Below are 113901 nucleotides of genomic sequence, written 5' to 3' on the forward strand. Positions count from 1 at the left end.
CGCCCCGGGCCGCCGGGCCGCCCGCCCGGGGGGCCGCCGCCCCCCCCCCCCCCCCCCCCGCGGGGGCGCCCCCCCCCCCCCGGGGGGGGCCCCCCCCCCCGGGGGGGGGGGGCGGGGGGGGGGGCGGCCCCCCCCCGGCCCGTCGCGCGTTCAGCCTGCGTACGCCGCGTGGTGCCCCGGCGGTGCTCTCACAGGCGTGCCGCGGCAGCGCCCTCCAGCGTCGCCCGGCTGTTGCGGCCGAGCGCGTCGCGCAGATAGGCACGGGCATCGGCCAGCGTCGCTTCCGGGCCCAGCACCTCGGCCACGGCGTCCGTGGCGATCACGACGGTGTGCCGGGCGGTGGCCACGGCGCCCGAGAGCCCTTCGGCGAACGACCAGTCACCGCTGTGCCCGGCCAGCAGACGCGGGGTCACCTGCTGCTTGTAGGCGATCCACTCCCCGCTGCGGCACACGCGCACCGACCGGGTCGTGTGCCGGGAGCCGTCCGAGGTGACGGTGTCCATCTCCATCTGCTGGACGTCCGGGCGCGGCTCGGCCAGCACCACCCGGGACACGTGCGGCAGCAGGTCCGGCCAGCGCTCGGCGCGGGCGACGAAGTCGTAGGCCTCGGCTGAGGGGACGGACAGCTCGATCGTGTCGGAGAAGGTGAAGACCACCTCGTCCACCGGGTGCCCGGTGCAGGCCAGTCGCCCCAGGGCGGCCAACTCCCGCCCGCTGTTGCGGTCGAGCGCCGCCGACACGGCGACCACGGCCGCGGGGTCGTCGTCGGCCACCGTGAACCGGTGCCGCAGCACGATCTCCGTGCCGCCGGAAGGCAGTTCACGGAAGAACCAGCCGCCCGACATCGCGGTGACCGGCGGGTTGCTGTGGTCCTGCCGGAAGGAGATGTAGCGGCGCCCGGGGTCGAGGACGCGGCGCGACGTCCAGTGCACGACGTCGCCGTTCACCTCGGCCCAGATCTCGAACCGCTCCGACCTGGCCGTACGCTCCAGATGACGTACGTGCACGGTCGGTTCGAAGACGGCCGGCCAGCGGCCGACGTCCGCGACGAGGGCGTAGAGGGCGTCGGCGGGCGCGGCGACCGTCAACGTGTGGTCAGTGCGATGCACGGTGGCAGGGGACATGGGCTCTCCTGGTCGTCTCCGGCGGGCGGGAGCAAGGGGACGGGACCGCACCCCGGTCTGTCGGTACGGCCCCGTCCTGGGTGGGGCGGACGCGGTCAGGCGGCGGCCGCGGTGAGGCTGTTCACCAGTTCCAGCAGGGCGCGCGGCGTCCGGGCGTCCGCGACGGCCTCCTCCGGCAACGCGATGCCGTAGTCGCGCTCGATCTTCGCCGCGCTCTCCATGAGGGCCAGCGAGTCGTAGCCGAGGTCCTCGAACGTCACGTCGAGGATGTCTCCGCTCAGATCGATGGAGTCCTCTTCGCCGGCGCAGGCGATGAGCGTGCTGCGCAGGTCGTCCAGGGTCATGTGGGTCATTGCGTGGGATCTCCCTCGTGTTGCGGTCGGTCAGGCGGTGGTGAGGACGACGGCCGCGTTGAAGCCGTGGCGTCCCCGGGCGAGGACCAGCACGGCACGCGCCCGGATGGACCGGGGTTCGCCGACGACCAGGTCCAGGCCGTATGCCTCCGGGACGGACGTCGCGTGGGCGGTGGCCGGGACGACCTGGTCGCGCAGGGCGAGCAGCGCCGCGGCGACGTCCGCCGGGCCGCCGCCCGCGTACATCCGGCCGGTCAGCGCCTTGGGCGCGGTCACCGGCACTCCGTGCGGCCCGAAGATCTCGCGCAGCGCCCGTGCCTCGGCCTCGTCCAGCGAGGGGACACCGGCCGCGTCCGCGAACACAGCACCGATGTCGGACGGCTCGAGACCCGCGTCGGCGATGGCGAGTTCCGCGGCACGGCGCAGACCGGGCGGCCGGCCGGAACCCGGAGCCGGGTCGAAGGTGGCCGCGTAGCCGGCGATCTCGCCGTAGGTACGGGCCGCACCCCGCTCCCGGGCCGACACCGCGTCCTCCACGATCAGGATGGCGCCGCCCTCGCCCGGAACGTGGCCGCGGGCCGCGGCGTCGAACGGCAGGTACGCCCGCTCGGGGTCGTCCGCCGTGCTGACCCGCCCGCCGGCCAGCTGGGCGGACCAGCCCCAGGGGTCGAAGGCCGAGTCGACCCCGCCACTCACCACCAGCCGGGTGCCGCGCCGCACCGTGCGGCGGGCGTGCCCGATGGCATCCAGGCCGCCGGCCTGCTCGCCGACGAGCGCCGCGCTCGGCCCGCGCATGCCGTTGCGGATCGAGATCTGGCCGGTGTTGACGGCGTAGAACCAGGCGAAGGACTCGTAGACGCTGACGTACTCCGGCCCCTGGTGCCACAGTTTGCGGAACTCCCGGTGGGTGAAGTCGAACCCGCCCTGCGCGGTGGAGGTGACCACCCCCATGTCGTAGTCGGCGATACCCGACCCGGGGTCGATACCCGCGTCCGCCAGCGCCCAGTCGGCAGCGGCGATGGCGTAGCGGGTGGACACGTCGGTCTGCGGCAGCAGCCGGCTCGGCAGGTGCTCGGCGGCGTCGAAGTCGCGTACCTCCCCGGCGAGTTTCGCCGGATAGCCGGAGGTGTCGAAACGGCTCAGCTCGGCGATGCCGCTCTCTCCCGCGAGCAGGGCCTTCCAGTACGCCTCGGTGCCCAGCCCGTTGGGGGCGACGACGCCGATCCCGGTGACGACCGAACGGACGGCGCTCATACGGCACTCACCTCCGGCGCGTGCAGCACCATGGCGCTCTGGAAACCGCCGAAGCCACTGCCGACGGTCAGCACTGTGTCCACCCGCTGCTCCCGCGCGGTCCGCGGGACGTAGTCCAGGTCGCACTCCGGGTCGGGGGTGTGCAGGTTCGCCGTCGGCGGGACGACGTTGTGGCGGATCGCCAGGGCGGACGCGGCGATCTCGATGGACCCGATCGCGCCCAGCGAGTGGCCCACCATCGACTTGATCGAGCTCACGGGCACCGCGTACGCGTGCTCGCCCAGGCTCCGCTTGAAGGCGGCGGTCTCGTGCCGGTCGTTCTGCTTGGTGCCGGAGCCGTGGGCGTTGACGTAGTCCACGGCGGTGCGGTCGAGCCGTGCCTCGTCGAGGGCCGCCCGGATCGCCTCGGCCATCTCACGGCCGTCCTTCTTGAGCCCGGTCATGTGGTAGGCGTTGCTGCGCGTCGCGTAGCCGCCGACCTCGGCGTAGATGTGGGCACCGCGGGCCCGAGCCGCCTCGTACCCCTCGAGCACGAACATCGCCGCGCCCTCCGCGAGCACGAAGCCGTTGCGGGTGCCGTCGAAGGGACGGGAGGCCGTCGCCGGCTCGTCGTTGCGCGGTGTCGTCGCCTTGATGGCGTCGAAGCAGGCGACGACGATCGGTGACACGGGCGTGTCGGCCGCTCCCGCGAGCACGGTGTCGGCACTGCCCTCGCGGATCAGTTGGACGCCGTAACCGACGGCGTCCAGGCCCGACGTGCAGCCGTCGGAGACCATGGTGACCGGGCCTTCGGCGCCCACCTCCCACGCGATTTCCGCGGGCATCACCCCGGGACTGAGGTAGTCGAACATGTACGGCGACAGGTGCGCCGGGTCGACCAGCCACTCGCGCCCGGCGTCCGACATGACCAGGTACTCGTTCTCCAGGCTGGTCGCCGACGCGACGGCGCTGCCCAGCGACACGCCCACCCGGCGCGGGTCGAGCGACGTGAATTCCAGACCGCTGTCGGCGACGGCGTCCCTGGTGCACGCAACGGCGAACTGCGTCGCCCGGTCCATCCGGCGGATCTCGCGCCGGCTGAACCCCTCCGCCTCGGCGTCGAAGTCGGCCTCACCGGCGATCCGTGAGCGGAACGGCGAGGCGTCGAAGAAGGTGATCGGCCTGGTGGCGGTGCGCCCCGCGGTCAGCAGATCCCAGAACTCCTTCGTTCCGGTGCCGCCGGGCGTGCGCACACCGATTCCGGTGATCACCACCCGCCGGGTCACCGCCCGGCTCCTGTACTGCTCGGCATGGTCCGATCGCCCCTTTCGGTGTGGGCCCGGAGGTATTCGACGGGGCCACCCTCCGAGCGGCCGCTTGAGCCTGGCTCGGGAGCGGATCGTGGCTCGGTTGCGGCCGTGACCATGGCGACTCTTCACTTTTCGGCAACAGACAGGACACGAGGTTGCGTATGATCGGTTATTGCGACTGATTGCGTGCTGGCGCACCTACGGCGGGGGGAACTGTGGGTAGGTTGAACAAGTGGGTCCCGACGGCATGGATAGCCGTGTGCGTCGTCTCCGCACTCCAAATCGGAGTGGCGCTCAACGGGCTGATCGAAATGCTGTCGGTCGAGGCGTCTCGCACGGCCGTCATCGCATGGGCTCTCTTCCTGCCCGTGCTGGTCGCCCTGCAGGCGCTGCACAGCCCGCCGGCAGCCAGGAAATTCCGGCGGTTCTCCGTCTGGGTGCTGGTCCTCCAAACACTTCTGACCTATCTGCCGCCCCTGGTCTTCCACGTCATGTGGCCCGGCATGGGGGGCTTCGCGGCGGGCGCGGCGACAGCCGGCCTGCGGGGCCGTAAGGGAGCAGGCGCGTCCGGCGCGTTCGTCGCGGTCCTGGTCCTGGACGTGTCGGTGAGCAGGCACAACGGCCTGTCGTATGCGGAGACGACGGTGGCCGCGAGCGTGACCCTGGCGATCGGCCTGGCCGTCACCACGCTGCTCAGAATCGCCTGCCGGCTCACCTGGATGCGCCACGCGGAGGCCCAGGCCATACGCAGTGCACTGCAGGACGAACGCGTCCGGATAGGACGCGACATGCACGATCTACTCGCGAGCCGACTGGCGTTCGCGGCCATCCGCGGGGAACTGGCCAATCGTTATCTGGGGAGGCAGAACGAACGGGCGCGCTCCGAGCTGCGCAACGTGCTGGGGCTGACCCGGGACGTCCTCACCGACATGCGCTCGATGGCGCACAATTTCGGCGATCTCTCGCTTGGTTGCGAATTGGACAATACCCGCTCATTGCTTGAGGGCGTGGGCGTGGCCGTCACCGTTCAGGAGGAGACGCGTATTCCACCGGGAGAGGTTCAGAATCTGTTCGCCACCGCGATACGCGAATCGGTGACCAATGTTCTGCGGCACAGCGAGGCGACCATGTGCAGCATCTCCCTGCGACGCAGGGGCCATGTGGTCGAGCTGTCCGTGCTCAACGACGGAGCCCGGGGCACACGGGACCCCGCCGCGGGTGCCGGGCACGGCATCGCCAACCTGACCCTGCGCGCCGCCGAACTCGGCGGTCGGTGCAAGGCATGGTCTCCCGCTGCCGGGCGCTTCCTGCTCACGGTGACATGCCCGGCGAAGGCGTCGGTTGATCCGCTGGGGGCAGCCATCCCGCTTCCCGAGCAATGCGCACTGCGTCAAGACGACTACGTGCACCCAGTTTTGTGATGCAGTTGCCGAGGTAGTTGCGGACCGTGCCGACCGACAGCCGGACGGCCTCGGCTATGTCGGCGGCCGTCTGCCCGTCCGCGGCCAGGCGCAGCACCTCCGTCTCCCGCGGGGTGAGGGGGTTGACCCGGCTTTCCCAGGCCGCCAGCATCAGTTCAGGGGCGATCACCCGCTGTCCCGCGGCCACCTTCCTGATCGCCTCGGCGAGCGCGTGCGGAGCGGCGTCCTTCAACAGATAGCCGCTGACGCCCAGTTCCACGGCCTGTCGTATGGTGGCGGCGGTGCCGAGGCTGGTCAGGAGCAGCGTCCCGCACGACGGTAAGTGCTCGTGCAGCTGGCCGACGACCTGGAGGCCACTCGTGTCGCCGAGGTTGACGTCCACCACCGCCACATCCGGTTGGTGGGCAAGGGCGAGGGACAGCACCTGGCAGCCCGCGCCGGTGTCCGCGACGACGCTCAGATCCCTTTCGGTTCCGAGGAGTTCGATGAGCGCGCCCCGGATGAGATGCTCGTCATCGGCGAGGAGCACGCGTATCACTGAGCCTCCAGCGGTCCGACTGTTCGAATGACAGGGTTCGACCAGTCTATGCAGTCCGGCTTGAGGACCACCTGAGGGCTTTGCGACTCCCGGATCTCGAACTCCTGGGCGCCTGCACGTTGTTCAGGCAGGCCAGGAGGCCGGCGGGAGATCGCAGTCGTTCCGTCCGCTGTGCCTGTGGTCGTGGTGGCGGCCTGGATGCGCGCCGCCCGTACCGTCCCGTGGCCGGTCACCCGGCTCGCCAGTACGGACGGCCGTGCCCGCGGTCAGCGAGGCGATCAGAAGGCGTTGCCGGCCACGCCCTCCCCCGTCCGCGACTACTGCCCGAGATCCACTCTCCCCGGCAGGTCATCCTGCCCGTCGGCCAGCGAGCGTCGCGTGACTCGCTCCAGGTGGGACGTGAACACCTCACGGGCGTCGGGAGTCAGGGTGCGCAGGGCCACCAGAGCCGTGATCACCACGTCGCAGAGTTCGGCCTCCACGTCGTCCCAGCTGTGGGTCGTGCCCTTGCGCGGGTTCTGGCCCGTCGCGCCGATCACCGCCTGGGCGACCTCGCCGACCTCCTCCGACAGCTTCAGCACGCGCAGCAGCAGACCGTCCGCACCGTCGTGCGTCCGGTTCGCGTCCAGCCAGGCGTGCAGCCGGTCGATCGACTCCCACAGGTCCGCGGAGGCGTCGCGCTCACTCATACCCGCAGCCTGCCATGCGGCGGCTACTGCTCGAACAACGCCTCCTGGTTCCCCTCCCCGTCCGCCTCCTTCAGCAGCCGCCTGTTCCGGGCCCCCACCACCGCCGCCGCGGCCGCCGCCGTCACCGCGAGCGCCACCGGGACCATCCAGTCGCGGTTCACGGCGTCGCCGAACAGCTCGTCCAGGGAGAGCCGACCAGGACCCGCGACCGCCAGGCCCGCCGCCGTGAGGCCGAGGGACAGCGGGTGCTCGTAGCCGCCGTTCTGGGCGAAGAAGCCGTTCGGTACGTGCACGGCCATCGCCCCAGCCATTCCGCCGGCCGCCGCGGCAGCCGCCGCCGGTGTGGCCAGGCCCAGCGCCAGCAGGGTGCCGCCGCCGGTCTCCGCGAGCCCGGAGGCCACCGCGCTCGCCTTCCCCGGCCGGTAGCCCACGGACTCCATGAACTGCCCGGTCCCCTCGACCCCGCCTCCGCCGAACCAGCCGAACAGCTTCTGTGCGCCGTGCGCCGCCAGTACCCCGCCGGTGCCCAGCCTGAGCAGCAGGAGGCCCACGTCACGTCGGTCGATACAGGTCACGATCACTCCCGGGGCAGGCAACAGGAACGATTCCCACCGCGTTCCCACCGTCCCACCCCTCACACCCGCCCGGCCTGTCCTCGGCGCCGTTCGGGTGGCGCATGCCCGGGCGCGGAAGGCGGGACCCGGGATTCGGGTGGCGGGCGGCCGGGACCGGTGTGACGCTGTCAGCCATGACGATTCAGACAGCAAAGCTCAGCGACCCGGTCGTCCGGGCCTTCGTCACCGCCGTGAACTCCCATGACCGCGAGGGCTTCCTGGCACTTCTCGCACCGGGGGCCACCATGTCCGACGACGGCTCCGACCGGGACCTCGCCGACTGGATCGACCGGGAGATCTTCTCCTGCCATGGCCACATGGACGTCGACAACGAGTCGGGCGGCGGCCGCTCCCTGCTCGCCCGCTACCGCAACGACACCTGGGGCGAGATGCGCACCCGGTGGACCTTCACCGTGGACGACGCCGGCAGGATCTCCCGCTTCGAGACCGGGCAGGCCTGACCACCGTCGCACGGCTCTTGCCCTGAAGTGCGCTCCACCTTCTAACGTCGCCGGGTATGGAGACCAAGGAGCACACCAGGACACTGGGCCGCAGCGGGATCGAGGTCAGCGCCCTCGGCTTCGGCTGCTGGGCCATCGGCGGCGAGTGGAGCACTCCCGACGGACAGGCCCTCGGCTGGGGCAAGGTCGACGACGAGGAGTCCGTACGGGCCGTCCGGCGCGCCCTCGACCTCGGCGTCACCTTCTTCGACACGGCCGACGCCTACGGCACCGGTCACAGCGAGCGCGTCCTCGCGCGTGCCCTCGGCAAACGGCGGGCCGACGTGGTCCTCGCCACCAAGTGGGGCAACGTCATCGACGAGGAACGCAGGCTGCTCGTCGGCAGCGACGACTCCCCGGCGTACGCCCGCCGCGCACTGACCGCGTCCCTGCGCCGGCTCGACACCGATCACATCGACCTGTACCAGCTGCACCTGTCCGACGCCGGTCCCGAGCGGGCCGCCGAACTCCGCGACGCCTGCGAGGAGTTCGTCGGCGAGGGACTCATCCGGGCCTACGCCTGGAGCACCGACGATCCCGCGCGGGCCGCCGTGTTCGCCGAGGGCCCGCACTGCACGGCGGTCCAGCACCGCCTCAACATCCTCCAGGACGCGCCCGGACTTCTCGCCCTCTGCGAGGAGTCGAACCTCGCGAGCATCAACCGCAGTCCCCTCGCCATGGGTCTGCTGACCGGCAAGCACACCCCCGGACACGCCCTCGAGCCCGGAGACATCCGCAACACTCCGCCCGCGTGGCTGCCGGGCTTCAAGGAGGGGGAAGGCGCCGACACCGAGTGGCTGCGGCGGGTCGAGGCCCTCAGGGACGTCCTCACCAGCGACGGCCGTACGCCCGCCCAGGGCGCCCTCGCCTGGATCTGGGCCCGCAGCCCGCGGACCGTCCCGATTCCGGGCTTCCGTTCGGTCGCCCAGGCATAGGAGAACGCGGGCGCGATTGCGAAGGGGCCGCTCACGCCCGGGCAACTGGCCGAGGTCGACCGGATACTCGGGAGGTGAGCGGCCCCCGGGAGGCCGCAGGCGCGGGTCAGTGACCCGTGCCGTACGCCTGACCGCCGTACTGCTGCTGTCCGTACTGCTGGGCGTGCGGGGCGCCCTGCTGCGCGTACTGCGGGGTCCGGCGCGCCCCGCCCTGCTCGGTCAGGGTGAGCTGCCCGGCCTTGATGATGGCCAGGCGCGGGGCGCGGCGGGCGATCGAGGAGTCGTGGGTGACCATGACGAAGGTCAGCCCGTACTCGTGCCACAGGCCCTCGAGCAGGGCCATGATGTCGTCCCGGGTTCCCTCGTCGAGGTTGCCGGTCGGTTCGTCGGCGAGCAGCACCTTCGGGCGCTTGACCAGGGCGCGGGCGATGGCGACGCGCTGCTGCTGGCCGCCGGACAGCTCGGAGGGGGCGTGTCCGAGGCGTTCGCCGAGACCGACCGAGCGCAGAGCCTCCGCCGCCCGCTCGCGTCGGTCCCCCGGCTTCACACCGAGCGGGACGAGCGCGGTCTCGACGTTCTCCTGAGCGGTCAGCGTCGGGATGAGGTTGAACGACTGGAAGATGATGCCGATCTTCGCGGCACGCAGCCGGGTCAGCTTGGCCTCGCTGATCGTGGCGAGGTTCACTCCGTCCAGTTCGACGCCGCCCGTCGTGGGCCGGTCCAGGCCGCCGATCATCTGCAGCAGGGTCGACTTGCCACCGCCGGTGGGGCCCTGGATGACGAGCTGGTCGCCGTCCTCGATCGTGAGGTCGATGCCGCGCAGCGCCTCCACCGTCTCCTTGCCCCGCGTGTAGCGCTTGGTGACGCCGGTGAGCTTGTACATGGGTTCTCCGTGACAGATGGGGGTGGGGCGCCGTGACCCGGGGGGAACGGACACGGCGCCCCGGTGTGGGGAGGGTTACTGGACGCTGCGCAGGGCGTCCGCCGGGCGCATCCGGGAGGCGCGCCAACCGCCCATGGCGCCGGCGATCAGACCGCCGGTGACGGCAAGGACCACCGCGAGCGTGATGGTGGTCAGCGAGACCGGCGCGGACAGCGCGATCTCCATGGTGTTCTGGGTCGTCTGCCGGCCGGGGCCGCCGCCCGGACCGCCGCCGCCCGGGCCGCCCATGCCGCCGCCGGAGGAGCCGAGCTGGGCGGTCAGCTTCGGGCTGATCGCCGTCACCGTGTACGCGGCCGCGAGACCCAGGGCGATACCGAGAGCGCCGCCGAGCAGACCGTTCACGACGGACTCGCCGACGACCTGACGGGTGACCTTGCGGCTCGGCCAGCCGAGCGCCTTCAGGGTGCCGAACTCGCGCACCCGTCGGGAGACGGCGGAGGAGGTCAGCAGCGCGGCCACCAGGAACGCGGCGACCAGCACTGCGATCGACAGCCACTTGCCCACGCTGGTCGCCAGGTTGGAGGCGGTGGACAGCGAGCCGGAGACGGTGGAGGCGAGGTCGGAGGAGGTGGTGACCGTCGTGCCGGAGATGTTCTGCTGGATGGTCTTCTTGACGGTCGCGATCTGCTTGGAGTCGGTCGCCTTGACGTAGATCGTGGTGACCTTGTTCTTCGAGTCGGCGAGCGTCTGGGCCTGCTTCAGCGGCAGGTAGACGTCGGTGGTGGACTCGCTGCTGTCGGGCGTCGCGATGCCGATCACCGTGTACTTGGTGCCGGAGATCTTGAAGGTCGAGCCGACCTTGTACTTCTTCTCCTTGGCGTACGACTTGCTGACCACGGCGACCTTGGCGTCGGTCTGCGACGCCGTGAACGTCTTGCCCGAGGTGATCTTCATCGCGGCGAGCGGGCCGAGGTCCTGGTTGGTGACGTCGACGCCGGCCACGGAGTAGTTGTTGACGTCGAAGGAGGCGCCGCCGCCCTGGACCTGCGGCTGGCCGCCGCCGCTGCCGCCGGGGCCGCCCTGCTGCTGCGAGTTGCCGGACGTCGACGTCTTCGCCCTGCCCTGGGTGAAGGAGCCGTCGACCTTGACGACGTTCAGGCTCAGCGCGCCGACCGCGCTCGCCACGCCCTTCTGGGACGCGACCTTCTCGACGAGCGAGGACTGCAGGGCCTGACCGCCCTGCGTCATCACCCGGTCCGAGCTCTGCTTGGTGCTGCTGTCCGACTTGGCGTCGAAATTGAAGTTGGGTTTCTGCCCACTGTTCGCGGAGCTCGCCGACCGGGCCTTGGTGACCGTCATGTCGGTGCCGAGCCCGTACAGCGACTTCAGGACCTTGTCCTGCGCCTGCTGCATGCCGGCCGACACCGAGTTGACGGTGATGACCAGCGCGATACCGAGCGCCAGACCCATCGCGATGACCAGAGCGGCCTTCTTGCGGCGGCCCAGCTCGCGCCTGAGATAGATGCCAAACATCCCGTTCCTCGAAAGGTTCTTGGCGCCCGCTGTGGGCGCGGTCACAAACTAGGGAGAAACCTTTGAGCGGCCCTGAGTCAGGGATGTGTGAGGGCTGAGAAAGTGACGCCCGGGATCAGATTTCCGTAAGACAGCGGATTCCTAAGCTGCGCAGGGTGTATTGCCAGGAAACCCCTGTTGAGTGGCCCGTCGGTGAAGAGAGGCGGGCCTGCCCGGTGCGCTCCGCCCGGTGGGACGGTGGCGGGGCGCACAAGGGCGGGCCCGCGTAATGCGCGCGCCTTTCGCCGCTCTCACCGCCGTGGTGACCCCGCCATGACCCGGGCTTTGCCCCGCTTTTATGACCCCGCTGTCTGCCGCCCCCGACTCCCTTTGTACGGTCCCCGGATGCGTGATTCCTCTCCGCTCTCCCCGCGTGCCGCGCGGATGTCCCGCCGCGCCGTTCTCGGGCTCGCCGCCGCCGCGCCGCTGACGCTTGCCGCGCCCGCGTCCGCCTCCACCACCATCGGCGGCGAAAGGCTGGGCCGTTCCGGCGTCCAGGTGCAGCGGGCCGACGGCCTGCCGAAGAAGCTCACCGCCCGCTCCTGGCTCGTCGCCGACCACGACAGCGGTGAGGTGCTCGCCGCGTGCAACGCGCACCGCCGGCTCGCGCCCGCCTCCACGCTGAAGATGCTGTTCGCGGACACCGTGCTGAAGAAGTTCGAGCGGACCCGGACGTGCAAGGTGACCGACGCCGACCTCGCCGACGTCCCGGCGGGCTCCAGCCTGGTCGGCATCAAGCCCGGGATCACGTACACCGTCGAGCAGTTGTGGCTCGGCGTCTTCCTCCGCTCCGGCAACGACGCGGTCCACGTGCTCAGCCACATGAACGGCGGGATCGCGAGGACCGTGGCCGAGATGCAGGCCAGGGCACGGGACCTGCAGGCCCTCGACACGCATGTGGTCAGCCCCGACGGGTTCGACCACAAGGGCCAGCTCTCCTCCGCGTACGACCTCACGCTGTTCGCCCGTCACGGCCTGAAGAACGCCGAGTTCCGCGACTACTGCTCGACGAAGACCGCCGACTTCCCGGCGGGCGGCACGAAGACGTTCCAGATCCAGAACACCGACCGTCTGCTGACCGGCGCGTGGGGGCTCGGCACGTACAAGGGGCTGATCGGCGTCAAGAACGGTTACACCAGCGACGCGGGCAACACCTTCACCGGCGCCGCCACCCGCGGCGGCCGCACCCTCCTCGTGACCGTCATGCATCCGGAGCCCGGCGGCAACGGTGTCTACGAGGAGACCGCCGCCCTGCTCGACTGGGGCTTCGCACACGCCGGAACGGCCCGGGCCGTGGGCGCGCTGGTCGATCCGCTCAGCGAGGGCGGGGCCGACGTGACGCCCTCGCCGACGGGTACGGCGGCGAAGGGGGCATCCGGTGCCGATGCGGCCACCGCGCGCAGCGGCTCGTCGTGGGGGCTGGTCGGCGGGGCCGGGGGAGCGGTGGCGTTGCTGGCCGGCGGGGCGTACACGTTGCGGGGACGCCGGCGGCGGGAAGCGGCGGACGAGGGCCGGCACCGGCGCTGACCTGTGGGCAGCCGTTCCGGGATCCGGTGCGTACCCCGCGGTCCCACGCGAGGTCCACCCCCTGCCGGACCACGGAACGGCTGCCGCCTCCCCCCTTGGTACGGCCTGCGGAACCCCAGTGCTCCAACTGTGAAGCTCTGGTGGAGGAGTGTTGAGCATAAGCCCGTCACGTGCCGAAATGGAGCGGAGAGAGGAATTCCGGTTGTGTAGGTTGAGCACTTGACGGAGCTCTGGGCCGGTCAGCCGCGGCCCACGTACGGCATCGTCGTCGCCAGTACCGTCGCGAACTGCACGTTTGCCTCCAGCGGCAGCTCGGCCATGTGCCGCACGGTCCGTGCCACATCGGCCACGTCCATCAACGGTTCGGCCGCGAGTTCCCCGTTCGCCTGGAGGACTCCGCGCTGCATATGGGCGGTCATGTCGGTGGCCGCGTTGCCGATGTCGATCTGGCCGACCGCGATGCGGTACGGACGCCCGTCCAAGGACAGCGACTTGGTCAGTCCGGTCAGTGCGTGCTTGGTCGCGGTGTACGCCACCGAGTGCGGGCGGGGTGTGTGCGCCGAGATCGAGCCGTTGTTGATGATCCGGCCGCCCTGCGGATCCTGCTCCTTCATCTGCCGGTACGCCGCCTGCGCGCACAGGAACGCGCCGCCCAGGTTGGTGTCCACCACGTGCCGCCAGGCGTCGTACGGCAGGTCCTCGACCGGCACCCCGCCCGGGCCGAACGTGCCCGCGTTGTTGAAGAGCAGGTCGAGCCGCCCGAACCGGTCGCGCACGGCCGAGAACAGGGCCGTCACGTCGCCGGGTTGCGAGACGTCGGTGCGGACGGCGAGAGCGGCGCCCTCGGGCACGAGCGAGGACGTCTCCTCCAGCGTCCCGGCGCGCCGTCCCGCGAGCGCCACCGACCAGCCCGCGCGCAGCAGTTCCACGGCGACCGCGCGCCCGATCCCGGAGCCCGCGCCGGTCACCACCGCGGTCCTGGTTTGCCTGTCAGTCATGGACCCGCAGCGTAAGGGGATGATCCGGCCTGCGGAATCCACTGTCCGTCATACGGTTGTCTCAGACGGATACGAGGTCCGGCTGCGTGGTCTCGCCCGGGTAGCGGACGCCGATCCGGTCGCGTATCGCGTCGAGCGTGCGCATCACGGCGAGGGTGCCTTCCAGCGGGACGAGCGGGGACTCGGTCTCGCCGGCCCGCAGTGCGCGCATGACCTCGCTCGCCTCGTGCTTGAGGCTGGTGCGCGGGCCGTCGGCGGGGTCGGCGCGGAACTCCTCGGGGTCGCGGCCGTCGCGGTGCAGTACGAAGTGGTCCGGGAAGAAGAAGCCGTACGGGATGTCGATGCGGCCCCGGGAGCCGGTGACCGAGGCGCAGACGGGGGTGCCGCCGTGGATGGAGCAGTGCACCGAGGCGAGAGCGCCGCTCTCCCAGGAGAGCAGCGCACCGGTCTGGAGATCGACGCCCTCGTCGGAGAGCACCGCTCTCGCGACGACGTCCGAAGGCTCCCCGAGCAGCAGCTGCGCGAACGACACCGGATACACGCCCAGGTCCAGCAGCGCCCCGCCGCCCAGCGCCGGGTCCCGCAACCGGTGCGAGGGCGGAAAGGGGCCGACGAGCCCGAAGTCGGCCTGCACACTGCGTACCTCGCCGATCGCCCCGTCGTCGACGAGCGCCTTCAGCCGCCTCACCAGCGGATGGCAGTACATCCACATGGCCTCCATCAGGAAGGCGCCGCGCTCCTTCGCCAGCGCGACCAGCTCCTGCGCCTCGCGCGCGTTCAGCGTGAACGCCTTCTCGCACAGCACGTTCCGCCCGGCCCCAAGACACAGCCCGGCCGCGGCCCGGTGTGCCGAGTGCGGAGTGGCGACGTACACCACGTCGACGTCCTCGTCCTCGGCGAGGGCGCCCCAATCGCCGTAGGCCCGGGGTATCCCGAACCGTTCCGCGAACGCCTTCGCCGACTCCTCGCCGCGCGAGGCCACCGCCACGATCTCCGCGTCCGGCAGGTCGACGAGATCCGCGGCGAACGCCGCGGCGATCCCCCCGGTCGCCAGGATCCCCCACCGCACCCGCCCGTCCGTCGTCCCCACCATGTCCGCCCCTCGGTACACCGCCCGGTCACCCCGTACGAGCTGAGAGCATAAGTGGCGGACAGAACGAAGAGGGAGGGGCACATGCCCGAGCGTGGCCGCACCACGCACGACCGCGAGGAGCCGGAAGGCCACATATCCGAGGCGGAGAAGACGACACCGGTGCCCCCGGGCACTGCTCCGGCCCCGGCACCCGCCGCCGGATCCCTCGCCGGGGGCGCCGCCCTCCGCCGTACCGGTCTCCTCGTCACCTTCCTCCTCGGCGGCCTCACCGCCACGCCCCCGCTGGCCATGGACATGTACCTCCCGTCCCTCCCGGAGGTCACCACATCCCTGCACGCGCCCGCCGCGATCGTGCAGCTGACCCTCACCGGCTGTCTCGCCGGCATGGCGCTCGGCCAGCTGCTGGTCGGCCCGATGAGCGACAAGTGGGGACGTCGGCGCCCGCTGCTCGCGGGCCTCGTCGTCTACGTCGTCGCCACCGCGCTGTGCGCGCTCGCGCCCTCGGTGGAGTCACTCGTCGCGTTCCGGCTGCTGCAGGGACTCGCGGGCGCGGCCGGAATCGTGATCGCGCGCGCCGTCGTCCGCGATCTGTACGACGGCGTGGCCATGGCCCGGTTCTTCTCCACCCTCATGCTGATCTCCGGGGTCGCGCCCATCGTCGCGCCGCTGATCGGCGGCCAGATCCTGCGCGTCACGGACTGGCGGGGCGTCTTCGTCGTCCTCACGGCCGTCGGACTCGTGCTCACCGCTCTCGTGTGGGTGAAGCTCCCCGAGACGCTCCCGCCCGGTGAGCGGCACGGCGGGGGAGTCGGCGCGGCCCTGCGCTCCATGCGGACCCTGCTGGCCGACCGTGTCTTCACCGGCTACACCCTCGCGGGCGGTTTCGCCTTCTCGGCGCTCTTCGCCTACATCAGCGCGTCTCCGTTCGTGATCCAGGAGATCTACGGCGCCTCCCCGCAGACCTTCAGCCTGCTGTTCGGCCTCAACTCGGTGGGCCTGGTGGCCGTCGGTCAGATCAACGGCAAGGTCCTCGTCGGCCGGGTCGGCCTGGACGAGGTGCTGGCGGTCGGCCTCGGGGTCATCACGCTCGCCGCGACCGCGCTGCTGCTGATGTCGACGGGCGTCTTCGGCGAGGTCGGCCTCGCACCGGTCGCCGCGGCCCTCTTCGTCCTCATGTCGGCGATGGGCCTCGCCATGCCCAACACCCAGGCGCTGGCCCTGATGCGCACCCGGCACAACGCCGGTTCCGCGTCGGCGCTCCTTGGTACGTCCTCCTTCCTCATCGGTGCCGTCGCCTCGCCGCTCGTCGGGATCGCCGGTGAGCACACCGCCGTCCCGATGGCCTTCGTCCAACTGGCGGCGGCACTGGTGGCAGTCGCCTGCTTCGTGACACTGTGCCGTCCGTGGAAGGGACGCGCGGCCGACATTTCGGGGGAGGACAACTGAGCGCACCGAGACTGCGCACCGACACCCCGGAGAAGGCCGGGCTCGATCCGGAGGAACTGCGTCTCCTGGTACGTGAGATCCGCGACGCCGTCGACGGGGACCGCCCCTGGGCGGCGGGCGCCGTGGTGGTCGCCGGGCGCGGCCCGGTGATCGCCGTCGAGGAGGCGGCGGGCTGGGCGGTCCGGTACGCCGCGTACGACGCGGAGGCGGACCGTGGTGTCGAACTGTCGCCCGAGGCCAGAGTGCCGATGACGGTGAACACCCCCTTCGACCTGGCCTCGCTCACCAAGCTGTTCACCGCGGTCGCCGCGATCCAGCAGCTGGAGCGGGGCAGGCTCGGCATCGACGCGCGGGTGGCGGCGTACCTGCCGGACTTCCACGCGGCCGCGGAACACGGCATCACCGTGCGCCAACTGCTGACCCACACCTCCGGGCTGCAGCCGGAACTCCCGCTGTACGACTGTGCGTCGGATGCGGCACGGCTCGAGCTGCTGCGTGCCGAGGCACCGATGGGCGTGCCCGGCGCCTACTGCTATTCGGACCTGAACCTGCTGCTCCTGCAGTACGTCCTGGAACGCGTCACCGGGCGCACCCTCGACGTGATCATCCACGACTGCGTCACCCGGCCGCTGGGGATGACGTCGACGGGCTTCGGACCGCGCCCGGACGCGGCGGCGACGGAGGACCAGCGGCGGCCCTGGGCCAAGGCGGACCGGGGGATGCTGCGCGGTGTGGTCCACGACGAGAACGCCTGGGCGCTGGGCGGGGTGGCCGGTCACGCGGGCCTCTTCTCGACCGGGCGCGACCTGGCCGTGTTCTGCCGCACGCTGCTCACGGGCGGCTCGTACGGCCCTGCGCGCATCCTGGGCCCCGACTTCGTCGAGCTGATGCTCGCCCCTTCCGGGCTGGGCTTCGCAATCGACCAGCCGTGGTTCATGGGGGAGCTCTCGGGCGGGGGCGCGGCGGGCCACACGGGCTTCACGGGCACGTCACTGGTCCTGGACCCGGCGACGGACACCTTCCTCGTCCTCCTGGCGAACACGGTCCATCCCCGCCGCCGGGACCCGGACAACCGGGTGCGGGTGGCGGCGGCGGATCGGCTGGCACGGGCCGTCCGGGGGAGCTGAGAGAATCGGCGGGTGAACGCCCCCGTCTCCCCAGCCGACACCCTGCGCGCCGCTCTCGCCGGTCTGCTCGACGGGCTGCCGCCCCGGCAGGCCGCACAGGCCGTGGACCGGCTGATCGCCAGCTATCGGGGGCGGACCCCGACCCACGCACCCGTGCTGCGGGACCGGTCGGATGTCGTCGCGTACGCCGCGTACCGGATGCCCGCGACGTTCGAGGCGGTGTGCGCGGCGCTGGACGCGTTCGCGGACGCCGTGCCCGGGTGGGCGCCGGCGAGCCATGTCGACGTCGGCGGCGGGACCGGCGCGGCCACCTGGGCGGTGAGCGCCACCTGGGCGGGGGAGCGGCCGGTCACCGTGCTCGACTGGGCCGAGCCCGCGCTCGCGCTGGGCCGGGAGATCGCCGCCGCGAATCCGGCGCTCAGGGCCGCCGAGTGGCACCGCTCTCGTATCGGAGCGGCGCTCAGCATCGAGAGCACTGATCTCGTCACGGTCTCGTACGTCCTCGGCGAGCTGACCGACGCCGACCGCGCCGCCGTCGTCGACGCCGCTGCCGCCGCCGCCCAGGCCGTCGTGATCGTGGAGCCCGGTACCCCGGACGGCTACGCCCGCGTCATCGAGGCCCGCGACCGTCTGATCGGCGCCGGTTTCCGCGTCGCCGCTCCCTGCCCGCACAGCGCGGCCTGCCCCATCGTCCCCGGCGAGGACTGGTGCCACTTCTCGGCCCGGGTCAGCCGTTCCTCGCTGCACAGGCAGGTCAAGGGCGGCTCCCTGGCGTACGAGGACGAGAAGTTCAGCTATGTCGCCGCCGCCCGTTTCCCGGTGGTGCCGGCCGCCTCCCGGGTCGTGCGCAAACCGCAGATCCGCAAGGGCCAGGTGCTTCTCGAGCTGTGCGGCCCGGACGAGGCCCTGCACCGCGAGACGGTGACCAAACGGCACGGCCCGCTCTACCGGGCGGCCCGCGACACGGACTGGGGCGACGCCTGGCCGCCGCCCCACCCGGACGAGTGAAGCGGCCCGCACGTCGGCCACGCCCTCCGTGGCCCGGCATCCGGCCGGCGACTTTCCGGCGGACATGTCATGGGAAATCCTGCAACCACCCCTGATAGAGGTCCGCGGTTGGCATCGCCCCGGCTACCCCGGATGTGGGCTCCGGTCACCCGAAGCGCAGGATGGTGGGACGATAGGGCATGCTGTCCGCACCACAGCAGCGAGGCGAGGGGATAGATGAGCGCAGAGTTCGGCCGCCGCACGAGCGGGCAGGGCAGGATCTCCCAGTGGTTGCGCGGACGACGTCCCGCCCGTCTCAAGGACGACGCCGACGACGGCGGCCGTGAGGCGATGCTGCTGGCTGCCGCCGCCGCGGGGCTGCCGCTCGCGCCCGCCGCCCACCCCCTCGGCTACCGGTGTTCCTGCGACCGCGTCGGCTGCCCCACGCCCGCCCGCCACCCGGTCTCCTTCGCCTGGCAGACGCAGTCGACCACGGACCGGGCACAGGTCGAGCGCTGGGCCCGGCACCAGCCGCAGGCGAACTTCATCACCGCGACCGGGATGATGCACGACGTGCTGGACGTCCCGCGCGAGGCCGGCGAAGAGGCCCTGGAGCGGCTGCTCGCCTCCGGCGTCGCGGTGGGGCCGGTCACCGTGACCGGCGACGGGCGCATGCTCTTCTTCACGCTGACACGCGGTACGCCGGAGGACGAGGACGAGTGGTGGCCGTGCGAACTGGACTGCCACCCCGAGACGATGGACGAGCACCCGGGCCTGCGCTGGCACTGCCGGGGCTCGTACGTACTCGTACCGCCCGCGCAACTGCCGGGTGACCTGACGGTCGAGTGGCTGCGGGGGCCGGAGCACGCACTGCCGGATCCGCTGAGCCTGCTCGAGGTGCTGACCGACGCGTGCGCGCGGTACGCGGGCGACGAGTCCGAACTCGCGGGCTGGCCGCACCGGGACTGAACGCCGGTACCGCCCCTACTCGCCCTTCGCCCCCGTCAGCCCCTCCACCCGGCTCAGGAACCTCACCTGACCCCGCGTCGGGTCCAGCACCGCCTGGTTGGAGACGAACTCCAGCGTCAGGGACTGCTTGACCTCCCCGGTCAGCAGGGCCTTGATGTTCGGGTCGGTGACATTGATGTTCACGCCCTGTGCGGCCGTCTGCTTCTCGTAGTGGTGCGTGGCGAAGAACACCAGCGCGCCCCCGTCCGAGGTGCGCAGCCCGATCGGGGCATAGTCGCCGTCCGTCAGCGGCTGGTCGATGTACTGCCGGGCGAGCCCCGGCTTCCGCGCGCTCTTCAGCCGCGTGGCGCGCCACTGCGAGGTGTGCGCGCCGGGCGCGAACATGTCCCCGCCGCTTTGCAGGTAGGTCGCGTACGCCGTGCTGAGCTTCCGCGGCTGCACCGCGAGTGCCGGGTCGTCCGCGGTGACGGGCTCGGCCCAGCCGTCCTTGTCCTTCTTGAACGTCGGTACGTCACCGTCCGCGAGGATGGTCAGATACGACACCGCCCACACCTTGCCGACGTCGGAGCGAGTGAAGACGAGCAGCCAATGGGCGTCCGCGCTGCCCTTGTTGGCATGGGCGTCGGCGACGAACCAGCGCGGCCAGCCCGCCTTCTCGGGGATGGTGAACGTCGCGTCGGTGAGCTTCAGCGGGGCGTGGCCGGGATTGCCGCCCTGGTTGTTCTTGTGGCCGGCATCCAGTTTGCCGCCGTCGATGTCGGCGAGCGCGCCGGTGACCCGGTCCGCGTCCAGGGAGCGGTCGTAGGCCTTGTCCGCCTTGTTGTAGGCGGTGAGGAAGTCCTTGAGGGCACGGGCGGCTTCGGCCCGTGTCGCCGTCGGCACGACCTCGCGTTCGCCGTGGACCACGACGCAGCCGCTCGCCGTCATGGACACAGCGGCCACCGTCGCCGTTGCCAGGGCGAACCGGTTGAGACTACGAAACGTTCGAGGGCTGCGATCCCCGCGATCCCTGCTCATCAGTGACCTTCACCTTCCCCTTCCCGGAGGCGAACCCTACCGGGGTCAGGAAGATCGCGAGCGTAGGGACCAGGTACAGAGCCCACACCGTGATCTGAAGGACCGTCGGGTCGGGCTGGAAGTTGAAGACACCCTTCAGCAGCGTGCCGTACCAGCTGTCCGGCGGGATGGTGTCGCTGATGTCGAAGGCCAGGTTCGTCAGGCCCGGGATCCAGCCGGCCTCCTGCAGGTCGTGGAAGCCGTACGCGAGCACGCCCGCGGCGACGAGGACCAGCATGCCGCCCGTCCAGGTGAAGAACTTGGCGAGGTTGATCTTCAGGGCGCCGCGGTAGAACAGCCAGCCCAGGACGACCGCCGTGGCCAGGCCCAGGGCGACGCCGATCAGCGGGCGCGGGGTGCCGTCGCTCGCCGCGTGCACCGAGGCCCACACGAACAGCGCGGTCTCCAGACCCTCGCGGCCCACGGCCAGGAACGCGGTGGCGACCAGCGCGCCCGTGCCCATCCGCAGGGCCGCGTCCAGCTTGCCGTGCAGTTCGGACTTCAGGTGCCGTGCGGTGCGGCGCATCCAGAAGACCATCCAGGTCACCAGAACCACCGCGAGGATCGACAGGGAGCCGCCGAGCGCCTCCTGCGCCTTGAACGTCAACTCCTGGGAGCCGAATTCGAGGACGCAGCCGAAGCCCAGCGCGATGGCGACCGCGATGGCGATGCCGATCCAGATCGGCTTCAGGGCGTCCCGGCGCCCCGTCTTGACCAGATAGGCGATCAGGATGCAGACGACGAGACTGGCTTCCAGTCCTTCGCGCAGGCCGATCAGATAGTTGGAGAACACTGGTTAAGCCTCCTCGGTCAGCAGCGTCCGGCCCCACCAGTCGTCCTTGTCGCGGACGCCGGGCGGGATCGCGAAGACGGCCGAACCCACGTGCTGGATGTACTCGTTGAGCGCGTCGGTCGCCGCGAGCCTGCGCTGCAGGGGGATGAACCCCTTGCGCACGTCACGCTGGTAGGCCAGGAAGAACAGGCCCGCGTCCAGGCGGCCCAGACCGTCGGTGCCGTCGGTGAAGGAGTAGCCCCGGCGCAGGATCGTGATCCCGTCGTTGGAGTCGGGGTGGGCGAGCCGCACGTGCGCGTCCGGCTTCATCGCCTTCAGGAACGGCTCGTCGTGCTCCTTCGCCTTGCCGACCGGGGCGCCCTCGCCCTTGTCGCGGCCGAAGACGTCCTCCTGCTCCTGCAGGGAAGTGCGGTCCCAGGTCTCGATGTTCATGCGGATGCGCCGGGCGACCAGATAGGAACCGCCGGTGATCCAGTCGGGCCCGTCGCCGTCGCCGACCCACACGAACTTCTTCAGACGGTCCGTCTCCGTGCTCGCGATGTTGCGGGTGCCGTCCTTGAACCCCATGAGGTTGCGGGGGGTCTGGGCGTCCGGCGTGGTCGACGAGGTCTTGCCGAAGCCGAGCTGGGACCAGCGGATGGCCACCTTGCCGAAGCCGATTCGGGCCAGGTTGCGGATGGCGTGCACGGCGACCTGCGGATCGTCGGCGCAGGCCTGGATGCACAGATCGCCGCCGGTGCGGGACTTGTCGAGGTTGTCGCCGGGGAACTGGGGCAGGTCGACCAGCGCCTCGGGGCGCTTGTCCGTCAGCCCGAACTTCTCGAAGAACGACGGACCGAACCCGATCGTCAGCGTCAGCCGTGACGGCTTGAGCCCCAGCGCCTCGCCGGTGTCGTCCGGCGGCGCCTCGGCGAGCCCGCCGTACGCGCCCTCGCCGACCGCCTGACCCGCCGTCATCCTGCGCGCTGCCGCCGTCCAGTCCTTCATCATCTGCACGAACTCGGCGCGGTCATCGGTCTTCACGTCGAACGCGGCGAAGTGCAGCCGGTCCTGCACGGGTGTGGCGATGCCCGCCTGGTGCGCGCCGTGGAAGCCGACCGCGGCGCCCGTCGCGGCACCGGCCGGGTCCATGTCGTTGCCCGTGCGGGTCATGGCCACCGTACCGCCTGCCGCGGCGGCACCGAGCGCGAGCCCCGCGCCGCCCCAGCCGATCAGCGCACGCCGCGAGGGCGCCGCGGAGGGTGATTCCGAAGCCGTCGTCGTGTCCGTGGTCGTGTCCGTCATGATCCCGGCCCCTTACTTCACGACCGCGGCGGCGAGCTTGGACAGCGGCTCGGCGAGCGCGTTCACCGCGTCAGACAGCTCCTTGCGGTCGTCCTTGCCGACCTTGTCGTACGAGGTGAAGTCGTACGAGGTCTTGTTCGCACGGTACTTGTCGAGCAGCGTGTTCAGCGCGGCGAACTGCTTGTCGAGCTCGCTCGCCAGCGCCGCGTCGTTCTGCTCGGCGACCGGCTTCAGCAGCTCGTACGACTTCTGCGCGCCCTCGACGTTGGCCTTGAAGTCGACCAGGTCGGTGTGCGAGTAGCGCTCCTCCTCGCCGGTGACCTTGCCGGTGGCTACCTCGTCGAGCAGTTCCTTGGCGCCGTTGGCCATGGAGGTCGGGGTGATCTCGGCCTTGCCGACCCGCTCCTGCCAGTCGGTCAGGTCCTTCACCAGCTGGTCGGCGAGCTCCTTCTCGCGGTCGCCGATCTTCTTGTCCTGCCAGAGGGCCTTCTCCAGGCGGTGCCAACCGGTCCAGTCCGTGGCCGGGTCCTGGCCCTCCTCCAGACCGTCCTCGCGGACGTCCACCTTGGGGTCGATGTCGCCGAAGGACTCGGCGACCGGCTCGGTGCGCTCCCAGCCGATGCGCGAGAGGGCGTACGCCTTCTTCGCGGCCTCGAGGTCACCGGCCTTGACGGCGTCGGTGAACACCTTGACCTTGGGCAGCGTCTCGTCGGCCTGCTCCTGCGCGTACTCGCGGTAGTCGGCGACGGCCTGGTCCAGCTTCGGGTCCCGCTTGGCGACAGTGCCGCTGCCGGTGGCCGTGACGTTCTGGCGTATGCCCTTGCCCTTCATGCCCGGCTTGCACGCGATCCGGTAGTCGCCGGCCTTCACCTCGGCGGTGACGGTCTGCTTGGTGCCGGGGCCGATGTTCTCGCGCTCGGCGACGATCCGGTCGTCCGGGAAGAGCAGGTAGACCTCGGTCACCTTGGCACCCTTGTTCTCGACCGCCAACTCGACGTGCCCGGCCGGGAAGTTCTTCTTCGACACCTCGCACTTCGAGTCGGTCGCGGTGACCTGGACCAGGTGGTCGGAGTCCTCCGCTGCGCTCTTCTCCGTGCACCCGGTGACGACGGTGAGAGCCGCCGCCGCGGCGGCAGTGGCGACGGAGAGTCGGACGGCTCGCATGCTTGCTCCAAGAGGCGATGTGGTCAGGCTGGCCTAACTTACCTTAGCCTTACCTCAGTCATACCCCTCGGGTCCGTGATTCAGATCCCACAGAAAGATCACAGGAGCGGGATGTTTGAATGCCCGCGTGACTGACTACGACGTGCTGCGCGTCTTCTGTGGGCCGAGGGGTGGCCACGGCAACGAACTCGGCGTCGTCCGCGACGGTTCGACGGTCCCCGAGCGGAGCGACCGCCAGGCGCTCGCCGCGAAGCTCGGCTTCAGCGAGACCGTGTTCGTCGACGATCCCGAGCGCGGTGTCATCGACATCTACACGCCCGCACTGCGCCTGCCGTTCGCCGGGCACCCCTGCGTGGGCACCGCCTGGCTGCTCGACGTGCCCGAACTCGTCACGCCCGCCGGAGTGGTGGGGGCCCGCCTGGACGGCGAGTTCAGCTGGATCGAGGCCCGTCCGGAGTGGGCGCCGCCGCGCACGCTGCGGCAGTACGCGACGGCCGCCGAGGTCGACGGCCTTGCGGTGCCGCCGCCGGGGGAGTGGATCTATGCGTGGGCCTGGGAGGACGAGGCGGCGGGCCGGGTGCGGGCCCGGGCCTTCCCCGGCCGGGACGACGGCATCGACGAGGACGAGGCGACGGGCGCCGCGGCCCTGCTGCTCACGGCTCGCCTCGGCCGTGCGCTCAACATCCGCCAGGGCGCGGGCTCCCAGATCCTGACGGCACCGCAGCCGGAGGAGTGGGTCGAGGTCGGGGGCAGGGTGTTCCTGGAGCGCTGACCGCCGCCAGGGCCTGGCCCTAGGCGCTCAGCGGGAACTCCTCGCTCAGGGCCCGCAAGACGGCCGTGTTGAGCGCGTAGGCCCGTCTGCACTCGGCGATGATCCGCTGCTTGTCCAGTTCGTCCGCATGGATCTCGTCCAGGGTCGTCCGGTATGTCCTTCTGAACTCCGCGGGGTTGGAGATGCCGTCGAACACATAGAACCGGACCCCGTCGCCTTTGCGGGTGAGGCCCCATGTCTTCTCCGCCGAGTCGCGGATGACCTGGCCGCCGGCGAGGTCCCCCAGGTAGCGGGTGTAGTGATGGGCGACGTACCCGCCGGGCCACCGCTCGGCGCACTCCCGCACGCGGGCCGCGTACCTCCGCGTCGCGGGCAGGGGGTCGAGGTGGCCCCGCCAGTCGGGACCGCACAGATGTGCGAGGTCCCGGCGCAGCGCCGGCAGCCGGAACAGCTCCGGTCGTACGAAGGGGCCGGCCACCGGGTCGTCGGCCAGCCGTTCCGCACCGGCCTCCAGTGCCTCGTACACGAACCACAGTTGCTCGGTGTACCGCGTGTACGCGTCGACGCCGAGCCTGCCGCCGAGCAGGTCGGTGATGAACGTCGAGGTACTCGCCTCGCCGTGTTGCTCGAGCGACGCGGTGCGCAGGAGCGTCGAGAACGCCGTGGGGGACGGATCCGGGGTGTTCATGGGGACCTCCACGGTTTTCCGACACACTGTCGGTAAAAGCCTACCCGGTATTCCGGGCGAATCCACACGAAAGAGCCCGCTCTGTGGACAGAGCGGGCTCTCTGGTGGCGCGCGGGCGCCGTTACGCCAGGGTCAGGATGTCCGCGCCCGTTTCCGTGACGACCAGCGTGTGCTCGAACTGGGCCGTACGCCTGCGGTCCTTCGTCACCACGGTCCACCCGTCGTCCCACATGTCGTACTCGTAGGTGCCGAGCGTGAGCATGGGCTCGATGGTGAAGGTCATCCCGGGCTGCATCACGGTGGTCGCGTGCGGGCTGTCGTAGTGCGGGACGATCAGCCCGGAGTGGAACGACGAGTTGATCCCGTGCCCGGTGAAGTCCCGCACGACGCCGTACCCGAACCGCTTGGCGTACGACTCGATGACCCGCCCGATGACGTTGATCTGACGGCCGGGCCTGACGGCCTTGATCGCGCGGTCGAGGGACTCGCGGGTACGCTCGACCAGCAGCCGGGACTCCTCGTCGACGTCCCCGACGAGGTAGGTGGCGTTGTTGTCGCCGTGCACGCCGCCGATGTACGCCGTCACGTCCAGGTTGATGATGTCGCCGTCGCGCAGGACCGTGGAGTCCGGGATGCCGTGGCAGATGACCTCGTTGACCGAGGTGCACAGCGACTTGGGGAAGCCGCGGTAGCCCAGCGTGGACGGGTAGGCGCCGTGGTCGCACATGTAATCGTGCGCGACCCGGTCCAGCTCGTCCGTGGTGACGCCCGGCGCGATGATCTTCGCGGCCTCGGCCATCGCCTGCGCCGCGATGCGCCCGGCGACGCGCATCGCCTCGATGGTCTCGGGCGTCTGCACCTCGGGACCGTTGTACGGAGCCGGCGCCGGTTTGCCGACGTACTCGGGGCGTCGGATGTTTCCGGGCACGGAACGGGTGGGAGACAGCTCTCCTGGTACGAGCAGCGACTGGCCAGACATGCCAGCGAGTCTAACCAGCGGGTGTGCGGGAACATGGGCCCTGGTGAAAGGAGCTCCTGCGATGGCGCTGTTCAGGAAGCGGACGGTCGGGAAGCCGGGAGAGTGGTACTACTGCCTGGAGCACCAAAAGGTCGAGGAGGGCCCCGAGTGCCCCGCGAAGGACCGCCTCGGGCCGTACGCCTCCCGCGAAGAGGCGCAGCACGCGATGCAGATCGCGCGCGAGAGGAACGAGGAGTGGGAGACGGATCCCCGGTGGCATGACGCGCCCGCGGGAGACCCGGAGGACGACTGAGCGGCTGCGGGGGTGGCACGGGCGGGCGCGGGGGTGACCTTCGCGCCGTCCGCCTCCTTCCCGTCGTGCCCTCGGCCCGTCGTTCCCCGCCCCGCCCTCCCTCAGCCCGCCGTGCCCGCCCGCTCGGCCCTCAGCCGTACCGCGTGCTCGTTCGTGCGGGCGTCGTAGCGCATCAGGCCGGGGAGACACAGGGCCAGCAGGGCCACCGCGCCCGTGCACAGCAGTCCGCCCGACCAGACCGACGTACGGACGCCTCTCCACGCCGCCGTGCCGCCCGAGCGGACCTGCCCCAGCTGCGGGCCGACCGAGTACGACAGCAGCTCGATGCCTGTCAGACGGCCGCGTAGCTCGTCGGCCGGGCTCACCACCGCGGCGGGGGTGGTGACGTCAGATGGTCCGCCAGGCGCGACAACCGGTCCCGGAAGCGCCGCCGCCCTCGTGGGGCAGGCAGGGCGTTCTCCCCGGCCGCCGCGCTCACCAGGTGCTGCACCGTGTCCAGGTCGAGGTCCGTGTCCTGCGGGACCGACAGTGACTCGTGCGCCATGGCCCCGAGGTCGCCGTCCCCGGCGTCCAGCGCCAGCACGGTCGCTCCGGCCCGCCGCGCGTCGTGGACCCGCTCCAGGAGCCCGGGCCCCGGTGCGGAGGGCGAGACCACCAGCAGCGTCTCGCCGCGCCGCGCCGCCGACAGCCGTCCGAGACCCACCGCCAGATGCGCCGGATCCGAGGCCCGTGCTTCGTGCCGCACCAGCGTCGGGGACAGCTCGGGCGTCCCCGACCAGGCCGCCTCGTCGACCAGGTGCGCCGCCAGATGCCAGGGCTCGAACTCCTGCGTGCCCACGAGCAGCAGCCCGCCCCCGTACGACACCACGGATCCCCGCAACGTCCCCGCGAACCGCCGAGTGGCTCCCAGCCACTCGGTCCCGGCGAGCACTTCCCGCAGCAACGCGACCCGTACGGCGTCCATACGAGAAATCCTGCCGCAACCGGTCACTCGTGACCCGGAGTTCACCCCGAATTCGCCCAAGGCAGGCAGAGAGCCGAACCATGGGGGCACAGGAGCTGATCGACACACCGCAGCGGATCGTCCGAGGAGCCTCCATGACCGAAGCCGCCGTCCCCTTCCGCGCGGGCCGCGAGGGCTATGCCAGTTACCGCATCCCTGCCGTCGTCGCCACCGGAGCCGGCACCCTCCTCGCCTTCTGCGAGGGACGGGTGAACTCCGCAGCCGACCACGGGCACATCGACATCGTGCTGAAGCGGTCCACGGACGGCGGCCGCACCTGGGATCCGCTCCAGACCGTCGCCCGCAACGGCTCCGACCTCGCAGGCAACCCCGCGCCGGTCGTCCTGGACACCGGCCGCGTCCTGCTCGTCCACGTGCGCGCCGCGTCCGGCGCGACGGAGGACGCCATCCTGCGCGGAGAGGCGAAGCCCGCCGACGGGCGTCGCGTCTGGCTGCAGCACAGCGACGACGACGGGCTCACCTGGTCCGGCCCGCGCGAGATCACCGGGCAGGTGAAGAAGGAGGGCTGGCGCTGGTACGCCACCACGCCCGGCCACGCCCTCCAGCTGAGTACCGGCCGAATCGTCGTTCCCGGCAACCACAGCCTCGCGCCCACCGGCACCGACACCGGTGCCGAGCCGAAGTACTACAACGGCCACTGCCTGCTCAGCGACGACCGCGGCGAGAGCTGGTATCTCGGCTACCTCGACGAGAACACCGACGGCTACATCAACGCCAACGAGACGACGGCGGCCGAACTCCCCGACGGCCGGGTCTACTTCAACACCCGCACCGACTCCCGGTCTCCCGGCAACCGCGCCGACGCCCACTCCGAGGACGGCGGCCGCACCCTCGTCAAGCCCTTCCGCCCGCAGGCCGGGCTCGTCGCGCCCGTCTGCCAGGGCAGCGTCCTGCAGCTCCACGACCCCGACCTGCTGCTCTTCTCCGGCCCCGGGGCCCCCGCCTCCCGCGCCCTGATGACGGTGCGCGTCTCCACCGACGCCGGTACCACCTGGCGGTCCGCGTACACCGTCGACGGGCTGCCCGCCGCCTACTCCGACCTCGTCCGCGTCGACGCCGGCACCGTCGGCCTGCTCTACGAGACGGGAGACTTCGGCGCGTACGAGACGATCACATTCCGCCGCGTCCCCGTCACAGCTCTCGCCTGAGCGGCGGGCGGGGCCGGGGCGCACGTAGAGTCGGCCTCATGACCTCTACCGACAGTGCAGCCAAGGCCCCCGCCAAGGACCCCTGGGACCTCCCCGACGTCTCCGGGCTCGTCGTCGGCGTGCTCGGCGGTACCGGGCCGCAGGGCAAGGGCCTCGCCTACCGGCTCGCCAGGGCCGGCCAGAAGGTGATCATCGGCTCGCGTGCCGCGGAGCGCGCCCAGGCAGCCGCCGAGGGGATCGGCCACGGCGTCGAGGGCGCCGACAACGCCGAGGCCTCCCGGCGCAGCGACGTCGTGATCGTCGCCGTGCCGTGGGAGGGCCACGGGAAGACGCTCGAGTCCCTGCGCGAGGTGCTGGCCGGCAAGCTCGTCGTCGACTGCGTCAACCCGCTCGGCTTCGACAAGAAGGGCGCCTACGCGATCAAGCCGGAGGAGGGCAGCGCCGCCGAGCAGGCCGCCGCCCTGCTGCCGGACTCGCGGGTAACCGCCGCCTTCCACCACCTGTCCGCCGTACTCCTCGAGGACCCCGAGGTGGACCAGATCGACACCGACGTCATGGTCCTCGGGGAGGAGCGGGCCGATGTGGAGATCGTGCAGGCGCTGGCCGGGCGCATCCCCGGCATGCGCGGGATCTTCGCGGGACGGCTGCGCAACGCCCACCAGATCGAGGCCCTCGTGGCCAACCTGATCTCGGTCAACCGGCGGTACAAGGCGCACGCCGGACTGAGGGTGACCGACGTGTAGCGGGCCGCGGGCATGGGGGACACTGGAGGCCGTACGACCACGCCGTCCGTCCGTCAGGAGCCGACCTCCATGCCCTCCTTGCCCCCACCCGACCCGGCCCGGCGACTCGCCGTCTACGCCCTCATCGTGTGCATCCTCGCCGTCGCGGCGGCCGTCGTCTCCTTCGTCGAGGGCAGCTGGCTCGGGATCGTCTGGGTGCTGCTCGCGGGGCTGTCGTCGAACATGGCGTGGTACTACCTGCGGCGCGGCAAGGCCGACCGGAGCCGGTCGCTTACTGGCTGACCTGGCAGAACTCGTCGGTGCCCTGCCAGAAGCGGTAGAGCTCCTGGCCGCAGTAACGGTCGAAGTCGCCGATGCCCAGGCCGCGCAGGATCGTGTCGATCACGTCGAAGAACGCGCTGTTGACCGACGGGACCCACAGCAGCGCGAACACGAAGAGCAGGCCGAAGGGCGCGAAGGGCTCCACCTGGCGCTTGACGTTGTAGGACAGCCAGGGCTCGATCACGCCGTAGCCGTCCAGGCCGGGCACCGGCAGGAAGTTCAGGATGGCGGCCGTCACCTGCAGCAGCGCGAGGAAGGCGAGGGCGAACCGGAAGTCCCGGGGTAGCCCGTCCAGCGCGTGCAGCCAGAACGGGGCCGTGCACACGGCCGCGAACAGGACGTTCGTCAGCGGGCCCGCCGCGGAGATCAGGCTGTGCCGCCAGCGCCCCCGGATGCGGCCCCGCTCGATGAACACCGCGCCGCCCGGCAGACCGATGCCGCCCATGATCACGAAGATCACCGGCAGGACGATGCTGAGCAGCGCGTGCGTGTACTTCAGCGGGTTGAGCGTGAGATAACCTTTCGCGCCGACCGAGATGTCGCCGCTGTGCAGGGCGGTGCGCGCGTGCGCGTACTCGTGCAGGCACAGCGACACGATCCACGCGGCCGTCACGAACAGGAACACGGCCACGCCGGGCTGCTCGGCGAAGCCGCTCCAGGTGGCCCAGCCGGTGACCGCCGTGACGGCCATGAGCCCGACGAAGACAGGGCTGATCCGCCGGTCGCTGTGGCGGGTGGCGGCGGTGGTCATGGGGCTCCCTGGTATCGGCTCATGCTGGGTGGACTGCCCGACCGTACCGGGCGCAACGCGAAAACGTCTCGCGAACGGTACCGGGTTCCGGAGAGGGTGGACGGATGGGGAACCGGTGCCGCACCGCCCGGCAGGGCTGTCGCGGCGCACCGTCCGAACCCCGTGACCCGTACTGACGCCGACGGAGACAATGGACCCCGTGCGCTACCGCATTCTCGGCACCACCCAGGCACTCCGCCCCGACGGCACCTCCGTCCCGGTCGGCGGGGCGCGGCTGCGTTCCCTGCTGACCGTGCTCGCCCTGCGGGCCGGCCGGACCGTTCCCGCCGGCCTCCTCGTCGACGAGGTGTGGGACGGCGACCCGCCCGCCGACGCCACCGGCGCCCTGCAGGCCCTGGTCGGGCGGCTGCGCCGGACGCTCGGCGCGGACGCGGTGGAGTCGGCGGACGGCGGCTACCGGCTGGCCGCGGCACCGGACGACGTCGACCTGCACCGCTTCGAGCGGCTCGCCGGAGAGGGCCTGCGGGCACTGGGCGACGGCGGCTTCGCGAAGGCGGCGGTCGTCCTCGACGACGCCCTCGCCCTGTGGCACGGGCCCGCCCTCGCCGACCTCCCGGACCGCACCGCCGAGGCCGCCCGCTGGGAGACCCGCCGCCTCGACGTGCGCCGCGCCCGCCTGACCGCCGCCCTCGCCCTCGGCCACGGCGAGCAGCACCTGCCCGAGCTCACCGCCCTGTGCGACCTGCACCCCCTGGACGAGCCCCTCCAGGCGCTGCGCCTGCGCGCCCTGCGCGACGCGGGCCGCCCGGCCGAGGCGCTGGCCGCCTACGAAGACGTTCGAGAGCTGCTGGCGGACCGTCTGGGCTCCGACCCGGGCCCGGAACTGCGGGCACTGCACGGGGAGTTGCTGCAGAGTCCCGAAGTCGCGCCGCCCCGCCCGCACACTCCCGCCGACGGTGGCACCCCCGCCGCACCCGCGCATCCCGGCAACCTCCGGGCCCGCCTCACCTCCTTCGTCGGGCGGGACGCCGACATCGGCACGCTGCGCGCCGATCTCGCCGCCGCCCGGCTCGTGACCCTGCTCGGGCCCGGCGGCGCCGGGAAGACACGTCTGTCGCAGGAGGCCGCCGAGGCCGTGGCGGACTCGGCGCGGGACGGGGTGTGGATGGCCGAGCTGGCGCCGGTCGACGACCCCGAGGCCGTGCCCGAGGCCGTGCTCACGGCCGTCGGAGCGCGCGAGACCGTGCTGCGGGGCGCCGGCGCCGAGGAGATGCGTGCCGTCGCCGACCGGCACGACGACCCCCTCGTCCGGCTGGCCGAGCACTGCGCGCGGCGCCGCATGCTCCTCATCCTCGACAACTGCGAGCACGTCGTCGACGCCGCCGCCCGGCTCGTCGAGCACCTCCTCCAGCACTGCCCCGGGCTGACGGTCCTCGCCACCAGCCGCGAGCCCCTCGGCGTACCGGGGGAGCTGCTGCGTTCGGTCGAGCCGCTGCCGCTGCCGTACGCGCTGAAGCTGCTCGCCGACCGCGGGGCCGCCGCCCGGCCCGGTTTCCGCACCGAGGACGACCCCCAGGCCGCCGCCGAGATCTGCCGCCGCCTCGACGGGCTGCCGCTCGCCATCGAGCTGGCCGCCGCCCGGCTGCGGATGCTGTCGCCGCGCCAGATCGCGGACCGGCTCGACGACCGCTTCCGGCTGCTGACCTCCGGCAGCCGCACCGTGCTGCCCCGGCAGCAGACCCTGCGGGCCGTCGTCGACTGGTCCTGGGACCTCCTCGACGCGGACGAACGCGCGGTGCTGCGCCGGCTGTCCGTCTTCTCCGGCGGCTGCGACCTCACCGCGGCCGAGGCGGTGTGCGGGCCCGCCGCGCTGGAGGCGGTCGGCTCGCTCGTCGACAAGTCCCTGGTGGTGGCCGCCCCTTCGGGCGACGGCGAGATGCGCTACCGGCTCCTGGAGACCGTCGCCGAGTACGCGGGCGAACGGCTCGACGAGTCCGGCGAGCGGACCGACGCCGAGCGCGCCCATCTCACGTACTACCGCGAAGTCGCGCGCACCACCGACCCGTTGCTGCGCTCGTCGGATCAGCGCGCCGCCATCGAACGGCTCCAGGTGGAGTACGAGAACCTGCGCAGCGCCCTGCGTCGCGCCGTCGCCGCCCATGACGAGCAGGAGGCGCTCTGCCTGCTGCTCTCGCTGTGCTGGTACTGGCAGATGCGCGACCTGAAGACCGAGGCCCGCGCCTGGTCCTCCGCCGTCATGTCCCTCGGCCCCGATCCCTTCACGGCACCCGCCCGACCGGTGCCGGACCTCCCCGAGAAGTGCACGCAGAACCCGCCGCCGATGCGCCCGGAACTCCTCGACGAGGCCCGGCGCGGCGCCCATCTCATCCACCTCGCCTGTATGGACATGGACTTCCAGGCGTGGGAGACGCCGCAGGCCAAGGAGAAGCTGCGGGTCATCGCCGAGACCTACCGCCCCGGCCAGCCGCAGACCTGCCGCGTGCCCGGCTTCCTGTGGTTCTTCGCCGTCCTGTTCACCGCGGACCCGGAGCGCATGCGCGCCGCCCTGGACGAGACGGTCCGCACCTGCCGCGAGCTCGGTTACACCTGGGAGCTGGCCCAGACCCTGCAACTGCGCGCCAACATCCTGGCCAACCGCAGCGACTCGTCGGGGGAGGCGACCGGGGACGCGGAGGAGGCGCTGGAGACCTTCCGCCGGATCGGGGACACCTGGGGCGTCGCCGAGGCCCTGTCCGCCCGCGGCGAGGCCCGCGAGCGCCTCGGCGAGTACCTCCTCGCCGCCGCCGACTACGGGGCCGCGCGGGAGTACGCCGAACAGCTCGGCGCCCGCTCCCAGATGGCCGTGCTCGGCGCCCGTCTCGGCAGCGTCCTGCTCGACGCGGGCGAGGCCGAGCGGGGCGAACAGCTGCTGCGCCAGGTACTCGAAGAGGACCACGGCGCGATGAACGAAGCCATGCCGGCGGCTCGGATCTTCCTGACGATGTGGCTCAGCCGTACGAATCGCGTGGACGAGGCGCGCGAGCAGGTACGGCTGCTGCGCGCGGAGTTCGGGGCGGTCGGTTTCGCGGTCTTCGACGGTCTGGTGCTCGGCGTGGAGGCCTGGCTGGACGTGGTCGATCAGCGGTACGAGGAGGGGCTGGCCAAGATGCGCAAGGCGCTTGCGCGGGCCTCGGACCCGATGACCCGGCTGATCGCGCCGCAGATGTCCTCCGTGCACCTGACCACCGCCGCGATCGCGCTCTCCGGCGTGGACGGCGGACGCCGCGCCCGGGACGCGGCCGTGTGCCTCGGCGTCGCCGACCGTCTGCTGCCACCCGGTCACTTCAGCGGCCCCGCGGAGCGCGAGGGACGCATCATGGCGGAGGCGGGCGCCCGGGCCGAGCTGGGGGACGCGGTGTACGAGGCCGCGTACGCGGAGGGCGACGGGCTCTCCCTGGAGGAGGCCGTCGCCCTCGTCTGACGCGGACCGGGGTGCTGACGCGGAGTCAGTTCTTGGTGGTGAACTTGCGGATGGCGACGGGGGCCATGACCGCCGTGATCGCGGCCGACCAGATCAGTGTCGTGATCACGTCGTGGGCGATCGGCCGGCCGCCGTTCATCAGACCGCGGGCGGCGTCCGCGAGCGTCGACAGCGGGTTGTAGTCGGTGAAGGCCTGGAGCCAGCCCGGCATGGTGGACGGCGGAGAGAAGATCGACGATCCGAACTGCAGGGGCATCAGCACGAGGAACCCCATTCCCTGGATGGCCTGGGCGTTCTTCATCACCACGCCCATGGTCAGGAAGATCCACATGATGGAGGAGCCGAAGACCAGCGACAGGCCGATGGCCTCGAACAGCCCCGGCACACTGCCGATGGACAGTCCCAGTGCGAACCCGACGGCGAGCAGGATCGCCGTGGCGACCAGCATCCTGCCGATCTCGACCGTGATCTTGGCGATGAGGACCGAGGAGCGGGCGATCGGCAGGGACCGGAAGCGGTCCATCACACCCGTCTGGAAGTCCTGGTTGAAGCCGGTGCCGACGCCCATGGCGATGTTCATGCCCATCATCGCCATCAGGCCGGGCACCACATAGTTGACGTACACGTCCTGGTGGCCCTTGCCCGCGATCGCGCCGCCGAAGACGAACACGAACAGCAGGGTGAAGACGATCGGCATCAGGACCGCGTCGAACATCGACTCCGGGTCCTGGCGGATCCACAGCAGATTGCGGCGGACCAGGGCGCCGACGTGGCGGAGATTGCCACGCAGTCCGATGCGGCCTTCGGAGGCGGCAGAGGTGGGCGCGGTCACAGTGGCGGCGCTCATACGGCGACCTCCTCACGGGCGGGGGACGCGTCCTGCGGGGCACTGGCCTTGTGGCCGGTGAGGGACAGGAACACCTCGTCCAGGCTGGGCAGTTCGGTGGTGATGCCGGCGAGCGTGATGCCGCGGGCGGTGACCGCGCCGACCACCGCGGTCAGCTGTTGGTCGCTGAGGATCGGCACCAGGACGGTGCCGGTCTCGGTGTCCACGGTCGCGCTGCCGGGACCGGTGATGCCGAACTCGTCGAGCGCCGCGGCGGTCGGGCGCAGCTCCCGCGGGTCGGCCGGCCGGATGCGCAGTGTGCGGCCGCCGACCTTCGCCTTCAGCTCGTCGATGCGGCCGCCCGCGATGACCTTGCCGCGGTCGATGACGGTCAGCTCGGACGCCAGCTGCTCGGCCTCCTCCATGTACTGGGTGGTGAGCAGCACCGTCGCGCCCTCCGCGACCATCCGCTTGACCTCGGTCCACACCTCGTTGCGGGTGCGCGGGTCGAGGCCGGTGGTCGGCTCGTCGAGATAGAGGACGGCCGGGTGGCCGATCATCGAGGCGGCCAGGTCCAGGCGGCGTCGCATACCCCCGGAGTACGTGGACGCCGGGCGCTTGGCGGCCTCCGTGAGCGAGAACCGCTCCAGGAGCCCGTCGGCCCGGGCGCGGGCCTCCTTGCGGGGCAGGTCGAGGAGCCTGCCGATCATGTACAGGTTCTCGTACCCGGAGAGCTTCTCGTCGACCGATGCGTACTGGCCGGTGAGGCCGATCACGCGCCGCGTCTGCCGCGGCTGCCGGACCACGTCGTAGCCCGCGACCGTGGCGTGGCCGGCGTCCGGGGTGATGAGGGTGGACAGGCAGCGGACCAGGGTGGTCTTGCCGGCGCCGTTCGGCCCGAGGACACCGAGGACGGTGCCCTCGCGCACGTCGAGGTCGACGCCGTCCAGTGCCTTCGTCTCGCCGTAGTGCTTGACCAGCCCCCGTACGGTGACGGCCGCGTCCGGGGCGGCGTCGCTGGGGTTGTTGTCGATTCGCGTCATGCCGACCAAGATGCCAGCCGCCACCGACAAACCACCGACAGGCCGCCTACAGCCGCCGACGGACTGCCGACAAGCAGCCAGCAGCCCGCCGACGGGGGAAGATCGGCGGGCTGCTGCGCGCCCCGTGGGGGGCGCGGGGAAGTGGTCATCATGCGGCTTGGCCGCGTGGGCGTGACCAGCCGGACGCGGCCCGCAGTACGTCGACTACCGGGCCCGGCGGTGCACTCAGTGCACCGAGTGCTCCTCGAGCGGGAACGTTCCGCCCACCACGTCCTCGGCGAACGCCTTCGCCGCGTCGCCCATCACCTGACGCAGGTCCGCGTACTTCTTCACGAACTTCGGCACCCGGCCACCGGTCAGCCCCAGCATGTCGGTCCACACCAGGACCTGCGCGTCCGTGTCCGGGCCCGCGCCGATGCCGACCGTCGGGATGTGCAGGGTACGGGTGACCTCCGCGGCCAGCTCCGCCGGGACCAGCTCCAGGACGACCGCGAACGCGCCCGCGTCCTGGACGGCCTTGGCGTCCCGCAGCAGTTGGTGCGCCGCCTCGTCGCCGCGGCCCTGCACCCGGTAGCCCATCGTGTTCACGGACTGCGGGGTCAGCCCGATGTGCGCCATGACCGGGATGCCGGACTCCACCAGGAGCTCGATCTGGCCGTGCGAGCGCTCGCCGCCCTCGAGCTTCACCGCGCCGACCCCGGCCTCCTTCACCAGGCGGGTGGCCGAGCGCAGCGCCTGCACCGGGCCCTCCTGGTACGAGCCGAAGGGCAGGTCGCCGACGATCAGGGCGCGCTGGGTGCCCCGCACGACCGCGGCCGAGAGCATGGTCATCTCGTCGAGGGTGACGGGTACGGTCGTCTCGTACCCGAGGTGGCAGTTGCCCGCGGAGTCGCCGACGAGCATCACCGGGATGCCGGCCTCGTCGAACACGGACGCGGTCATCGCGTCGTAGGCGGTGAGCATGGGCCACTTCTCGCCGCGTTCCTTGGCGGCGGTGATGTCGCGCACGGTGATGCGGCGGGTGCTTTTGCCTCCGTACAGCGCCTTGCTGCTGTCGGAGGGCTTGAGCGCACCCTGAGCGGGCTGCCCCTGGGCAGCCGGAAGCTGCGTCATCGCAACGGCTCCTTCTGTCATCTCGAGGCGCCCTGACGGCGTCCCCGGACCACCCCCATGGTGGCACTTCGTGCCAAGCGCGGCTAGTGCGGGGGAAGAGGGGCCTGCGTCCCGGGACCTAGGCCGATCCGGGCGGTGACCTAGGTCTCTCCTTAAGGTCTCCGTAAAGGATTCCGATACGAGACGGTTCCGTATCGAAACTTGCCTAGGCTTCCTCCCATGACTACCCCTGCTGTCCCCGTCGAGCGACGGGTGCCCGAGGCCGTGCACCGGCGCCGGTGGGCCATCCTCGGCGTGCTGATGCTCAGCCTGCTGATCGTGGTGCTCGACAACTCCATCCTGAACGTCGCCATCAAGACGATCTCCACTCCTGCGCCGACCGGCCTGGGCGCCACTCAGAGCGAGCTGGAGTGGGCCATCAACGCCTACACCCTCGTCTTCGCGGGGCTGCTGTTCACCGCGGGCCTGCTGGGCGACCGTGTGGGCCGCAAGAAGACACTGCTGGCCGGTCTCGCGGTGTTCGGCGCCGGATCGGCACTCGCCGCCGAGTCCGGTTCCCCCGCCCAGCTCATCGCCTTCCGCGCGCTCATGGGCCTCGGGGCGGCCTTCGTGATGCCGGCCACCCTCGCCGTCCTCATGAACGTCTTCGAGCGCGACGAGCAGCCCAAGGCCATAGGCATATGGGCCGGCGGTGTCGGTCTCGCCATCGCCATAGGCCCGATCACCGGTGGTGTGCTCCTCGACCACTTCTGGTGGGGCTCCGTCTTCCTGATCAACGTGCCGATAGTGCTCCTCGCCCTGGCCCTGATGATCTGGCTGGTCCCCGACTCCCGCGACCCCAACCCCGGCCGTGTCGACCCCGTCGGCGTCGTCCTGTCGGTCGTCGGCCTGGTCCTGCTCGTCTACGGCATCATCAAGGGCGGCCAGCTCGCCGACTTCACCGACCTCACGGCGCTTGCGACCATCGCCGCGGGTCTCGCCGTCCTCGTGCTCTTCGTGGTGTTCGAGAAGCGCAGCGACCACCCGTCCATCGACGTCACCTACTTCAAGAACAAGGTCTTCTCCGCCGCCATCGCCGCGATCGCGCTGGTCTTCTTCGCACTGATGGGCGTGACCTTCTTCTCCGTCTTCTACACCCAGAGCGTGCGGGGCTACTCGCCGCTGCAGACCGGCCTGCTGATGCTGCCGCTGGCCGCCGCGCAGATGATCTTCGCGCCGCGGGCCAGGCTCCTGGTCGACCGGTTCGGCAACAAGGCGACCACCACCGCCGGCATGGTGATCATCGCCGCGATGCTCGCCGCGTTCGCCACCCTGCAGGCGGACACGCCGATCTGGATCCTCGAGGTCGTCTTCTTCCTGATGGGCACCGGAATGGCGCACATCATGACCCCGACCAGCGTCGTCATCATGCAGGCGCTGCCCCGTGAGAAGGCGGGGTCGGCGTCCGCGCTCAGCAACACCTTCCGCCAGGTCGGCGGTGCGCTCGGCATCGCGGTCCTCGGCTCGGTCCTGTCGACGTCGTACCGCGACGGCATCCAGGACAAGCTGTCCGTCCTCCCGGCGGGCGTGCGCCACACGGCGGGCGAGTCGATCGAGGCGACGCTCGGCGTGGCCTCGAGGCTCGGCCCGAACGGCAAGGCCCTGGTCTCCCCGGCCAACGACGCGTTCCTGCACGCGATGCACGTCACGGCGCTGTGGGGCGCGGGCGTGGCGGTGATCGGCGTGGTCGTCGTCGCACTGTTCCTGCCCGGGAAGGCGCCCGCGGAACAGAAGGGCGAGGAAGAGCAGGAGTTGGTGACGGCCGAGCACTGACGGCACGTCATGGCCGGGCACTCGGAGGGCCGGGTGCCCGTTCATGCGTAACCCGGGGGAGAATCATCCGAGCGCAGCAAGGACGGAGTCGAACGTGAACCTCGCGGAGAGCCGGTCCCAGCAGGACTCCCCCGTGCGGGGACGTCCCCGCAGCGAGGCCGTCGAACGGGCCATCGTCGAAGGGGTGATGAAGCTCATCGAGGACGGCGTGTCCCTCGCGGATCTGTCCATAGAGCGCATCGCCCGCACCGCCGGCGTCGGCAAGGCCACCATCTACCGCCGGTGGAGCAACAAGGAGGACCTCTTCGTCGACGTCATGCGCGCCACCGAGCCCGTGGACCCCGAACTTCCCGGCACCTCCATGCGGGACGACCTGGTCGTCCTCCTGGAGTCGCTGCGGCAGCGCGGACTGGCCAGCCGCTCCTCGGCGATCCTGCACAACGTGCACGCCCAGATGAAGAGCAGCCCCAAGATCTGGGCCGCCTACCACGCGACCGTCGTCGCCCCCCGGCGCCGGCTCGGGATCGAAGTCCTGCGCCGCGGGCAGGAGAACGGCGAGCTGCGCAGGGACGTGGACATCGAGCTGATGAACGACATCCTCGTCGGCCCCATGCTCGTGCGCTCCGTGCTGCGCCCCGACGCGCAGCTGAAGGAGGGCCTCGCCGAGCAGATCGTCGACACGGTCCTGGAGGGTCTACGGCCCCTCGGTTGCTAGCCGTTGTGTACGCGTTTCGTCACAGAAGGCCCTTCTCGTGCCGTCGTCCGGAACTCCGGACGCCGCCTTCGTCGTCCTCGTGCCCGTACGGCCGTCATGGGGCGGCAGGAACGGAGCCGATCATCCCCTAGGGTCGTAACCGCGGGGACGACGGTGTGCACGGCAAGTTGTGAGGCGACGGTATGGCGCAGGCGTACATGACGGAGGCGGGCGGCGGCGGCACAGGGCCGGACCGCAGAGGATCCCGGCTCCGGCGCGTGTACGACGTCCTGCGCGGCGACCGCGGTATCTGGCGCCGCGGGATCGTGCCGGCCGCTCTCGCGGTCGTCCTCGCGCTGGTGATGCTGGTGCACGCGCAGATCCCCAACAGCATCGGCAACCTCGGCAGTCTCACCGAGACGTTCCTGCCGTGGTTCGGGGTGGTGTTCATCCCGCTGCTGCTGATCCTCGCGCTGGTGCGGAAATCGGCGACCGCGCTGATCGCCGTGCTGGTGCCCCTGGTGGCCTGGCTGAACCTCTTCGGCGGGCTGCTCGGCGACAAGACCGGCGGTGGCGGCGATCTGACCGTCGTCACGCACAACGTCAACGCCGACAACCCCGACCCGTCCGCCACCGCCCGCGACGTGGCCGCGTCCGGCGCGGACGTGCTGGCACTGGAGGAACTGAAGGCGTCCGCGGTCCCGGTGTATGAGCAGGCGCTGGCGTCGACGTACAAGTACCACTCGGTGCAGGGCACGGTCGGGCTGTGGAGCAAGTACCCGCTGAGCGGGGTGAGGGCCGTGGACATCAAGCTGGGCTGGACGCGGGCGATGCGGGCCACCGTGAGCACCCCGGAGGGGCGGGTCGCCGTCTATGTCGCCCATATGCCCTCGGTGCGGGTGAAGCTGGCGGCCGGGTTCACCGCGCGGCAGCGGGACACCAGCGCGGACGCGCTCGGTGAGGCCATCGCGGACGAGAAGCTGACCCAGGTGATCCTGCTGGGCGACCTCAACGGCACGATGAACGACCGGGCGCTCAACGCCGTCACCTCGCAGATGCGCTCCACCCAGGGCGCGGCGGGCAGCGGGTTCGGGTTCAGCTGGCCGGCGTCGTTCCCGATGGCGCGGATCGACCAGATCCTGGTCAGGGGCGTCGAGCCGGTGAGCTCGTGGACCCTGCCGCGGACGGGGAGCGACCATCTGCCGGTCGCGGCGCGTGTCAAGGTCACCACGTCGTAACCTCCCGGAATACTGGGCCTGGCAGGCTTTGTTCCGTACGTGAACATATGATGTGACGGAACCCCGCTCCTGAAAGGCAAAGGCCCTTCATGCCTCTGGCCCTGCTCGCCCTCGCCGTGGGCGCCTTCGGCATCGGTACCACCGAGTTCGTGATGATGGGCCTGCTGCCCAACGTCGCGGACGACCTGCACATATCCATCCCCACCGCCGGGCACCTGGTCTCGGCGTACGCGCTCGGTGTGGTGATCGGCGCGCCGCTGCTCGCCGCGGTCACGGCCCGTATGCCGCGCCGCAAGGTGCTCATCGGCCTGATGGCGCTGTTCGTCGTGGGCAACGCGCTGTCCGGTCTCGCCCCCGACCAGCACTGGCTGCTGGCCGCTCGTTTCCTGAGCGGTCTGCCACACGGGGCGTTCTTCGGCGTCGGCGCGGTGGTCGCCACGAACCTGGTCTCGCCCGAGCGCAAGGCCCGCTCGGTGTCGCTGATGTTCCTGGGCCTGACGGTCGCCAACATCGCGGGCGTGCCGGTGGCCACGCTGATGGGCCAACACCTGGGGTGGCGGGCGACGTTCCTGGGCGTGAGCGCGATCGGTGTCGCGGCGACAGCGTCGCTGTCCTTCCTGATCCCCCGGGACCACATCCATGCCCCGACCGGTGGCCTGAGGGGCGAACTGGCGGCCCTGCGCTCCCTGCCGGTGTGGCTGGCGCTCGGCACGACGGTGGCAGGCTTCGGCGCGCTGTTCTCGGCGTACAGCTATGTGACGCCGATGCTGACGGACGTGGCGGGGTACGCCGACGCGAGTGTCACGCTCCTGCTGGCTCTGTTCGGCGTGGGAGCGACGATCGGCAACCTGGTGGGCGGCCGCCTCGCGGACCACTCGCTGCGGGGCACGCTGTTCGGCGGCCTGACGTCGCTGGTCGCGGTCCTGGCGCTGTTCCCGCTGCTCATGGGAACCGAGTGGAGCGCGGCGCTGGCGGTGACGCTGCTGGGCACGGCGGCGTTCATCACCGGTTCCCCGCTCCAGCTGATGGTCATGGAGAAGGCGTCCGCGGCCCCCTCCCTCGCGTCCTCGGCGAACCAGGCGGCCTTCAACCTGGCGAACGCGGGCGGCGCCTGGATCGGCGGCCTGGCCCTGGCCGCGGGCTTCGGCGTGACGTCTCCGGCGGTGGCCGGGGCGGGGCTGGCGGTGCTGGGTCTCGCGGTGGCCGCGACGGCGGCTGCGGTGGACCGGCGCCGGGGCGCACAGCGGGCCGGACGGCAGCGGGTGGTCGCCTCGCATCTGCCGCACGAGTCGGAGGCGCTGTACCGCTGAGCTCCGCGCGCCACGCCAAGGGGTGCCCGGTATCCACCGGGCACCCCTTGTCGTTGGTGCCGTAGCTGTCGCTCAGGCGGTCCCGCGCCGGCCGGTCACCGTCCCGCGTCCTCGATGTTCTCGAGGTCGAAGCGGGCGAGGTCGCGCAGCCAGGCCCGTGCCGTGCTGTCGGACGGTGCGCGCCAGTCGCCGCGCGGTGAGAGCGAACCGCCGGCCGAGACCTTCGGCCCGTTCGGCATGGCCGACCGCTTGAACTGCGCGAACGCGAAGAAGCGACGGCAGAAGACCTCGAGCCAGTGCCGGATCTCCGGCAGGTCGTACGCCACCCGCTTGGCCTCCGGGAAGTTCGGCGGCCAGGCGCCGGTCTGCGGGTCGTGCCAGGCGTGCCAGGCCAGGAAGGCGATCTTCGACGGCCGGAAGCCGTACCGCAGGATGTGGAAGAGCGTGAAGTCGTGCAGCGCGTACGGGCCGATCTTCGACTCGGTGGACTGCATCTCCTCACCCGGTACGAGCTCCGGGCTGATCTCGGTGTCGAGGATCGCGGCGAGCGTCTTGCCGGTCTCCTCGTCGAACTGTCCGCTGCTGATGACCCAGCGGATCAGATGCTGGATCAGCGTCTTCGGCACGCCCGAGTTGACGTTGTAGTGGCTCATCTGGTCGCCCACGCCGTACGTGGACCAGCCGAGCGCCAGCTCCGACAGGTCACCGGTGCCCAGCACGATGCCGCCGCGCTGGTTGGCCAGCCGGAACAGGTAGTCGGTGCGCAGCCCGGCCTGCACGTTCTCGAAGGTGACGTCGTACACCGGCTCGCCGGAGGCAAACGGGTGCCCCATCTCCTTCAGCATCAGCCGCGCGGTGGGCGTGATGTCCAGCTCGGCAGCGGTGACGCCGAGCGAGTTCATCAGCTTGTGGGCGTTGTCCTTGGTGTGGTCGCTGGTGGCGAAGCCGGGCAGCGTGAAGGCCAGGATGTCGCTGCGCGGGCGGCCCGCGCGGTCCATGGCGCGTGCGGCGACGATCAGCGCGTGCGTGGAGTCGAGGCCGCCGGAAACCCCGATGACCACCTTCGCGCCACCGATCGCCGCGAGCCGCTGTTGGAGGCCCACGACCTGGATGTTGTACGCCTCGTAGCAGTCCAGGGCGAGGCGGTCGGGGTCGGCCGGCACGAACGGGAAGCGCTCCAGGCGGCGGCGCAACCCCAGGTCGGTGAGCGGCGGATCGAGCTCGAACCCGACCGTCCGGAAGTCGCCGGTCCGCGCGCTGTGCGTACGGCGGTTGTCGTCGAACGTGCCCATCCGCAGCCGCTCCTGCCGCAGCAGGTCGAGGTCCACGTCGGCCACCGCGTAACTGTCGCCGAGCGGGAACCGCTCGGTCTCGGCCAGCAGCACGCCGTTCTCGTAGATCATGGTCTGGCCGTCCCAGGACAGGTCGGTGGTCGACTCGCCCAGTCCGGCCGCCGCGTAGACGTACGCCGCGAGGCAGCGGGAGGACGCCGAGCGGCACAGCAGCTTTCGGTCTTCGGCCCGCCCGACCGTGATCGGGCTGCCTGAGAGATTGACGAGGAGGGTCGCACCGGCGAGGGCCGCCTCCGCGCTGGGCGGCACCGGCACCCACATGTCCTCGCAGATCTCCGCGTGCAGCACCAGACCGGGGACGTCCTCGGCCGCGAACAGCAGATCCACGCCGAACGGCACGGCCTCGCCGCCGACGCGGATCGACCCGCCGCGCTCGTCGGCGCCGTCACCGATCTGCCGGCGCTCGTAGAACTCCCGGTAGTTCGGCGGGTACGACTTGGGCACGACACCGAGGACGCGGCCGCGGTGCACGACCACCGCGCAGTTGTAGACCCGGTTACGGTGGCGCAGCGGGGCACCGACGACCAGGACCGGCAGCAGCTGAGCCGATCCGGCCACCACCTCCTTCAGCGCCTCCTCGACCTGATCGAGCAGCGCGTCCTGAAGCAGCAGGTCCTCGATCGAGTAGCCGCACAGCACCATCTCCGGGAAGACGGCGACGGCGACCCCCTCCTCGGCGCACCGGCGCGCGTGACGTAGCACCGCTTCGGCGTTGGCGTGCGGGTCCGCGATGACGGTGTGACCCGTGCACGCGGCGACACGTGCGAAGCCATGCTGATAGATCGACCAGAAGTTCAACGGAGGCACGGGCCCAGTGTAATCGTCAGAGCGACGCGATGGGGTGGTGCGGGGTGTGTGCCACCCCACGCGCGGCGAAGGGGCGCGGGGTGGACTCACCCCGCGCCCCTTCAAGGTGCCGTTGCCGGCGGTGCCTCAGCGGCGCCACGACTCGACGTAGCCGGGAGCGGGCGAGCCCACACCGGTCACGTCGTCATAGCCCTTCACGGCGCTCAGCGAGCTGTCCTTGCCGAGGCTGCGGACAGAGGTGGCGAGGCCACCCGTGGCGTCGTAGCCGTTCACGAAGTCGACGCGCGCCACGGCGAGTCCGGAGCCCGTGGGGTTGTCCGTGACGTCGTGGTACGCCTGCGAGCCGTACTTCGCGTAGATGGCCGGGTTGGCGAAGCCGATCGGCTTGCCGCCGCGGGCCTCCTGGGCCAGTGCCTGGACGGCGGCGATCACCGGCGCGGCGAGCGAGGTGCCGCCGATGCGGTACTCGTCGTACGCCTGCGTCTTGCCGTCCGGCAGGGTCTGCGTCTGGCCGACCTTGAAGCCGGTGTTGGGGTCGGCGATCGCCGCGATGTCCGGGACGACCCGGTTGCCGGTGGCGTTGTTGGCCGTGGCCAGCGCCTCCGGGACGACGCCCTTCTGGTAGTAGGGCTCCGCCACGGTCCTGCTGGTGCCGCCGCCCGCGCCCGACGTGAAGGCGCCGGGGAAGTTCACCCAGCTCTTGCCGTCGCTCGACAGGGCGGCCTTCTCGGTGCCCCAGCCGGTCTCCCACTGGTACTTGTCGCCCTTGCCGACCGCCAGCGAGGTACCGCCGACCGCCGTCACCCAGGACGAGTTGGCCGGGGTGTCGACCTGCTTCGTACCGGTGTTGGCGACCTCGTCGCCGTTGTCGCCGGAGGAGAAGTAGAAGCCGATGCCCTCGACCGCGCCGAACTGGAAGACCTGGTCGTAGGCCGCCGCGACGTCCGGCGTCTCGTTGGCCTCGATGTCGCCCCACGAGTTGGAGACGATGTCGGCCAGATGCCCGTCGACGATCTTGTTCAGCGAGTCGAGCAGATCGTCGTCGTAGCAGGAGGCGGCACCCACATAGGTGATGCTCGCGGCCGGGGCGACCGCGTGCACGGCCTCGACGTCGAGCGTCTCCTCGCCGTACCAGCCGGCGGCCCCGCACTCCTGGGTCTTCGTGTAGTTCTTGGGCAGCACCTGGCGCAGCTGACCGCTGGTGTACGCGGCGTCGCCGTGCTTCTTCGCGTAGGTGGCCGCGTCGAAGCCGATGGTCGGGGAGGCGTACGCGTCGGTGATGGCGACCCGCACCCCCTTGCCCGTACGGGTGCCCGCGCCGTACGCGGCCCGCAGCTGCTTGCCCGTATAGCCCTGGACGGCGTACGGGATCTTCGTGCCATAGGCGTCCGGCAGCGTCGTCGCGGTGTTCGACCCGTAGTAGGAGGAGAACGGCCCGGCGTTGCGGAAGACGGTCTCCGGCGGCGGCAGCTGGTCGCTGTGGCTCGCCTTGTGCGGGGCGTTGTCCAGGCCGGTGACGGTCAGGACGGCACCGCCCAGGCTCTCCGGCGCGGAGGCCGACTTCGACGGCGCACGGTACGTCTTCGAGCCCTTGGTGTAGTTGTGCAGCTGCGTGCCGAACGCCTTCTCGGCGGCGGCCACGTCACCCGTCACGGCGACGTAGTGCTGCGTGACGGCGGTGACCTTCAGGCCCGCCGCCTTCAGCCACGACGTCACCGCGGCAACCTGGGCCTTCGTCGCGCCGAAGCGCGCTTGTGCCTGCTTGGCGCCCAGGTACTTGCCGTACAACGGCGAGCTCGGGTCGGAGACCGCCTTCGCGTAGGCGGCCAGGCCGGTGGCGTTGCGGCCGGCGAGGTAGACCCGGGCGGAGACCTGGGCGCTGTCCGAGGTCGCGCCCTTGTCCGCCTTGGCCGTCGCCCACGCGGGCTTGGTGCCCGCGAGTGCCTCCCGGCCGGGGTTGTCCGCAGCGTGCGCCGCGGGTATGCCGAGCGCCAGTGCGCCGACGAGCAGCGGCAGTGTCGCTGCCATGCTCACCCCGGCGCGCGCCTTGGCACGGTTGGATCTCATATAGCCCCCTGCGATGCGGTTCGTCGCATGTAGTGGTCCGGTGGGTGATCCGCGTAGAACCCCCGCGCGAGGAAGGCGCGGCGAATGGATCACACGATGGGGGCCACTCTTGCGATGAACGGTTCATGCCAGGGGAATGAAAAGGCCAAGAAGACCTCAAGTGCCCGCAATTGATGGGCATGTGGGCGGGTTTCGGCGAACCCCCGCCTGTTGCGGCTTGATTGCGATTGCCGAGGCGTCCTTGCGCGTCCGGAACGCGGCGGGGGTGCGGGGGTGTGCGATACGGCTAGTCGCGTGGCTTCGCGCCGCGTTCCCGGAGCATCGTCGCCATCAGTTCGATCTCCGACTGCTGCGCGTCGACCATGCCCTGCGCGAGCTTCTTCTCGACGCCCACCGTGCACTTGGCGACACAGCCCTCGGCCATGTGGATGCCGCCCTTGTGGTGGTCGGTCATCAGCTGCAGGTAGAGGATCTCCGCCTGTTTGCCTTGAAGCGTGTTGAGCTTCTTCAGCTCGGTGTTGGTCGCCATGCCCGGCATCAGCGCGCCGTCCTTGCCGGAGGCCATGTCGCCCATGCCCATCCACGTCATCGGCGGATCGGCGGACACCTTCGGCAGCCCCCACAGGTCGAGCCAACCCAGCAGCATGCCGCGCTGGTTGGCCTGCGTCTGCGCGATGTCGTAGGCGAGCCGGCGCACCTCCTCGTTCTTCGTGCGGTCGCGCACGATGTACGACATCTCGACGGCCTGCTGGTGGTGCACCGCCATGTCCCGGGCGAAGCCCGCGTCCGCGGAGCCGGCGGTGGGCACCTCGGTCGTGGATCCGGTGTCCTCGGCGACCGCGTAGGTGATCGCCCCGGCCGCGATGAGCGCCGCCGCGGCCGCCCCCGCGATCCAGCCGATGTGCCTCACTGGCCCAGTCCGCCGGTACAGGCGGCTCCCGGCTCCGGCGTCTGGGAGCCCTGGACGAACTGGGCGAAGAACTTGTCGACGTCCGGGTCGCTCGCGCTTTTGACCGTGCGCTGGTGGGCCCAGGCGCTGAGCATGATCGGGTCCTTCTGGTCCCCGACGGGGCTCATCAGCGTGTACGGCGTCTTCTTCACCTTCGCGGCGAGCGCGTCGACGTCGGTCTTGGACGCCTTGCTGTTGTACGTCACCCAGACGGCGCCGTGCTCCAGCGAGTGCACGGCGTTCATGTTGTTGACGGGCTTGGTGTAGACGTCGCCGTTGCAGTTCTGCCAGACCGGGTTGTGGTTGCCGCCGACCGGAGGCTCCATGGGGTACGTCACGGCCTTGGCGGTGTGGGTGCGGCCCAGCGTGCCCTTCCAGGTCTTCACGCCGTCGGCGCCCGTGACGAAGTGGCCCGAGCCCTTGGCGTCGCTCGCGGCGGCGGCCTTGTCGCCGGACTGCGACTGGACGAGGACGACACCGCCGACGACGAGACCGGCGACGACGACCACGCTCGCGGCGACGGTGAGGATCCGGCTGCGGCGCTCACGGGCGCGCTCGGCGCGGCGCATTTCCTCTATGCGTGCCTTGCGCTCGGCGGAGCCGGTCTTGTTGGCGGAACCCATGGGAGTCCTTTTCGGGAAGGGCGGGGAAGGGCGGGTTTCTGCAAAAGCGGGGACGGGCGGGTTTCGGGAAAAGCGGGGACGGGCGGGTTCGGGAAAAGCGGGGACGGGCGGGACCGCTGATCGTAGTGGGACGCGGACCCCCGTACGTATCAAGGTCACGGGAATGGCTGAACAAGTGGCTTTCGTGCCCATAATTTGAAACCAAGATGCGCATTATTTACGCTGGTGGCATGCGGCTGTTGCGCTCCACCGACCTGGCGCTGCGCGTCCTGATGCGGCTCGCCGTCACCGGCGAGTCCCACCCCACGACCCGCGAGGTCGCGGCGGCCATGGACGTGCCGTACACGCACGCCGCGAAGGTCGTCGCGCAACTTCAGCACATGGGGTTGCTGGAGACCCGTCGCGGCCGGGGCGGCGGGCTCTCGCTCACCGAGCCCGGGCGTACGGCGTCGGTCGGCGCGGTCGTCCGTGCCTTCGAAGGTGACGGCGACGTCGTCGACTGCGAGGGCGGCGCCACGCCCTGCCCCCTCCACACCGGGTGCCGGCTGCGCGGTGCGCTGCGGCGGGCCCAGGAGGCGTTCTTCGCCTCGCTGGACCCGGTGACGGTCGAGGACGTGGTGGCGGCGCCGACGGGACCGCTGCTGCTGGGGATCTCCCGGATGCCTTAGGCCCTGTCGTCGGACTCCCGCCCTGCCCGGTGGACGGACGACGGGAGTTCGGCGACAGGGCCTGGCCGGCGCGGGTCGCTGTCCGGGGCACTTCAGCGCGCCGGCCGGGGGTTCGGTCAGCTCTCCGCCAGCCACAGGTCGGGTCCGAACACCTCGTAGTGGATGTCGGCGGGCGCCACGCCCTTCTCGATGAGCTGGGCGCGTACGGTGCGCATGAAGGGCAGCGGACCGCACAAATACGCGCGCGTGCCCGGCGCGACCGCCAGCTGGGAGAGGTCTGCGCGGCCGGTGCGCGCGGACTCGGGCGCGCCCTGCTCGTACCAGAAGTGCACGGCGCAGTCCGGCAGCTTGGCCGCGAACCCCTCGTGGTCGGCGCGCAGGGCGTGCACGGCGGGGGAGCGATCCGCGTGCACGACCGTGACCGGGGCGCCGTGGCCGGTGCGGGCCAGCTGCTCCAGCATGGCGATCATCGGGGTCACGCCGATGCCGGCGGAGGCGAGCAGCAGGGGCGCGTCGCCGGCGTCCAGGACGAGATCGCCGTAGGGGGCCGACAGCTCGAGGACGTCGCCCTCGTGCACGCGGGCGTGGAGGTGGCCGGAGACCTCTCCGTCGAGGGCCGTACCGTACCGCCCGGCACGCGCTTGACGCTGATCTGCCGCAGCGGTGAGCCGGGTGCGGCGGAGAGGCTGTACTGGCGGATCTGCCGGGCGCCGTCCGGGAGCCCGACGCGGACGGAGACGTACTGGCCGGGGCGGAAGTCGGGGACGGGGCCGTCGTCGGCCGGGCGCAGCTGGAAGGTGGCGACGTCCAAGGTCTCCTCGACGCGTCCGGCGACGCGCCAGGTCCGCCAGCCGGTCTGCCCGCTCGCGTCGTACAGCCGCCTCTCGATCGCGATCAGCGCGTTCGCCATCAGCCAGTAGACCTCGTCCCATGCGGTCGCGACCTCGGGGGTGACCGCGTCTTGCAGGACCTCCGCGATGGCCGCGAAGAGGTGCTGGTGGACGACCTTGTACTGCTCGGGCGTCACACCCAGTGAGGCGTGCTTGTGGGCGATGCGGCTCAGCATCACGTCGGGCCGCTCCTCCGGGTGCTCCACCAGGTACGAAGCGAAGGCGGCGATCGAGCCCGCCAGCGCCTGCCGCTGGGTGCCGGCCGCCTGGTTGCCGCGGTTGAAGAGGTCGCGCAGCAGTTCCGGGTGAGCGGAGAACAGCCCGTCGTAGAAACGCTCGGTGATCTTCCCGAGGGAGGCGCCGACCGCGGGGAGGGTGGCACGGACCGTGGCGGCGGACTGTTCGGACAGCATCGGGACTCCTTTGCGAGGGGTGGGTCTCGGCCCCGTCGGGTGTCCGCCACCGTAGTAAAACTTGCATATGAGATGCAAATTATGAGGCGGGAGAGTGAGAAGAGGTCGGCCATTACACATGGGCCGACGAACAGGCAAGATGGGCGACAGAGCAGGACACCTGCCATACGCGAGGCGTTCAGTCCCGGGTCGGCCCGGCGATCAAGGTCCGCAACGCGCATGAAACGGTGTTGTGGTGGGATGCTCAGGTGCCCGACCGCCTCCTGTGGTACGGGAGACAGGCGGCCTGACCAGCAAGGATGGGGAAGCGGAAGATGGACAAGCAGCAGGAGTTCGTGCTCCGGACACTGGAGGAGCGCGACATCCGGTTCGTACGCCTGTGGTTCACGGACGTGCTGGGCTTCCTGAAGTCCGTGGCCGTGGCGCCCGCCGAACTGGAGCAGGCCTTCGACGAGGGCATCGGCTTCGACGGCTCCGCCATCGAGGGCTTCGCGCGGGTGTACGAGTCCGACATGATCGCCAAGCCGGACCCGTCGACCTTCCAGGTCCTGCCGTGGCGTGCCGAGGCGCCGGGCACGGCCCGTATGTTCTGCGACATCCTCATGCCGGACGGCTCCCCGTCCTTCGCGGACCCGCGGTACGTGCTCAAGCGCGCCCTCGCCCGCGCCTCCGACCTGGGCTTCACCTTCTACACCCACCCGGAGATCGAGTTCTTCCTGCTGAAGGACCGGCCTCTCGACGGCTCCCGGCCGACCCCGGCCGACAATTCCGGCTACTTCGACCACACCCCGCAGAACGTCGGCATGGACTTCCGCCGCCAGGCGATCACGATGCTGGAGTCGATGGGCATCTCGGTCGAGTTCTCCCACCACGAGGGCGCGCCGGGCCAGCAGGAGATCGACCTGCGCTACGCGGACGCGCTGTCCACGGCCGACAACATCATGACGTTCCGTCTGGTCATGAAGCAGGTGGCGCTGGAACAGGGCGTGCAGGCGACCTTCATGCCGAAGCCGTTCTCGGAGCACCCGGGCAGCGGCATGCACACACACCTCTCGCTCTTCGAGGGCGACCGGAACGCGTTCTACGAGTCGGGTGCCGAGTACCAGCTGTCCAAGGTCGGCCGCTCCTTCATCGCGGGTCTGCTGCGGCACGCGGCGGAGACCTCGGCGGTCACCAACCAGTGGGTGAACTCGTACAAGCGCATCTGGGGCGGCTCCGAGCGCACGGCAGGCGCCGGCGGCGAGGCCCCCTCCTACATCTGCTGGGGCCACAACAACCGCTCGGCCCTGGTCCGCGTCCCGATGTACAAGCCCGGGAAGACCGGCTCGGCCCGCGTCGAGGTCCGCTCGCTCGACTCGGGCGCGAACCCGTACCTGGCCTACGCGGTCCTGCTGGCCGCCGGCCTGAAGGGCATCGAGGAGGGCTACGAGCTCCCGCCGGGCGCCGAGGACGACGTGTGGGCCCTGACGGACGCCGAGCGCCGCGCCATGGGCATCGAGCCCCTGCCGCAGAACCTCGGCGAGGCGCTCACCTTGATGCAGCGCAGCGACCTGATCGCGGAGACCCTCGGCGAACACGTCTTCGACTTCTTCCTCCGCAACAAGAAGCAGGAGTGGGAGGAGTACCGCTCGGAGGTCACGGCGTTCGAGCTGCGCAAGAACCTGCCGGTGCTGTAGGCGCAGGTCACAGCGGGTATCCCGCTGATTTTCGACAAGTGGGGCCGATGGTCGTGGACCGTCGGCCCCACCGCGTGTCACTGCCCCTGGGCCGTCTCTCGGGCGTCCGGCGCCGGGTTGTACAGGTCACTGAAGGTCGGTGACCGCAGGTGGTACCTGCCCGCGGTACGGGAGGGGAGAGGCAGGTCACATTCGTTCGTGTCACAACTTGCGGGAGCTGCTGCGTCCAAGAGGTGCAACCACCGACCACGACACAGGAGTGCACCATGGAAGCTCGGTTGAACCCCATGGCCAGCCCGGTCGCAGCCAAGGCCATGAAGCACATCGTCTCGGCGGCCAAGGCGCTCGCGGACTCGACGCTGCCGGCCGCGACGCGCGAACTGGTGATGCTCCGCGCCAGTCAGATCAACGGCTGCGCCGGATGCATCGACATGCACACCAAGGAGGCCGCACACGCCGGGGAGACGGCGCAGCGCCTCCACCTGGTCGCGGCCTGGCGGGAGGCCACGGTGTTCACCGATGCCGAGCGCGCCGCCCTGGAGCTGACGGAACAGGGCACCCGCATCGCCGACGCGGCCGGTGGTGTCACCGACGAGGCCTGGGCGAACGCCGCCAAGCACTACGACGAGGACCAACTCGCCGACTTGGTGACCCAGATCGCCGTCATCAACGCCTTCAACCGCGGAAACGTCATCACCCAGCAGCCCGCCGGCGACTACCAGGTCGGCCAGTTGCACTGACGGGACGGCCGTGGCCGCCGGTCTCGTCCGGCACCGGCAGCAGCGCACACCCCGGGCAACGCTCGCGGAGCCGGGGTGTGCGCTTCGCGTCGTCCTGCGTCACCCGAACCGCCACCGCGTCTGGCTGAACGGCTCCCCCTTGCCGAAGCCGAAAGCGGTCCGCGGCGACACCGAGTAGACGAAAGCGGGCCCGCCCTGTCCCTGGAAAGCCCCGTCCTCGCGCACCTCGAAATGCCACTCCGGCCCGTACTCGTCCTCCCAGCCCCTGGCGAGCTCGCGCAGCCGGTCCACGTCCGTCACACGCACCGCCTCGCCCTCGACCACGATGTCGAAGCCCTCGGCCCAGGTGTTCGTGCCCGTGGTGAGCACGACGTGCGGATTGATCGCGAGGTTGCGCGCCTTGCGTTCGTCGGCGCCCGTCGCGAAGTGCACTGCCCCCTCCCGCCACAGGCCGATGAGGGGGGTGACGTGAGGCCGGCCGTCGGGGCGGACGGTCGACAGCCAGTAGAGTTCGGCGCCCGCCAGCCGGTCCACGGCCTGCGCCCAGGAGGTCGCGACCGCCCCCGGGCTGCTGTAGCGCTCGTCGAGACGGGTGTCGGGTTCCTTGTCCGTCATGTTCTCTCCTCCAGCCACCGGAAGGTCCTCTCAACAGGGCAGACTCCGCACGTCGGCGGAATTCATCGCCCCCCGCACCGGGGCTTGCGCGGGTTACTCCGGTTAGGCTCGGCCCGTACGACCTTGATCCGCCGGCTGGTACGAGCGCGGTTTCGACGGGAGGCCGAGGATGACGGTGCCGGGACGCAGGAGCAGTACCTTCACGCGACTGCTGCGGCACGGCTTCACCGACCCCTCCGCCGCCGAGCGGCTGCTGGAGAGCGTCGAACTTGCGCCGATAAGGTCCGATCCCATCCTGCTCGACGCCCTGGGCGCGACCGCCGACCCCGATCTGGCACTGCGCGGTCTCGTCCGGCTGCTGGAGGCGCAGCCCGCCCCCACCGCCCGGCGCGAGCTGCTCGACACGCTGATCTCCGCCAAGCCCCTGCGCGACCGGCTGCTCGGCGTCCTCGGCGCCTCCGCCGCACTCGCCGACCACCTCGCGCGCCACCCGGGCGACTGGCATGCGCTGGTCAATTACGAGCCGCACGACCTGCACCCCGGCGTGGCGGAGTTCGAACGGCAGCTCGCCGAGGCCACCGACCCCGTCTCGCTGCGCGTCGCCTACCGCCGCTCTCTGCTGTCGATCGCTGCGCGCGACGTGTGCGGCACCATCGACGTCGCTCAGACCGCAGCCGAGCTGGCCGACCTTGCCACCGCCACGCTGCGCGCCGCCCTCGCCATCGCCCGCGCCGCGGCCCCCGACGACGCCGCGAGCTGCTCGCTCGCGGTGATCGCGATGGGCAAGTGCGGCGGCCACGAGCTGAACTACGTCTCCGACGTGGACGTCATCTTCGTCGGTGAGGCCGCGAACGGCGCCGACGAGCGCAAGGCCCTGCAGGCCGCGACCCGGCTCGCCTCGCACATGATGCGCATCTGCTCCGAGACGACCGTCGAGGGCAGCATCTGGCCCGTGGACGCCAACCTGCGGCCCGAGGGCAGAAACGGTCCGCTCGTCCGCACCCTCAGCAGCCACCTCGCGTACTACCAGCGCTGGGCCAAGACCTGGGAGTTCCAGGCCCTGCTCAAGGCGCGCCCGGTGGCCGGCGACATCGAACTCGGCGAGGAGTACGTCGCCACCCTCGCCCCGCTCGTCTGGCAGGCCGCCGAGCGGGAGAACTTCGTCGCCGACGTGCAGAGGATGCGCCGCCGGGTGATCGCCAACATCCCGGTCGGGGAGATCGAGCGCGAACTGAAGCTCGGGCCGGGAGGCCTCAGGGACGTCGAATTCGCCGTACAGCTCCTGCAGTTGGTGCACGGGCGGTCCGACAGCTCGCTGCGCAGCGGCACCACGCTGGACGCCCTGAATGCACTCGCGGCCGGCGGCTACGTCGGGCGCGCCGACGCCGTGCAGCTCGACGAGGCCTACCGCTTTCTGCGGTCCATGGAGCACCGCCTCCAGCTCTACCGGCTGCGCCGTACCCACCTCGTCCCGGAGGATGAGGCCGACCTGCGCCGCCTCGGCCGCTCCCTGGGCCTGCGTACCGAGCCGGTCGCCGAGCTGCGGCGCGAGTGGAGGCGGCACACCGGCGTCGTACGCCGGCTGCACGAGAAGCTGTTCTACCGGCCGCTGCTCGACGCCGTCGCCCAGCTCGGCCCCGGTGAGGCACGGCTGAGCCCCGACGCGGCCCGGGAACGGCTCGTCGCGCTCGGCTACGCGGACCCGGCGGCCGCACTGCGCCACCTGGAGGCGCTGGCGTCCGGCGTCACCCGCAAGGCCGCCATCCAGCGCACCCTGCTGCCCGTACTGCTCGGCTGGTTCGCCGACTCCGCCGACCCGGACGCCGGTCTGCTGGGCTTCCGCAAGGTGTCGGACGCGCTCGGAAAGACCCCGTGGTACCTGCGGCTGCTGCGGGACGAGGGCGCAGCCGCCGAGAACCTCGCCCGTGTCCTGTCCGCCGGCCGGCTCGCCCCCGACCTGCTGATGCGCGCACCCGAGGCGGTGGCCCTCCTCGGTGACGGTGACGGCGGCGGACTGGAGCCCCGCGGGCGCGCCCACCTGGAACAGGAGATCCTCGCCGCGGTCGGCCGCGCCGAGAACGCCGGGCAGGCGGTCACGGTGGCGCGCGGAGTGCGGCGGCGCGAGCTGTTCCGTACGGCCGCCGCGGACATCGTCGGCTCCTACGGCACCGAGGACGCATCCACCCCGCCGGACCAGGGCGCCCTGATCGACATGGTCGGCGGCGCGGTCTCCGATCTGACGGCGGCCACCCTGGCGGGCACGCTCCGCGCGGTCGTACGCGAGGGCTGGGGTGACACCCTGCCCACCAGATTCGCCGTCATCGGCATGGGCCGCTTCGGCGGACACGAGCTGGGCTACGGCTCCGACGCAGACGTGCTGTTCGTGCATGAGCCGCGGGAGGGCGTGGACGAACGGGAGGCGGCCGAGGCCGCGAACCGGGTGGTCGGTCAGATGCGGCGGCTGCTCCAGGTCCCGAGTGCCGACCCGCCGCTGCTGATCGACGCCGACCTGCGTCCCGAGGGCAAGTCGGGGCCGCTCGTGCGCTCCCTCGTGTCGTACGAGGCGTACTACCGGCGCTGGTCGCTGGTGTGGGAGTCGCACGCGCTGCTGCGCGCCGAGCCCGTCGCCGGGGACGAGGACCTCGGCCGCCGCTTCATCGAGCTGATCGACCCGCTGCGCTACCCGGCGGGCGGACTCGACGACGACGCCGTGCGCGAGATCCGGCGCCTGAAGGCTCGCATGGAGTCGGAGCGCCTGCCGCGCGGCGCCGACAAGACGCTCCACACCAAGCTGGGCCGCGGCGGTCTGTCGGACGTGGAATGGACGGTCCAGCTCCTTCAGTTGCGGCGCGGCTGGGTGGAACCCGGCCTGCGCACCACGCGCACCCGTGCCGCGCTCGAGGCGGCGCGCGCCGCGGGACTGATCGCGGGCGAGGAGGCGGCGATCCTGGACGAGGCCTGGGTTCTCGCCTCGCGGGTGCGCAACGCGGTAATGCTGGTGCGGGGGCGCGCGGGCGACACGTTCCCCTCCCAGAGCCGTGAGCTCGCCGCGGTGGGCCGCTACCTGGGATACGGGCCGGGCCACGTGGGCGACATGCTCGACGACTACCGGCGCACGACACGCAGGGCCAGGGCCGTCGTGGAGGAGCTGTTCTACGGAACGTAACCGCTGTTACCGACGGTGACCGGTGTCAGGTTGCGGTGCCAGGTCCGCGGCAGTGTGTACGGCATGGCGCCGTACCACAGCGACGTCGCCGCGAAGCCGATGGCCAGGCAGAGCGTCCCGCCCACCGCGTCGAGCCAGAAGTGGTTCGCCGTGGCAACGATCACCTCCAGGGTCGCCACGGGGTACAGCAGCCCCAGCACCCGCACCCACGGCACCGTCGCCAGCGCGAAGATCGTCAGACCGCACCACAGCGACCAGCCGATGTGCATCGACGGCATCGCCGCGTACTGGTTCGACATGTGCTTCAGGTCGCCCGACGCCATCGAGCCCCAGGTCTGGTGCACCACCACCGTGTCGACGAAGTCCCCGCCGGTCATCAGGCGCGGTGGTGCGAGCGGGAAGAAGTAGTAGCCGAGCAGCGCCACCGCCGTCGTGGCGAACAGGGCGAGCCGTGTCGCCGCGTACCGGCCCGGATGGCTGCGGTACAGCCACACCAGAACACCGAGCGTCACCACGAAGTGCAGCGTCGCGTAGTAGTAGTTCATGCCCACGATCAGCCATGTCACCGAGTTCGCCGCGTGGTTGACCGAGTCCTCCACGGCGATTCCCATGTGCTGCTCGAGGCGCCACAGCCAGTCCGCGTTGGCCAGTGCCTCGGCCTTCTGCTCGGGCACGGCGTTGCGGATCAGTGAGTACGTCCAGTAACTCACCGCGATGAGGAGGATTTCGAACCAGAAGCGAGGCCGCCGGGGAGTGCGGATCCGCCGCAGCAGGCCCTGCCTCGCGCGGTCCTCGGTCTCCTCCGTGACGGCGTCGGCGGCCTGCCTCCGGCCGTCCACCGCAGTCACGGTCTCGTCACCCATAGGCACAGAGTCTGCCAGAAAAGCGTTCCCCGACCGATCATCCCTTGGAAGGGTTCAGGACGCATGTTCCCCATCCGGCGGACCGCTCCCGGGCCCGGGGACCACTGCCTAGGTACGACTCCGGTCCCCAGGCGCCGAAGCGGTCGAGCCCCGCACCACCAGCTCCGGCATGAACACGAATTCACTGTGGGGTGCGGGTGTCCCGCCGATCTCCTCCAGCAACGTCCGCACGGCCGCCTGCCCCATCGCCGGAACCGGCTTGCGGATCGTCGTCAGCGGCGGATCCGTGAAGGCGATGAGCGGGGAGTCGTCGAAACCCACCACCGAGATGTCCGTGGGGACTTCCAGCCCCTGCTGCCGCGCCGCGCGTATCGCCCCGAGCGCCATCATGTCGCTCGCGCACACCACCGCCGTGCACTCCCGGTCGATGAGCGCGGACGCCGCCGCCTGGCCGCCCTCCAGCGTGTACAGCGAGTGCTGGATCAGCCGCGACTCGATGTCCTGCGCGGACAGCCCGAGCTGCTCCTGCATCGTGCGGACGAAGCCCTCTATCTTCCGCTGCACCGGTACGAACCGCTTGGGCCCGAGGGCCAGCCCGATCCGCGTGTGCCCCAGCGACACCAGATGTGTGACCGCCAGCGACATGGCGGCCCGGTCGTCCGGGGAGATGAAAGGTGCCTGCACCTTCGGCGAGAAGCCGTCGACCAGTACGAACGGCACGCCCTGGGCGCGCAGCCGCTCATAGCGCTGCATGTCGGCGGTGGTGTCCGCGTGCAGCCCGGAAACATAGATGATGCCCGCTACCCCGCGGTCCACGAGCATCTCCGTCAGCTCGTCCTCGGTGGAGCCGCCCGGCGTCTGGGTCGCCAGCACCGGCGTGTAGCCCTGCCGTGTCAGCGCTTGGCCGATGACCTGGGCCAGGGCCGGGAATATGGGGTTCTCCAGCTCCGGGGTGATCAGGCCCACCAGACCCTCGCTGCGCTGGCGCAGCCGCACCGGACGCTCGTAGCCGAGCACGTCGAGGGCGGCCAGCACGGACTGGCGGGTGGTCGAGGCGACGCCCGGCTTCCCGTTCAGGACGCGGCTGACAGTCGCCTCGCTGACCCCCGCCTGGGCCGCGATGTCGGCAAGCCGTGTGGTCACGGGATGGGACTGTACAGGCCGTATGTCCGCCTGCCCACCAAAAGGACGCCGGGCCCGGGCGGTTGAACGGCCCGTGGCGGGTTGCTGCGTCATCGCGCTCCCTCGTGTTCTGTTCGGCGTCCGGTCCGCAACGAGATGATCCCCCGCACCGACGACGTATGGCAAGAGCTTGCAGAGTCTTGCACAAGTGTCCGTGATCCCGCCGAGCAGGCGTAAAGACAAGGCACCGGCCTCTCACGACCAGGTCACGGGCGGGTAACCATCGTCGGTTCTTTCACTTTTTTGCTGCAAGGTCTTTCGCAAGGCTTACATCGCTGTTACGTTCACGTCGCCCGGCGGCCGCAACGGCGCAGTCGGCAAGTCGGCAGGGGCGGCGGACGGGACCGCCACCTGTAGCACACGGGCTTTCACCCTCAAGGAGAACTCATGCGGCGTGGCATAGCGGCCACCGCGCTGGTGGCGTCCGTCGCCCTCGCGGCGACGGCCTGCGGCGGAAGTGACAGCGGCAGCGACAAGTCCGACGGCCCGGTCACCATCACCTGGTGGGACACCTCCAACGCCACCAATGAAGCGCCGACATACAAGGCACTGATCGCGGACTTCCAGAAGGCCAACCCGAAGATCAAGGTCAAGTACGTCAACGTCCCCTTCGACCAGGCGGAGAACAAGTTCGACACCGCCGCCGGTTCCAAGGGTGCCCCCGACGTGCTGCGCTCCGAGGTCGGCTGGACCCCCGCCTTCGCGAAGAAGGGCTACTTCCTGCCGCTGGACGGCACGGCGGCCCTCGCGGACAAGGACAAGTTCCAGTCCAGCCTGATCCAGCAGGCGCAGTACGAGGGCAAGACGTACGGTGTGCCCATCGTCACCGACACGCTGGCTCTGGTCTACAACAAGGCTCTCTTCGAGAAGGCCGGCATCACCGATGCCCCCAAGACGTGGGACGAGCTGAAGGCCGACGCCGCGAAGATCAAGGACAAGGCCAAGGTCGACGGCTACTGGGGCTCCACCCAGGCCTACTACGCCCAGACGTTCCTCTACGGCGAGGGCAGCGACACGGTCGACGCCGGCGCCAAGAAGATCACGGTCGACTCGGACGCCGCGAAGAAGGCGTACGGCACCTGGCTGAGCCTGTTCTCCGGCAAGGGCCTGCACAAGGCCGACACCACCGCCGACGCCTACGCCCACATCCAGGACGCGTTCGTGAACGGCAAGGTGGCCGCGATCATCCAGGGGCCGTGGGAGATCACGAACTTCTACAAGGGCTCGGCCTTCACGGACAAGTCCAACCTCGGCATCGCCACCGTCCCGGCCGGCTCCACCGGCAAGGCGGGCGCGCCGACCGGCGGCCACAACCTGTCCGTGTACGCGGGCTCGGACAAGGCCCACCAGGAAGCGTCGCTGAAGTTCGTCAACTTCATGACCTCGGCGAAGTCCCAGGAGACCATCGCCCTGAAGAACTCCACGCTGCCGACGCGCGAGGACGCCTACAGCGCGCAGGTCAAGGCCGACCCCGGGGTCGCCGGCTACCAGGGCGTGCTCGCCGCCGCCCAGCCGCGCCCGGCGCTGCCGGAGTACAGCTCGCTGTGGCTCCCGCTCGACACCGAGCTGCCCAAGATCGCGGGCGGCAAGGAGTCGCTGGACAAGGGCCTGAGCAACGCGGAACTCGCGATCGCCAAGCTGGTCCCCGACTTCAGCAAGTGAACCCGTGTGGCCGTCGGATCCTCCGGTGAACGGGGGGAAGGATCCGGCGGCCACCGGCCTGCGCCCGGCCCACTTTTCTGATCTTCCTGATTTTCCAGAAGGTGTCGAACCATGACAGTCGCCATCGACCGCGCGACCGGCGAACGGCGCGGTGAGCGAGGACCGCGGCCCGGGCTGGGTCAGCGCCTGAAGCACAGTTACCGGAAGTACTGGTACGCGTACGCGATGATCGCCCCCGTGGTGATCGTTCTCGGCGTCCTCGTGCTCTACCCCCTGGTGTACGGCCTCTACCTCACGCTCACCGACGCCAACAGCCTCAACACGGCCCGTACGATCGGCGTCAACCACATCGACGCCACCTACAAGTTCATCGGGCTGGACAACTACAAGGACATCCTGTTCGGCCCGACGTCGTACGACCGGTTCTGGTCGCACTTCATCTGGACGATCGTGTGGACGGCGCTGTGCGTCGCCCTGCACTACTCCATCGGGCTGGCTCTCGCCCTGCTCCTCAACCAGAAGCTGCGCGGCCGTACCTTCTACCGGCTGCTCCTGATCCTGCCGTGGGCCGTGCCGACCTTCGTCACCGTCTTCGGCTGGCGGTTCATGCTCGCCGACAGCGGCATCATCAACTCCGCCCTCGACGCGCTGCACCTGCCCACGCCGCTGTGGCTCGAGGACACCTTCTGGCAGCGGTTCGCCGCCGTCATGGTCAACACCTGGTGCGGTGTGCCGTTCATGATGGTCTCGCTGCTCGGCGGACTGCAGTCCATCGACACCTCGCTGTACGAGGCCGCCGAGATGGACGGCGCGAGCGCCTGGCAGCGGTTCCGGTACGTCACCCTGCCCGGCCTGAGGTCCGTCAGCTCGACCGTCGTACTGCTCGGCATCATCTGGACCTTCAACCAGTTCGCCGTCATCTTCCTGCTGTTCGGCAACACCGGACCCGACGCCCAGATCCTCGTCACCTGGGCCTACTACCTCGGCTTCGGACAGCAGCCGCGCGACTTCGCGCAGTCGGCCGCCTACGGCATCCTGCTGCTGGCCATCCTGATCGTCTTCACCTCGTTCTACCGCCGCTGGCTGAACCGCAATGAGCAGCAGCTCGCGATCTGAGGCAGGAGTTCCCATGAGTACGACCGCTGTCGAGACCTCCGCCGCGGTGACCAAGGACAGCCCGTCAAAGGCCCCCCGCAGCACCCGGCGCCGCGGCGAGCGCAGCCTCGCCGCGTCCCTCGCCTCCCACGGCATCCTGATCGTCGCGAGCCTCGTCGCGCTCTTCCCGGTCGCCTGGCTGGTCTTCCTGTCCCTCGGCCCGGACAAGGACGACTACCTCCACCCGGGCGGCATCTGGAAGAAGATGACGTTCGACAACTACTCGTTCGTGCTGCAGCACACGGGCTTCTTCGACTGGCTGAAGAGTTCGCTGATCGTCTCGCTGGGCACCACCGTGCTCGGCGTCCTGGTCGCCGCGACCACGGGGTACGCGGTCTCCCGCATGCGCTTTCCGGGCTACCGGAAGTTCATGTGGGTGCTCCTGGTCACCCAGATGTTCCCGGTAGCGGTACTCATGGTGCCGATGTACCAGATCCTGGCCGACCTGCAGCTCATCGACAGCTACCTCGGTCTCGTCCTCGTGTACTGCTCGACCGCGGTGCCGTATTGCGCCTGGCTGCTCAAGGGCTACTTCGACACCATCCCGTTCGAGATCGACGAGGCGGGACGCGTCGACGGGCTGAGCCCCTTCGGCACGTTCGCGCGGCTGATCCTGCCGCTCGCCAAGCCGGGTCTGGCGGTCGCCGCCTTCTACAGCTTCATCACCGCGTTCGGCGAGGTCGCCTTCGCCTCGACGTTCATGCTGAGCGACGACAAGTACACCTTCGCCGTCGGTCTGCAGAGCTTCATCAGCGAACACGACGCCCAGCGCAACCTGATGGCCGCCACCGCGGTGCTGATCGCGATACCCGTCGCCGCGTTCTTCTACCTCGTGCAGAAGAACCTGGTGACCGGCCTCACCGCAGGCGGCACGAAGGGCTGACCCCCACCCAGGGCTCCCGCGCCTGTCCGCGCGGGTGGCGGCCCGCGGTGTCCGTCCGACCCCGCTGTCACCGCGGCCGCCTCGTCACCCGCCGCCCCACCCCGACATGACCCCCACCCCGTCACATCAAGGACGCCATGAGCCAGCACTCCGCCGACCAGGCCCCGAACGCCGCCCTCGCCACCGTCGCTCCCCACCGCGACTGGTGGCGCGACGCGGTGATCTACCAGGTCTATCCGCGCAGCTTCGCCGACAGCAACGGCGACGGCATGGGGGACCTGGAAGGCGTACGTTCCCGACTCCCGTATCTGCGCGACCTCGGCGTGGACGCCGTATGGCTCAGCCCCTTCTACGCCTCGCCGCAGGCCGACGCCGGCTACGACGTCGCCGACTACCGTGCCGTCGACCCCATGTTCGGCAACCTGCTGGACGCCGACGCGCTGATCCGCGACGCGCACGACCTGGGGCTGCGCATCATCGTCGACCTGGTCCCGAACCACTCCTCCGACCAGCACGAGTGGTTCAAGCGGGCGCTCGCCGAGGGACCGGGCTCACCGCTGCGGGAGCGCTACCACTTCCGCCCCGGGAAGGGTGAGAACGGCGAACTGCCCCCCAACGACTGGGAGTCCATCTTCGGCGGTCCCTCCTGGACCCGTGTCACCGAACCCGACGGCACACCCGGCGAGTGGTACCTCCACCTCTTCGCGCCCGAGCAGCCCGACTTCAACTGGAACCACCCGGCGGTCGGCGACGAGTTCCGCTCGATTCTCCGCTTCTGGCTCGACATGGGCGTCGACGGCTTCCGTATCGACGTGGCCCACGGCCTGGTGAAGGCGGAGGGCCTGCCCGACCTGGGCACCCACGACCAGCTCAAGCTGCTGGGCAACGATGTCATGCCGTTCTTCGACCAGAACGGCGTGCACGAGATCTACCGCCAGTGGCGCATGATCCTCGACGAGTACGCGGGCGACCGCATCTTCGTCGCCGAGGCATGGACCCCCACCATCGAGCGCACAGCGAACTACGTCCGCCCCGACGAACTGCACCAGGCATTCAACTTCCAGTACCTGAGCACCGACTGGGACGCGGCGGAGCTCCATGAGGTCATCGACCGTACCCTCGAGGCCATGCGCCCCGTCGGCGCCCCCGCCACCTGGGTCCTGTCCAACCACGACGTGACCCGCCACGCCACCCGCTTCGCCAACGTGCCCGGCCTCGGCACCCAGATCCGCACGGCCGGCGATCGCGAGCTGGGGCTGCGGCGGGCGAGGGCCGCCACCCTGCTCATGCTGGCGCTGCCCGGATCGGCGTACATCTACCAGGGCGAGGAACTCGGCCTCCCGGACGTCGTCGACCTGCCCGACGAGGTGCGCCAGGACCCTGCGTACTTCCGCGGCGCGGGCCAGGACGGGTTTCGTGACGGCTGCCGTGTCCCGATCCCGTGGACGCGCACCGGATCGTCGTACGGCTTCGGCAGCGGCGGCAGCTGGCTCCCGCAGCCGGCGGGCTGGGGCGAACTGAGCGTCGAGGCGCAGCAGGGCGCGCCGGGTTCGACGCTGGAGCTGTACCGCTCGGCGCTGAGCGTCCGCCGGTCGCAGCAGGACTTGGGCGCGGGCGACGCGCTGGAGTGGCTGCGGGCGCCCGAGGGCGTCCTCGCCTTCCGGCGCGGGGAGTTCGTGTGCGTGGCGAACACCACGGGGGAGTCGGTGACGACCCCGGCGTACGGCCGCGTCCTGCTCGCGAGCGGAGAGGTGACGGAGGCGGACAGAGAGGCGAAGGTGCCGGCCGACACGACGGTCTGGTGGACCACCGCCTGACGCGTCGCAAGCATTTTCGTCCGGTTTCAGGGGCCCGTCGTCCGGAATGGACGGCGGGCCCCGTCGTCTGCCCGCGCGGGCTGGCTCAGCTCCAACCGGAGGTAATCCGGTCCTCTTTCACCTGTGTGACAGGAGCATGTCCGGGGGGTTGACCGTCGAGGTCGGGGCTCGTACGGTCTGCTCCACTGCAAGTAGTTGAAAACTTGCAGCAATTCCCTTCAGGGGATCTCGGGGATCTCCGACAGGCCCCTCAGTAGATCCTTCAACGGAGAAGGAACCCCCACATGGCCAGTAGAACGCTCTCCGGCGCCCTCGCCCTCGCGGCCGCCGCCTCGGTCGCCCTCGCCGTCCCCGCCGGAACCGCCCACGCCTCCCCGCCCGGCACCAAGGACGTCACCGCGGTCCTCTTCGAGTGGAACTTCGCCTCTGTCGCCAAGGAGTGCACCAACACCCTCGGCCCGGCCGGTTACGGCTACGTCCAGGTCTCCCCGCCCGCCGAGCACATACAAGGCTCCCAGTGGTGGACGTCGTACCAGCCGGTGAGATACCGGATCGCGGGCCGCCTGGGCGACCGCACGGCGTTCCAGAACATGGTGAACACCTGTCATGCGGCAGGCGTCAAGGTCGTCGTGGATACGGTGATCAACCACATGTCGGCGGGCAGCGGCACCGGCACGGGTGGCTCGTCGTACACGAAGTACGACTACCCGGGCCTGTACTCGTACGCCGACTTCGACGACTGCACCGCCCAGGTCACCAACTACCAGGACCGCTGGAACGTCCAGCACTGCGAACTGGTGGGCCTCGCCGACCTGGACACCGGCGAGGAGTACGTGCGCAAGACGATCGCGGGTTACATGAACGACCTGCTCACCCTCGGCGTCGACGGCTTCCGCGTCGACGCCGCCAAGCACATACCGGCGGACGACCTGGCCAACATCAAGTCCCGCCTGACCAACCCCTCCGCCTACTGGAAGCAGGAGGTCATCTACGGCGCGGGCGAGGCGGTTCAGCCGACCGAGTACATGGGCAACGGCGATGTCCAGGAGTTCCGCTACGCCTATGACCTCAAGCGGGTGTTCACCAGCGAGAAGTTGGCGTACCTGAGCAACTACGGTGAGGGCTGGGGGTACTTGAGCAGCGCGGCCGCCGGTGTCTTCGTGGACAACCACGACACCGAGCGCAACGGCTCGACCCTGAACTACAAGAGTGGCTCCAACTACACGCTGGCCAACGTCTTCATGCTCGCCTGGCCCTACGGCGCCCCCGACGTCAACTCCGGCTACGAGTGGTCCGACGCGGACGCGGGACCGCCGAACGGCGGCCAGGTGAACGCCTGCTGGCAGGACGGCTGGAAGTGTCAGCACGCCTGGCCGGAGATCAGGTCGATGGTCGCCTTCCGCAACGCCACGCGCGGCCAGGCGGTCACCAAGTGGTGGGACGACGGCAGCAACCTCATCGCGTTCGGTCGTGGCACCAAGGGTTATGTGGTGATCAACCACGAGAGCACGACGGCCGACCGGTGGTTCGAAACGTCGCTGCCCGCCGGCACCTACTGCGATGTGCAGGGCTACAGGACCGTGACGGTGAACAGCAGCGGCTGGTTCCAGGCGACGGTCGCCCCGAACACCGCGCTCGCCATCTACGCGGGGAAGTCGAGCTGCTGAGTCCGGCATTCACCCGGAGGTCCGCTGTCCGCCGTGCGCGGGGCGGCGGGCCTTCGTCCGTCGGGCCCCTTCGATGAAAATCCTTTCCGTCGCTTTCAAGCCTCTTGCTGTAAACCTTGCGCGGGCGATACGGTCGCGCGGGCGCCCGGCGACGAAGCCGTCCCGCGGCGCAGGGGTCGGACCCACCTGAGCCGTAATCGCAAGGAGTCAACACCTGTGATACCGAGATGGCCGGCGCCCCGCACGCGCCGTACCCCGAGCCGAAGAAGGGTCGCGGCACTCAGCGTCGCCGCGCTCGCCGCCGCCCTCGTCCAGCCCCTCGCCGCCCGGGCCGCCACACCGCCCGCGCCTCCTTCCGACGCGCGGCTCGCGGCGGAACCCGCCCGGCACGACGCCACCCGCGAGCAGTTCTACTTCGTCATGCCGGACCGTTTCGCCAACGGCGACACCGCGAACGACCGCGGCGGTCTGACCGGTTCACGCCTGGCCACCGGCTACGATCCCACCGACAAGGGCTTCTACCAGGGCGGCGACCTCGAGGGCCTGATCAAGAGGCTCGACTACATCAAGGGCCTCGGCACCACCGCCATCTGGATGGCCCCCATCTTCAAGAACCAGCCCGTCCAGGGCACGGGCGCCGACGCGTCGGCCGGCTACCACGGCTACTGGATCACCGACTTCACCCGGGTCGATCCGCACTTCGGCAGCAACAAGGACCTCCAGACCCTCATCTCCAAGGCGCACGCCAAGGGTATGAAGGTCTTCTTCGACGTCATCACCAACCACACCGCCGATGTCGTCGACTATGAGGAGAAGTCCTACGACTACCTCTCCAAGGGCGCGTTCCCGTACCTGACCAAGGACGGCGAGCCCTTCGATGGCGCCGACTACGCCGACGGGAAGAAGAGCTTCCCGGCCGTCGACGCCGGTTCCTTCCCGCGCACGCCCGTCGTCCCCGCGGCGAAGAAGGACGTCAAGGTCCCTTCGTGGCTCAACGACCCGGCGATGTACCACAACCGCGGCGACTCCACGTATGCCGGTGAGTCGACCACGTACGGCGACTTCTCCGGTCTCGACGACCTGTGGACCGAACGTCCCGAGGTCGTCCAGGGCATGGAGAAGATCTACGAGCGCTGGGTACGCGACTTCGGCGTCGACGGCTTCCGGATCGACACCGTGAAGCACGTCGACATGGAATTCTGGACCCAGTGGGCGACGACGCTCGACAAGTACGCCGCCGCGCACGGACGGAAGAACTTCTTCATGTTCGGCGAGGTCTACTCCGCCGACCCCTCCATCACGTCCCCGTACGTCACCCAGGGGCGCCTCGACGCCACCCTGGACTTCCCCTTCCAGGACGCGGCCCGCCAGTACGCCTCCCAGGGCGGCAGCGCCCAGAAGCTGGCAGGCGTCTTCGGCGACGACTACAAGTACACGACCGACAAGGCCAATGCCTACGAGCAGGTCACCTTTCTCGGCAACCACGACATGGGGCGGATCGGGTACTTCCTGAAGCAGGACAACCCCAAGGCGACCGATGCCCAGCTGCTGGCCAAGGACAGACTGGCCAACGAGCTGATGTTCCTCAGCCGCGGCAACCCGGTCGTCTACTACGGCGACGAGCAGGGCTTCACCGGAGCCGGCGGTGACAAGGACGCCCGCCAGACGATGTTCGCCTCCAAGGTCGCCGACTACCTGGACGACGACGAGATCGGCACCGACCGTACGCATGCGAGCGACTCGTACGACACGAGCGCACCGCTCTACCAGCAGATCAGCGCTCTCTCCGAGCTGCGCAAGGACAACCCCGCGCTCGCCGACGGCGTCCAGACCCAGCGGTACGCGGCCGACGGCACCGGCATCTACGCCTACTCGCGCACGGGCAGCGACGGGACCGAGTACGTCGTCGCCTTCAACAACGCGGACGAGCAGAAGACGGCCGTCTTCGCGACCGGCTCCGCGGACATGAGGTTCCGCGGAATCTACGGGACGTCGGCCGACGTGACCTCCGACGCCGACAAGAAGGTCACCGTCACCGTCCCGGCCGGCTCGGCGGTCGTCCTCAAGGCGGCCGGCCGGCTCGCCAAGCCGTCCACCGCGCCGACCCTCACCCTCAAGGCCCCCGACGCCGGTGCCACCGGCACCGTGGAACTGTCCGCCGATGTCGACGGCGGTCAGTCCGACCGGGTCGTCTTCGCCGCCCAGGTCGGCAACGGCAGGTGGCGGACGCTGGGCTCCGCCGACCACGCCCCGTACAAGGTCACGCAGACCCTCGGCAAGGACGTACCGTCAGGAACCGCCCTGCGCTACAAGGCAGTTGTCATCGACTCTGCCGGACATACAGCCAGCGCCACGGCCGCGTCCACCACCGGAACCCCGCCGGCCCCGGAGGTCCCCACCGCCTCCTCCCGCGACTACGTGATCGTCCACTACAAGCGCACCGACGGCGACTACGGCAACTGGGGCCTGTACGCCTGGGGTGACCTCGCCGACGGCGAGTCCACGACCTGGCCGGACAGTCACCCGTTCATCGGCCGTGACGCATACGGCGCCTTCGCCTACGTCAAGCTGAAGGCAGGTGCCTCGAACGTCGGCTTCCTCGTCATCGACAAGGACGGCAACAAGGACGTCTCCGCCGACCGCACGATCGACGTCACCAGGACGGGTGAGGTGTGGGTCGAGCAGGGCAAGGCGGACGTACTGACCGAGAAGCCCGATCATCCCGCGCAGGACAAGACCAAGGCCGTCATCCACTACCACCGTGCCGACGGGAACTACGACGGCTGGGGCCTGCACGTCTGGACGGGCGCCGCGAACCCCACCGACTGGTCGAACCCCCTGAAGCCGGTGAGGACCGACGCCTACGGCGCGGTCTTCGAGGTACCGCTCACCGACGGTGCCACCAGCCTCAGTTACATCATCCACAAGGGCGACGAGAAGGACCTGTCCGCCGACCAGTCGCTCGACCTCAAGGCCAATGGCTACGAGGTGTGGCTGTTGAACGGCCAGGAGAAGTTCCTGCTGCCCCAGCCCGCGGGCTCGGCCGCCGCGCTCGATCCGACCATCTCCAAGGCGATCTGGATCGACCGCGACACCGTCGCCTGGAACGGCTCCGACGCCGCCGCCTCCACCCAGCTGCTGTATTCCCACGACGGTTCGATCGCGGTGAAGGACTCCACGCTGACCAGCGACGACGAGCGCTGGCTCCGGCTGACCAGGACGACCCTCACCGACGCTCAGAAGGCCAGGTTCCCGCACCTGAAGGACTACACGGCCTGGTCGGTCGACCCGCGCGACCGCGACCGGGTGCGCGAGGCCCTCGGCGGGCAGCTCGTCGCCTCCCAGCGGGCCGCGAACGGCGCCGTGCTGGCCGCCACGGGTGTCCAGATCGCCGGCGTCCTCGACGACGTGTACGCCGGCGCGGCGAAGTCCGAGCTGGGCCCCGCCTTCCGCAACGGCCGCCCCACGCTGGCCGTTTGGGCTCCCACGGCGCAGTCCGTGAAGCTCGAGCTCGACGGCTCCGTCGTCGCGATGAAGCGAAACGCCACCACCGGCGTCTGGTCCGTCACCGGCCCCGCCGCCTGGATGAACAAGCCCTACCGGTATGTCGTGAAGGTGTGGGCGCCCACCGCCCGCAAGATCGTCACCAACAAGGTCACCGACCCCTACTCGGTCGCCCTCACCGCGAACTCCGAGCGCAGCCTCGTCGTCGACCTCGACGACAAGTCCCTCGCCCCGGGCGGCTGGTCGACCCTGCGTAAACCCAAGGCCGTGCCGCTGAAGGACGCCCAGATCCAGGAGCTGCACATCCGGGACTTCTCCGTCGCGGACAAGACGGTCCCGGCCCAGGACCAGGGCACCTACCTCGCCTTCACGGACAAGGGCAGCGACGGCTCCAGGCACCTGCGGGAGCTCGCGAAGTCGGGTACCTCGTACGTCCACCTCCTGCCCGCCTTCGACATCGCCACCATCCCCGAGAAGAAGTCCGACCAGGCCACCCCCGGGTGCGACCTCGCCTCCTACGCCGCCGACTCCGACCGGCAGCAGGCGTGCGTCGCCGCGACCGCCGCGAAGGACGCCTACAACTGGGGCTACGACCCGTACCACTACACGGTCCCCGAGGGCTCGTACGCCACCGACCCGGACGGCACCGGCCGTACGGTCCAGTTCCGGAAGATGGTCAAGGCGCTGAACGAGGACGGCCTGAGGGTCGTCATGGACGTCGTCTACAACCACACGTCGGCCAGCGGCCAGGCGGACACCAGCGTCCTCGACAAGATCGTTCCGGGCTACTACCAGCGGCTCCTCGCCGACGGCTCGGTGGCCGGCAGCACCTGCTGTGCGGGAACCGCGCCCGAGAACGCCATGATGGGCAAGCTGGTCGTGGACTCGATCGTCACCTGGGCCAAGGAGTACAAGGTCGACGGCTTCCGCTTCGACCTCATGGGCCACCACCCGAAGGCGAACATCCTCGCCGTGCGCAAGGCCCTCGACGCGCTCACGCCCGCGAAGGACGGCGTCGACGGCAAGAAGATCATCCTCTACGGCGAGGGGTGGAACTTCGGCGAGGTCGCGAACGACGCCCGTTTCGTGCAGGCCACCCAGCAGAACATGGCAGGCACCGGCATCGCGACCTTCTCCGACCGCGCCCGCGACGCCGTACGCGGCGGCAGCCCCTTCGACTCGGACCCGGGCATCCAGGGCTTCGCGTCCGGGCTGTACACCGACCCCAACTCCTCGTCGGCGAACGGCACTCCGGCCGAGCAGAAGGCCCGTCTCCTGCACTACCAGGACCTCATCAAGGTCGGCCTCAGCGGCAACCTCGCCAAGTACCACTTCACCGACTCGGACGGCAAGGGGGTCACCGGCGCCGAGGTCGACTACAACGGCGCTCCCGCCGGCTATGCGGAAGCGCCCGGCGACGCCCTGGCGTACGCCGACGCGCACGACAACGAGTCGCTGTTCGACGCGCTCACGTACAAGCTGCCCAAGGACACGTCCGCATCCGACCGGGCCCGTATGCAGGTCCTCGCCATGGCGACGGCCACCCTCTCGCAGGGCCCGTCCCTCTCCCAGGCCGGCTCCGACCTGCTGCGCTCCAAGTCCCTCGACCGCAACTCGTACGACAGCGGCGACTGGTTCAACGCCATCCACTGGGACTGCCGGGACGGCAACGGCTTCGGGCGCGGACTGCCGCCGACCGCCGACAACCAGTCCAAGTGGCAGTACGCGGGGCCCCTGTTGACGTCGGTCAAGGTGGGATGCGACCAGATCGACGCCGCTTTCGCCGCGTACCGGGACCTGCTGAGGATCCGGACGACCGAGTCCGTCTTCTCCCTCGGCACCACCCTCCAGGTGCAGTCGAAGCTCTCCTTCCCGCTCTCCGGCAAGGACGAGACGCCCGGCGTGATCACGATGGAGCTGGGTGACCTGGTCGTCGTCCTCAACGCGACCCCGAAGAAGCAGGAGGAGACGGTCGCGGGCCTCGCCGGGAGGGAGTACGCGCTGCACCCGGTGCAGGCCGCGGGCGCGGACCCTATCGTCAAGACGTCCTCGTACGCTGCGGAATCGGGCACGTTCGCCGTTCCGGGTCGTACGGTGGCGGTCTTCTCCCGAGTCGCGCGCTAGGGCCTTAGCGTGGTGGGGTGGACCGGGAACCTCCGGGTCCGCCCCACCCTTTTTCCCGTGCGCCGAGGGGCGGCTCACATGGACGGCAACGGCAAGCAGACGGGTTCCACCGTGCTGCTGGTCGACGACGCGCCGGCCAGCCGCTGCGCACTGGGAGCTGTGCTCCGCCGGGCGGGACACCGCGTCGTGCCCGTCGCCAGCGGCGGTGAGGCACTGAGCGAACTCGGCCTGCGGCTGCGCGAGGGCACCCTGCCCGACGTCGCCCTCGTCGACGTGGGCCTGCCGGACATGAGCGGCTTCGAACTGTGCCGCAGGCTCAAGTCCCAGCCCACCACCGCCGCGCTGCCGGTCGTGCACTTCTCGGCCGTCTCCGCCGGGCCCGGCTTCCGCTGCCGGGGGCTGGACTCCGGCGGCGACGCGTTTCTGTCGGTGCCGGCCGAACCCGAGGAGATCCAGGCCGTCGTACGGGCCGCCGTGCGCGGTGCCAGGATGCGTACCGGGGCGGAGGCACTGGCGCGCCGACTGACACTGCTGTCCGAGACGATCGTCTCCGTGCAGGCGGCGCGGTGCATGACCGAACTGGTCCGCGCCGCCGCCGAGGGCACCGCCCGGCTCTCCGGCTCGCCCGCGGTGGTCTTCGTGCTCGGCGAGGACGGCGAGCTGTACCGGGGCCTGTCCCGGTCCCGGGCGAGCGCCGCGCTCCCCGACGCCGATGCCCACGAGACCGTGGCCAGGCTGATCCGCGGCCTGGCCGCCGGGCACACCGGGGCACGCGGCACGGTCGTGCCGTACCCACTGTGGCCCGCGGGGTTCCTGCGGCCCGGAAAGCCCGACGACGCGTGTGTGGTGGTGGCGCGCACCCAGGAGGGCAAGCCGGCCGTCTGCCTCGCCGTGCCCGCGCGCGGCCCGGCCGTCGAGGGCGACGCACTGGTCACCCGGCTCGCCCAGGCCACCGCGCTCGCCGCCGAAGCCCTGCTCATGTACCAGGTGGAGCGGCATGTCGCGCTCACCCTGCAGCACAGCTTCCTGCCCCAGGAGGCGCCCGCGATGCAGGATGTCGAGATGGTCGTCCGCTATGTGCCCGCCTCCCGCCAGACCGAGATCGGCGGCGACTTCTACGCGGCGCTGACCACTTCGCGCGGGGTGCTCGCCGCGGTGGGCGATGTCGCCGGGCACTCGCTGGACGCGGCCACCGTCATGGTGGAGATCCGGCACGCGCTGCGCGCCTACTGCGTCGAGAACCCGGACCCGCAGAGCCTGGCCGGGCGCCTCGACCGGCTGCTGCAGCACTTCCACCCCGATGTCACCGCCACCGTCTGTCTGGTCCTCGTCGATCCCGACAGCGGGCGCGTACGCATCGCCAACGCCGGCCACATCCCCCCGCTGGTCGTGCACCACGACGGCACCGCCGAGTACGCCCAGGCCGACGGCCCCTTGCTCGGACTCGGCCTGGACCGGCCGCCGCCCACCGAGGTGGTGCTGCGGCCCGCGGACCGGCTGCTCATGGTCACCGACGGGCTCATCGAGAACCGCGGCACCGACCTGGCCGTGTCGATGGAACACCTGCGCACGGCTGCCGCCGACGCCCCGCCCGGCGTCGGCACGCTGTGCGACACGCTGCTCGGCTGCTTCGGCCAGGACCGCGAGGACGACATCGCGCTGCTGGCGCTGCGACTGGGTGACCGGGTCGGAGGGTGACCGGACTAGGCTGAGGACGTCCGCCGTTTGAACAGGAGTGCCCGTGCCGCAGATCACCGTCGACTACTCCGCACCGCTTGAGGACTCCTTCGACCGGCGCGGGTTCGCGCTGGCGCTGCACACCGAGGTGGTCGAGATCGCGGCCGCGCGGATCGAGGCGTGCAAGACGCAGTTCCGCCGCACCGGGGACACCACGGTCGGCGCCGACCCGGACGGGCACGCGGTCGTGCACGTCGCCCTGGGGCTACTGGCCGGACGCACCGACGAGACCAAGGTGAGGCTCACCGAGACCACGCTGGAACTGCTGCGGCAGTACGTGAAGCCGGACGCGGGACTCGCACTGCACGTGTCCGCCGAAGTGCGGGACCTCGACCCGTCCTACCGCAAGTTCGAGAGCTGACGGTCGTCAGGACGCCAGCAGGACCAGCCGGGCGACCAGGTCGCTGAATGGCCCGTCGGCCGGCTCGTCCTGGAGGACTCGGCGCAGCACCGCTGCCATCTCGTCGTCGTGGGCGGCGCTCACCGCCGCAAGCGCCGCGAAGTCGTGCACGAGCTGCACCTCCAGCTCGCGGCGCGGGATCCGCCGCCCGTCCAGCCAGAGCAGCGCCGTCGACTCGACGAGCGAGATCCACGAGCGGATGACCAACTCAAGTCGCGCGGGCGGCTCCTGGACCTTCAGATGCGCGAGGATCTGGACATAGGCGGCCTGGCGCACCGAGTCGATGAGCGCATTCGTCCGCGACACCGCGTCCATGGAGCGGACTCCGTCCGCGGGGACGGCCGGACCGCCGCGCATCAGTGCCGAGAATCCGGGCCCGTGGTCGTCGACGAAGTCGAAGAACCGGCGCATCACCCGTAGCAGCCGCCTCCCCAGCGGGCCCTCCTGCGGTTCCACGAACCGGGCCGCCAGATCCTCGGACGCACGCCTCAACGCGGCTTCGTAGAGGCTGAGTTTGCCAGGAAAGTAGTGGTAGACCAGCGGCCGCGAGATGCCCGCGGCCGACGCTATCTCGTCGATGGAGACCTCGTCGGGGGAGCGCTGGCTGAACAGTTCGAGGGCGACGCCGATCAACTGCTGCCGCCGCTCCTCGACTCCCATTCTGCGGCGTACCCCGGTTGTCATGCGAACACCTTACCGATCGAATCCGGCCCCGAACGGGCCCGAGTGACCGCGGTCATTCACAAATCAAGCACAAGTTTCTCACCGGACGCTCGCGACACACCGACGGGCACGGTCAACGTCCGTACGCGGCACCGCGGTTCGAGTGCGAACGAGCCACCGCCGCTCCTGTGCATGCACGGCCGATGTCACCGAAGGCCGCTGACCGCCCTGCCGTCCGCCAGGGTCCCCTCCAACCCCGCCTGGGCCCCCTGCTTGGTGCGCACCGCCAGCAGACTGCCCTCCGCCGACCCGTTGACCCCACCGGTCGCCCTGATCGAAGCGGTGTCCTGGCTTCCCGCGGCGAGCAGGTACCAGACGCCCTCCGCGGACTTCCACAGCACCCCCGCCAGCACATGTGGGTCCTTCGTGCCGCACGCGGCGACGCCCTCGGCCTTCGCCGCGACCGCCCCGTACCGCCCGCCCGGCGTGTGGAACTGCGCCAGCACCCGCGGGCCGTGGCCCCGCCATGTGTCCGCCCGGGTGCACACCCACGTCGCGGCCCCGGACCCGTCCGGCAGCGTCTGCCGTGCGTACTCCCACGCGTTCACGGACCGCACGCCCTGCGACCGCACCGCAGCCAGTGAGCAGGCGAACGGTGACCAGGTGCGCAGCGCCGCCGCCCCGGACGCCTCCTGCGGCGCGGTCGGCCGGCCCACCGTGAGATGGGCCGGCGTCAGCTCCCCGAGGTCGGTCAGCAGCCGTGTGCCCGAACCGTCCGTCAGTTGCAGCACGCTCCACGACGCGCACGAGCCGGTCCCCTCGGCGGGGCCGGACAGTGGCGCGGTCACCCCGTCGGCCGGGCCCAGGGCCATCGCCCCGGACGACGGCTTGAGCAGGTCCCGCTCGGCCGCCTTCGTCACCCAAGGCGCCGTCAGGTAGCGGACGTTGCCGTCGGCCCGGTACAGGACCACCGCGTCCGCCTCGGCACCGGTCGCCGCGTCGACCCGGGCGAAGTCGAGCGCGGCGCCGTCCGTGCCGTTCGTGGGCTCGGCGTAGCGCGCGATGCGCAGACCGTCGTAGAAGATCACCACCCGCGCGGCGTCGACCCGGCCCGCGTACAGCAGTTGCGGGGGTCCGGCCGGGGCACCCGACGGGGTGTCGGGCGTTGCCGAGACCTGGACGGACCCGCCGGGCCGCGCCCAGACGGCGAGCGCGCGCCGCAGCAGTGCCTTGTCGCCGGTGAGGTCGCCGCGCGCGGGCCATACGGAGAAGTCGGTGCGCGCCGACGTCTGCCACGCGGTCGACGGCACCTTGGTCAGCTTGGCCGGATCCAGGGCGGCTTGGGCGGCCGGATTCTGCGCGTACGGCGGGGCGGCCGCACCGTCGGGTCCCCAGCCACCGCTCGGCAGGGCGAGCAGCGCCCCGCACACCACGGCGGCGGCCGCGGCGGCGAGCGCGGCCTTGGTGTGCTGTCGGCGCCGCATCAGGTCGGTCGGCCTCGCCTGCAGCGAACACGGGTCGAACTCGGGGGAGTCGAGCAGCGCGTCCCGCACAGGAACGCGTGCGGCCTCGCGGACGGCCGCCGCCGGGTCCGCCACGCCCGCCGCGCCGAGCACCTTGCGTACACCGTCCTCGGAGAGCCTCTCCAGGCCGCGCAGCACATAGGCGGCGCGGGCCGGGCCGGAGAGCGCCGCCAGCCGTTGGTCCAGGGCGAGTTCATCGGCGCCGCCCGAGCGCGGGAAGAGCCTGAGGCCCCACACCTGGGGGAGCAGCGGCGGCAGCTGCGACCGCTTCGGCCAGGCCGCGCGCTTCAGCGGCCGGGCCGCCTCCAGCGCCGTCCGCACGACCTTCAGGCGCAGCAGGCAGTACCCGGGGTCGCAGTCGCGGCCCGTCGCCTGGGCCGGGATCACGCCCCCAGAGGCGCGTCCGCGGGGCAGCGCCCGTTGGGTGAGGGCGTGCGCGGTCAGCACCCGCCGGTTGCGGCCAAGGCCCGGTGGCAGCACCAGATAGGCGAGCCGGACGAGCCCGGGGTAGTGCTCGACGAGCGCGGCCTCGGCCTGCTCGATGTCGACGACCGGTCCGGAAGCCGGAGTTGGGCGCGGGGCGACATGCTGTGACTGCACGTCCGGCAAAACGAGCGAGACGGTGGTTGGTCACCTGGACGCCCGGTCCGCCGCCACGGCAGCGGCGCGGTCGTGGCGAGCAGCAGGACGCCGGCAGGCGAGTCAGGCGAGGACGTAGAAGGCGTGCGCGTAGTCCAGGAAGGGCAGCAGCGCGGGGGAGGGGACGGCCGGCGCGGTGGCGGGCGGGTGCGGCCAGGTCTCGTCGTCGCGGGGAACGTTCCGGCCGCGGTGGGCCGTGCGGGACGGTCAGCCCTCGGGCTCGACCAGCAGGCGCGCGTAGTTCGCCATCGACCGCTGGTAGCGCGGCAGATGGGGTGCGAGCGCCCCGAGGACCAGGGACAGGCCCTCGCGGTCGCGGCCCAGGCTGGACAGGCACAGGGCCAGGCAGGCGCGTACGGCGTCGTCCAGCTGGTCGGACGGGGCGTCGAGTTCGGGGGCGAGCAGCCCCACGCCCTCCTCCGCCTGCCCGGTGTTCCGCAGCGAGCTGGCCAGCTGGATCTTCGCCCGGCGGCCGCGGTAGCCGCCCAGGCCGCGCGCCAGCGCCTCCCGGTACAGCGGCACCGCCTTGTCCGAGTGGCCCGTCGAGTCCCAGGCGCAGGCCCGCTCGAAGGGGCCGAGCGGACTGTCGTCGGGCAGCTCGGCGACCAGGGCGTCGATCACCGCGCGGAAGTCCGCGGCGCCCGCGGGGGAGCCGCTGTCGGATGCCTTCCGGGAGTGGTCGTCGAATGCAGCCCAGGCCGCGGCCAGTCGCTCGTCCCAGTCCTGCGTGCTCACGCATCCCCCTCGTGCCGAGTGCTCAGGCCGCCTACCTTCGCACACGTGTACCGGCCAGGGCATCGGATTTCCGTGATCTTGGAGGGGACCGTGGTGCCGTTGAGCACGGGGCGCGCCGGAGCCGTAGGGAAGGGCAGGGCCCTCGCTGGGGCTCTCGGCGGCATGGGCCGGAACGACCGGAGGAACACATGAGGTGGACGCGCGAGAAGCTGGCGGCCGGTGCGGCCGTCGCCCTGCTGGTGCTGACCGGCTGTGGCGGATCGGGCGGTTCGGGCGCCGCCCAGGACAAGGTCCCGGCTGCTGCGACCGGCAGCCTGGAGGACCTGGCGGCGGACGTGAACTGCAAGCCGAACATCCAGACGGACGCCGACGAGATCCGTCAGGCCCTCTGCAACAACGCGGAGGGCAAGTTCGTGCTCGCCACCTTCGCCACCGACCGCGGGCAGCGCGAGTGGATCAACGACGCCAAGGACTACGGCGGTTACTACCTCGTGGGCCGCAAGTGGGTCGCCGTGGGCGACGACGGAGTGGTCAAGGCGCTGCGCGGCACACTCGGCGGCGAGGTGGAGATCGGGACCGACCACCACGCCCACGCCGGTCACAGCGGCTGAGCCGCTCCGGGGCGCGCACACCGAAGGCCGGTGGCGGGATCTTCCGCCACCGGCCTTCTTCAGTGGGTCACCGGCTCAGTGCGTCACTGGCACCGCTGGCCGCGGTTGATGCAGTTGGCGATCTTGTTCGCCAGGCCGCCGGTCGTGACGCTGATGAAGTCGTCGTGGTCGGTGGCCGGCTTGTGGAGCTGCTCCGGGAAGCCGTCCACCGCGTAGGCGTTCTTCACCACGCCGTTCTGGACGGTCGGCGGCGTGATCTTGTACACCAGGCGCATCGTCAGCTGCGGAATCGCCTTGAAGCCGTTGCCGCAGTTGCCATTGGCGTCGGCGAAGGCCACGTGCGTCCGGTGGTTGGCGCTGTCGATGTTCTGCCCGTCCCAGCAGCTCTGGAAGGCGAACGTACGCACCACGTTGCTGCCCTGCGGGCAGATCGGGTACTGCGTCGTCAGCTGGACCTTGTTCTCGAAGCCGGTGCAGCTCCAGTGCGCGTTGGCGTTCGCCAGACCGTTGGTGGTGGTCTTGGCGTCACCGGTGATGATGCGCAGGAACTGCGGCATCGCGACGACCTTGCCGGTCGGGCTGCCGACGTACTTGATCTGGGCCTGCACCGGCGTCAGGATCCGGCCGACGTTGCCTTCCTTGCCACCGCCGTCGGCGTTCTGATCGAAGTCCTGAGTGCCGTCCTGGACACGGACCACCGGCCAGTAGTACGACGACAGGTCGCTCTTGTTCTGGCAGCTGGTGCCGCCCTGCAGGAACGTGTCGTTGCTGGAGAACGCGTTGACCTTCTGGTTGCCGACGTAGTCGTGCAGGTGGTGCGCGCCGTTGGCCACGCCGGGCGCCACGATCACGTTGTCGGTGTTGTGGTTCTTGTTCGCGTTCACACCGCACCTGGTGGTGAACGTGCCTGTCGAGGCGTTGCCGGTCTTCCGCGGCTTGGCGGCGACGTTCGGCTGGACCTTCGTGATGTCGACGAAGTCGGCTGCGGTCGGGCCGTTGCCGGCCTGGCCGTTGCTGCCCTGCTGCTGGCCGTTGCCGGCCTGGCCGCCGGTGCCCGGCTGCTGACTGGCGTTCTGGCCGCCGTTCTGCTGCTGGCCGCCGTTCTGCTGCTGCTGGCCGCCGTTCTGCTGCTGGCCGGTGTTGGCCTGGCCGGCGGTGGTGTTGGCCTGGTTGGCGGTGGTTCCGGTGCAGCCGGCCAGGCCGTCCAGGCTGTCGGGTGCGTTGCCGCCGACCCGGTTGATCTCCAGCTGGATACGGTCGATGATCGTCGCCCGCCGGTCCTTCAGCGGCTGGAGGATGGAGTTCTGGACGAAACTCGCGTCCCTCGCCTGTGCGTCCCGTGTGGTCGCCAGACGCTGGTAGGCATCCGTGATCTGGCGGTCGAGGTTGGCAAGTTCGCCGTCCACCTCCGTGCGGGCTTGGCTCGGCACACTGGTCAGCTGCTGACCGACGTCCGGGCAGGTGATGGTGGCCACCTGAGCGGTGGCGGCCTTCGTGCTGTTCTGTGGATTCGTCTCGTGCGCCGAGGCGTAGTAGTTCGCCCAGATCAGCCCGCCCCCACCGAGCGCTAGGGCAGCCGAGGCGGCTATGGCCTTGGTGGCCAGCGGCGTACGGCGTTTTCTTGTGTTGCGTCCCATGGAACTCCTCTGACTTCCTTTCGGGGCGGAGGCGCCCGACAGGGGTGAAGCGGCGTCATTCCATACGCAGGGGGCCCGTGGGGTGTTCAGAAAGCTCGGAAAAACTTAGAAGTTCATGAGGTCATTTCGGGCGCGAAGGGCACAGAAGCACCTGTTTCAACGGGGGTTGAGGGGGGTAGCCGCACGACTTTGAATCAAATTCAGCATCGAGCGCCGGTGCCGTCTTTTCCGGCCGTGATCCATATGGGGCGACTGCAGCCATAACCCGGACATTGCTGTCGTCGGAAACGCCATGGCCAGGTTTGGCGAAATTGTTGGAGGTATGTTTCGCGATCGCCTATTTCCGTGATGACGAGTCGGACGGCAGCCTCGGATTCGGGTCAGAGTCCGAGTACCGTGGCCTCCACCGCGGGGTCGAGGCCCACCGCCGGCCGATCGGGCCGTCGGGGCGCCGTTCCGCCGATGCGTTGCAGCCAGGTCCAGGTGTCGGCCACGGTCTCGGCGACGGGACGACAGCTCAGGCCCGTGGCTACCGCCCGCGACACGTCCGCGGCATGCAGGGCGTCGTGCATGTCGCTGCCCGGAGGGACCCACACGGGCAGTTGCGTCCACGGCTGGATGCCCGCTTGGAGGACGACGGACGGCTCGGTCCATCGCAGCCCGGCCGCCGCGCCGGTGACGTCCACGCAGGCGTCGAGGAGCTCGCCCATGGTGGCGTGTCCCTGTGGGCTGATGAGGTTGTACGGACCGCTGAGCTTCTGCTCTGCCGCCCCGAGGATCCACTCGGCGAGGTCACGGACGTCGACGTACTGCAGGGGCAGCTCCCGTGGACCCGGGGCCAGGACCGGGCCGCCCCGTGCGATGCGGGTGAGCCACCAGGGCAGCCGCCCGACGTTCTCGTACGGCCCGAGGATCAGCCCGGCCCGCACGAACACCGAGCGGTCCGCGCCGAAGGCGCCGAGCGCGGCCAGCTCGCCGCCCCGTTTGTCCTGCGCGTACTCGGTCTGCCCGGCGTCGGCCTCGGCGCCCTCCACGAGGCGTGCCTCCTCGGTGTAACCGGCGGGCGGGGCCCAGTCGTACACCGAGCAGCTCGACACGTACACATACCGTCCGGCGCGGCCGGCGAGCAGCCGGGCGGCCTCGTGCACGGCGCGGGGCGCCGCCGACCAGGTGTCGACGACGGCGTCCCACTCGCCCCCGGCCAGCGCCGCGAGACCGTCGGGCGCGGTGCGGTCGCCCTCCAGCGCCCTTGCTCCAGGCAGGGGCTGGTGCCGTCCCCGGTTGAAGACGGTCACCTCCCAGCCCCGGCCGAGCGCCGCTTCCACCACAGCCCGCCCCGCGAACTCCGTACCACCCAGCACCAGAAGTCTCATGCCGACGACTGTGCCCGGACGGAGCGCAGGGCGGAAGCCGGATCTGCTGACAGAAGATCCGGACCGGGTGCGGTGGAGATCAGCGGCCGGTCGGCGGCGCGTACTTGTAGCCCACGCGCCGTACCGTCTGGATCGCCTTGCGGTGCTCGGCGCCGAGCTTGCGGCGCAGCCGGGCGATGTGGACGTCGACGGTGCGTCCGTCGCCCACGTGGCCGTAGCCCCACACCGTGGTCACCAGCTGGTCCCGGGTGTGCACCCGGTTGGGGTGCGCGACCAGGTGGGCGAGCAGCTCGAACTCCAGGTAGGTGAGGTCGAGCGGCCGCCCGTCCACCTCTGCGGTGCGCTGTGCGGTGTCGATGCGGACGAGTCCGTCGCCGCTGCCGTCGCCCTCGTCCGCCGGTGCGGCCTCCGGCAGGACGGGCACCGCGAACGGCAGTACGGGCGGCTGCTGGTCGGCCGGGACCAGCACCAGGTAACCGATCATCGGCGGCTGTCCCGGCAGGCTCGGCAGGGAGTGCTGGGGCGCCGGCAGCCAGGTGGCCCCCGGCGGCAGGAAGTCCGCCACGTCGACGACCTCGTCACGGTCGACGGCGCGCAGCCGGTGCCGTGGGGAGCCGTTCGAGGGGGCGGTCGGGGCGTTGAGGGCGGCGGTCGAGAGAGAACGAGTGGTCGCCATGAGAGGTCAGCTCTTTCGCGCGAGAAGTTCGTCGGGGAGGCCGACGACCGCGAGTTCGTGGTCGGGGTCGTCGAGGACGTACGTCGTGCGCGCTGGCCGAAGGCCGGGGTGTTCGGCTTTAGAGGGCCCGCGCGTTCCGCGCGCGACAACACACCCGGTCGAAGTCGTGGTGCTGACGGGAAGGCCAGAAGGGCTCGAGGTCATGGCGACCCGTCGCGCTGTACTGCTGGAAGCTGGCCATGGTCCCATTGAAGCAGACAGCCGGCCCTCGCAGGAGCCTCCTCTCACGGATCGGACGTTTCCTTGAGGTGGACTTGACGGTGCGCACCCCGGCAGACCAGGCAGCCGGTACAGCCCGAGGGGGCGCCCACCGTCCGGTGGGCGCCCCCTCGGGAGCGGCAAAGCGTCGATCAGACCTGGCCGGCCTTCTCCAGCGCCGTGCAGCAGGTGTCGACGATCAGGCGGGTCACCACGTACGGGTCGACGTTGGCGTTCGGGCGGCGGTCCTCGATGTAGCCCTTGCCGTCCTTCTCCACCTGCCACGGGATACGGACCGAGGCACCGCGGTTGGAGACGCCGTAGGAGTACTCGTTCCACGGGGCGGTCTCGTGCAGGCCGGTCAGACGGTCGTCGATGCCGGCGCCGTAGTTCTTGACGTGGTCCAGCGGCTTGGAGCCCTCGCCGAGCGCCTCGCACGCGGTGATGATCGCGTCGTAGCCCTCGCGCATCGCCTTGGTCGAGAAGTTGGTGTGCGCGCCGGCACCGTTCCAGTCGCCCTTGACCGGCTTGGGGTCGAGGGTGGCCGAGACGCCGAAGTCCTCGGCGGTGCGGTACAGCAGCCAGCGGGCGAGCCACAGCTGATCCGCGACGTCGAGCGGGGCGAGCGGGCCGACCTGGAACTCCCACTGGCCCGGCATGACCTCGGCGTTGATGCCGGAGAGGCCGAGGCCCGCCTTCAGGCAGTTCTCCAGGTGCGCCTCGACGACCTCACGGCCGAAGATCTCGTCGGCACCGACACCGCAGTAGTAGCCGCCCTGCGGGGCCGGGAAGCCGCCCTCGGGGAAGCCGAGCGGACGCGAGCCGTCGAAGAAGGTGTACTCCTGCTCGATGCCGAAGATCGGCTGCTGCGCGGCGAACTTCGTGGCGACCTCGGCCAGCGCGGCACGCGTGTTGGACGGGTGCGGGGTCATGTCCGTGTTGAGGACCTCGCACAGCACCAGGACGTCGTCGCCGCCGCGGATCGGGTCGGGACAGGAGAAGACCGGCTTGAGTACACAGTCCGAGGAGTGGCCCTCGGCCTGGTTCGTGGAGGACCCGTCGAAGCCCCAGATCGGCAGCTCCGCACCCTTGGCTGATTTCTCGGAGTCCGCCAGGATCTTCGTCTTGGAACGGAGCTTGGCCGTCGGCTCGGTGCCGTCGATCCAGATGTACTCAGCCTTGAAGGTCACGGGCCACATCCTTCGGGGTGGGTCTAGGCGCACTTGCGGGTGCTGCGGTGCTGCGGCACTGGGGCGCCGCATTCGATGCCCGGCAGCCTGTCAACAAGCGATTTCCCGGCCATTGCCCAAGTGTGAACCCCGTGTTACCCGGGACCTGTGTGCCGGACGTCACGCGATGACCGGTCGGCGCGGCCTGCCTGCGCGTCCCCCCATTCGCGTGAGCGCGCTGTTCGCGGCCGCCCTCGCCGGAGCCGCGGGCTGTCGGCGAGAGGATCGGCAGGGCAGGCGTGAGGGCTCGTATGCGATGGGAATGGAGACGTGACGGATGTTTTCGCGACGTTTCACCCACTCATGCACGATAGATTCGATCGGCGGTCAGTCGGAGTCCGCCGCGGCCTTCCGGACGCCGTCCAGGAAGCCCCGCACCGCCGCGCGTTCCCGCTCGTCGTAGTGCTTCAGCAACTCCACCGCCCGTCCGATCAGCGGCCCGAAGAACTCCCGGCCGAGTTCCACCGCCCGCTCGTCGACCTCGACGAGCACCCGCCGCCGGTCGCGAACGTCCCGCACGCGCCGGACGTGCCCGAGCCGCTCCAGACGGTCGACCAGGGCCGTGGTACCCGCGGAGTTGAGCCCGAGGAGTGCGCCCAGGCGGCCCGCCGTCATGTCCTCCCCGGCGCGGGAGGCGTCCATGAGGGCGATCAGGGCGCGAACGTCGGTCGGGTGCATGCCGTAGTGGTGTGCGAACCGGGCGCTGTGCAGGCCGAGTTCGACGGCCACCGCGCGCAGGAGATGGACGATCTCCATCTCGGGTCCCTGGTGTTCCTGGTCTGCCATGCCCGCCCCTGTGCTCCCGTTATCTCGCTGGCCAAGTAACTCGCTCAGCGAGAGAATAGGGGGTCATGGACTCCTCCGAGTACGAGGCACATGGCCCTGCGGACTTCTACGCGGCGTACGACAAGCTGCTGGCCGAGTGGCCCGCCGACACCCGACAGAGCGCTGTTCGCACGGCTTTCGGCATCACGCACGTGAACAGCTGCGGCCCCGCCGACGGTCCGCCGCTCGTCCTGCTGCCGGGCGGCCGCGCGACCTCGGCGTCCTGGTACGCCAACGCGGCCGACCTGTCCCGCGGCCTGCGTGTGCATGCCGTGGACCTGATCGGCGACCCCGGCCGCAGCGTGCCGGACCCGCGCCGCCCCCTTCGTACCGTCGCCGACCTGACCGACTGGCTCGACGCGGTCCTCGACGGGCTGGGAATCGGCTCGGTCACCCTGGCCGGACACTCGTACGGCGGCTGGATCGCCCTCCACTACGCGCTGCGCGCCCCTGGCCGCGTCACCCGTCTCGCCCTGCTCGACCCGACCCAGTGCTTCGCCGGATACCGGGCCGGGTACCTTCTGCACGCCCTCCCCATGCTGCTGCGCCCCTCCGCGCGCCGGATCCGGGCCTTTCTGGAGTGGGAGACGGGTGGGGCGCCGTCGGCCGCCGCGTGGCTGCGGCTCCAGGAGGCGACGGCCGGCTTTCCGACCGCCAGGCCGGTCACGGGGCCGCGTCCGAGCGCCGCCGCGCTGCGCTCGCTGCACACGCGGGTCCTGCTGCTCGTGGCCGCGAACAGCAGGACCCATGATCCCCGCCATGTGGCCGCCCGTGCCGCCGAGTTGCTTCCGGACGTGGAGAGCGCCGTCCTGCCGGACGTCTCTCACCACGCCTTGCCGTACACGAACCCGACGGCCACGAACCGCCGCCTCCTGGAGTTCCTGAGCGGCTGACCTCACCCCACCTTCTCGATCACGGCCCGCCGGATCAGGAACTTGCCGGGCTCGCGGACCTGTTCGAAGGCGGCGTTGTTGAGCAGCACACAGCTGCCGGAGACCGAAGTGACCGTGACTGTCGTGGACTTGTTGTTGTCCAGGTTGGTCACCTTCAGCTTCGTGCCCGCCGGGAACTGGTTGCTGGACGCGGCCGGGGCGCCGCTCTCGCCGGAGAGCGTCACCGTGGAACCCTTGCAGACCTGCTGGCCCGCGGCGTTCCCGGTGTTCCCGCCGTTGTTCGCGGGTGCCGTTGTAGCGGGTGCGCCGGTGGCGGCCTGCGAGGCCTGGGGGTCCTGAGCCGACCCCCCGGCCTGCGCGCCACCGCCGGACTGCGCCGCTCCGCCCGCCTGAACGGACTCCCCGACCTGGCAGCCGGACGCCTCCTGCTGGACCTTGATCTGGGCGACGACCGCCTCGCGGTTGGCGATCCGCGCCGCCGACTGGGCGTCGGGGTCGGCCTTCTGCGCGGCGATGAACGACTCGTTGTTGCCGAGCGCGGTGGCCAGTCCGTTGCAGACCGTCGAGTTGGACGCGTTCTGCACGTTCGCCGCGTTCGAGGTGGCCGCGAGGGCGAAGGCCCCGCTGCCGGCCACGGCGACGGCGCTGACCGCCAGCGCGATCTTCTTCTTGGGACTGAGGGTTCTCCTACGGGACATGCGCGCCTCCTGTCCCCGGCCGCCGTCACCGGCGGCCGGACGCGATAGGTACGCCGCTATGTACGAGATACCGAACGGTGTTACTCAGCGGTTGAAGACGTCACTGAAGTAACGTAGGCCACACGGGAGTTGGGCTCAGCGGGACATAGCGTCCCGTACTGCTTCGTCCGTACGGGCGACGAGAGCCGTACCGTCGTCGGCGGTGATGATCGGCCGCTGGATGAGCCGGGGGTGCTCGGCGAGTGCGCGCACCCAGCGGTCGCGGCTCCCGGCGTCCCTCGCCCACTCCTTCATGCCGAGTTCCCTGGCGTCCGCCTCCTGGGTGCGGGTGATGTCCCACGGTTCGAGGCCGAGCCGCGCGAGTACGTCGCGGATCTCGTCCTCGGTGGGCACGTCCTCCAGATAGCGGCGCACGGTGTAGTCGGCGCCCTCGGCCTCGAGCAGAGTGATGGCGCTGCGGCACTTCGAACAGGCCGGGTTGATCCAGATCTCCATGGCCCGCACGGTAGTCGAAACACGCTCTCTCGCTGGTGTCCGGGCACCGAGCACCGGGGCCGGCGCAGCACCGCTTCCCACACCCTCCCCAGCCTCACTCACCGTCCGTTCTGTTCGAATTGCCGCCGTCTCACGCGCACCTCGCGGCTCGGGCGTGACATGGCGACAATTCCCTTATCCACCAGGGGATTTGGTGGACTGCGCGGCCCCCCGGATGTCAGTGGCCGGCAGTAAACTAGAGGAAGTGTTCGAGGGAGTTGCCAGGGTTTCCGGACCGCTCCCCGACCGCGACAGGAGGATGCCGTGCCCGCTGCCGCAACCAAGCCGAAGCCGACCCAGTCCACCGCCCGCCGACCGGTCCCGCTGGACCTGCCGTACGCACCGGTGGAGAAGCGCCCGCTCCCTCCGGGGCGGCCGCGCGAGTGGTACGTCACGCACAACCGGCGCCTCAAGGCGATGCGTCTCGCGATCGCCCTGCTCGACTCCGGGGTGTACATGCCGAACCAGGCGCGCAACGAGACGATACGGAGCACGGCGGAACAGATCGGGGTGCACCCGCCGTCGGACACGACGTGCCACATGGTGCGCGCGCTGATGCGGTACAGCCGCTGAGCCGCGGCGCCGGGCGCCCTCCCGAGGGGGTGCCCGGCGCCGGCGCCGGCGTCGCCCTAGGCCGAGAGCTCCTTCTCCAGCGGCGTCCGGAAGCGTGGTGTGACCCGGGTGCCGGACAGCCATGACCCCAGCCGGGCCGCTTCCTTCTCGATGGCCGCTCGGGCCTCGTGGCCCAAGCCCTCCGTCTCCAGCAGGCGCCACACCACCTCGCCGTCCGGCCGGTGCCCCCAGCCGCCGACCACCCGGCCGTTCCACCACACCGTCGGGCCCACGTTGCCGCTGCCGTCGAACAGGGCCGGGCGCAGGTCCGGGGACAGGTACCAGTCACGCTCCTGCCATCCCATCGCCGTGGGGTCCAGGCCGGGGAGCAGGGCAGCCCAGGGCTCGTCGGGGGCCGCCACGGGTTCCTCGTCGTCGGCCGTCACATAGGCCGTCGCTCCGCCGTCGACCGTCACCGCTGCCGCTCCGATCGCGCCCAGCGCCCGGCGGACGTCCGTGACCCTCCAGCCCGTCCACCACTTGAGGTCCGCCTCCGTGGCCGGGCCGCAGGCCGTGAGCCAGCGGCGGAGCAGCTCCCGCTGGGCCTCGGCGGGCGGGAGTTCGGGGTGGGGCGGGGCGACCGCCCAGCGGAACTGCGTCGACGTCCACGCGCCCAGCGGGCGCCCGCGCACCACCCGGCCCTCGACGCCGAGCACCCGCATCAGCCGGGACGACACCGTGTGCAGGGCCTCGTAGCTCTTGCCCGCCCCGTAGGTGAACCGCTCCTTCAACCGCGGTTCGTCCCGTGTGAGTTCGTTGACCGTCGCCTGCCCGCGGCGGTCCAGAGCCGTCAGCGCCGACGCCTCGACCTCCGCGAGCCACTCCGCCGTCAGGCGGCCGTCGCTCCCGCTCACCATGTCCTTGACCAGCCCGGCCCGCGCCTTCGCTGCGATCGCCAGTCCCGTCGACGCGTGCACCACGGCAGCCAGCCCGCTGGGGAACACGAAGACGGTGTGCCGCATGCCGTGCATCCGCACCAGCGTCCGGTCCTCGTACAACGCCCGCTCGACCTCCGCCACGGTCCGGCCGGCGTCCGCGAGCCGCGCCCCGACCGCCAGGTACACCGTGGCCGGGTCCGTGCCGTGGAGCGCGACCAGTGATCCGGCGACCTCCTCGGGGGTCGCCGCCCGCGCCGTCGCAGCCAGCCGCTGCCGCAGCGCGAGCCGGGCCCGCCGCTCCTGCGCCCCGATGTGCCGCTGTCGCCCGCCCACGCCGCCTCCCGCCGCCTCGCCCCGTACGGACTGCGCCCATCCTCCCGGAAGCCGGCCCGCCGCAGCGACCCGTCACCCGAAGTGCCGCCCCCAGCATGCGGACGCGCCCCGTCCGGCCTTGACTGAAGCCATCACGGAAAGACGGGAGAGGCGATGTCAGGAAACGGAGTACGGGACACGGTGCGGGGCTTCGCGGTCGTCGTGGCGGCGGCCGCCGCGCTCTGCGGCTGCTCCGACAACGGCGTCACGTCGACCACCGCGTCGCAGGCCGTCTCGAACGCCGCTTCCGCCGCCGACTCGGTGGCCTCGGAAGCCGCTTCCGCCGCCGCCTCCCTGACCTCGGAGGCCGCGTCCGTGCTGGCGTCCGCGTCCGCCGAGGCGGACCGCAAGCTGGACGAGATCAAGGGCGGGGCGCACGCCAGGGGCGACGTCAAGCTCGGCACGGCCACCGACGCCGAAGGGCGGAAAGCGGTGCAGGTCACGGTCACCAACCCGACGTCCGAGTCCCGCACGTACGCCGTGCAGGTCAACTTCAAGGACTCCGGCGGCAACCTTCTCGACACGGTCGTCGTCACGGTCGGCGATGTCCCGGCGGGCGGGTCGAAGAACGCCACCGCGCTCAGCAACCGCCCCCTTTCCGGCGACATCACCACCTCCGTCGCCCGCGCGGTGCGGTACTGATGCCGATGTACGGACCTCACGCTCCCCGGTGCGGCTCGCGGCCTCCGGGCCCGCGCGCGCCACGGTCGGGCCCGCGGTCCACAGGTCCGCGCCCACCACGTCCGGGCTCGAGCCCCGCACGCCCCCGGCCCGTGGCCTGAATCCCGTCGGCCAGCACGGCGTCGACGAACCGTCCGCGGTCCTCGGTATGGTCGCGGAACCACAGGCCCAACCGGTGGTCCGCGCCGGGTAGTTCGAGCCGGGTGAACGCGGCGTTCGCCGTGAGCGCCGCCGCCACCGCCTCGGTCACCTCCGGCGGGATCACGGCATCGGTGCCGGGCACCGCGAGCACCGCCCTTCCCTCGTACGTCCGCAGTACGTCGAGCGCGGGAGCCGAACGCCAACTCCCCGGCGTACGGAGGATCTCGGTGAAGCGGCCGGACCCGTCGGCGAACGGGACCGGCCACGCCTCGGCCGCGTAGACCGCGGGCGCGCACAGGCCCATCGCCACCACCCGGCGTCCGTAGTACCGCGCGAGGTCCGCGACCGTCTGCCCGCTCATGCTGAACCCGACCAGGACCAGCGGTCCGTCCGCCGGCGTCCGAGCGTCGAGCACGGCGACCGCCTGCTCGAAGCGCCTCTGCAGACTCAACTCGGCCAGCCGGCCCGTGCTGTCGCCGTGCCCGGAGAAGTCGAACGCGAGAGCGCGGCGACCGCGTGCGACGAACTCCTCCAGAAGCGGCAGCAGCCGACGTGTGTTGCCGTTGCCCGCCCCGTGCAGCAGGACGGCGGTGGCGGCGTCCGGGCCGCCGTCGTCGTCGCCGTACACCCCGCTGAGACGTTCACCGTCATGTCCGTGCGCGAAGGGGGAGATTCGGATCATGGGCCCATTCACCCATGACCGGGGTCGCGCCCGCTCTCGTTCCACCGAACCCCGGCCGAACTCCGCGCGCGGAAAAAGGAGATGCACCCCGAGTGACCGCGTCCCTACGCTGGAGACGCGTTCCGGAGCAGCCCACCACCGGTTTCCGCCGGACCGGCATCACCCGGTGGACTCGGAGCTACTCTCTACGCACCGACGCGGCCGCCCACCCCCAGCGCCCCGTCGTACCCCTCTGGCACGACCACTCACCCACGCCCACGGAGGCCCGTCATGGGCACCATCATCCTTGCCGGAACCGTCGTCCTCATCATCCTGGGGTTCGGCAACCACGCCTGGTGGCTCGCCGCCGTCGCCCTGCTCTTCCTGTACACGCAGTACGGACGGGGCTCGTCCTCGGCGTCCTCGCCGGGCCCCGGAGCCGCGCCGGGATCGGCGGCCACCTACCAGCAGTACCGCGAGCGCCGTGACCAGCAGGCCAAGTGGGAGCGTCGCTACCGCCGCGAGCGTCCCTTCGAGGCCCGCCGTCAGGACCGGGACAAGAAGTGATGCACCCGGGGCCGCCCGCTCACAGGCCGGGCGCGCCCCAGATCGGGAACCAGCGGCCGAGGTCCTGCTCGATCCGCAGGTCGTCGGCGAGCACCGCCTTGACCTGGAGTTCCAGCGCGTTGTCGCGCCGCTCGCCCTGCCCGGGGAGCGGCGCGAACGGGTAGAAGGTGCCGCGCTTGTACAGATAGACCAGGCCGAGCGGCCGACCGCGTTCGTCCTGGAAGCCGACCACCGAGCACAGCAGCTGTGGCCCGAAGCCGTTGACCTCCATGGCGCTGTTCACCGCGTGCAGGTCGTTGACCAGGGCGGGCAGCTGGTCGGGGATGCGCCGGGACACCAGCCAGGAGTAGCCGTAGTCGTCCCGCTGCAGCTCGACGGGCGGTCCGCCCCGGTCGGTGTCCGCGTCCAGGAGTGCCTGGACCTCGCGGTTGATCTGCGCGAAGGCACCGCCCTCGACCGTGGCGAAGCAGACCGCTCCGGTCCCGGTCGGGGTGAACTCGGCGGCGGCCTCGAGCGTGACCGCCGCCGACGGCAGGGCGAACAGCTGATCGAGGTCGGGCGCCACCGCCTTCGTACGGCCGAGCAGGATGTCCAGGAGCCCCATACGCGCTCAGCCCCCCTTTCCCGGCGCCGCCGCCTCGCCCAGCTCCGCGGAGATACGGGCCAGCTGCTCGAGCCGCTGCTCCAGGGTCGGGTGGGTGGAGAAGAAGCGTGAGATGCCCGGCTCGGCGCCGAACGCGGGCGTGAAGTAGAAGGCGTTGAAGGCCTGTGCCGTACGCAGGTCCTTCGTCGGAATGCGGGCGATGTCCCCGGTGACCTTGGTCAGCGCGGAGGCCAGCGCCGAGGGACGGCCGGTGAGGAAGGCGGCCGCGCGGTCCGCGGCCAGCTCGCGGTACCGGGACAGGGCCCGGATCAGCACGAAGCTGATCGCGTAGACCAGCACCGAGATCCCCATGACGGCGCCGAAGACGACAAGGGTGTTCTGGTCCTTGCGCCCCCGCCCGCCGAAGAGCTCGGAGTAGAAGGCGAACCGGACGACCAGCCCGGCGATCACTCCGAGGAACGACGCCACCGTGATCACGGCGACGTCCTTGTGCGCCACGTGCGACAGCTCGTGCGCGAGCACGCCCTCCAGCTCGTCGGGTTCCAGCCGCCGCAGCAGCCCGGTGGTCACGCACAGCACGGCGTGGTCGGGGTTGCGTCCGGTCGCGAACGCGTTCGGCATGTCCATGCTGGAGACGGCGACGAGCGGCTTGGGCATGTCGGCCACGGCGCACAGCCGGTCGACCACTCCGTGCAACTGTGGATACTCCTCGCGCTCCACGATCCGCCCGTGCATGGCGTACAGCGCGATCCGGTCCGAGAACCAGTACTGCGCGCCCAGCACCGCCGCCGCGATCACGACGACCAGCACCCAGGACTTCAGCAACGCGATCAACGCGGCGACGAACACCACGTACAGCAATCCGAGCAGGAACAGCGTGACCGTCATCCGCACGGTCAGTCGCCGATCGCTCCGGAACCGGCTCTGCATTCTGCATCACCCCGCAGTACCGAGCAGTAAGGCACTCGTCCCACCCCCATTGTGCGCCCATCCCCACCCATGAACCGGTCCCGAACGGCCCCATGGCAGGCAAAGAGTCCCTGTGAACGGGTGATCGTCCCTTGTCCGCGGCATGACGCGACGGAGCCCCGTCACCACCCGGGGGCGGGGACGGGGCTCCGTGAGAGTGCTACGGGAGCGGCCGGCTCACACGTCGAAGTACAGCTCGAACTCGTGCGGGTGCGGACGCAGCTGCAGCGGGGCGATCTCGTTCGTGCGCTTGAAGTCGATCCAGGTCTCGATCAGGTCGGCCGTGAAGACGTCGCCCTGGAGCAGGAACTCGTGGTCGGCCTCGAGGGAGTCGAGGACGGCCGGGAGCGAGGTCGGGACCTGCGGGACGCCCGCGTGCTCCTCGGGAGCCAGCTCGTACAGGTCCTTGTCGATCGGCTCGGCCGGCTCGATCTTGTTCTTGATGCCGTCCAGGCCCGCGAGCAGCAGCGCGGAGAAGGCCAGGTACGGGTTGCCGGAGGAGTCCGGGGCGCGGAACTCGACGCGCTTGGCCTTCGGGTTCGAACCCGTGATCGGGATACGCATGGCCGCGGAGCGGTTGCGCTGCGAGTACACCAGGTTGACCGGCGCCTCGAAGCCCGGCACCAGGCGGTGGTACGAGTTCACCGTCGGGTTGGTGAAGGCCAGCAGCGACGGAGCGTGCCTGAGGATGCCGCCGATGTAGTAGCGGGCGGTGTCCGACAGGCCCGCGTAACCGGCCTCGTCGTAGAACAGCGGGTCGCCGTTGTTCCACAGCGACTGGTGGACGTGCATGCCCGAGCCGTTGTCACCGAAGATCGGCTTCGGCATGAAGGTCGCGGTCTTGCCGTTGCGCCAGGCGACGTTCTTCACGATGTACTTGAAGAGCTGGAGGTCGTCGGCGGCGGCGAGCAGCGTGTTGAACTTGTAGTTGATCTCGGCCTGGCCGGCGGTGCCCACCTCGTGGTGCTGGCGCTCGACCTTCAGGCCGGCCTTCTCCAGCTCCAGGCTGATCTCGGCGCGCAGGTCGGCGAAGTGGTCGACCGGCGGGACCGGGAAGTAACCGCCCTTGTAGCGGACCTTGTAACCGCGGTTGTCCTCGAGGGCGCCGGTGTTCCAGGCGCCGGCCTCGGAGTCGATGTGGTAGAAGGACTCGTTCGCGCTGGTGGCGAAACGGACGCTGTCGAAGACGTAGAACTCGGCCTCGGGACCGAAGTACGCGGTGTCGGCGATGCCGGTGGAGGCCAGGTAGGCCTCGGCCTTCTTCGCCACGTTGCGCGGGTCACGGGAGTACTGCTCGCCCGTGATCGGGTCGTGGATGAAGAAGTTGATGTTCAGCGTCTTGTCACGGCGGAAGGGGTCGACCCGGGCGGTCGACAGGTCCGCGCGCAGCGCCATGTCGGACTCGTGAATGGCCTGGAAGCCACGGATCGAGGATCCGTCGAAGGCGAGCTCGTCGTCCGGGTCGAACGCCTCAACGGGCACCGTGAAGTGCTGCATGACGCCCGGCAGGTCGCAGAAGCGGACGTCGATGAACTTGACGTCCTCGTCCGCGATGAACTTCTTGGCCTCGTCGGCGTTCTGGAACATCCAGCTCCTCCTACTCCCGACCGTCCTCGCCGGGGTGGTAGTTCGTTCGTGCGGCCAGTGCGGTGGCACACGCTGCAGCCGACCATAGGGATGGGGCATTTCTCGTGCGTGACCCATTTGTTTCTCCCAGGTTAACCAGCCGGAGCCCTCATGACCCCACCTTCCTGTCTGCCACATCGGGCGCAGTACCGTGGACGGGTGGACAACAGGCAAGTAATCGGATCATGGCTCTCCGGTCCCCGGGCGGCCATGGAGGAAGCCGGTGCGGACCTCGGATACCGGGGAGAGCAGCTCGGTCTGCCGCAGGAGGGGCCGGGCTCGATCGCGCGTCCGGGCCGGCGTCTCGGCGCCCTCGCCGTCGACTGGGGTCTGTGCCTCTTGATCGCATACGGTCTGATCACCGACAGCTATGACCGGGCGGCCCAGGTCTGGGCGCCGCTCCTCCTTTTCGCACTGATCATCTTTACCGTCGGCACGCTGGGCTTCAGCCCGGGCAAGCGACTCTTCGGTCTCCGGGTGGTTGGCCTGGGTACCGGCCGCGTCAGCCCGCTGCGCACCGTGCTGCGTACGGTCCTGTTGTTCCTCGCCATCCCGCCCCTGATCTGGGACCGCGACGGCAGGGGCCTGCACGACCGCCTGGCCGGGACGGTGGAAGTCCGGATCTGAGGGCGCCCAACCGGTTCACCGCCGACGCGATGGGCCGTCCCCGAGACCCAGCGGTCTCGGGGACGGCCCATCGGCGTCCGGTCGCCCTAGCGGCCCTTCGGCCCGCCCCGCGGCATCCGCATCCCCTTCGGCAGCGGACCCTTGGGCAGCGGCATGTTGCTCATCAGGTCGCCCAGTGCCCGCAGCCGGTCGTTGGTCGCCGTCACCTGGGGACCGGTGAGCACCCGCGGGAACTTCAGCATCGTCGTACGGAGCTTCTTCAGCTCGACCTGTCCCTCGCCGGTGCCGACGACGACGTCGTGCACCGGAACGTCGGCGACGATGCGCGCCATCTTCTTCTTCTCGGCGGCCAGCAGGCTCTTGACCCGGTTCGGGTTGCCCTCGGCGACCAGCACGATGCCGGCCTTGCCGACCGCGCGGTGCACCACGTCCTGGCTGCGGTTCATCGCCACCGCGGGCGTCGTCGTCCAGCCCCGGCCGATGTTGTCCAGGACCGCCGCGGCGGCGCCCGGCTGGCCCTCCATCTGGCCGAATGCGGCACGCTCGGCCCGGCGTCCGAAGACGATCGCCGTCGCGAGGAAGGCGAGCAGGAGGCCGAGGATGCCGAGATAGATGGGGTGACCGATCAAGAAACCGATCGCGAGGAAGACACCGAAGGTGACGATTCCGACAGCCGCGAGTACAAGGCCGATCTTGGGGTCGGCCTTGCGGGTCATCTTGTAGGTCAGGGCGATCTGCTTCAGTCGCCCCGCGTTCGCAGCGTCCGCTGCGGTTTCCTTCCTCGCCATGTCACGAAGTCTACGTGGCCCGGGAAGCGGCGACGACGGCAGTGCCGTGGTGGAGCGGTGGGGTCGCTCCGGGGAGTGCGAGCGGCGGCTAGGAGTGGGACGCCGCGGCATCGAGGACGCGCTGCGCCTCGACCCGGTCCTTGGCGCGACGGCGGTCCTCCAGCACGGAGGTCCAGGCGTTCTGGCGAGCGGTCCGCTGGCCGCCGCTCATGAGCAGCGACTCGATGGCACGCAGTGCATCGGTGAACGACGGGATCGCGGTGGCGCGTACGGGCGCGGCCTGCATGATGGAGGTCCCCCTCGGATCGGCGGCTTGGGGTCGGGGCTCTACGTGGCGTCAGACCAGGGTCACTGTTTGGTGTTACCAGGGCGTGACCGACCGGTCAAACGCCAATGAAGCCTTGATTCGAGGCGCCAAAAGCCTGACGCGGCCCTGACGCGCCCGCTAGCTGCGAGGACGGTCGGGACCGCGTCAATCGGCCACTACCGGGGGGTAGTTGCTTGTGTGCGGATTCACACACGGCAACTGGCACGCAGTGCCATATCTGTGGGGAGTCGGATCAGACGGCTTGCGAGGCGATGTACGCGCCACGCTTCTCGACGGCCATCCGGTACAGGCGTCCGGCGCGGTACGAAGAGCGCACCAGCGGGCCGGACATGACACCGGAGAAGCCGATCTGCTCGGCCTCCTCCTTCAGCTCCACGAACTCGTGCGGCTTCACCCAGCGTTCGACCGGGTGGTGACGCACGCTCGGACGCAGGTACTGCGTGATGGTCACCAGTTCGCAGCCGGCGTCGTGCAGCTGCCGCAGCGCGTCGCTGACCTCCTCGCGCGTCTCGCCCATGCCGAGGATCAGGTTCGACTTCGTCACCAGGCCGTAGTCGCGGGCCGCGGTGATGACCTTGAGGGAGCGCTCGTACCGGAAGCCGGGGCGGATGCGCTTGAAGATCCGCGGCACGGTCTCGACGTTGTGCGCGAAGACCTCGGGCCGGGAGGAGAAGACCTCTTCGAGCTGCTCGGGGACCGCGTTGAAGTCGGGGGCGAGGAGCTCGACCTTGGTGTGCCCGCCCTCGCGGCCGGCGGTCTGCCGGTGGATCTGGCGCACGGTCTCGGCGTACAGCCAGGCGCCACCGTCCTCGAGGTCGTCGCGCGCGACGCCGGTGACGGTGGCGTAGTTCAGGTCCATGGTGACCACGGACTCGCCGACGCGGCGGGGCTCGTCGCGGTCCAGGGCCTCGGGCTTGCCGGTGTCGATCTGGCAGAAGTCGCAGCGCCGGGTGCACTGGTCGCCGCCGATGAGGAACGTCGCCTCCCGGTCCTCCCAGCACTCGTAGATGTTGGGGCAGCCGGCTTCCTGACAGACCGTGTGCAGACCCTCGCTCTTCACGAGGTTCTGCATCTTGGTGTATTCGGGACCCATTTTCGCCCGGGTCTTGATCCACTCGGGCTTGCGCTCGATGGGGGTCTGGCTGTTGCGGACCTCCAGGCGCAGCATCTTGCGTCCGTCGGGTGCGACTGCGGACACATCGGCTCCCTGTAGCTTCGATTCTTCGGCGTACACCAGGGTACGCCCGTGTTTGTCGGGCCCTGCCGATGAGGCCAACCTCAGGACCCCGGGAGGCATTCCCCTTGTCAGGCGGTCGCCTTCTCGACGATGCGCGGCTTCAGCTCCGCGTTCTCCAGGACGTCCTTCAGATGCCGCTCTGCCACCGGCAGTACCTCCGCGATCGTCACGTCACGGCCCAGCTCGTTCGCCAGGGACGTGACGCCGGCGTCGCGGATCCCGCACGGGATGATCCGGTCGAACCAGGCGTTGTCAGGGTTCACGTTCAGTGCGAAGCCGTGCATCGTGACGCCCTTGGCGACACGGATGCCGATCGCCGCGACCTTGCGGTCCTCCCGGCGCTGGCCCGCGTTCGAGGGTGCGTACTCCGGGCCGTTCAGCCGGGGGTCGAACTCCTCGTCGTGCAGGCGCGGGTCGAAGTCCAGGGAGAGGCCGCCGAGCGAGGGGCGCTGCTCCACCGGGTCGCCGAGGACCCACACACCGCTGCGGCCCTCGACCCGGGTGGTCTCCAGGCCGAACTCCGCGCAGGTGCGGATCAGGGCCTCCTCGAGGCGGCGCACATGGGCGACGACGTCGACCGGGCGCGGAAGCTTCTGGATCGGGTAGCCCACCAGCTGGCCCGGGCCGTGCCAGGTGATCTTGCCGCCGCGGTCCACGTCGATCACCGGCGTGCCGTCCAGGGGGCGCTCGTCGTCCGCCGTGCGCCGGCCCGCCGTGTAGACCGGGGGGTGCTCCAGCAGCAGGCAGGTGTCGGGGACCTCGTCGGCGAAGCGGGCGGCGTGCACTCGGCGCTGCTCGTCCCATGCCTCCTGGTACTCGACGGCCTGCGCACCGAAACCCATCCGGACGAACCGCAGCTCACTCACGGCAAGCGCCTCCCTAGAAGCTTCGTAAGGCGCGAAAGGCGCCCACGCCACTGTACGTCGAGCCGGTCGCCCCGCGTCCGGCCGGTGTGCCGCCTGCGTCCGGACGTCCGCGTCAGCCCGACCGGCCAATCCTCACACGATCGGATGAATGGTTGCCGAAGTGTGCGACCGTCTGCTCACTCTCCGCTACATTCACGCCGTTCACAAGGCCATAAGGGCTGCTCACAGGCGATACGGAGACCGCACCGCAGATGACGGAACGACCCGCGCAGCGCACCCCCAACCGACAGCTCGCCGCGCTCATCGCAGAAGCGGGGTTCTCCAACGCAGGTCTCGCCCGTCGCGTCGACCAGCTGGGCCTCGAACACGGGCTCGACCTCAGATACGACAAGACGTCCGTGACGCGCTGGCTGCGCGGACAGCAGCCGCGCGGTACGACGCCCGCGCTCATCGCCGAGGTGTTCACCCGGCGGCTCGGACGGCGGCTCACGGCACAGGACCTCGGGCTCGACGCCTGCGCCCCGGTGTACGCGGGCCTGGAGTTCGCCGCCACCCCGGAGGAGGCCGTCGACATCGTCAGCGGCCTGTGGCGCAAGGACTCCGGCAGCCATGCCGAGCTGCGGAAGATCGCGTTCACCCCGGCCGGGCTCGTCGTGCCCAGCCGGGACTGGCTGATCGGCCGGGCCGACGACAAGGTGAGCCGCGGCGAGACGGCGCCCCGCGTCCCGGCCCAGGGCCGCCCCGTGGTCCCCCGGCAGCGCGGCCAGTCGGAGCGCGGACCCGCCCAGAAGGTCAGCGGCGGCGACATCGCCGCGCTCCGTTCGGTCGGCGAGCTGTTCCGCGCCCTCGACCACGCCTACGGCGGCGGCCACGCCCGCCAGGCGCTCGTACGGTACCTGGAGCACGAGGCCGAGCCGATGCTGCGCGGCATCTACGGCGAGCAGACGGGCCGCCGCCTGTTCGCGGCGGCCGCCGACCTGACCCGCCTCGCGGGCTGGACGTCGTACGACATCGGCGCGCACGGTCTCGCCCAGCGCTACTTCGTGCAGGCGCTGCGGCTCGCGCAGGCGGCGGGCGACCGGCTGTACGGGGCGTACGTGCTGGTCACGATGAGCAGGCAGGCCGTCTACCTCGGCCACGGGCGCGAGGCCGTGCAACTCGCGCGGGTGGCGCAGCAGGGTGTCGGCACCTCCGCGCCGCCCGCCGTCCAGGCGCTGGTGCACGCCGTCGAGGCGCGCGGCCACGGCGTGCTCGGCGAGGTGCGCGCGTGCACGGCCTCGCTCGTCCGGGCCGAGCGGGCCCTGGAGACCGCCCGGCCGGGCGACGAAGCCCCGTACTGGGCGCGGTTCTTCGACGAGGCGCAGCTCGCCGACGAGTTCGGGCACTGCCACCGGGACCTGCAGCAGTACCGGGCCGCCGCCCAGCACGCCGAGCGCTCGCTGCAGCTGCGGCCGCCCGGCTACGCCCGCAGCCGGCTGTTCTGCCGGGTCGTGCTCGCCTCGGCCAGGCTCGGCCTCGGCGAGCTGGACCAGGCCTGCCAGTTGGGGGCCGAGGCCGCCGGGCAGGCGTCGGAGATGCGGTCGGTGCGGGCGACCGAGTACGTGCGGGACTTCGAGCGCCGCCTGGAGCCGTACAAGGACGCGGCTCCGGTGCGCGGCTACCGCGACAAGGTCGCCGCGCTCCAGTGAGTCTCAGGCCGCCGTGGGCAGCGATTCCGCGACGTGCATCGGACCCGCACCCAGATCCGCCAGAACGGCGGACGCGGCCCGGTGCCCGGAGTGCAGCGCGCCTTGGACGGTGCTGGTGTCCCGGTGGTCACCGCACACATACAGCCCGGCCAGCAGTCGCACCGGCCGGCGCAGATCGTGCGGCGGCCGCATCGCGGGGACGGCGCGCGCCGTGTGGTGCACGGCGAGCGTCTCCCAGCGCGTCGTCGAGGTGCCGTACAGACGGGTCAGATGAGCCCGTACGGCACCGTCGACGTCGTCCGGGGGCGCGCCGAGCACAGTGGAGGAGACCAGGGCCCGGCCCGCAGGCGCCCGGGACGGGTCCACCAGGCTGACGACCGCCGTGTGCGCCACCGGTCCGTCGCGGTCCGCGTCCAGCAGCAGCGACGCACCGGTCGGCGGCGGATCGTCCATCGTGTGGTGGACGACGGTGACGTGGTGGAAGTCCGGCACGCGCAGACCGGGCAGCAGCTCGGCGGCGGCGTGTGCGTCCGTGGCCAACAGGACGGCGCGGCAGCGGAGTTCACCGTGGTCGGCGGTGATCACCGAAGTCGTGGAGATGGAGGTGGCGCGGATTCCGGTGTGCACCGTGCCCGGCGGCAGCGCCCGCGCCAGCAGCTCCGGCAGGACCTCCGCCCCGCCCTCCGGCACGCACAGCCGGCCGCTCGCGTAGGCGCGCAGCGCGAGGTCGGCGCAGCGGCTCGACGTGGTCAGGTCCGGGTCGCACAGCAGCGCGGCGAGCAGCGGACGCAGAAAGCCGTGGACCGTGCGCGCGGGCAGCCCGCGGGCCGTGAGCGCGTGCCCGGCAGGCAACTCGGGCCGGGCCAGCAGCCGTTCCACGGGTGTGGCGGCGATTCGCGCGAGCGCCGCGCCGAGCCGGGCCTGGTCCACGGCACCGCCCAGCGGGGCGGCGGACCGCGATACCGCCGAGCGCGACCCCGCCGCTCTGGACCGGGCGGTGCGCGCCATGGCCGTTGCGATCCCCCCGCGGGGCGCGGAAGTCGCGCGGGGAGCACTGGCGAGAGCACGTACAGCGTGAAGTGCGCCCCGTGCGCCCCCTCCCGCCGGGGGTGCGCTCGCGCGATGGTGGCGCCCCTCGCTGTGCACCAGGACGCCCGGTGCGAACGGGCGCAGGACAAGCGCGTCGAGCCCCGGGGTCAGACGCAGTTCGGGATACGACGTGGACAGCAGTTGTCCGATCCGGTCGAGCCGGAAGCCGTCGACCTTCTCGGTCGACATGCGGCCGCCGACGTAGGGAGCGGCCTCCACGACTGCCGTCGTCACTCCTGCACTGGTCAGCCGGTGGGCCGCCGCGAGGCCGGCGACCCCGGCCCCCACGATGACGACGTCCGCCTGATACACGGGCTCTAGCACGTGCCCCTCCTCGAGGTTGTGCGGCCGGTGGAGACGTCATGCCCCCAACGGGCGTCCGGAATACCCGAGTTCGGCTCGAGGGTAGGTCCGTGAACGGTCAAGTGAAGTCGCGCATGAACAGAGCACGGTCGCACGGCGGTCGCATATGGTCGAACCGCGGGCCTCCCGTGGTGCCGTCAGGGCCTCGGCCCCGTCGTCGGACTCCCGCCTGCCTCACGACACCATGCACGCACTCTCGCCGTACCGGGCCCACGCCCAAGTACATCCAGTACGAGGACCCGGAGCCGGGCACGCCGGGAGCACGCTGTCCCACTTTCGGCTTCGCTCGAGCGGGAGGCGCCCCCACGCCGCCGCGAGGCCCGCACCTCGGGGCGGACGACGGGAGTTCGACGACAGGACCTACTGCCGGAGCGCTGCCCGCAACGCCTCCTCGATCCCCGGGAACGCGAAGTGGAATCCGGACTCCTGCAGCCGCGTCGGCAGCACCCGCGCACTGCCGAGCACGTCCCCGGCCATGTCGCCGAGCGCGACGCGCAGGACCGGTGCGGGTACCGAGAAGAGCGTCGGCCGGTGCAGCACACGCCCCATCGCCGCCGTGATCTCATGGTTGGTCAGCGGCTGAGGAGCCGTCAGGTTGAACGGCCCGGACAGGTTCTCGGAGTCGATGAGGTGGCGGATCGCCGCCACCTCGTCGTGCAGCGAGATGAACGACCAGTACTGGCGCCCGTCGCCCATCCGCCCGCCGAGCCCCGCCTTGAAGAGCGGGAACAGCCGGCCCCAGGCCCCGCCCCCGCGGGCCACCACGAGCCCCGTCCGCGCGAACACCGTGCGCACGCCCGCCTCCTGCGCCGCGGCTGCGGCCTCCTCCCACTCCACGCACATCGAGGGCAGGAAGCCGTCACCGGGCGGAGCCTCCTCGTCCACCGCCCGGTCCCCGGTCTCGCCGTAATAGCCGATCGCGCTGCCGCTGACGAAGACGCGCGGCGGTTCGGGCAGGGAGGCGACGGCCTCCGCTAGCGCCGCCGTGCCGAGCACCCGGCTGTCGCGCAGCGTCTTCTTGTACGCGTCCGTCCAGCGGTGGTCGCCGACGCCGGCCCCGGCGAGGTTGACCACGGCGTCGCACCCGATCAGCCCGGCCGCGTCGACGTACTGTCCTTCGGGATCCCAGCAGACCTCGTCCCCGCCGTGGGCCCCACGGCGCACCAGGCGCACCACCTCGTGCCCGTCCGCTGCCAGTGAGCGCACCAGGGCACTGCCGATGAGACCGGACGCACCGGCCACGGCGATTCGGGAACGTTCCATGCGCCCATCCTGCCCGGTACCCCCGGGAACCACCGAACGGATCCTCGTACCCCCGCCGTACAGTGACCCTCATGCCCGTTCCGCACATACGCCTCGCCACGCTCGACGACGAGGAGACGCTCGGCCGGCTCGACCGGGTCACCTGGTCCCCGCTGCACTCCGTGCAGCCCCGCCCCAGGCCCCCGCACGGGCCGTTCTTCACCGAACGGTTCGGCCCACGGGACCACCTGGTCGCCGAGTTCGACGGCGCCGTCGTCGGCTACATCCGGCTTGCGTTCCCGACGCCGCTGGAGTGCAACTCCCACGTCCGGCAGATCCAGGGGCTCGCCGTCGCCGGCGAGGCGCGCGGCGCAGGGGTCGGCCGGGCGCTGCTGCGGGCCGTGCAGGACGAGGCCCGGCGGCGGGGGGCGCGGCGCATCACCCTGCGGGTACTAGGGCACAACACCCCGGCCCGGAAGCTCTATGAGTCCGAGGGGTTCGTGGTGGAGGGGATCCTGCCCGAGGAGTTCCTGATAGAGGGCACGTATGTCGACGACGTGCTCATGGGGCGCTTCCTGTGACTCTTGGGGCGCTTCCTGCAGGTCCCGTGTCGGGCCCCGCGAGGCTCACGACGTGACGAGGTCGCCCGTGCCCACCGCCGCCGTGGCCTGAGCAGCGCGTTGCGCGTCGCTCGCGACCTCGTCCGCGGTCAGCACGTATCCCGTCTCCGGGTCCGAGGTGGAGCGGGCGAAGACCACGCCGTAGACCCGGCCGTCGGTGGTCAGCAGGGGGCCGCCGGAGTTGCCGGGCAGGACGGTCGAGCGGATCGAGTAGATCTCCCGGGTCACGGTGTTCGTGTTGTAGATGTTCTGGCCCGTGGCACGGATCCGGTTCGCGACCGTGGCGGCCCTCAGCGTCAGGTCGCCGTCCTGCGGGTAGCCCGCGACCACGGCCGCGTCGCCGCGACCGGCGCTGTCGTCGAAGCGCAGGACGGGCGCGCGCAGATCGGGTACGTACAGCACGGCCACGTCCCGGTCGGGGTCGAAGAGCACCACACGTGCCGAGTACGACGGGCCGACGCCGCCGATCCGGACGGTCGGGTGGTCGATGCCCGCCACCACGTGGGCGTTGGTCATCACGTGCCGCGCCGCGTACACGAAGCCGCTGCCCTCACGGCCCTGGTTGCCCGAGGAGCCCTCGATCTTCACCGTGCTGAGCTTGGCCGCGTTCGTCGCGCTCGCCGTGACGCTGTCCCCGGACGGCTCGGCGACCCCGGCCGTGGGTTCGTTCTCGAACGGGTTGAAGACCTGCGGGAAGCCCGCCTGGGTGAGCGCCGACGTGGCGCGGGAGAACCAGGTCGGGGTGGTGTCCGGCATCGCGTTCTGTACGGCGCCCAGCAGCCTCGAGTCCCGGATCGCCCCGGTGACCAGCGGGGACGAGGAGGCGCCCAGGACGCTCGCGGCCACCCATGCCACGATCAGCACGGCCACCGTGTTGGCCGCCGCCCCGCCGATCCCGTCGGCCACCCGCAGCGGACCACGACCCGCACGGTCCAGCTCGCGCCGCAGCATCAGCGCGAGGCGTCCCGCCAGCTCGTGCCCCACCGCCGCCGGGACCAGCACCGTGAAGACCGCGGTCACCGTCGCCGCGGTCGTCCCCCGCGTCACCAGGTTCATCACCCACGGCAGGATCCACACGCCGACCACGGCACCGCCCACGAAGCCGGCCAGGGAGACGCAGCCGGCCACCAGTCCTCGCCGGTAACCGGACGCCGCGTAGGCCAGGATCACCAGCATGAGCAGGATGTCGAGCAGGTCCACGGAGCCGCCTTTCTCTCGGACCCCCTAGTACGCGCCGCGGCAGCCCAGTGATCAGTCACCCGCGCGTGATGCCCGCAAACCGGCCGTGCGGGCGTCGACCTGTAAAAACGCCTCGGACCGGGACGATGGTTCCACCAGGTGGCACACCACACATCGCGGAGGGCACACAACGGACGGACAGTGGCTCCATGCGTGTCTTCCGAAGAACGCGGGAGCCCCGGAAAGGGCGTGCGGCGAAGATCCAGAGGGCAGGCCTGCTGATGCTCGGCTGTCTGCCCGGGACGGCCGCCGTCCTGGCGCTGGTGCTGTGTGCCTCGGGCGTCGAGCGCCCGGTGGTGGCCCCCACCCCGCGGCCGGTCGTGGCCCGGTCCGCCGTCCTCCACCCGGCGCCCAAGCCGCAGATCGCGCCGAGGTCGGTCTGGACGGGCGGGGGCACCCGGGGTCAGCCGCCCCCGCGCTACGACGACAAGGTCGTAGCGGTCTTCGTGCACCACACCGACTCGCCCAACCGCTACGACTGCGCCGATGCCCCGCGCATCATCCGCTACCTCTACTCGGGCCAGACCGGAGCCCGGCACTGGGACGACATCGGCTACAACTTCATCGTCGACCGCTGCGGCAGGATCTACGAGGGCCGCGCGGGCGGCATCGACCGACCTGTCACCGGTGCCCACACCCAGGGCTTCAACCACCGCACGGTCGGCATCGCGGCCCTCGGCACGTTCACGGCGGGCGTGCCCGTGCCCCGGGCGATGGCCGATGCGATCGCCTCCCTCGCCGCGTGGAAGCTGGGCCTCGCCGACATCGACCCGCGCAGCAAGGTCCGGCTCGTCTCCAGCAATGGCCTGAGCCGGTACAAGGAAGGCACCACCGCCCTGCTGCCCGCCCTCGCGGGCCACAACGACGGCTATATGACGAGCTGCCCCGGCGCGGCCCTCAGCGCCCTGCTCCCGTCGATCAGGGAGAAGGCGGCGCATCTGCAGGGCAGGCGATGACACACGGCGGGCTCTCCACGGCGCGGAACGCGACCCACAGGAACGGCACAGGCCGTACGCAGAGTCCTCAGATCGCCGCCTCCTACGGTGGTCGCACAAGCCGACTGGAGGCGGGGACCATGAGCAGCAGCAGTCGTACGGAGACGACGAAGACGAGCACCTGGACCGAGGCCCTGCGCAACCCCTGGACGGTGGTTGGCGCGGTGGCGACGGTCGTCCTCGGCCCGGCCGCCGCCACGGCGTACGCCCTCGACCAGGCCAACAGGGCGCCGATGCACCACGCGGCGAAGCCGGACCGGGCCCCGGGAGACCTTCTCGCCGGGCCCGGTCAGGTCCAGGCGTACCTTGCCTCGGAACCGGGCCGCCGACGTGTGGCGTGAGCGTCGGGGCGCCCGGGGTCAGCCCTTGAATCGGTCCCACAGCCTGGGATAGCGCTCCGCGAGCACGGAGACGTTCTCCAGGTCGAGCGGGGTCCCCTCCGGCTCGGAGGCCGCGGGCGGGATGCCCAGGTCGGGCGCCACGGTCCCGGTGAGCTGCTCGTACGCCTCGTCCGCCGCGTAACCGAGTTCCTCGCCGTCCCCGTCGATCTCCTCGTCGAAGTCCTCCAGGAGGTCGGCGAGCGAGTCGGGGTCGTGCACCGCGCTCTCGAAGACCTCCCGGCCCTGACCGATCAGCCAGCACCGGAAGAAGTCGAACGCGTCGTCGCTCGCCCCGTCGAGCAGTACCCAGGCGGCGCCCCACAGATCCCAGCGGTACGCGCGGTTGTAGCGGGACTCGAAGTGCCTGGCGAAGTCCAGGACCGCGTCCGGGTCCAGCCGCAGCAGCCGTTCGACGAGCTGGTCGGCCTGCTCGTCGGGGTCGCCCTCGGCGGCCTCACGGCTCGCGTCCACCAGTTCCCAGAACTCGGTCTCGTCCATCACTGGACCAGCATCGGCCCTGAGCGGGTGGGGCGCACGTGGAGTGCTGCGGATCGCTATCAGGCGTAGAGCGCCGCGAGCCGTAGCGCGTCGCCGGCGAAACGCGCGCGCAACCCCTCGGGCGACAGCACCTCGACCTCCGGCCCCAGCGCCGTGAGTTGCGCATGCGCGACCTCCTCGGACTCCACCCATCCCCGCTCGTCCGGGGCGCCCGCGCTCGTCAGCGCCTGACGGGCGGACACGGGATCGACGACGTACGACACTCTCCGCACGCCCTCCTGGGACAGCCGCACCACGACCTCGGCGCGCAGGATGGACCGCGCGAACTGCTCCGCTCGCTGCGACCAGAAGCCGGGCAGGTCGAACTCCTCGTCCCGCGCGAACCGTTCCTCGCCCCCGTCCACGGCCGTGAAGCGTTCGATGCGGTAGACCCGGAAGGCCCCCTGCTCCACCACCCGCGCGCACAGGTACCAGACCCCCGCCTTCAGGACCAGCCCGTACGGCTCCAGCTCCCGCTCCACCACGTCCTCGCCCCGCCGGTAACGCGTGGTGATCCGGCGGTCGTCCCACACCGCGTCGGCGACCACCGGCAGGAACCGCGGAGTCGCGGGCTCGGTGAACCAGGCGGGCGCGTCCAGATGAAACCGCTGCGCCGCCGTGCGGGAGGCGTCGCTCAGGGAGGGGAGGAGTGCCGCGGACACCTTCAGCCGGGCCGCGGAGGCCGCGTCCTGAAGGCCCATCTCGCGCAGCGCCCCCGGAACACCGCTGAGGAAGAGCGCCTCGGCCTCACCGCGCGCGAGTCCGGTCAACCGCGTGCGGTAGCCGCCGATGAGCCGGTAACCGCCGCTCCGCCCCCGGTCGGCGTACACCGGAACGCCCGCCTCCGACAGCGCCTGCGCATCCCGGGTGACGGTCCGCTCCGACACCTCGAGCTCACGGGCCAGCTCGGCGGCGGTCATGGCGGACCGTGACTGGAGCAGCAGCACCATTTTGATGAGACGGGCGGCACGCATGGGCTCATGATGCCCGGCACCACTGACAGCGAAGGGGTACGGCCGCCGCCGTACCCCTTCACCCCACACCGGCCCTACAGGCCGTAGCGGTCGCGTGCTTCCTTCACGGCCGTGGCCTTGACCTCGCCGCGCCTGGCGAGCTGGGCCAGGGCCGCGACGACGATCGACTGGGCGTCGACGCCGAAGTGGCGGCGGGCCGCCTCACGGGTGTCCGAGAGGCCGAAGCCGTCGGCGCCCAGCGACGAGTAGTCCTGCTCGACCCACTGCGCGATCTGGTCCGGGACCTGGCGCATGTAGTCGGAGACGGCGAGGACCGGGCCCTCGGCGCCCTGCAGCGCCTGACGCACGTACGGAACGCGCTCCTCGCCCCGCAGCAGCGCCGCGTCCGCCTCCATGGCGTCGCGCCGCAGCTCGCCCCACGACGTCGCCGACCACACGTCCGCCGCGACGCCCCACTCCTCGGCGAGCAGCTTCTGCGCCGCAAGCGCCCAGTGGATCGCCGTGCCAGAGCCCAGCAGCTGGATGCGCGGGGCGTTGGCGGCGGGTGCGAGCCCGGCCGACTCCGCTGTGTTGAAGCGGTACAGGCCCTTGACGATGCCCTCGTCGACGCCGGGAGCGGAGGGCTTCGCCGGCTGCGGCAGGGGCTCGTTGTAGACCGTGAGGTAGTAGAAGACGTTCTGGTCCTCGCCAGGCAGAGCCGCGCCGTACATACGGCGCAGACCCTCCTTCACGATGACCGCGATCTCGTACGCGAACGCCGGGTCGTACGTCAGCGCGGCCGGATTGGTAGCGGCGATGACGGGGGAGTGCCCGTCGGCGTGCTGCAGGCCCTCACCGGTCAGTGTGGTACGGCCGGCCGTGGCGCCGACGAGGAAGCCGCGGCCCAGTTGGTCGCCCAGCTGCCACATCTGGTCGGCCGTGCGCTGCCAGCCGAACATCGAGTAGAAGATGTAGAAGGGGATCATCGCCTCGCCGTGCGTCGCGTACGACGTCGACGCGGCGATGAAGTCGGCCATGGAACCGGCCTCGGTGATCCCCTCGTTGAGGATCTGGCCGTTCTTGGCCTCCTTGTAGTGCATCAGCTGGTCACGGTCGACCGGCTCGTACGTCTGGCCCTTGGGCGAGTAGATGCCGAGCGACGGGAACAGCGACTCCATGCCGAAGGTGCGCGCCTCGTCGGGGACGATGGGCACCCAGCGCTTACCGGTCTCCTTGTCGCGGACCAGGTCCTTGACGAGACGGACGAAGGCCATGGTCGTCGCCACGTTCTGCGCGCCGGAGCCCTTGTCGAAGGACGCGAACGCCTTCTCGGCCGGGGCCGGCAGGGGGGCGACGGGGTGGACTCGGCGGGCCGGAGCCGGGCCACCGAGGGCCGCGCGGCGCTCCTGGAGGTAGCGGACCTCGGGGGAGTCGGCGCCAGGGTGGGCGTAGGGGACCACGCCGTCCGCGAACTGCGCGTCGGAGATGGGCAGTTCGAGCAGGTCGCGCATCGTCTTGAACTCGTCCACCGTCAGCTTCTTCATCTGGTGGTTGGCGTTCTTCGACGCGAAGCCCTGGCCGAGCGTGAAGCCCTTGACGGTCTGGGCCAGGATGACCGTTGGGGCGCCCTTGTGCTCCAGGGCCGCCTTGTACGCAGCGTAGACCTTGCGCGCCTCGTGGCCGCCACGGGAGAGGTGGAAGCACTCGAGGATCTTGTCGTCGCTCAGCAGCTTCGCCATCTCGGCGAGCGCCGGGTCCTTGCCGAAGAAGTCCTCACGGATGTAGGCGGCGTCGCGGGTCTGGTACGTCTGCACCTGCGCGTCCGGTACCTCGCGCAGCCGGCGTACCAGGGCGCCGGTGGTGTCGAGCGCGAACAGCTCGTCCCAGGCCGTGCCCCACAGCGTCTTGACCACGTTCCAGCCGGCGCCGCGGAACTGGGCCTCAAGCTCCTGCACGATCTTGAAGTTGGCGCGGACCGGGCCGTCGAGGCGCTGCAGGTTGCAGTTGATGACGAAGGTGAGGTTGTCCAGCTCCTCACGCGCGGCCAGCGCGAGCGCCGCCGTCGACTCGGGCTCGTCCATCTCGCCGTCGCCGAGGAACGCCCACACATGCGAGGACGAGACGTCCTTGATGCCGCGGTTGGTGAGGTAGCGGTTGAAGCGCGCCTGGTAGATGGCGGAGAGCGGACCGAGGCCCATGGAGACGGTCGGGAACTCCCACAGCCAGGGCAGCCGGCGCGGGTGCGGGTAGGAGGGCAGGCCGTTGCCGCCGGCCTCCTGGCGGAAGTTGTCCAGGTGGGTCTCGCTCAGACGGCCGTCGAGGAAGGCGCGGGCGTAGATGCCGGGGGAGGCGTGGCCCTGGATGTACAGCTGGTCGCCGGAGCCGGCGGCGTCCTGGGAGTCCTTGCCCTTGAAGAAGTGGTTGAAGCCGGTCTCGTAGAGCCAGGCGGCAGAGGCGAAGGTGGCGATATGGCCACCGACGCCGTGTTTGCTGCCGCGGGTCACCATCGCGGCCGCGTTCCAGCGGTTCCACGCGGTGATACGGGCCTCCATCGCCTCGTCACCGGGCACGGCCGGCTCGGCGGCGGTGGGGATGGTGTTGACGTAGTCGGTCTCGAGGAGCTTCGGCAGCGCGATGCCGGTGCCCTCGGCACGCTCCAGCGTGCGGCGCATCAGATACGCGGCACGGTGCGGCCCGGCCGCCTCGGCGACGGCGTCCAGGGAGGCCTGCCATTCGGCGGTCTCCTCCGGGTCGCGGTCCGGGAGCTGGTCGAGCTCGCTCGGCTGGATGGCGTTGGGGTCGGTCATGTAGCCGCCTTCCTCGGTCGAAGGGGGTTCCCTCATCGGTAAGGGTTCGGGGTGCCCTTGGTCTTTGGCAGGACAGGGCGGGGGCCTCGGTGGAAGCCCGTCCGCGACTGTAACTCCCTGATCGATGATCGATCAAAGGGTACAGGCGCAAAACCTCTTCATCACGAGAAAGTCGGCACGGGGTGCCTTGGGCGGAGACACCGGGTGCCGTGCGCTTCGTGGAGTCTGCGCAGGTGGCGGCGGCATTTGAGCGGGGGTGTGCTCTGGTGCCGACGGCTCAGGCGCGCGGCGCGCAGCCGAGGACATGGGCCTTCACTATGTCGGCGATTCGTGGATCCCTGCGGCGGAACGCGGCCACCAACTCCTCGTGCTCCTCCGCGTACGACTGCTGCACCGTCCCCAGCCACCGGATCGACAGCGCGGTGAAGACCTCGATCCCCAGGCCCTCCCAGGTGTGCAGCAGCACCGAGTTGCCGGCCGCCCGCACCAGCTCCCGGTGGAACGCCACCGTGTGCCGTACCTGCCCCGTACCGTCCGACTTGCGGTCCGCCTCGTACAGCGCGGCGACGTGCGGTTCGAGGGCCGAGCAGTCCTCCGCCAGCCGCTCCGCCGCGAGCTCCGCCGCGATGGCCTCGAGGCCGGCTCGTACGGGGTAGGACTCCTCCAGGTCGGCAGCGGTCAGATTCCTCACCCGCACGCCTTTGTTGGGCGCCGACTCGATCAGCCGCAGCGACTCCAGCTCCCGCAGCGCCTCCCGGACCGGTGTCTGGCTGACCTCCAGCTCCGTGGCGATCCGCCGTTCCACGATTCGCTCACCCGGCTGCCAGCGCCCGCTGACGATCCCCTCCACGATGTGCTCGCGGATCTGTTCGCGCAGCGAGTGGACGACGGGCGCGGTCATGAGGGCTCCTTAGGCGGGGGCTCTGATCCGATACTGCGGCCCGAAGGGCCTCGTGGAGGGGCGGTGGTCGGGCGACGGGCGGGATCCAGGGCTTTGACGTTTAGACAATAAGGCCGTATCCCCGTCCGGGAGGGGCGCATGGGGGCGCTTTCGTGCAGGTGAGACGAGACTTACACGCCCTCGCAAACGCCGGTGCCCCCGCCCGGGAGGTTCCGGGCGGGGGCACCGAACAAGCGGTGAGGGCTTACAGGCCGAGCTCGACCTCGAACTCGCCCGCCTCCAGGATCGCCTTGACCGCGGTCAGGTAGCGGGCCGCGTCGGCGCCGTCCACCAGACGGTGGTCGTAGGAGAGGGTCAGGTGCGTCATGTCGCGGACGCCGATGACCGTGCCCTCCTCGGTCTCGATGACGGCCGGGCGCTTGACCGTGGCGCCGATGCCGAGGATCGCGACCTGACCCGGCGGCACGATGATCGTGTCGAACAGCGCGCCTCGCGAACCGGTGTTGCTGATGGTGAAGGTCGCACCGGCCAGCTCGTCCGGCGTGATCTTGCTGCCGCGGACCTTGGCCGCCAGGTCGGCGGTGGCCTTGGCGATGCCGGCGATGTTGAGGTCACCGGCGTTCTTGATGACCGGGGTCATCAGGCCCTTCTCGGAGTCCACGGCAATGCCGATGTTCTCCGTGTCGAAGTACGTGATGGTGCCCTCGGCCTCGTTGATGCGGGCGTTGATGACCGGGTGGGCCTTCAGCGCCTGGGCCGCCGCCTTCACGTAGAACGGCATCGGGGAGAGCTTGACGCCCTCGCGGGCCGCGAACGCGTCCTTGGCCTGGGCGCGCAGGCGCATCAGGCGGGTCACGTCGACCTCGACCACCGAGGACAGCTGGGCCTGCTCGTGCAGGGCCTTGACCATGTTGTCGCCGATGACCTTGCGGATCCGCGGCATCTTGACGGTCTGGCCACGCAGCGGGGAGACCTCCAGGACCGGGGCCTTCCTGGCGGCCGGGGCGGCGGCCGGAGCCGGAGCGGCGGCGGCTGCCTTCGCGGCCTCGGCGGCGGCGAGGACGTCCTGCTTGCGGATGCGGCCGCCGACGCCGGTGCCCTTGACGGTGGACAGGTCGACGCCGTTCTCGGCGGCGAGCTTGCGCACCAGCGGGGTCACGTAGGCGCCCTCGTCGGTCGGCTGGGCGGCGGCCGGAGCGGCCGGGGCCGGGGTGACCGGGGCGGGCGCGGCCGGTGCCGGTGCCGGAGCCGCGGGCTGGGCCGGAGCCGGGGCGGCAGCGGCGGGGGCCGCCGGAGCAGCGGGAGCCGGGGCCGGAGCGGCGGGCGCGGCCGGGGCGGGAGCCGGAGCCGCGGGGGCGGCCGGAGCCGCGGCGGCAGGCGCCGGAGCCGGGGCGGCGGGGGCCGGAGCGGCCGCCGGAGCGGCGCCCGGCTGGCCGATGACGGCGAGCTTCGAGCCGACCTCGGCGGTCTCGTCCTCGCCGACCACGATCTCCAGCAGCACACCGGAGGCGGGCGCCGGGATCTCGGTGTCGACCTTGTCGGTCGAGACCTCGAGCAGCGGCTCGTCGGCGTCGACGGTGTCGCCCACCGACTTCAGCCAGCGGGTGACGGTGCCCTCGGTGACCGACTCGCCGAGCGCGGGCAGGACCACGTCCGTGCCCTGAGCGCCACCGGCCGGAGCCGCGGGGGCGGCGGGGGCCGGAGCCGGGGCGGCCGGGGCCTCGGCGACCGGAGCCGGAGCGGCGGGCGCGGCCGGGGCGGGTGCCTCGGCGGCGGCCGGGGCCGGAGCGGCGGCGGGGGCGCCTGTACCGTCGTCGATGACGGCCAGCTCGGCGCCGACCTCCACCGTCTCGTCCTCGGCGACCTTGATGGAGGACAGCACGCCGGAGGCGGGCGCCGGGATCTCGGTGTCGACCTTGTCGGTCGAGACCTCGAGCAGCGGCTCGTCGGCCTCGACGCGTTCGCCCTCGGCCTTCAGCCAGCGGGTGACAGTGCCCTCGGTGACGCTCTCACCGAGCGCCGGAAGGGTTACGGAAACCGCCATGGTTTCGGTTGCTCCTTACGAATTGCGGAAGTCTGTGTCGTCGCGCGCGGAGACTGAAGGCGTCAGTCGTGCATGTGGAGGGGCTTGCCGGCCAGGGCCAGGTGGGCCTCGCCGAGCGCCTCGTTCTGCGTCGGGTGGGCGTGGATGAGCTGGGCGACCTCGGCCGGCAGCGCCTCCCAGTTGTAGATCAGCTGCGCCTCGCCGACCTGCTCGCCCATGCGGTCGCCGACCATGTGGACGCCGACGACGGCACCGTCCTTGACCTGCACGAGCTTGATCTCGCCCGCGGTCTTCAGGATCCGGCTCTTGCCGTTGCCGCCGAGCGGGAACTTGATCGAGACGACCTTGTCCGCGCCGTAGACCTCCTTGGCCTTGGCCTCGGTGACGCCGACGGAGGCGACCTCCGGGTGGCAGTAGGTCACCCGCGGCACGCCGTCGTAGTCGATCGGAACGACCTTCAGGCCGGCCAGACGCTCCGCCACGAGGATGCCCTCGGCGAAGCCGACGTGCGCGAGCTGGAGCGTGGGGACCAGGTCACCGACGGCGGAGATGGTCGGGACGTTCGTGCGCATGTACTCGTCGACGAGGACGTAACCGCGGTCCATGGCGACCCCGGCCTCCTCGTAGCCGAGGTTCTGCGAGACGGGGCCGCGGCCGACGGCTACGAGGAGGACCTCGGCCTCGAACTCCTTGCCGTCGGCGAGGGTGACCTTGACACCGTTCTGGGTGTACTCGGCCTTCTGGAAGAAGGTGCCCAGGTTGAACTTGATGCCGCGCTTGCGGAAGGCGCGCTCGAGAAGCTTGGAGGAGTTCTCGTCCTCGACCGGGACGAGGTGCTTGAGGCCCTCGATGATCGTGACGTCGGCACCGAAGGACTTCCACGCGGAGGCGAACTCGACGCCGATGACGCCGCCGCCCAGGATGATCGCGGACTGCGGCACGCGGTCCAGGACGAGGGCGTGGTCGGAGGAGATGATGCGGTTGCCGTCGATCTCCAGGCCCGGCAGGGACTTCGGCACGGAACCGGTCGCCAGGAGGACGTGGCGGCCCTGGATCCGCTGACCGTTCACGTCGACGGAGGTCGGGGAGGACAGGCGGCCCTCACCCTCGATGTAGGTCACCTTGCGCGAGGCGATCAGGCCCTGCAGACCCTTGTACAGACCCGAGATGACCTCGTCCTTGTACTTGTGGACCGCCGGGACGTCGATGCCCTCGAAGGTGGACTTGACACCGAACTGCTCGCTCTCGCGGGCCTGGTCGGCGATCTCGCCCGCGTGCAGCAGGGCCTTGGTGGGGATGCACCCCTTGTGCAGGCAGGTGCCGCCGACCTTGTCCTTCTCGATCAGGGCGACGTCCAGGCCCAGCTGCGCCCCGCGCAGGGCCGCGGCGTAACCACCGCTACCACCGCCGAGGATCACTAGGTCGAAAACGGTGCTGGCGTCGTTCGCCACGTCACGTCCTCCATGCATGTGCGCCGTACGCCGGTCTGAAGATGACCGGCAGGCGGCTGGTGTCCGGCCGCTTGAGCTTCGGCCCTTCGGTGGGGGCCCTGTCCTGCCGTGCCCCATCTTCGCACTTGTCGACGGCGGAAGGGACGCCGGGCCGGTGTCTGCGACGTCTGATCCATCACGTCGGGAGGTCGCGGCCGTCCGTGATCGTACGGATTTCGTCGAGGGCGTAACGTTCCTGGGGCCTGAGGGCGGCCCCGGGCTCTGTGGAGCCTGGGGCCGCCCTCAGGCGCGGGTGGGTACTTCAGCCCAGGTCGCCCGCGGCCGTCAGCTCCGCGAGCCGGACCAGGGTGCGGACCGCCGAGCCCGTGCCGCCCTTCGGGGTGTAGCCGAAGGGGGCCTGCTCGTTGAAGGCCGGGCCGGCGATGTCGAGGTGGGCCCAGGTGATGCCGTCGCCGACGAACTCCTTCAGGAACAGACCGGCGACCAGACCGCCGCCCATCCGCTCGCCCATGTTGGCGATGTCGGCCGTGGGGGAGTCCATGCCCTTGCGCAGGTGCTCCGGCAGCGGCATCGGCCAGGCGTCCTCGCCGACCTCCTCGGCGGCCTCGTGGACCGCGGTGCGGAACGCGTCGTCGTTCGCCATGATCCCGAAGGTGCGGCTGCCGAGCGCCAGCATCATCGCGCCGGTCAGGGTCGCCACGTCGACGATCGCGTCCGGCTGCTCCTGAGAGGCCGCCCACAGCGCGTCGGCGAGGACCAGCCGGCCCTCGGCGTCCGTGTTGAGGACCTCGACGGTCTTGCCGCTGTACATGCGCAGCACGTCACCGGGACGGGTGGCGGACCCGGAGGGCATGTTCTCGGCGAGCGCGAGCCAGCCGGTGACGTTGACCTCGAGACCGAGGCGGGCGGCGGCCACGACCGCGGCGAAGACCGCTGCCGCGCCGCTCATGTCGCACTTCATGGTCTCGTTGTGGCCGGCCGGCTTGAGCGAGATGCCGCCCGAGTCGTAGGTGATGCCCTTGCCGACGAGGGCCAGGTGCTTGTCCGCCTTGGAGTGCGTGTACGACAGCTTCACCAGACGGGGGGCGGAGGCCGAGCCCGCGCCGACCCCCAGGATGCCGCCGTAACCGCCCTTGGCCAGGGCCTTCTCGTCGAGTACCTGCACCTTGAGGCCGTGCTCCTTGGCCGCGGTCTGCGCGATCGCCGCGAAGGCCGCCGGGTTCAGGTCGTTCGGCGGGGTGTTGATCAGGTCGCGGGCGCGGTTGAGCTCCTCGGTGACGGCGATGGCGCGCTCGACGGCCGCCTTGTACGCCTTGTCGCGGGGCTTTCCACCGAGCAGGGCGACCTCGGCGAGCGGGGCCTTGCCGTTCTTGGTGTTCTTGCCGTTGTCCTTGTACGTGTCGAAGGCGTACGCGCCGAGCAGGGCGCCCTCGCCGACGACGCCGGCGTCTGCGGCCTCCGTGATCGGCAGCGCGAAGACGGCCTTCTTGGAACCGGCGAGCGCACGGGCCGCGGAGCCGGCGGCACGGC

The 113901-nt window shown here is 70.8% G+C and carries 96 protein-coding genes and 4 pseudogenes (1 of these 100 running past the window's edge); 40 read left to right on the top strand and 60 right to left on the bottom strand.

Translation table 11 applies throughout. The annotated features are described in order from the left end of the window. Nucleotides 1-188: 188 nt before the first annotated feature. The 4 genes from ACZ3TS_RS02030 to ACZ3TS_RS02045 form a co-directional block, all read right to left on the bottom strand. A complete protein-coding gene (locus ACZ3TS_RS02030; protein WP_467612723.1) occupies nt 189-1124 on the bottom strand; it encodes an aromatase/cyclase in 936 nt (311 codons plus the stop codon). A 95-nt stretch (nt 1125-1219) separates the two neighbouring features. Further along, entirely contained in the window at nt 1220-1477 is a 258-nt protein-coding gene (locus tag ACZ3TS_RS02035) for an acyl carrier protein (RefSeq protein ID WP_467612726.1), read from the bottom strand. A 30-nt stretch (nt 1478-1507) separates the two neighbouring features. Next, nucleotides 1508-2731 (bottom strand): ketosynthase chain-length factor, encoded by a 1224-nt coding sequence (locus ACZ3TS_RS02040; protein ID WP_467612729.1) that lies wholly within the window; start codon nt 2729-2731, stop codon nt 1508-1510. Beyond that, the gene (locus tag ACZ3TS_RS02045) at nt 2728-3996 is read right to left on the bottom strand and encodes a beta-ketoacyl-[acyl-carrier-protein] synthase family protein (RefSeq protein ID WP_467612732.1); all 1269 of its coding nucleotides are present in this window, start codon (nt 3994-3996) and stop codon (nt 2728-2730) included. The genes ACZ3TS_RS02040 and ACZ3TS_RS02045 overlap by 4 nt, the downstream gene beginning before the upstream one ends. A 281-nt stretch (nt 3997-4277) precedes the next feature. On the opposite strand from ACZ3TS_RS02045, the gene ACZ3TS_RS02050 reads away from it, so the two are divergent. Beyond that, nucleotides 4278-5441: a sensor histidine kinase gene (locus tag ACZ3TS_RS02050; protein ID WP_467612735.1), complete on the top strand. Its 1164-nt coding sequence runs from the start codon at nt 4278-4280 to the stop codon at nt 5439-5441. Here ACZ3TS_RS02050 and ACZ3TS_RS02055 read toward each other — a convergent pair. From ACZ3TS_RS02055 to ACZ3TS_RS02065, 3 genes are all read right to left on the bottom strand, one after another. Further along, the gene (locus ACZ3TS_RS02055; protein WP_467612738.1) at nt 5332-5979 is read right to left on the bottom strand and encodes a response regulator transcription factor; all 648 of its coding nucleotides are present in this window, start codon (nt 5977-5979) and stop codon (nt 5332-5334) included. The two genes, ACZ3TS_RS02050 and ACZ3TS_RS02055, sit on opposite strands and share 110 nt — an antisense overlap. Nucleotides 5980-6296: 317 nt before the next feature. Then, complete coding sequence (locus ACZ3TS_RS02060; protein WP_467612741.1) at nt 6297-6668, bottom strand: MazG-like family protein; 372 nt, start codon at nt 6666-6668, stop codon at nt 6297-6299. Between the two features lie 23 nt (nt 6669-6691). Beyond that, nucleotides 6692-7243, bottom strand: a complete 552-nt coding sequence (locus ACZ3TS_RS02065) for a DoxX family protein (protein ID WP_467612744.1) — start codon at nt 7241-7243, stop codon at nt 6692-6694. Nucleotides 7244-7416: 173 nt separating this feature from the next. Between ACZ3TS_RS02065 and ACZ3TS_RS02070 the strand changes: the two genes are divergently transcribed. Both ACZ3TS_RS02070 and ACZ3TS_RS02075 read left to right on the top strand, forming a co-directional pair. Continuing rightward, entirely contained in the window at nt 7417-7743 is a 327-nt protein-coding gene (locus ACZ3TS_RS02070; RefSeq protein WP_467612746.1) for a nuclear transport factor 2 family protein, read from the top strand. Nucleotides 7744-7799: 56 nt separating this feature from the next. Beyond that, nucleotides 7800-8795: pseudogene (locus ACZ3TS_RS02075) on the top strand (aldo/keto reductase). Nucleotides 8796-8823: 28 nt separating this feature from the next. Here the strand turns inward: ACZ3TS_RS02075 and ACZ3TS_RS02080 are convergent. Beyond that, nucleotides 8824-9600, bottom strand: a complete 777-nt coding sequence (locus tag ACZ3TS_RS02080; protein ID WP_467612749.1) for an ABC transporter ATP-binding protein — start codon at nt 9598-9600, stop codon at nt 8824-8826. Nucleotides 9601-9675: 75 nt separating this feature from the next. Next, a complete protein-coding gene (locus ACZ3TS_RS02085; RefSeq protein WP_467612752.1) occupies nt 9676-11133 on the bottom strand; it encodes an ABC transporter permease in 1458 nt (485 codons plus the stop codon). A gap of 384 nt (nt 11134-11517) precedes the next feature. Here ACZ3TS_RS02085 and ACZ3TS_RS02090 point away from each other — a divergent pair, with 384 nt between their 5' ends. Continuing rightward, the gene (locus ACZ3TS_RS02090) at nt 11518-12699 is read left to right on the top strand and encodes a D-alanyl-D-alanine carboxypeptidase family protein (protein ID WP_467612755.1); all 1182 of its coding nucleotides are present in this window, start codon (nt 11518-11520) and stop codon (nt 12697-12699) included. A gap of 239 nt (nt 12700-12938) precedes the next feature. Here ACZ3TS_RS02090 and ACZ3TS_RS02095 read toward each other — a convergent pair whose 3' ends face one another. Together ACZ3TS_RS02095 and ACZ3TS_RS02100 are read right to left on the bottom strand one after the other, a co-directional pair. Further along, nucleotides 12939-13697 (bottom strand): SDR family oxidoreductase, encoded by a 759-nt coding sequence (locus tag ACZ3TS_RS02095; RefSeq protein WP_467612758.1) that lies wholly within the window; start codon nt 13695-13697, stop codon nt 12939-12941. 61 nt (nt 13698-13758) lie between these two features. Next, nucleotides 13759-14790 carry a Gfo/Idh/MocA family protein gene (locus ACZ3TS_RS02100; protein ID WP_467612760.1) on the bottom strand — a complete coding sequence of 344 codons (1032 nt, stop codon included), beginning with the start codon at nt 14788-14790 and terminating at the stop codon, nt 13759-13761. An 81-nt stretch (nt 14791-14871) separates the two neighbouring features. Here ACZ3TS_RS02100 and ACZ3TS_RS02105 point away from each other — a divergent pair, with 81 nt between their 5' ends. The 4 genes from ACZ3TS_RS02105 to ACZ3TS_RS02120 all read left to right on the top strand — a co-directional run bounded on the left by ACZ3TS_RS02105 (nt 14872) and on the right by ACZ3TS_RS02120 (nt 19319). Beyond that, nucleotides 14872-16236, top strand: coding sequence for a multidrug effflux MFS transporter (locus ACZ3TS_RS02105; RefSeq protein WP_467612763.1), 1365 nt, complete (start codon nt 14872-14874; stop codon nt 16234-16236). After that, the gene (locus tag ACZ3TS_RS02110; RefSeq protein WP_467612765.1) at nt 16185-17363 is read left to right on the top strand and encodes a serine hydrolase domain-containing protein; all 1179 of its coding nucleotides are present in this window, start codon (nt 16185-16187) and stop codon (nt 17361-17363) included. The genes ACZ3TS_RS02105 and ACZ3TS_RS02110 overlap by 52 nt, the downstream gene beginning before the upstream one ends. Before the next feature lie 12 nt (nt 17364-17375). Then, nucleotides 17376-18371, top strand: a complete 996-nt coding sequence (locus ACZ3TS_RS02115) for a small ribosomal subunit Rsm22 family protein (protein WP_467612768.1) — start codon at nt 17376-17378, stop codon at nt 18369-18371. Nucleotides 18372-18587: 216 nt separating this feature from the next. After that, complete coding sequence (locus tag ACZ3TS_RS02120; protein ID WP_467612771.1) at nt 18588-19319, top strand: bifunctional DNA primase/polymerase; 732 nt, start codon at nt 18588-18590, stop codon at nt 19317-19319. A 15-nt stretch (nt 19320-19334) separates the two neighbouring features. Here the strand turns inward: ACZ3TS_RS02120 and ACZ3TS_RS02125 are convergent, their stop codons facing one another. The 4 genes from ACZ3TS_RS02125 to efeO are packed head-to-tail and all read right to left on the bottom strand — an operon-like array spanning nt 19335 to nt 23616. Beyond that, nucleotides 19335-20336, bottom strand: coding sequence for an SCO2278 family lipoprotein (locus ACZ3TS_RS02125; protein WP_467612774.1), 1002 nt, complete (start codon nt 20334-20336; stop codon nt 19335-19337). Then, on the bottom strand, nt 20293-21168 hold the full coding sequence (gene efeU / locus ACZ3TS_RS02130; protein ID WP_467612777.1) for an iron uptake transporter permease EfeU: 876 nt from the start codon (nt 21166-21168) through the stop codon (nt 20293-20295). Before efeU ends, ACZ3TS_RS02125 begins: the two co-directional genes overlap by 44 nt. A gap of 3 nt (nt 21169-21171) precedes the next feature. Then, nucleotides 21172-22452, bottom strand: coding sequence for an iron uptake transporter deferrochelatase/peroxidase subunit (efeB, locus tag ACZ3TS_RS02135; protein ID WP_467612780.1), 1281 nt, complete (start codon nt 22450-22452; stop codon nt 21172-21174). A 12-nt stretch (nt 22453-22464) separates the two neighbouring features. Beyond that, nucleotides 22465-23616, bottom strand: a complete 1152-nt coding sequence (gene efeO / locus ACZ3TS_RS02140) for an iron uptake system protein EfeO (RefSeq protein ID WP_467612783.1) — start codon at nt 23614-23616, stop codon at nt 22465-22467. Nucleotides 23617-23743: 127 nt separating this feature from the next. Here efeO and ACZ3TS_RS02145 point away from each other — a divergent pair, with 127 nt between their 5' ends. Further along, nucleotides 23744-24388 (top strand): PhzF family phenazine biosynthesis protein, encoded by a 645-nt coding sequence (locus ACZ3TS_RS02145; protein ID WP_467612786.1) that lies wholly within the window; start codon nt 23744-23746, stop codon nt 24386-24388. A 19-nt stretch (nt 24389-24407) separates the two neighbouring features. Here the strand turns inward: ACZ3TS_RS02145 and ACZ3TS_RS02150 are convergent, their stop codons facing one another. Together ACZ3TS_RS02150 and map are read right to left on the bottom strand one after the other, a co-directional pair. Then, nucleotides 24408-25076, bottom strand: a complete 669-nt coding sequence (locus tag ACZ3TS_RS02150) for a biliverdin-producing heme oxygenase (protein WP_467612789.1) — start codon at nt 25074-25076, stop codon at nt 24408-24410. A gap of 121 nt (nt 25077-25197) precedes the next feature. Then, a complete protein-coding gene (gene map / locus ACZ3TS_RS02155) occupies nt 25198-26055 on the bottom strand; it encodes a type I methionyl aminopeptidase (protein ID WP_467612792.1) in 858 nt (285 codons plus the stop codon). 61 nt (nt 26056-26116) lie between these two features. Here map and ACZ3TS_RS02160 point away from each other — a divergent pair, with 61 nt between their 5' ends. After that, nucleotides 26117-26347 carry a hypothetical protein gene (locus ACZ3TS_RS02160; RefSeq protein ID WP_467612794.1) on the top strand — a complete coding sequence of 77 codons (231 nt, stop codon included), beginning with the start codon at nt 26117-26119 and terminating at the stop codon, nt 26345-26347. 101 nt (nt 26348-26448) lie between these two features. On the opposite strand, the pseudogene ACZ3TS_RS02165 reads toward ACZ3TS_RS02160, so the two are convergent. Both ACZ3TS_RS02165 and ACZ3TS_RS02170 read right to left on the bottom strand, forming a co-directional pair. Continuing rightward, a pseudogene (locus ACZ3TS_RS02165) lies at nt 26449-26700 on the bottom strand (MFS transporter); the annotation flags it as partial. A gap of 8 nt (nt 26701-26708) precedes the next feature. Further along, nucleotides 26709-27311, bottom strand: a complete 603-nt coding sequence (locus ACZ3TS_RS02170; protein ID WP_467612797.1) for a hypothetical protein — start codon at nt 27309-27311, stop codon at nt 26709-26711. A gap of 134 nt (nt 27312-27445) precedes the next feature. Between ACZ3TS_RS02170 and ACZ3TS_RS02175 the strand changes: the two genes are divergently transcribed. The 3 genes from ACZ3TS_RS02175 (at nt 27446) to ACZ3TS_RS02185 (ending at nt 29544) form a co-directional block, all read left to right on the top strand. Beyond that, nucleotides 27446-28519, top strand: coding sequence for a sialidase family protein (locus tag ACZ3TS_RS02175; RefSeq protein WP_467612800.1), 1074 nt, complete (start codon nt 27446-27448; stop codon nt 28517-28519). Between the two features lie 38 nt (nt 28520-28557). Further along, nucleotides 28558-29262 (top strand): NADPH-dependent F420 reductase, encoded by a 705-nt coding sequence (gene npdG / locus ACZ3TS_RS02180; protein ID WP_467612803.1) that lies wholly within the window; start codon nt 28558-28560, stop codon nt 29260-29262. Between the two features lie 69 nt (nt 29263-29331). After that, the gene (locus tag ACZ3TS_RS02185) at nt 29332-29544 is read left to right on the top strand and encodes a hypothetical protein (protein WP_467612806.1); all 213 of its coding nucleotides are present in this window, start codon (nt 29332-29334) and stop codon (nt 29542-29544) included. On the opposite strand, the gene ACZ3TS_RS02190 is transcribed toward ACZ3TS_RS02185, so the two are convergent. Then, a complete protein-coding gene (locus tag ACZ3TS_RS02190; RefSeq protein WP_467612809.1) occupies nt 29534-30334 on the bottom strand; it encodes a site-2 protease family protein in 801 nt (266 codons plus the stop codon). The two genes, ACZ3TS_RS02185 and ACZ3TS_RS02190, sit on opposite strands and share 11 nt — an antisense overlap. A gap of 190 nt (nt 30335-30524) precedes the next feature. On the opposite strand from ACZ3TS_RS02190, the gene ACZ3TS_RS02195 reads away from it, so the two are divergent. Further along, nucleotides 30525-33815: an AfsR/SARP family transcriptional regulator gene (locus ACZ3TS_RS02195; protein WP_467612812.1), complete on the top strand. Its 3291-nt coding sequence runs from the start codon at nt 30525-30527 to the stop codon at nt 33813-33815. A gap of 25 nt (nt 33816-33840) precedes the next feature. Here ACZ3TS_RS02195 and ACZ3TS_RS02200 read toward each other — a convergent pair whose 3' ends face one another. From ACZ3TS_RS02200 to panB, 3 genes are all read right to left on the bottom strand, one after another. Next, the gene (locus tag ACZ3TS_RS02200) at nt 33841-34662 is read right to left on the bottom strand and encodes an ABC transporter permease (RefSeq protein ID WP_467612815.1); all 822 of its coding nucleotides are present in this window, start codon (nt 34660-34662) and stop codon (nt 33841-33843) included. Then, nucleotides 34659-35684 carry an ATP-binding cassette domain-containing protein gene (locus ACZ3TS_RS02205; RefSeq protein ID WP_467612818.1) on the bottom strand — a complete coding sequence of 342 codons (1026 nt, stop codon included), beginning with the start codon at nt 35682-35684 and terminating at the stop codon, nt 34659-34661. Before ACZ3TS_RS02205 ends, ACZ3TS_RS02200 begins: the two co-directional genes overlap by 4 nt. 225 nt (nt 35685-35909) lie before the next feature. Then, on the bottom strand, nt 35910-36797 hold the full coding sequence (panB, locus tag ACZ3TS_RS02210; protein ID WP_467612820.1) for a 3-methyl-2-oxobutanoate hydroxymethyltransferase: 888 nt from the start codon (nt 36795-36797) through the stop codon (nt 35910-35912). Between the two features lie 219 nt (nt 36798-37016). Here panB and ACZ3TS_RS02215 point away from each other — a divergent pair, with 219 nt between their 5' ends. The 4 genes and pseudogenes from ACZ3TS_RS02215 (at nt 37017) to ACZ3TS_RS02230 (ending at nt 41851) form a co-directional block, all read left to right on the top strand. Next, nucleotides 37017-38609, top strand: coding sequence for an MFS transporter (locus ACZ3TS_RS02215; protein WP_467612823.1), 1593 nt, complete (start codon nt 37017-37019; stop codon nt 38607-38609). A 94-nt stretch (nt 38610-38703) separates the two neighbouring features. Further along, the gene (locus ACZ3TS_RS02220; protein WP_467612826.1) at nt 38704-39324 is read left to right on the top strand and encodes a TetR/AcrR family transcriptional regulator; all 621 of its coding nucleotides are present in this window, start codon (nt 38704-38706) and stop codon (nt 39322-39324) included. A 241-nt stretch (nt 39325-39565) separates the two neighbouring features. Next, nucleotides 39566-40541: pseudogene (locus ACZ3TS_RS02225) on the top strand (endonuclease/exonuclease/phosphatase family protein). 89 nt (nt 40542-40630) lie between these two features. Next, nucleotides 40631-41851 carry an MFS transporter gene (locus tag ACZ3TS_RS02230; protein ID WP_467612829.1) on the top strand — a complete coding sequence of 407 codons (1221 nt, stop codon included), beginning with the start codon at nt 40631-40633 and terminating at the stop codon, nt 41849-41851. A gap of 95 nt (nt 41852-41946) precedes the next feature. Here ACZ3TS_RS02230 and ACZ3TS_RS02235 read toward each other — a convergent pair whose 3' ends face one another. The 4 genes from ACZ3TS_RS02235 to ACZ3TS_RS02250 all read right to left on the bottom strand — a co-directional run bounded on the left by ACZ3TS_RS02235 (nt 41947) and on the right by ACZ3TS_RS02250 (nt 47649). Then, the gene (locus tag ACZ3TS_RS02235) at nt 41947-44010 is read right to left on the bottom strand and encodes an NAD(+) synthase (RefSeq protein WP_467612832.1); all 2064 of its coding nucleotides are present in this window, start codon (nt 44008-44010) and stop codon (nt 41947-41949) included. Nucleotides 44011-44136: 126 nt separating this feature from the next. Next, complete coding sequence (locus tag ACZ3TS_RS02240; protein ID WP_467612835.1) at nt 44137-46077, bottom strand: S53 family peptidase; 1941 nt, start codon at nt 46075-46077, stop codon at nt 44137-44139. Nucleotides 46078-46363: 286 nt separating this feature from the next. Further along, entirely contained in the window at nt 46364-46987 is a 624-nt protein-coding gene (locus tag ACZ3TS_RS02245; protein ID WP_467612838.1) for a DUF305 domain-containing protein, read from the bottom strand. Continuing rightward, complete coding sequence (locus ACZ3TS_RS02250) at nt 46984-47649, bottom strand: DUF3105 domain-containing protein (protein ID WP_467612841.1); 666 nt, start codon at nt 47647-47649, stop codon at nt 46984-46986. Before ACZ3TS_RS02250 ends, ACZ3TS_RS02245 begins: the two co-directional genes overlap by 4 nt. 230 nt (nt 47650-47879) lie before the next feature. Between ACZ3TS_RS02250 and ACZ3TS_RS02255 the strand changes: the two genes are divergently transcribed. Next, on the top strand, nt 47880-48317 hold the full coding sequence (locus tag ACZ3TS_RS02255) for an RrF2 family transcriptional regulator (protein WP_467612844.1): 438 nt from the start codon (nt 47880-47882) through the stop codon (nt 48315-48317). Nucleotides 48318-48433: 116 nt separating this feature from the next. Here ACZ3TS_RS02255 and ACZ3TS_RS02260 read toward each other — a convergent pair. Continuing rightward, nucleotides 48434-49620, bottom strand: a pseudogene (locus ACZ3TS_RS02260) (globin domain-containing protein). 314 nt (nt 49621-49934) lie between these two features. On the opposite strand from ACZ3TS_RS02260, the gene glnA (ACZ3TS_RS02265) reads away from it, so the two are divergent. Then, entirely contained in the window at nt 49935-51296 is a 1362-nt protein-coding gene (glnA, locus tag ACZ3TS_RS02265; RefSeq protein ID WP_467612847.1) for a type I glutamate--ammonia ligase, read from the top strand. 266 nt (nt 51297-51562) lie between these two features. Beyond that, nucleotides 51563-52036 (top strand): carboxymuconolactone decarboxylase family protein, encoded by a 474-nt coding sequence (locus tag ACZ3TS_RS02270; RefSeq protein ID WP_467612850.1) that lies wholly within the window; start codon nt 51563-51565, stop codon nt 52034-52036. A 99-nt stretch (nt 52037-52135) separates the two neighbouring features. Here the strand turns inward: ACZ3TS_RS02270 and ACZ3TS_RS02275 are convergent, their stop codons facing one another. After that, nucleotides 52136-52651 carry a pyridoxamine 5'-phosphate oxidase family protein gene (locus tag ACZ3TS_RS02275; protein WP_467612853.1) on the bottom strand — a complete coding sequence of 172 codons (516 nt, stop codon included), beginning with the start codon at nt 52649-52651 and terminating at the stop codon, nt 52136-52138. A gap of 169 nt (nt 52652-52820) precedes the next feature. On the opposite strand from ACZ3TS_RS02275, the gene ACZ3TS_RS02280 reads away from it, so the two are divergent. After that, a complete protein-coding gene (locus tag ACZ3TS_RS02280; RefSeq protein ID WP_467612856.1) occupies nt 52821-55817 on the top strand; it encodes a bifunctional [glutamine synthetase] adenylyltransferase/[glutamine synthetase]-adenylyl-L-tyrosine phosphorylase in 2997 nt (998 codons plus the stop codon). On the opposite strand, the gene ACZ3TS_RS02285 is transcribed toward ACZ3TS_RS02280, so the two are convergent. Both ACZ3TS_RS02285 and ACZ3TS_RS02290 read right to left on the bottom strand, forming a co-directional pair. Then, the gene (locus ACZ3TS_RS02285) at nt 55805-56680 is read right to left on the bottom strand and encodes a phosphatase PAP2 family protein (protein WP_467612859.1); all 876 of its coding nucleotides are present in this window, start codon (nt 56678-56680) and stop codon (nt 55805-55807) included. The two genes, ACZ3TS_RS02280 and ACZ3TS_RS02285, sit on opposite strands and share 13 nt — an antisense overlap. 108 nt (nt 56681-56788) lie before the next feature. Then, nucleotides 56789-57823: a LacI family DNA-binding transcriptional regulator gene (locus ACZ3TS_RS02290; RefSeq protein WP_467612862.1), complete on the bottom strand. Its 1035-nt coding sequence runs from the start codon at nt 57821-57823 to the stop codon at nt 56789-56791. A gap of 426 nt (nt 57824-58249) precedes the next feature. On the opposite strand from ACZ3TS_RS02290, the gene ACZ3TS_RS02295 reads away from it, so the two are divergent. From ACZ3TS_RS02295 to ACZ3TS_RS02330, 8 genes are all read left to right on the top strand, one after another. Further along, on the top strand, nt 58250-59524 hold the full coding sequence (locus tag ACZ3TS_RS02295) for an extracellular solute-binding protein (protein ID WP_467612865.1): 1275 nt from the start codon (nt 58250-58252) through the stop codon (nt 59522-59524). A gap of 111 nt (nt 59525-59635) precedes the next feature. Beyond that, nucleotides 59636-60640, top strand: a complete 1005-nt coding sequence (locus ACZ3TS_RS02300; protein ID WP_467612868.1) for a carbohydrate ABC transporter permease — start codon at nt 59636-59638, stop codon at nt 60638-60640. A gap of 13 nt (nt 60641-60653) precedes the next feature. After that, nucleotides 60654-61562 carry a sugar ABC transporter permease gene (locus ACZ3TS_RS02305; RefSeq protein ID WP_467612872.1) on the top strand — a complete coding sequence of 303 codons (909 nt, stop codon included), beginning with the start codon at nt 60654-60656 and terminating at the stop codon, nt 61560-61562. Between the two features lie 137 nt (nt 61563-61699). Further along, nucleotides 61700-63379, top strand: a complete 1680-nt coding sequence (locus ACZ3TS_RS02310; RefSeq protein WP_467612876.1) for a glycoside hydrolase family 13 protein — start codon at nt 61700-61702, stop codon at nt 63377-63379. A 284-nt stretch (nt 63380-63663) separates the two neighbouring features. Then, nucleotides 63664-65046 carry an alpha-amylase gene (locus ACZ3TS_RS02315; protein ID WP_467612879.1) on the top strand — a complete coding sequence of 461 codons (1383 nt, stop codon included), beginning with the start codon at nt 63664-63666 and terminating at the stop codon, nt 65044-65046. A 216-nt stretch (nt 65047-65262) separates the two neighbouring features. Further along, complete coding sequence (gene pulA / locus ACZ3TS_RS02320; protein WP_467612881.1) at nt 65263-70674, top strand: pullulanase-type alpha-1,6-glucosidase; 5412 nt, start codon at nt 65263-65265, stop codon at nt 70672-70674. A gap of 78 nt (nt 70675-70752) precedes the next feature. Then, nucleotides 70753-72372, top strand: coding sequence for a SpoIIE family protein phosphatase (locus tag ACZ3TS_RS02325; protein ID WP_467612885.1), 1620 nt, complete (start codon nt 70753-70755; stop codon nt 72370-72372). A 43-nt stretch (nt 72373-72415) separates the two neighbouring features. Continuing rightward, a complete protein-coding gene (locus tag ACZ3TS_RS02330; protein WP_467612888.1) occupies nt 72416-72772 on the top strand; it encodes a 5-carboxymethyl-2-hydroxymuconate Delta-isomerase in 357 nt (118 codons plus the stop codon). 6 nt (nt 72773-72778) lie between these two features. On the opposite strand, the gene ACZ3TS_RS02335 is transcribed toward ACZ3TS_RS02330, so the two are convergent. The 3 genes from ACZ3TS_RS02335 to ACZ3TS_RS02345 form a co-directional block, all read right to left on the bottom strand. After that, nucleotides 72779-73495 (bottom strand): TetR/AcrR family transcriptional regulator, encoded by a 717-nt coding sequence (locus ACZ3TS_RS02335; protein WP_467612891.1) that lies wholly within the window; start codon nt 73493-73495, stop codon nt 72779-72781. A gap of 185 nt (nt 73496-73680) precedes the next feature. Further along, on the bottom strand, nt 73681-75597 hold the full coding sequence (locus ACZ3TS_RS02340) for a hypothetical protein (RefSeq protein ID WP_467612894.1): 1917 nt from the start codon (nt 75595-75597) through the stop codon (nt 73681-73683). A 246-nt stretch (nt 75598-75843) separates the two neighbouring features. After that, complete coding sequence (locus ACZ3TS_RS02345) at nt 75844-76434, bottom strand: tetratricopeptide repeat protein (RefSeq protein ID WP_467612897.1); 591 nt, start codon at nt 76432-76434, stop codon at nt 75844-75846. Between the two features lie 125 nt (nt 76435-76559). Between ACZ3TS_RS02345 and ACZ3TS_RS02350 the strand changes: the two genes are divergently transcribed. Next, nucleotides 76560-76982, top strand: a complete 423-nt coding sequence (locus tag ACZ3TS_RS02350; RefSeq protein WP_467612900.1) for a hypothetical protein — start codon at nt 76560-76562, stop codon at nt 76980-76982. 83 nt (nt 76983-77065) lie between these two features. Here the strand turns inward: ACZ3TS_RS02350 and ACZ3TS_RS02355 are convergent, their stop codons facing one another. The 5 genes from ACZ3TS_RS02355 to ACZ3TS_RS02375 all read right to left on the bottom strand — a co-directional run bounded on the left by ACZ3TS_RS02355 (nt 77066) and on the right by ACZ3TS_RS02375 (nt 82941). Continuing rightward, the gene (locus tag ACZ3TS_RS02355; RefSeq protein ID WP_467612903.1) at nt 77066-78619 is read right to left on the bottom strand and encodes a DUF1996 domain-containing protein; all 1554 of its coding nucleotides are present in this window, start codon (nt 78617-78619) and stop codon (nt 77066-77068) included. A 380-nt stretch (nt 78620-78999) separates the two neighbouring features. Further along, nucleotides 79000-79992, bottom strand: coding sequence for an NAD-dependent epimerase/dehydratase family protein (locus ACZ3TS_RS02360; RefSeq protein WP_467612906.1), 993 nt, complete (start codon nt 79990-79992; stop codon nt 79000-79002). A gap of 79 nt (nt 79993-80071) precedes the next feature. Next, the gene (locus ACZ3TS_RS02365) at nt 80072-80668 is read right to left on the bottom strand and encodes a winged helix-turn-helix domain-containing protein (RefSeq protein ID WP_467612908.1); all 597 of its coding nucleotides are present in this window, start codon (nt 80666-80668) and stop codon (nt 80072-80074) included. A 410-nt stretch (nt 80669-81078) separates the two neighbouring features. Continuing rightward, on the bottom strand, nt 81079-82116 hold the full coding sequence (glnII, locus tag ACZ3TS_RS02370) for a glutamine synthetase (RefSeq protein ID WP_467612911.1): 1038 nt from the start codon (nt 82114-82116) through the stop codon (nt 81079-81081). Between the two features lie 366 nt (nt 82117-82482). Then, nucleotides 82483-82941 (bottom strand): MarR family transcriptional regulator, encoded by a 459-nt coding sequence (locus tag ACZ3TS_RS02375; RefSeq protein ID WP_467612913.1) that lies wholly within the window; start codon nt 82939-82941, stop codon nt 82483-82485. Between the two features lie 65 nt (nt 82942-83006). On the opposite strand from ACZ3TS_RS02375, the gene ACZ3TS_RS02380 reads away from it, so the two are divergent. Beyond that, entirely contained in the window at nt 83007-83873 is an 867-nt protein-coding gene (locus ACZ3TS_RS02380; protein ID WP_467612916.1) for an alpha/beta fold hydrolase, read from the top strand. Between the two features lie 2 nt (nt 83874-83875). Here the strand turns inward: ACZ3TS_RS02380 and ACZ3TS_RS02385 are convergent, their stop codons facing one another. Together ACZ3TS_RS02385 and ACZ3TS_RS02390 are read right to left on the bottom strand one after the other, a co-directional pair. Then, nucleotides 83876-84571: a hypothetical protein gene (locus ACZ3TS_RS02385; protein ID WP_467612919.1), complete on the bottom strand. Its 696-nt coding sequence runs from the start codon at nt 84569-84571 to the stop codon at nt 83876-83878. Nucleotides 84572-84706: 135 nt separating this feature from the next. Beyond that, the gene (locus ACZ3TS_RS02390; RefSeq protein ID WP_467612922.1) at nt 84707-85066 is read right to left on the bottom strand and encodes an arsenate reductase family protein; all 360 of its coding nucleotides are present in this window, start codon (nt 85064-85066) and stop codon (nt 84707-84709) included. Between the two features lie 303 nt (nt 85067-85369). Here ACZ3TS_RS02390 and ACZ3TS_RS02395 point away from each other — a divergent pair, with 303 nt between their 5' ends. After that, on the top strand, nt 85370-85678 hold the full coding sequence (locus ACZ3TS_RS02395) for a hypothetical protein (RefSeq protein WP_467612925.1): 309 nt from the start codon (nt 85370-85372) through the stop codon (nt 85676-85678). Nucleotides 85679-85734: 56 nt separating this feature from the next. Here the strand turns inward: ACZ3TS_RS02395 and ACZ3TS_RS02400 are convergent, their stop codons facing one another. Continuing rightward, entirely contained in the window at nt 85735-86928 is a 1194-nt protein-coding gene (locus ACZ3TS_RS02400) for a winged helix DNA-binding domain-containing protein (RefSeq protein WP_467612928.1), read from the bottom strand. Between the two features lie 153 nt (nt 86929-87081). On the opposite strand from ACZ3TS_RS02400, the gene ACZ3TS_RS02405 reads away from it, so the two are divergent. Then, nucleotides 87082-87609, top strand: coding sequence for an FxLYD domain-containing protein (locus ACZ3TS_RS02405; RefSeq protein ID WP_467612931.1), 528 nt, complete (start codon nt 87082-87084; stop codon nt 87607-87609). A 16-nt stretch (nt 87610-87625) separates the two neighbouring features. Here ACZ3TS_RS02405 and ACZ3TS_RS02410 read toward each other — a convergent pair whose 3' ends face one another. Continuing rightward, nucleotides 87626-88471, bottom strand: a complete 846-nt coding sequence (locus ACZ3TS_RS02410; protein ID WP_467612934.1) for an alpha/beta hydrolase — start codon at nt 88469-88471, stop codon at nt 87626-87628. A 270-nt stretch (nt 88472-88741) separates the two neighbouring features. Here ACZ3TS_RS02410 and ACZ3TS_RS02415 point away from each other — a divergent pair, with 270 nt between their 5' ends. After that, a complete protein-coding gene (locus ACZ3TS_RS02415) occupies nt 88742-89017 on the top strand; it encodes a hypothetical protein (RefSeq protein WP_467612937.1) in 276 nt (91 codons plus the stop codon). 19 nt (nt 89018-89036) lie between these two features. On the opposite strand, the gene pspAB is transcribed toward ACZ3TS_RS02415, so the two are convergent. The 3 genes from pspAB to glnA (ACZ3TS_RS02430) all read right to left on the bottom strand — a co-directional run bounded on the left by pspAB (nt 89037) and on the right by glnA (ACZ3TS_RS02430) (nt 92177). Further along, complete coding sequence (gene pspAB, locus ACZ3TS_RS02420) at nt 89037-89621, bottom strand: PspA-associated protein PspAB (RefSeq protein WP_467612940.1); 585 nt, start codon at nt 89619-89621, stop codon at nt 89037-89039. Between the two features lie 6 nt (nt 89622-89627). Then, the gene (htpX, locus tag ACZ3TS_RS02425; protein WP_467612943.1) at nt 89628-90551 is read right to left on the bottom strand and encodes a zinc metalloprotease HtpX; all 924 of its coding nucleotides are present in this window, start codon (nt 90549-90551) and stop codon (nt 89628-89630) included. 216 nt (nt 90552-90767) lie between these two features. Next, on the bottom strand, nt 90768-92177 hold the full coding sequence (gene glnA, locus ACZ3TS_RS02430; RefSeq protein ID WP_467612946.1) for a type I glutamate--ammonia ligase: 1410 nt from the start codon (nt 92175-92177) through the stop codon (nt 90768-90770). A 198-nt stretch (nt 92178-92375) separates the two neighbouring features. Here glnA (ACZ3TS_RS02430) and ACZ3TS_RS02435 point away from each other — a divergent pair, with 198 nt between their 5' ends. Then, nucleotides 92376-92843, top strand: a complete 468-nt coding sequence (locus ACZ3TS_RS02435) for an RDD family protein (protein ID WP_467612949.1) — start codon at nt 92376-92378, stop codon at nt 92841-92843. Nucleotides 92844-92929: 86 nt separating this feature from the next. Here the strand turns inward: ACZ3TS_RS02435 and ACZ3TS_RS02440 are convergent, their stop codons facing one another. From ACZ3TS_RS02440 to lipB, 4 genes are all read right to left on the bottom strand, one after another. Then, a complete protein-coding gene (locus ACZ3TS_RS02440) occupies nt 92930-93631 on the bottom strand; it encodes a DUF4191 domain-containing protein (protein ID WP_467612952.1) in 702 nt (233 codons plus the stop codon). Between the two features lie 88 nt (nt 93632-93719). After that, nucleotides 93720-93917: an SCO2195 family GlnR-regulated protein gene (locus ACZ3TS_RS02445; protein WP_467612955.1), complete on the bottom strand. Its 198-nt coding sequence runs from the start codon at nt 93915-93917 to the stop codon at nt 93720-93722. 274 nt (nt 93918-94191) lie between these two features. Further along, the gene (lipA, locus tag ACZ3TS_RS02450; RefSeq protein WP_467612958.1) at nt 94192-95157 is read right to left on the bottom strand and encodes a lipoyl synthase; all 966 of its coding nucleotides are present in this window, start codon (nt 95155-95157) and stop codon (nt 94192-94194) included. 107 nt (nt 95158-95264) lie between these two features. Next, nucleotides 95265-96062 (bottom strand): lipoyl(octanoyl) transferase LipB, encoded by a 798-nt coding sequence (lipB, locus tag ACZ3TS_RS02455; protein WP_467612961.1) that lies wholly within the window; start codon nt 96060-96062, stop codon nt 95265-95267. Nucleotides 96063-96313: 251 nt separating this feature from the next. Here lipB and ACZ3TS_RS02460 point away from each other — a divergent pair, with 251 nt between their 5' ends. Beyond that, nucleotides 96314-97750 carry a regulator gene (locus tag ACZ3TS_RS02460; RefSeq protein ID WP_467612963.1) on the top strand — a complete coding sequence of 479 codons (1437 nt, stop codon included), beginning with the start codon at nt 96314-96316 and terminating at the stop codon, nt 97748-97750. A gap of 3 nt (nt 97751-97753) precedes the next feature. Here ACZ3TS_RS02460 and ACZ3TS_RS02465 read toward each other — a convergent pair whose 3' ends face one another. Then, nucleotides 97754-99163, bottom strand: coding sequence for an NAD(P)/FAD-dependent oxidoreductase (locus ACZ3TS_RS02465; protein WP_467612966.1), 1410 nt, complete (start codon nt 99161-99163; stop codon nt 97754-97756). 399 nt (nt 99164-99562) lie between these two features. Next, nucleotides 99563-100465 carry a TIGR01777 family oxidoreductase gene (locus ACZ3TS_RS02470; protein WP_467612968.1) on the bottom strand — a complete coding sequence of 301 codons (903 nt, stop codon included), beginning with the start codon at nt 100463-100465 and terminating at the stop codon, nt 99563-99565. Nucleotides 100466-100536: 71 nt separating this feature from the next. Between ACZ3TS_RS02470 and ACZ3TS_RS02475 the strand changes: the two genes are divergently transcribed. Continuing rightward, entirely contained in the window at nt 100537-101025 is a 489-nt protein-coding gene (locus ACZ3TS_RS02475; protein WP_467612971.1) for a GNAT family N-acetyltransferase, read from the top strand. A 45-nt stretch (nt 101026-101070) separates the two neighbouring features. Here the strand turns inward: ACZ3TS_RS02475 and ACZ3TS_RS02480 are convergent, their stop codons facing one another. Beyond that, nucleotides 101071-102264 carry a MarP family serine protease gene (locus tag ACZ3TS_RS02480; RefSeq protein ID WP_467612974.1) on the bottom strand — a complete coding sequence of 398 codons (1194 nt, stop codon included), beginning with the start codon at nt 102262-102264 and terminating at the stop codon, nt 101071-101073. A gap of 188 nt (nt 102265-102452) precedes the next feature. Here ACZ3TS_RS02480 and ACZ3TS_RS02485 point away from each other — a divergent pair, with 188 nt between their 5' ends. Together ACZ3TS_RS02485 and ACZ3TS_RS02490 are read left to right on the top strand one after the other, a co-directional pair. Next, entirely contained in the window at nt 102453-103259 is an 807-nt protein-coding gene (locus ACZ3TS_RS02485; RefSeq protein WP_467612977.1) for a peptidoglycan recognition protein family protein, read from the top strand. Nucleotides 103260-103378: 119 nt separating this feature from the next. Continuing rightward, a complete protein-coding gene (locus ACZ3TS_RS02490; RefSeq protein ID WP_467612980.1) occupies nt 103379-103639 on the top strand; it encodes a hypothetical protein in 261 nt (86 codons plus the stop codon). 18 nt (nt 103640-103657) lie between these two features. Here ACZ3TS_RS02490 and ACZ3TS_RS02495 read toward each other — a convergent pair whose 3' ends face one another. The 7 genes from ACZ3TS_RS02495 to ACZ3TS_RS02525 form a co-directional block, all read right to left on the bottom strand. Further along, the gene (locus ACZ3TS_RS02495) at nt 103658-104176 is read right to left on the bottom strand and encodes a DUF4240 domain-containing protein (protein WP_467613369.1); all 519 of its coding nucleotides are present in this window, start codon (nt 104174-104176) and stop codon (nt 103658-103660) included. Nucleotides 104177-104235: 59 nt separating this feature from the next. Next, nucleotides 104236-105189, bottom strand: coding sequence for a helix-turn-helix transcriptional regulator (locus ACZ3TS_RS02500; protein WP_467612983.1), 954 nt, complete (start codon nt 105187-105189; stop codon nt 104236-104238). A 74-nt stretch (nt 105190-105263) separates the two neighbouring features. Continuing rightward, nucleotides 105264-107975 carry a pyruvate dehydrogenase (acetyl-transferring), homodimeric type gene (aceE, locus tag ACZ3TS_RS02505; protein WP_467612986.1) on the bottom strand — a complete coding sequence of 904 codons (2712 nt, stop codon included), beginning with the start codon at nt 107973-107975 and terminating at the stop codon, nt 105264-105266. Nucleotides 107976-108252: 277 nt separating this feature from the next. Continuing rightward, entirely contained in the window at nt 108253-108876 is a 624-nt protein-coding gene (locus ACZ3TS_RS02510; RefSeq protein ID WP_467612989.1) for a GntR family transcriptional regulator, read from the bottom strand. 244 nt (nt 108877-109120) lie between these two features. Then, nucleotides 109121-110920, bottom strand: a complete 1800-nt coding sequence (gene sucB, locus ACZ3TS_RS02515) for a 2-oxoglutarate dehydrogenase, E2 component, dihydrolipoamide succinyltransferase (protein WP_467612992.1) — start codon at nt 110918-110920, stop codon at nt 109121-109123. Between the two features lie 62 nt (nt 110921-110982). Further along, entirely contained in the window at nt 110983-112371 is a 1389-nt protein-coding gene (lpdA, locus tag ACZ3TS_RS02520) for a dihydrolipoyl dehydrogenase (protein ID WP_467612995.1), read from the bottom strand. Nucleotides 112372-112672: 301 nt separating this feature from the next. Next, nucleotides 112673-113901: the 3' portion of a leucyl aminopeptidase gene (locus ACZ3TS_RS02525; RefSeq protein ID WP_467612998.1), read on the bottom strand. It continues 292 nt past the right edge of the window; the window shows 1229 of its 1521 coding nt (coding positions 293-1521); the start codon falls outside the window, past its right edge — the gene reads right to left on this strand; the stop codon is at nt 112673-112675.

The sequence above is a fragment of the Streptomyces sp. NPDC022910 genome (assembly GCF_055561075.1).

Excerpts from the sequence above, each read along its gene's own strand:
- ACZ3TS_RS02030 (WP_467612723.1), bottom strand. The coding sequence starts at position 1,124 with ATGTCCCCTGCCACCGTGCATCGCACTGACCACACGTTGACGGTCGCC.
- ACZ3TS_RS02035 (WP_467612726.1), bottom strand. The coding sequence starts at position 1,477 with ATGACCCACATGACCCTGGACGACCTGCGCAGCACGCTCATCGCCTGC.
- ACZ3TS_RS02040 (WP_467612729.1), bottom strand. The coding sequence starts at position 2,731 with ATGAGCGCCGTCCGTTCGGTCGTCACCGGGATCGGCGTCGTCGCCCCC.
- ACZ3TS_RS02060 (WP_467612741.1), bottom strand. The coding sequence starts at position 6,668 with ATGAGTGAGCGCGACGCCTCCGCGGACCTGTGGGAGTCGATCGACCGG.
- ACZ3TS_RS02070 (WP_467612746.1), top strand. The coding sequence starts at position 7,417 with ATGACGATTCAGACAGCAAAGCTCAGCGACCCGGTCGTCCGGGCCTTC.
- ACZ3TS_RS02080 (WP_467612749.1), bottom strand. The coding sequence starts at position 9,600 with ATGTACAAGCTCACCGGCGTCACCAAGCGCTACACGCGGGGCAAGGAG.
- ACZ3TS_RS02085 (WP_467612752.1), bottom strand. The coding sequence starts at position 11,133 with ATGTTTGGCATCTATCTCAGGCGCGAGCTGGGCCGCCGCAAGAAGGCC.
- ACZ3TS_RS02090 (WP_467612755.1), top strand. The coding sequence starts at position 11,518 with ATGCGTGATTCCTCTCCGCTCTCCCCGCGTGCCGCGCGGATGTCCCGC.
- ACZ3TS_RS02095 (WP_467612758.1), bottom strand. The coding sequence starts at position 13,697 with ATGACTGACAGGCAAACCAGGACCGCGGTGGTGACCGGCGCGGGCTCC.
- ACZ3TS_RS02100 (WP_467612760.1), bottom strand. The coding sequence starts at position 14,790 with ATGGTGGGGACGACGGACGGGCGGGTGCGGTGGGGGATCCTGGCGACC.
- ACZ3TS_RS02105 (WP_467612763.1), top strand. The coding sequence starts at position 14,872 with ATGCCCGAGCGTGGCCGCACCACGCACGACCGCGAGGAGCCGGAAGGC.
- ACZ3TS_RS02120 (WP_467612771.1), top strand. The coding sequence starts at position 18,588 with ATGAGCGCAGAGTTCGGCCGCCGCACGAGCGGGCAGGGCAGGATCTCC.
- ACZ3TS_RS02125 (WP_467612774.1), bottom strand. The coding sequence starts at position 20,336 with ATGAGCAGGGATCGCGGGGATCGCAGCCCTCGAACGTTTCGTAGTCTC.
- efeB (WP_467612780.1), bottom strand. The coding sequence starts at position 22,452 with ATGACGGACACGACCACGGACACGACGACGGCTTCGGAATCACCCTCC.
- efeO (WP_467612783.1), bottom strand. The coding sequence starts at position 23,616 with ATGCGAGCCGTCCGACTCTCCGTCGCCACTGCCGCCGCGGCGGCGGCT.
- ACZ3TS_RS02150 (WP_467612789.1), bottom strand. The coding sequence starts at position 25,076 with ATGAACACCCCGGATCCGTCCCCCACGGCGTTCTCGACGCTCCTGCGC.
- map (WP_467612792.1), bottom strand. The coding sequence starts at position 26,055 with ATGTCTGGCCAGTCGCTGCTCGTACCAGGAGAGCTGTCTCCCACCCGT.
- ACZ3TS_RS02160 (WP_467612794.1), top strand. The coding sequence starts at position 26,117 with ATGGCGCTGTTCAGGAAGCGGACGGTCGGGAAGCCGGGAGAGTGGTAC.
- ACZ3TS_RS02170 (WP_467612797.1), bottom strand. The coding sequence starts at position 27,311 with ATGGACGCCGTACGGGTCGCGTTGCTGCGGGAAGTGCTCGCCGGGACC.
- ACZ3TS_RS02175 (WP_467612800.1), top strand. The coding sequence starts at position 27,446 with ATGACCGAAGCCGCCGTCCCCTTCCGCGCGGGCCGCGAGGGCTATGCC.
- npdG (WP_467612803.1), top strand. The coding sequence starts at position 28,558 with ATGACCTCTACCGACAGTGCAGCCAAGGCCCCCGCCAAGGACCCCTGG.
- ACZ3TS_RS02185 (WP_467612806.1), top strand. The coding sequence starts at position 29,332 with ATGCCCTCCTTGCCCCCACCCGACCCGGCCCGGCGACTCGCCGTCTAC.
- ACZ3TS_RS02190 (WP_467612809.1), bottom strand. The coding sequence starts at position 30,334 with ATGACCACCGCCGCCACCCGCCACAGCGACCGGCGGATCAGCCCTGTC.
- ACZ3TS_RS02195 (WP_467612812.1), top strand. The coding sequence starts at position 30,525 with ATGGACCCCGTGCGCTACCGCATTCTCGGCACCACCCAGGCACTCCGC.
- ACZ3TS_RS02200 (WP_467612815.1), bottom strand. The coding sequence starts at position 34,662 with ATGAGCGCCGCCACTGTGACCGCGCCCACCTCTGCCGCCTCCGAAGGC.
- ACZ3TS_RS02205 (WP_467612818.1), bottom strand. The coding sequence starts at position 35,684 with ATGACGCGAATCGACAACAACCCCAGCGACGCCGCCCCGGACGCGGCC.
- panB (WP_467612820.1), bottom strand. The coding sequence starts at position 36,797 with ATGACGCAGCTTCCGGCTGCCCAGGGGCAGCCCGCTCAGGGTGCGCTC.
- ACZ3TS_RS02215 (WP_467612823.1), top strand. The coding sequence starts at position 37,017 with ATGACTACCCCTGCTGTCCCCGTCGAGCGACGGGTGCCCGAGGCCGTG.
- ACZ3TS_RS02230 (WP_467612829.1), top strand. The coding sequence starts at position 40,631 with ATGCCTCTGGCCCTGCTCGCCCTCGCCGTGGGCGCCTTCGGCATCGGT.
- ACZ3TS_RS02240 (WP_467612835.1), bottom strand. The coding sequence starts at position 46,077 with ATGAGATCCAACCGTGCCAAGGCGCGCGCCGGGGTGAGCATGGCAGCG.
- ACZ3TS_RS02250 (WP_467612841.1), bottom strand. The coding sequence starts at position 47,649 with ATGGGTTCCGCCAACAAGACCGGCTCCGCCGAGCGCAAGGCACGCATA.
- ACZ3TS_RS02255 (WP_467612844.1), top strand. The coding sequence starts at position 47,880 with ATGCGGCTGTTGCGCTCCACCGACCTGGCGCTGCGCGTCCTGATGCGG.
- glnA (WP_467612847.1), top strand. The coding sequence starts at position 49,935 with ATGGACAAGCAGCAGGAGTTCGTGCTCCGGACACTGGAGGAGCGCGAC.
- ACZ3TS_RS02270 (WP_467612850.1), top strand. The coding sequence starts at position 51,563 with ATGGAAGCTCGGTTGAACCCCATGGCCAGCCCGGTCGCAGCCAAGGCC.
- ACZ3TS_RS02275 (WP_467612853.1), bottom strand. The coding sequence starts at position 52,651 with ATGACGGACAAGGAACCCGACACCCGTCTCGACGAGCGCTACAGCAGC.
- ACZ3TS_RS02280 (WP_467612856.1), top strand. The coding sequence starts at position 52,821 with ATGACGGTGCCGGGACGCAGGAGCAGTACCTTCACGCGACTGCTGCGG.
- ACZ3TS_RS02285 (WP_467612859.1), bottom strand. The coding sequence starts at position 56,680 with ATGGGTGACGAGACCGTGACTGCGGTGGACGGCCGGAGGCAGGCCGCC.
- ACZ3TS_RS02295 (WP_467612865.1), top strand. The coding sequence starts at position 58,250 with ATGCGGCGTGGCATAGCGGCCACCGCGCTGGTGGCGTCCGTCGCCCTC.
- ACZ3TS_RS02300 (WP_467612868.1), top strand. The coding sequence starts at position 59,636 with ATGACAGTCGCCATCGACCGCGCGACCGGCGAACGGCGCGGTGAGCGA.
- ACZ3TS_RS02305 (WP_467612872.1), top strand. The coding sequence starts at position 60,654 with ATGAGTACGACCGCTGTCGAGACCTCCGCCGCGGTGACCAAGGACAGC.
- ACZ3TS_RS02310 (WP_467612876.1), top strand. The coding sequence starts at position 61,700 with ATGAGCCAGCACTCCGCCGACCAGGCCCCGAACGCCGCCCTCGCCACC.
- ACZ3TS_RS02315 (WP_467612879.1), top strand. The coding sequence starts at position 63,664 with ATGGCCAGTAGAACGCTCTCCGGCGCCCTCGCCCTCGCGGCCGCCGCC.
- ACZ3TS_RS02325 (WP_467612885.1), top strand. The coding sequence starts at position 70,753 with ATGGACGGCAACGGCAAGCAGACGGGTTCCACCGTGCTGCTGGTCGAC.
- ACZ3TS_RS02335 (WP_467612891.1), bottom strand. The coding sequence starts at position 73,495 with ATGACAACCGGGGTACGCCGCAGAATGGGAGTCGAGGAGCGGCGGCAG.
- ACZ3TS_RS02345 (WP_467612897.1), bottom strand. The coding sequence starts at position 76,434 with ATGCCCTGGCCGGTACACGTGTGCGAAGGTAGGCGGCCTGAGCACTCG.
- ACZ3TS_RS02350 (WP_467612900.1), top strand. The coding sequence starts at position 76,560 with ATGAGGTGGACGCGCGAGAAGCTGGCGGCCGGTGCGGCCGTCGCCCTG.
- ACZ3TS_RS02355 (WP_467612903.1), bottom strand. The coding sequence starts at position 78,619 with ATGGGACGCAACACAAGAAAACGCCGTACGCCGCTGGCCACCAAGGCC.
- ACZ3TS_RS02360 (WP_467612906.1), bottom strand. The coding sequence starts at position 79,992 with ATGAGACTTCTGGTGCTGGGTGGTACGGAGTTCGCGGGGCGGGCTGTG.
- ACZ3TS_RS02365 (WP_467612908.1), bottom strand. The coding sequence starts at position 80,668 with ATGGCGACCACTCGTTCTCTCTCGACCGCCGCCCTCAACGCCCCGACC.
- ACZ3TS_RS02375 (WP_467612913.1), bottom strand. The coding sequence starts at position 82,941 with ATGGCAGACCAGGAACACCAGGGACCCGAGATGGAGATCGTCCATCTC.
- ACZ3TS_RS02380 (WP_467612916.1), top strand. The coding sequence starts at position 83,007 with ATGGACTCCTCCGAGTACGAGGCACATGGCCCTGCGGACTTCTACGCG.
- ACZ3TS_RS02385 (WP_467612919.1), bottom strand. The coding sequence starts at position 84,571 with ATGTCCCGTAGGAGAACCCTCAGTCCCAAGAAGAAGATCGCGCTGGCG.
- ACZ3TS_RS02390 (WP_467612922.1), bottom strand. The coding sequence starts at position 85,066 with ATGGAGATCTGGATCAACCCGGCCTGTTCGAAGTGCCGCAGCGCCATC.
- ACZ3TS_RS02405 (WP_467612931.1), top strand. The coding sequence starts at position 87,082 with ATGTCAGGAAACGGAGTACGGGACACGGTGCGGGGCTTCGCGGTCGTC.
- ACZ3TS_RS02410 (WP_467612934.1), bottom strand. The coding sequence starts at position 88,471 with ATGATCCGAATCTCCCCCTTCGCGCACGGACATGACGGTGAACGTCTC.
- ACZ3TS_RS02415 (WP_467612937.1), top strand. The coding sequence starts at position 88,742 with ATGGGCACCATCATCCTTGCCGGAACCGTCGTCCTCATCATCCTGGGG.
- pspAB (WP_467612940.1), bottom strand. The coding sequence starts at position 89,621 with ATGGGGCTCCTGGACATCCTGCTCGGCCGTACGAAGGCGGTGGCGCCC.
- htpX (WP_467612943.1), bottom strand. The coding sequence starts at position 90,551 with ATGCAGAGCCGGTTCCGGAGCGATCGGCGACTGACCGTGCGGATGACG.
- glnA (WP_467612946.1), bottom strand. The coding sequence starts at position 92,177 with ATGTTCCAGAACGCCGACGAGGCCAAGAAGTTCATCGCGGACGAGGAC.
- ACZ3TS_RS02440 (WP_467612952.1), bottom strand. The coding sequence starts at position 93,631 with ATGGCGAGGAAGGAAACCGCAGCGGACGCTGCGAACGCGGGGCGACTG.
- ACZ3TS_RS02445 (WP_467612955.1), bottom strand. The coding sequence starts at position 93,917 with ATGCAGGCCGCGCCCGTACGCGCCACCGCGATCCCGTCGTTCACCGAT.
- ACZ3TS_RS02460 (WP_467612963.1), top strand. The coding sequence starts at position 96,314 with ATGACGGAACGACCCGCGCAGCGCACCCCCAACCGACAGCTCGCCGCG.
- ACZ3TS_RS02470 (WP_467612968.1), bottom strand. The coding sequence starts at position 100,465 with ATGGAACGTTCCCGAATCGCCGTGGCCGGTGCGTCCGGTCTCATCGGC.
- ACZ3TS_RS02475 (WP_467612971.1), top strand. The coding sequence starts at position 100,537 with ATGCCCGTTCCGCACATACGCCTCGCCACGCTCGACGACGAGGAGACG.
- ACZ3TS_RS02485 (WP_467612977.1), top strand. The coding sequence starts at position 102,453 with ATGCGTGTCTTCCGAAGAACGCGGGAGCCCCGGAAAGGGCGTGCGGCG.
- ACZ3TS_RS02490 (WP_467612980.1), top strand. The coding sequence starts at position 103,379 with ATGAGCAGCAGCAGTCGTACGGAGACGACGAAGACGAGCACCTGGACC.
- ACZ3TS_RS02495 (WP_467613369.1), bottom strand. The coding sequence starts at position 104,176 with ATGGACGAGACCGAGTTCTGGGAACTGGTGGACGCGAGCCGTGAGGCC.
- ACZ3TS_RS02500 (WP_467612983.1), bottom strand. The coding sequence starts at position 105,189 with ATGCGTGCCGCCCGTCTCATCAAAATGGTGCTGCTGCTCCAGTCACGG.
- aceE (WP_467612986.1), bottom strand. The coding sequence starts at position 107,975 with ATGACCGACCCCAACGCCATCCAGCCGAGCGAGCTCGACCAGCTCCCG.
- ACZ3TS_RS02510 (WP_467612989.1), bottom strand. The coding sequence starts at position 108,876 with ATGACCGCGCCCGTCGTCCACTCGCTGCGCGAACAGATCCGCGAGCAC.
- sucB (WP_467612992.1), bottom strand. The coding sequence starts at position 110,920 with ATGGCGGTTTCCGTAACCCTTCCGGCGCTCGGTGAGAGCGTCACCGAG.